Here is a 115343-nt window from a genome sequence, read left to right on the forward strand (position 1 = left end):
AGCTAGGGCAAACTCACAAGAGAGTAGCATAATGAAAAACGCCATACAGTATTTACTTAAAGGTCTCGCAATATTGTTGCCGATCATCGTCACCATCGCGCTGGTACGCTGGTTGCTGGTCACAGTTGAGACTTGGTTAAGCCCGATCTGGCTGGCTGTTCTGGGCGAATCTTTTTATTTCCCGGGACTCGCCTTTATCAGCTTTCTTGGTATCGCCGTTTTTATCGGTTTCAGCGCGCGCTGGCGATTTATCAATAGGATCTGGACCTTGCCCGGAGTCATCATCAATAAGCTGCCATTACTTAGCAGCCTCTATGGCACGGTAAACGATGTATTTGAAATGATGTCGGGTAAGAACTTTGCCAGAGAGTCGGTGGTCATGGTGACTTTACCTGGCGGTGACGTAAAACTTATTGGCATTATTACCAAGAAAAGTGGTGAGCCCGGTGATCGCTTATCCGAATGTCTGGATGAGGACTACGTCGCAGTGTTTTTGCCAATGAGTTACAATGTCGGCGGCTACATGGTGATGGTGCCTCGTAGTTGTATTGAACACCTCGATATGAGTCCCGCTGACGCACTGCAATTGACCATCAGCGGCGGACTCGGTAAAAAAAGCTCGACCGCCAAGGAGTAGTAAATGGCTTACTTGCCCTGCGTTGAAATCGAACCTGAACAGTCCGCCAACCGCAGTGTCATCTGGTTGCATGGCCTGGGGGCTGATGGCAACGATTTCGCGCCTATCGTTCCTCATTTGCAAGCGCCCGAGGGCGCCTTTGTGCGCTATGTTTTTCCGCACGCTCCGCAGATTCCAGTCACCATCAATGGCGGCATGCGGATGCCGGCCTGGTACGACATTCTGTCCATGTCGATAGAGCGTCAGGTCGATAGTGAACAGTTACGGGCCTCTGCCAAAGCCGTTGGCGAGCTCATCCAGCGGGAGCTGGAACGCGGCGTTAAAGCAAAGCACATCGTCGTTGCCGGCTTTTCGCAAGGGGGGGCGGTCGCCTATGAAGCGGCACTTACCTCCCCGCAGCGGCTGGGAGGCTTACTGGCGTTGTCGACCTACCTTGCCACCCACGATAGCATCAAACTAAGCGCCGAGAATCGGCAGCTCCCCATCCTCATCCAACATGGCAGTCAGGATCCAGTGGTCCCCGAAGCGCTCGGTAAACTTGCCTACAATTGGTTATGTGATGCGGGATATGCAGCGGACTATCAGAGTTTTGCCATGCAACATCAGGTTTGCCCGGAACAAATTGTAGCCATTAATCAATGGCTACAACACGTGTTCCGTTAACCGTTAGCCTAAAAACTGTAGTTTTTCAGCCCACTGCTGGACCCAGGTCTGGGCCGTGTCAAGATTCGCAGTGCGAATGTTCACGTGGCCCACTTTGCGTCCGGGCCGCGGTTCTTTGTTGTACCAATGGCATTGGGCATCCTGGTGATGCCACAGTCCAACGGGGATCTGCTTGGCGCCGATCACGTTCAACATCAGCGTGGGTTCAATTCGCAGCTCCGGAAACGGCATGCCGGTCAGTGCGCGCATATGCAAATCGAATTGACTGCAATTTGCTCCGCTCATGCTCCAGTGCCCGGAGTTATGCACCCGCGGAGCGACTTCATTGATCAGTAACTGCGCCTGCTCACCTTCGCCTACCACAAAGAACTCGATGGCAAACACGCCGACATAGTTCAGGGCATCGGTCAGTCGATGAAAGGCTTCCTCAGCCTGGCGCTGCAAGGTGTCTGGCACAGCCTCAATGCCCGCCAGGCTGTAGCTCAAAATCCCCTGGGTATGGACATTGGTGATTAACGGATAACAACATACGCTGCCATCTTTTCCGCGGGCACCGACCATCGACACTTCTTTTTCAAAAGGAATCAAGTGTTCGGCGATCCCAGGCTCTTTGCCTGCTTCAGCAACGCAGTCTGCAATTGCATCACCCGGCCGAAAACGCCACTGGCCTTTACCGTCGTATCCGCCCCGCGCCGCTTTAATTACCAGCGGTTGAGTGGTCTGCTGCAGGATCTTTTCAAGCTCGGCAGGGGTACCGAAACTTTGCCAGGGAGAGGTTCCCACGCGGCAATCATCAAACAGTTTTTTCTCGGCTCGACGGTCCGTCAGGCTCTTGATGCGAGCCGGATCCATAAGAAACTTATCGTGAGCAGCGGCAATGATGTCGGCGGGAATCGCTTCATGCTCCCAACTCACCACGTCCGCCCAGCCAATAGCCTCGGCCAGCGTCCAGGACAAACTGACTTGCGCCGAGAGAGGCTTCACTTCGTGACTACGGGTACTGTATAGCAGGCATTCATGGCCGTGACTGATACCACTGGCGCCAAGCATCTGCCCGAGTTGACCATCACCGACAAACAACACCTTCATTCTTCGGATAGCTCCAGTTTTGGACCGTTCATAACTTTGTCACGCTGAGCAGCGCGGAACTCTTGCACACGTTTACGCACATCAGCATCAGTGGTACCGATAATTTGTGCTGCCAGCAAACCCGCATTGGCTGCCCCTGCCTGGCCAATCGCCAGGGTGCCCACGGCAACGCCTTTTGGCATTTGTACAATCGACAGCAGGCTATCTAAGCCTTTCAGTTGCTTGCTGGGAACCGGCACGCCCAACACTGGGATGGCGGTATACGCGGCGAGCATGCCAGGTAAATGTGCTGCGCCACCAGCGCCAGCAATAACTACAGGAATGCCTTCTTGCTCGGCATTTTCCATTGATGACTTTAAAAGATCGGGCGTTCGGTGGGCAGAGACAACCTCAGCACGCCACTCAACACCCAGATCTTTCAGCATCTTTGCGGCGTGTTGCATGACGGGCCAGTCGGACTGCGAGCCCATTAGAATGAGTACGGGTGCCATGAGCTGCTCCTTTTTGAAAGGGGCGAATTGTAGCTAGCTGAACCGCCGGGTGCAAATTTATTGTGCGACTTTTAGGCGGTTACGCCCCTGACTCTTCGCCTGATACAGTGCCGAGTCTGCAGCACCTAACCACTCACCCCAATGTTGTCCCTGCCCGTATTCCGCCAAACCGCCGCTGGCAGTAATGGTGACAGTGAGGGATTTTACCGAAAATGGGTCGTGTCGGATGCGATCCAGCATATGAGTGGCAAGATCAGCAGCCTCTTTGCGGTCGGTATTCGGGAAAATAACCACGAATTCAGCACCACTGGAGCGTATCACCGTATCTGACGGGCGCGCGACACTACGAATCCGCCGGGCCACCTCTTCTAATACCTTGTCGCCAAACAAGTAACCATAGCGGTCATTGACGCTTTGAAAAGAGTCCATATCAATTTGCACAAGAGCAAATGGTTGTTTTGATTTCGAGGCTTTATCCACGGCGTGTTGTACCATTTCGCTCAGGTATTCACGCTTAATGCACCCTGTTAAAGAGTCGGTCGCGGCCGCTGAATAGAGCTTGCGCTGCATGCTCGCCATCATCACCAGAAAGGCTGCGCCCACCCCGATGAGCACCAACATGGAAAGCGCCACACGCCAGGCGTAATCGAACGGAAGAACCTGATAAATTACCGCGGCAAATAGTGCATAAATCAGCATGATGACCAGTACAAAGATGGTCTTATCAAACATGAAAAACACCATCGCCAGGATCGGGTACATCCAGTAAACCCCAAGAATACCGGCAGATTTCATCGACACACTGACCAGGGTGCCAAGGCAGCAAATGACCAGAAAGTTAATCCATTGGGGGGCCAACTCGTTACGGTATAGATAACCGATTAAGACGAAGCCGAGGGCAACAAAGAACAACGCCGCACCCGCTGGCCAATTCCCTTGCACGGCGGAATAGATTGCTGCACCGGCAATCACGATTCCAGAACCGAAGTAAATCGTCCGCATTGCCAGCAATCGAAAATGCTGCCACAGATCAAATGTTCCGGAAAATTGCGTTGCTGTTGCTTGGTTCATAGTTCCACCTACTTTAGCTGTTAGTGCTACTTTACGCTGTTCTTTTCAAAGTGACCAGTCATGCCGGTTCAGCAGTACGTTCTGCTGGGGCCTCTGCGACTTGTACCTGATTGCGTCCTTTGCGCTTTGCTTCCATTAAGGCTGAGTCAGCAGCGTTCAGCCACTCGACCCAAGTCTGGTTTTCAGCATATTGCGCGACCCCTAAAGATAATGTGACATCGACGTTTGCATCTTTGCCATTAAAACTGTGCTCTGACACTAATGATCTTAGCTTCTCAGCAACCACCTGAGCTTCGGCATTTCCGGTCTCCGGCAACACCACCAGAAATTCTTCGCCACCGACACGGAACACCTGATCGTTACGGCGCAATACACTTTGCAACCGCTCTGCAACCTGTTTGAGGATCTGATCGCCAAACAGATGGCCATGGGTGTCATTGAGTTGCTTAAAGTGATCCAAGTCAGCCATCATGATGGTGGCCGGACGCTGATAGCGGCGAAAGCGATAAATTGCGTCCTCTAACACACCAGTGACCAGGTGCCGATTGTGTAAACCGGTTAACGTGTCTGTCACGACCAGCTTGCGCAGCAACTTTTGCAGCTCACTCAGTAACACCACAAATACCGAACCCAGCGCGCAGATAATCGCCAGCGTCGTGGCGATCCGCCAACCATCGTCAAGCGGCATGGCATAAATAGCCGTTATCCCAAAAATCAAGGTCAGCAGCGCTGCCGCAATAATCCCCAGGAAGCCACTAAACACAAAGAAGCACGCCACCAATAAGGGATAGGTCCAGTACACCCCAATAGTGCCGTTTTTATAGATCGAAATAACGGAAATGATGGTCAGCAAGCCAATAAACATGACTCGCACCAGTATGGGCACGCGTCTTCCCTGATAAAACCATGCGGCACCAGTAAAAAATACTCCCGCACATAAAATGGCCACAGCCTGCCCAGTATTACCCAGCAAAAACTGGGCGACAGATAAGATCAATTCAGTGATCCCGCCCGCCCAGATAATGTTGCCGGTGACTTTTATTTTGAAGGCCCGCAGTAAGTCATCTGCAGAACTATTCATGAATTTCTTTTGCGTCTGAGCCATGCTGAAATTTCCAGTCCTTTGTTTGCAAAGCTATAACCAACCTATAGGAATAGCAAGTGGTTTGCGGCACAATATCCCTACTTTTGATTATGAGCCGAGGCTAAACTTATGTTGCTAAATGCTGCCGATTCCCTTGTTGTCATCGTCGATGTACAGGAAAAATTAGCTCCCGTAATTCACCAACGTGACCAGTTAATCGCTCGCATGCGCTGGCTGGGCGAAATCGCTAATGAGCTCGACGTACCCATCGTGGTGACAGAACAATATTCCAAAGGTCTGGGGATCAGTGTAGACGATTTATCCGGGGTCATCGAAAATGCCCGGGTGATTGAGAAGCTGCATTTCAGTGCCTGGCAGGAACCCAATTTTGCCGACGTGGTTCAACAACAGAACAAACGGCAAGTGGTACTCATGGGAATGGAAGGTCATGTCTGTATCTTGCAAACCGCCAGCGATCTCAAAGAGGCCGGCTATGACGTGTTTGTGGTAGAAGACGCGGTGGGTTCGCGTCGTGATTCTGATAAGCAAAGTGCGCTGGCCCGCTTGCGACAGCTGGGTGTGCAAATCGTCACCAGTGAAATGGTCGCTTACGAATGGATGCATCGCAGCGGCACAGATACCTTCCGGCACATCACCAAAAACTGGATTCGCGGCTAGGTTTCTCAGTAGTTTACGAAAGTACATTTGACAAGGCTTAATATCGGCGTATACTAATCGTCGCTAGAAAAATTCGGCTGTCTAATTGTGGCCTGTTACGAAGTCTATTGCTGTACCTCGTTTTGTAAGTCCCAAGTATTACACGTATTTTTATTAGCAAGACCCTAGATTTTCACATGCACTACGAGGAATATCAGCATGTCAACAGTAACTGGTAAAGTAAAATTCTTTAACGAAGCTAAAGGTTTCGGTTTCATCGAGCAAGAACAAGGCGCAGACGTATTCGTACATTTCAGCGCTATCCAATCAGACGGTTTCAAAACCTTAGCTGAAGGTCAAACTGTTCAGTTCACTATCGCTCAAGGCCCTAAAGGTCCACAAGCTGAAAACGTTGTTCCTATGTAATGAGTTGCTCACGCAACTTGTACTAGCAAAACAAATTCTGAAAAGCCGCACTTAGTGCGGCTTTTTTTATGTCTGCTCTTCACTTCTACTATGCCAATGCTCGCGGTTAATGCCTGCTCCGGGTGTTTTCAAAACTGTACCAGCCTGCCTTAAAACTCTTCTTGGTCGCCGAACGTCGCGCTTCCTCAAGCCCTTGCCGTAATATCCGTTTAGCTGTTAGCGGACGCCCAAGCTCCAGGTAAAGCTTCGCCTGCCCCCAATAAACTTCATGCAAGTAAGGTGCATAGGATGCAGCTTTCTCATACATTGCGATGGCTCTGTCAATGTCGTCTTCGGCATAAGCGCGCTCAGCAAGTGCGATCCAGGTATAAGGGTTGTAGTCCGGTAGCGCGTCAATCTGGGCCTGTAGTTCGCTGATCAGCCCCTCTCGCTGTTGTTGTTTTGCTAGCTCAAGGTAATTATAAAGAACGTTCAGATTCGTGGTGTCCTGCGCCAGAACATAAGCATAAATCGCTTCAGCGGTCGCTTGGTCGCCCGCCCGGCGGTGCAACAACGCAATGATGTTCAACGTATCGCTAGCGTCGGGTTGATACCGGAGTGCCTCCTGCGCGTAGGCAAACGCGCTGTTTTCCTTGCCATCAAGCATAAGTTCAGCCGCTCGATTACGGTAGTACAATGCTAAAAATTCGTCCGTACCAATCAGGCCACTATTACGGCTTCCCCGGGATGGGAAATAATCGATGGTCACCCACGAGCGAGGTTCGCCGGGCAGGCCGGGCAGATAAAGCCGCGCCCGCACATGATCTGAGACCATGACGACATTGGCGGAGCGATCGTAAACGGGGGCGTTCGTGACGCGTTGAAATCGTAAATCGACGTCGACTAAGTCGGCCAGAGCCTTAGTGACAATTGCCAGAGCCATACAGTTACCAGCATTACGAGCCAGGGCTTCGCTTGCGGTGTAGGTTTGCTCTTTGTAGTTAAAACCGTAAGTAATGCCGTGCAAATATTCGGCAATACGCTCGTGGGCAGGACTTTGAGCTGAGCCTTGCTCAAAGTCCTGCAAAAAATCGTTTTTTTGTGCGTCGGTAAGCGCAAACAGCTGATTGACAGTGATCACCGGTATCTCCGCCGGGAACAGTGATGCGTTAAATGCCGGCCGTACGATCGGCGCTTGAGTTTGCGGCTGCTGTTCGATTTGCACTACTTGCGGGGCCTGCGGCGCTTGCACGGCACAGCTGATCAAAAACAACGTCAAAATTGGCGTAAGTAAGCTAAATTGTCGGCTGTACATCATTAAGGCCCTCGCGTTGGTTTACTTTACCGGTTGCTCAGTCCTTTGAGGTAGACTCCTCTTGCTGCGGTGCATCTTCCTGTTTGCGGCGTTGAGCAGCCTCCTGCTCAGCGCTGAGGAAATCCACGTCATCCACCTGCACTTCCGGGAGCTCCCCACAGACACTGCCGCCTAGTTGATTCACCGCACTACATAAATCACTGACTTTTTTATCCAGTACCTGAACATGATCAAGCATGCGGCCAATAGCGGTCGCGACCGGGTCTGGGTTATCCGCAGAAATAGCATATGCATCAAAGCCATATTGCTTGGCCATGGCCGCCCGCCGTTTGCTCACTTCAGCATTTTCCGGGGAGCGAGCGACTCGTGCGGGTATGCCCACCACTGTCGTTTCATCCGGAACGTCTTTAACTACGACCGCGTTTGAGCCAATTCGTGCGTTTTTTCCAACAGTGAGCGGACCCAAAAGTTTCGCGCCAGCACCAATCACAACACCATCGCGAAGGGTTGGATGCCGTTTGCCCTGCTCCCAGCTTGTGCCACCGAGCGTCACGCCATGGTAAATGGTCACATCATCGCCGATCTCAGCTGTTTCACCAATGACCACACCCATGCCATGATCGATGAAAAATCTGTGACCAATTTTTGCACCAGGGTGAATTTCTATCCCCGTGAACCAGCGCGCAAGGGTCGACAAAAAACGCGCCAGCCAGAAACAGCGCCATGTCCACAGCCGATGATTCATCCGATGCCACCAGATCGCATGTAAGCCGGGATAGGTCGTCAGGACCTCAAACCAGTTACGAGCCGCAGGGTCGCGGGTGTAGACGCTATTGATGTCTTCGCGTAAACGTTTAAACATGAAACTTCAATCCAGATTGATGCGTGTATCGTGACTAGTATATCAATTTCCCACGGCTTGCGTTAATTGCGCTGGTTTCTGCGACACCTGAGCCTGCTATTGCTTGATTTAGCAGCAATGCAGGGCGTAAGGTGGAGGTGTATCCAGACAACCAAGCAGAGGACCCTATGGCTCGAATAAAAAAATCCATGATAGTAACGACATTGAGTACCGGTATTTTGCTGGCAATGAGTGCAGCTCAGGCAGAAACACTGATTTATGCGGGTCAGCTTATTGACGGCACCGGCGCAGCGGCGCAGAGCAACAAAACCATCGTGGTCGATAACGGCCGCATTACTAGCATTGTGGACGGCTTCCAGAAGGCTGATAGCGACGATACGGTGATTGACCGCCGCAATGGTACCGTGATGCCCGGCTTTATTGACATGCATACGCACCTGACCTCACAGCTGGCCCCGGGTAGCTATATTCATAAATTTACCAAAAGCGCCCCAGATGTCACCCTCGATGCCGTAACCTTTGCCAATAAAACGCTCATGGCCGGTTTTACCACCGTGCGCGACCTGGGCGACTCTTATAATGCAAGTATTGCCTTACGCGACGCGATCGCGGCCGGTAAGGTTGCCGGTCCACGCGTGTTCACAGCAGGTAAATCGATCGCCACGACCGGCGGCCATGCTGACCCGACCAATGGTGCCAGAGAAGGCCTCTACCCCAGCCCAACTCCAGCTGACGGCGTTATTAATGGCCCCTATGAAGCTCGTGAAGCGGTTCGCGCACGTTATCAGGACGGTTCTGACCTGATTAAACTGACGGTCACCGGCGGTGTTCTTAGCGTGGCTAAAAGCGGTCAGAACCCACAGTTCATGATGGACGAAATTGAAGGTATCGTGGAAACGGCTCGTGATTACGGAATGAAAGTCACGGTGCACGCGCACGGTAAAGAAGGAATGCTTCGCGCTATTGCCGCAGGAGTCGATTCAATTGAGCATGGTACTTACATGGATGAAGAAGTGATGGACGCAATGAAAGCCAAAGGCGTCTATTACGTACCCACCATCACCGCTGGCAAGTCTGTTGCGGAACGTGCCGAAATACCCGGTTTTTTCCCAGCCTTGGTGCAGCCTAAAGCAAAAGCTATTGGTCCGAAGATCCAAAGCACCTTTGCCGCGGCTTACAAAGCAGGCGTCAATATTGCCTTTGGAACCGATGCCGGTGTCTTTGATCATGGCGAGAACTATCGCGAGTTCGGTTACATGGTAGAAGCTGGCATGCCACCACTGGAAGCCATCAAAGCCGCAACTCACGAAGCTGCGACCTTACTGGGTCAGATTGATGACTTTGGTACGCTGAGTGTAGGCAAGCGGGCCGACATCGTTGCCGTTCAGGGTGACCCGCTGGAAAACATTAATGTCCTTGCCGAAATTGACCTTGTCATAAAAGACGGAGTTGTGGTGAAGAACAGCCCTAACTAAAGTCTTTTAATAACTGGCGGACGTCAGCTAGGATGGCGTCTTCCAGTTCTTTCTCATAACCTTCCCGCTCGTCATCATATTTGCGAATCTCGGCCTTAGGGTACTTCTTCCGGGCTTCATGCGTCGGCATATGTTTAATCCGCTCATACATGGTGTGCAAGCCTTCGTAGCGTTCTGCGTAATCAGGCTTGCCTGGATCGACCCTTAAGTCCAACAATACCACTAAGCGCAGCGCGCCTTCTGATAACGGGCACTGACCCTGATCCATAGACTTGGCAATGGTAACAATGCTTTCGTACAACCGCTCATTACGCTTCTCAATGGCTTGGTCGCGACGCTTATTCTGCGCCTGTAAACGGCTCAACAAACGCCCGGCAACAAACGCCAGCACAGCCACAATAAGAACCGCTGCAATCAGAATTAGCCATGCCCACAGAGGTATATCACTCATTATCGTCCTCCCAATCCTCGTCATCATCCAAAGCAATGCCTAATTGCTCGGCAAGTTGCTCGAAACGCTCTGTGCGTTCGTCAACATAAGCTTCTTCGGCGACGGTCAGGTCTTCGCCTTGCTCCATACGCTCGAGTAACGACTGTAGTTTGGTATCTTGCTCGAGCGCTTGCAGTTCAGCGTGAGCCGCCGCGCTATCAAAGCTTGGTGTTGTGCTTACGGGGGTTGGCGCTTGCGAGTTCACAAGTTGAATAGGTTTTTTACTGCCGAGTCGCGGATCTGTTGCCGGAGCGGTCGAACCGCTGTGTCTGGCTTTGTCTTGAGCCACGTTAAATCGCGAACCAGGTTTCTGACCCTTGCCTTTGTGCTTGCTGGCCTCGTGGGCTTTGCGCTGTACGTCAGCCTTGGGCGTTTTTGCCGCAGCCAAAGGGCCAGTCTTACGAGTCTTCTTTTTGCGCGTCATAGCTTGAACTCAATTTCCATTAAGAGAGATGACGCTTAGTTTACCTGAGTATGGCGGGAAATAAAAAGGCGATGCCGAAGCATCGCCTAGTGTATTCTCTCTTTGTCACACAGCGCACGTGCGATTTATGAGAACGGTTGTCAAATTCATCCATGTTATCAATTATAACTTCCGTGAGTATTTTTATTATTATTGTTATTTTTTCGCGCAATAACCAAGCTTTGCTTTTATTATTATTTGCTAGGTTAGCAAGGCCTCCTGGCCTATTCTTATTCCCTGGATTAAATCGATAAGTTGATTTCTCAACCCCTTGGGTGTCGCTTCCGCAGCGGGTTCCCTTAATCTGGAATGGCATTCAGACTACTGAATCGAGATTTTTTATCAATGATTTTTATGATCTAAAAAACCGCTTTCTTATTCCCTTTGGTTTTATAGCTTGGTTTTTAAAGGCTTTCTCTGTATTTCCTATAACATAAAAATAAAAAAGCAGCGTTTGAACGCTGCTTTTTTCGCCATTCCGAAGTCTGTTTTTTTAATACAACCCGGAGATGTATTGCGACAGAAGCTCGATGTCTTCATCCGTCAGCTTACTTGCAACGTCGCGCATCATGCCGTTCATATCGTTGGCACGCTCACCACTGCGGAACATTTCCAGCTGCGTGATGAGATAAGCGGTATGTTGTCCGGAGATATCGGGAAAGGTCGCTAAGCCCATGCCATCACCGCGTGGACCATGACAGGCAACGCAAGCCGCAATCTTACGTTCTTCGTCACCACCCATGTAAAAAGCTTGACCGGCTTCGACAACGTCTTCTGGTGCGGTACCCTGCATCGGGTCCTGACTGGCGAAGTACGCCGCCAGATCGGCGATGTCCTGATCATTCAATGCCGCCACTTGTCCTTGCATAATGGCATTAGCGCGCCCTTCTTCACCGCCGGTTTCAGCAGCAAGTTTATAGTCGTGCAATTGCTTAGCGATATAGGATGCATGCTGGCCATTGAGCTTAGGGTACATATCAGATGGCGAGCTGCCTGTTGGACCGTGGCAGGCTGCACAGACTTGTGACTTCGCCTTACCGGCTTCAGCGTCGCCCGTGGCGGCGAAAGTAACGCCAGTTAACCCAAGGTACAACCCAACGAACAATGCGAGTTTTTTCATGATCGATTTCTCTGCTCTGGATGTAGTTACAGACGCTATTTTACACAAAACTTCTAAGGATTAAACGCCTAATCGTGATAGGATACGCATTCCTTCGAAGCATCAAAGACATCATGGAATCTACAACCCTTAACTTTCAGCCCACGGTGTTCATCACCAGCGCTCCAGATATTCGCCAGTTACCCGAAGACACGGGTGTCGAAATTGCGTTCGCCGGCCGCTCTAATGCCGGTAAGTCCAGTGCGCTTAATACCCTGACGCGACAGCGCAACCTTGCCCGCACGAGTAAGACTCCGGGCCGGACGCAGCTGATTAATGTGTTTGAGGTATTACCAGGGAAACGCTTAATCGACTTGCCTGGCTACGGCTATGCGAAAGTACCTCTGCCTGTAAAAGAAAAATGGCAACTGGCGCTCAGTGAGTATTTGCAAAAGCGCGAATCCCTCCGCGGGCTGGTGCTACTGATGGACATCCGTCATCCTTATCGCGATGTTGACCAGGATCTGCTGCATTGGGCAACAGACTGTGAGATCCCCGTGTTAGTGCTGCTTACCAAAGCCGATAAATTAAAGCCCGGTCCGCGTAAGTCGACACTATTAAAAGCGCGCGAAGCCGCGATGGTGTTTGGCGGCGACGTGACCGTAGAAATGTTTTCCTCATTAACCAAGATCGGTCTACCTGAAGCTGAAAAGAAGCTTACGGAGTGGTTGACCCGCGATACAGAGGAAGATATCGAGCAAGATACTGAGCAAGATGCAGACTGAGACGCCGCCCCTCAAAGCTTGGTTATTATTAGGTTTACTCGCACTGATTTGGGGCAGCTCGTTTTTGCTGATTAAAAAGGGATTGCTCGGCTTCAGCCCTGATCAACTCGCAGCGATCCGTATTGCTTCAGCAGGTTTTGTCCTGCTCCCGTTTATTCTGCGCCGTTTTAAAACTGTGCGTCCCCATCATTGGCTGAAACTCATCTGTGTGGGTCTGGTGGGGAGCTTCATCCCAGCCTTTTTGTTTGCCTTTGCACAAACGGAACTTCCTTCCGGAGTCACTGGTGTACTCAATACCTTTACCCCGTTAGCAACCTTAATCATCGGCGTACTGATCTTTCGCCAGCCCTCGCGCCTGCAACAATGGGTGGGCGTAGTGATTGGTTTACTGGGCACGATTTTATTGATCACCGCTTCCGCGTCTGGCGAGCTTGAGTTCAACCGCTATGCGTTGCTTATTATCGCTGCAACCATCTGCTACGGGCTGAATCTGAACCTTATCAAGCATCATATTCCCGATCTGGGTGCGCTTACTATTACCGGTGTCTCGCTGTTCTTGGTGGCGCCTCCTGCACTCACCTATTTAGTGCTGGCGACGCCCTTTGTCAGTCAGGTCGCAGAGCCTGAATTATGGTTTCCATTGAGTGCCATCCTGGTGCTGGGAATTGTCGGTACCGCCATGGCGCTGATTATTTTCAATACTGTGGTGAAACTCACCGATACTACCTTCACCAGTTCAGTCACTTACCTGATCCCTATTGTCGCTCTGATACTTGGCATCATTGATGGCGAACCCTTCTTCATCCAGCAGGGTATCGGTATGGCGGCAATTTTATCCGGTGTATGGATCGCCAACCGACGTAAGCGGCAACCGCTCAATTATCAGCGTTAGCGCCAGCAAGACTTGAGGCCAGAAAAGAAAAAACCCGGCACAAGGCCGGGTAAAAAACTTACAATCCAGGGAGAGAACATCTCTGAAAGGACTTCGCAAACGGAGCCATAATCTCTCGTTTAATGCGCCTTTCAATAATTCTGACTTACCCTTATTCAAATAGTTCAAAAAAAATTTTAATTGTCCTAATTTTTTAATGTGCCTCATCCCAATTGTCGCCAACACCTGCTTCGGCAATTAAAGGAACATCAAGCTTCACGGCATCTTCCATGATATTGACCAGCTCTTTCTGCAGCTGTTCAATATGGTCCTGATGAACTTCAAAGACCAGTTCATCGTGTACCTGCATGATCATCCACGCCTGCTTGTCTGAAACCTCACGCTGCATGTAATCAGCGACTTTGATCATCGCATACTTAATAATATCTGCGGCGGTGCCTTGCATCGGAGCATTGATTGCAGCGCGCTCTGCAGCCTTACGCCGGGCACCATTTTGTGCGCGAATCTCCGGCAGGTGCAGACGACGCCCAAACAAGGTTTCAACGTAGCCATCTCGTTTGGCTTGCTCGCGAGTCTCTTCCATGTACCTCTGTACTCCCGGGAAGCGCTCAAAATACTTGTCCATGTAGTCTTGTGCCTCGTGCCGCGGGATATCCAGCTGCCGCGCCAGGCCAAAGGCTGACATACCATAGATCAGGCCAAAGTTTACCGCTTTGGCACGGCGTCTTTGTTCACTGGAGACCTCTTCTAAAGACACACCAAAGACCTCAGATGCCGTTGCCTTGTGGATGTCGCGGCCTTTCGAGAACGCTTCGACAAGATTTTTATCCTGGGACAAGTGCGCCATTATGCGCAGCTCAATCTGGCTGTAATCGATAGCCATAATCCGATAACCCTCAGGTGCAGTGAAGGCTTTGCGAACACGTCGCCCCGCTTCAGTCCTGATCGGGATATTCTGCAGGTTGGGGTCACTTGAGGATAACCGCCCAGTGGCCGTAACGGCCTGATGATAGGACGTGTGAATACGATGGGTGCGCGGATTCACCATTTTCGGCAGCTTATCGGTGTAGGTTGACTTCAATTTGCTAAGCCCACGATGACGCATAATCACATCCGGCAGCGGGTAGTCCAGAGCCAGCTCCTGCAATACTTCTTCTGCAGTCGATGGGGCGCCCTTCGGAGTCTTTTTACGAATGGGTAATTCCAGCTTCTCAAACAAAATTGTTTGTAACTGCTTGGGCGAGCCAAGATTAAACTCCTCGCCAGCTATAATGTAAGCTTGTTCTTCCAGTTTGGCGAGCTCAAGCGCAATTTCGTTACTCTGTTTGGCCAGTAACTGTGCGTCAATTTGCACGCCGCGCTGCTCCATATCGACCAGGATGGGAACCAAAGGTAACTCGATCTCCGTTAACACCTTCAACAGCGACGGAACCTCGCCGACAGCAGCCCACAACTTATCATGCAAGCGCAAGGTCACATCGGCGTCTTCTGCTGCGTAAGGCGCTGCTTCTTCCAGACCGATCTGATTAAACGTGAGCTGTTTTGCGCCCTTCCCGGCGATATCCTGGAAGGCAACTGGGCGGTGGCCAAGATATTGCAAACTAAGGCTATCCATATCGTGGCGTGAAGCGACACTGTTATAGACATAAGAGGCAAGCATGGTGTCATCTTTGATACCGGCAAGCCGAATGTCGTAACGGCGGAGAATATGCGCATCGTATTTAAGATTCTGTCCGATTTTCCCGATCTTCTCGCTCTCTAATAGTGGCTTCAGGGCGCTGAGTACATGCTCACGCTGCAGCTGCTCTGGTGCCCCCGGGTAGTCATGGGCCACGGGCACGTAAGCCGCCTCACCGGCCGCTATCGCAAAGGAAACACCAACAAGCTCTGCTTCCATGTAGTTCAGACTGGTTGTTTCCGTATCAAACGCAAAAGCGTCGGCGTTCTTTAAGCGCTCAAGCCATTGCTCAAAGTCCTCAGCCGCGGTAATCACCTGGTAGTTATCCGCAGACAGCGCTGTTTCGGCGGCTGCCGGTGGTGCTTTTCCTGCCGCCTGCTCGGTGACAGCGCCCTCTTGCAGCACCTCGTCAAGCCAGCGCCGGAACTCACACTCTTTATAAAGACGAATGAGCTCTTCGCGATCCGCATCTTTAATTTCCAGCAGTTCAGGCTTAATGCCGTCGAGGTCCACGTCTAATTTGATGGTCGCCAGCTCTTTGGAAAGCCGCAATATGTCCTCGTGCTCACGCAGTTTTGCAGGCATTGTTTTGGCGCCCCGAAAAGAAAGCTCTGCCAGGGCGTCCGGATCCTCGTACATAGCATCGATTGAGCCTACCCCCTGTAGCATTGCCAACGCGGTCTTCTCGCCAACTTTTGGCAGGCCCGGGATGTTGTCTGAGCTATCGCCCATCAACGCCAGATAATCGATGATTTGTTGCGGTTGTACGCCGTACTTCTCGACCACCCCTTCCTCGTTGAGTAAGGTATCCGTCATGGTGTTGATCAGCATCACATGTTCGTTGACCAGCTGTGCCATGTCCTTATCACCGGTGCTGATCAGGGTAAACCGCCCCTGATCGCCAGCCTGCTGCGCCAGGGTACCGATGACATCATCGGCTTCCACATTATCAATACACAAAAGCGGTAGTCCCAACGCCTTAACGATTGCGTGCAACGGCGCGATCTGAGTCCGTAAATCATCCGGCATCGGCGGACGGTTGGCCTTGTAGGCGTCGTACATATCGTTACGGAATGTCTTACCCTTCGCATCAAACACCACCGCCATGTGCGAGGGCTGGTACTTTTTGATTAAGCTGCGCAGCATGTTGACCACGCCATAAATCGCACCCGTCGGTTCGCCGGCGGAATTGGTCAGGTGTGGAGGAGCATAAAAAGCACGAAAAAGATAAGACGAGCCATCCACCAGAATGAATGGATTCTCGGGGACTTGCGGTGGGTTAGTTGCTGCCATACTGTCGGTCACGCCGTCGTTTTGAATGATGTGCTAAGAATGCCACAGGGCGCGGAATCAAGCCAGCATCAGCACGGACGGTCTATGTGGGTATGCTGTGGATAAGTCTGTTGACAATAATCTATCCTGCCACGGAAAGACACTTAGGTCCTGTAGCAACGATCACGTAACACTTTGAAAAACAAGGAATTTAACTTCTCACCATTCCCTGACAGCTTTGTTTTTTTATGTTGTGTCAGTTGTGGAAACTGATCTGTATCTCTGATCCAGTTGCAAGAAGATTGCGTAGAAGAATCATGTGCCACTTACGTATCTGAGATAGGATTCGGTCAAATTTTCAACCGAGAAATAAGACTACCATAAAGTAATCTTATTACCAGCAGCGTATTCTTTTTTTTTAGATTCTTTTGAGTCGATCTCGGACGACCATTAGATCAATTGGTAATCAAAAAATAGTGGTTGATGTTTTCTATATAGATCGTCATATTAGGTTTTGTATAACCGACATCCATTGAACACTTGCACAGCCATTAAATAGCTATGGACACACAGACCATGAATATTAATGACATGAGTTCAGTAACAAAGCGGACGCCAGAACGTCGGCGCGGTGCTTTTGAGCCTACGCAGTGGTGGGAACGCCTCTCCATGGACCAAAAGTTCGGTGTCTATCAGCTGAGCAAGTTTGGTTTTGAGCTTGCCTTCATCCGCAACCTGGCTGACGCCGGTCCCCTCGCTGTTGTGCGACGCCAACGTGATTACGCGACCGTAAATCACGCCGGTGAAGTCAACATGAAACCGCAGATCACGATTCGCGACTAGGCGGTCGCTGCCGCTGCTTAGCGTAGTCCTTTTCTCAGTGCATCCAGCACCGGCTCTGTCGACGGTTGTAACCCATCGTGCCAAAGCGCAAAGGACAAAGCGGCCTGCTCCACTAACATCCCTAATCCATCAGCGACCTGTACTGCTCCACCTTTTCTTGCCTGTTGTAAAAATGGCGTCGTCTGCGCCGCATACATCATGTCGTAAACCAAATTCGCATTGGCAAACCAGTGCGGATGGATCGGTAGTTCCGCACCCTGTAACGATGCCGACGTCGCATTGATAACAAGCCACTGTGAACCTTTAAAGACGTCCGTCGGAGGTCGCTCAAGTTCGGCGAAATCAAGAATTTCCAAGCCTTCAAAAACCGTCGTTAGGGGTTGCACCCGGTCGCGGCTACGATTACTTATGACGACTTCACAACCAAGTTCCTGCAAGGGTTCTATCACGCTGCGCGCGGCCCCGCCGCCGCCAATAACCAGCACCCGGGCCGCAGGCGTTTTTTGTTGGGTTAGCCGTTGCAGATCACGGCAAAGACCCAGACCATCGGTGGTGTCGCCGGCAAGTTGGCCAAGACCAAGCGGGATAAGAGTATTGACCGAGGCTGCACGCTCCGCCCGCGGAGTAAGATGGGTCACCAGTGCCGCCGCGCTTTCTTTAAAAGGCACGGTGACGTTAGCGCCCGCTCCACCGTGGCGAAAAAACTTTGCCACTGCCGCGGCAAAAGTCGCAGACGATGATAAACTGCGGCTGTACGTCAGCGCTAACCCGAATTGCTCAGCAAAAAGCTGATGAATCTTCGGTGATACACTGTGCGCTATTGGATTTCCAAATACCGTGAACTGAGTCATGTTGTCTTTTCTTAAATCAAAAAGTAGCAATGAAACGCCGCCTTCCCTTTATCAGCAGCTTGGCGGAGAACAAGGCGTTCGGGCCATCGCCGAACATTTTTATGATGTCATGGAAAGCGACCCGCGGGCAAAGGAATTGTTGGCCTTGCATGCCCAGCCGTTAACTGGGATTCGCCAAAAGTTTTTTGAATTCCTGAGCGGCTGGCTCGGTGGACCGCAATTGTTTACCGAAAAGTATGGTCATCCACGCTTGCGCGCCCGCCATTTACCTTTCAAGATTGACGTGCGCATGCGTGATCAATGGTTACTTTGCATGTATCAGGTGCTGGACGAGCAGGTTCATGACGAGCTGCTCCACATGCAGCTAAAGCAACGTTTCACGGCTTTAGCGCATCATATGATCAACACCGATTAAAGCTCGTTTAACCAGTCGCGCGGCCGCAAATAATCACTGTACAGGCGCGCTTCAGGCGTACCGGGTTCGGGTTGATAACCGTACTCCCAACGTACTAACGGCGGCATCGACATCAAGATGGACTCGGTGCGCCCGCCGGTTTGCAGGCCAAACAAGGTGCCGCGGTCCCAAACCAGATTGAATTCCACGTAACGGCCCCGGCGGTACAGCTGAAACTCGCGCTCACGCTCGCCGTAAGGCGTGGTTTTACGTCGTTCGATAATCGGTAAGTACGCATCAAGGTAGGCGTCGCCAACGGCGCGCATAATCGCGAAGCTCTCCGCAAAGCTGCGGTCATTCAGATCGTCAAAGAATAGCCCGCCAACACCTCGCGTTTCATCACGGTGCTTGAGCCAAAAGTAGTCATCGCACCAGGCCTTAAACTTTGGATAAAGTTCTTTGCCGAAAGGATCTAACGCCGCTTTCGCCACCTGGTGCCAGTGTTTAATATCTTCGTCAAAGGGATAAAACGGCGTGAGGTCGAAACCTCCCCCAAACCACCAGACCGGGTCCGCGCCTTCTTTCTCAGCAATAAAAAACCGCACATTGGCATGGCTGGTCGGAATATAGGGATTTCGCGGATGCATCACCAGTGACACCCCGCACGCATTAAAGTTACGTCCGGCAAGTTCCGGACGGTGCGCGGTTGCAGAAGCCGGCATTTGTTCACCAAAAACATGCGAGAAACCTACGCCACCCTGCTCCAGCACCTGCCCGTCGCGCAGCACCCGGGAGCGACCGCCACCGCCACCTTCCCGCTGCCATTCCTCTTCGGCAAACACCGCACCGCCATCGGCTTCTTCTAATGCCTCAGAAATACGGTCCTGCAATTGTTTCAGGTAATGAATAACTTCGTCTAAAGATTGATGACTCATACTAAGCTCGGAAAACCTCTTGGGTGAGTGGATCAATAATCTTTGATGGGCTGCCTGCGCGACCGATTTCGGCATCCATCACCCAGCCAAGCTGGTCACCAAAAACAGCTTCTACTTCTGCTGCGCTGGTCAATGAGGGCTGTCCGGCGAGATTTGCGCTGGTCGATACAATGGCGCTGCCTAAGGCTTTGCATAGCTGCCGGGTCGGCTCATGAGCGGTAACCCGAACCGCGATCTGCGGGCGCCCGCCCGTCAGCCACTCAGGTGTTTCCGGGGCTGCCGGCAGTAATAAAGTGATATGACCGGGCCAGCTCGAAAATACCGTGAAACGTTTATCCTGAGGAATCTTAGAATCTGCGACAAAGCGTACGAGCTGGCTGTAATCAGCGGCGACCAGAATCAGTCCCTTATTCAGCGGGCGCTGCTTTAATGTCAGCAGCTTCTTCACTGCCGCTTCATTGCGGGGGTCGCAACCCAGTCCGAACACAGCCTCGGTCGGGTACGCGAGTAACTCACCTTGTGCAAAAGCATCTCGTGCTGCTTGCCAGTTCATGCCGGAATCCTCTGTCCATTAACGGATCTTTGATTTGTAGTCACACTCACTATTGCCACAAATATACCGCTCGCCTGCGGTCGTTTTCTTACGCAGCAAGATCGGATATGCACAGTCTGGACAAGATTCTGCCACAGGTGGCAACGGAACGGAAAACTTACAATCAGGAAAATGGTCACAGGCATAAAAGGAATGACCAAAGCGGCTGGTTTTCTGAACAAGTTTGCCCGTGCCACACTCCGGACAGCTTACATCGGTGCCCGGATCGAAATCAGCGGAGGTCATATAATCACAATCGGGGTAGCCGCTGCAGCCAACAAAGAGACCAAAACGCCCCTTTTTCAACTGCAGCTCTTTCTGGCATCGGGGGCAAGGTACGCCCAATGATTGCGGTTCAAGAAAGTTGTCGGTCATTTAATGCAGCAGACCTTCTGGTTCCTCGAACAATAACCCTTCCATCTGATTGTAGGCATCTTCACACCCAGGTACGTTAAACAGCACCATAAGTACAACCCACTTCAGATCATCGAGTGTTACTTCCGGCATATCGAGTTCCATAACGCGGTCCATGACCATTTCGCGAGTCGCGAAATCGAGCACGCCAAGATTCTCGAGATACATCAGAAAGCCGCGGCTCGCACAATCTAACCGTGCCGTTTCTTCCGCTGTGAACACCCGTGTCGTTCTTTCGTGAGAACGGTTCAGATAGGGCTTAGCCTGGCTGTCCTGGAGATCGGCCAAACGTTCAAGCCATGCCAGCGCCTTATGAATCTCTTGCTGGCGGAAACCCGCTCGCGTGAGTTCATCAGTGAGCTCGTCATGGTTTACCTCTACCTCAACATCCGAATGGATGAAGTTCTCGAACAGATACATGAGGATATCAAACATCTTTAGCGCCTCCCCACTTTTATGTAACCACCGGCGACTGAAGCCACTCGCCCCTCTAATTCTAATAACACCAACTGCTCGGAAACCACAGCGACCGGTAGTCCGCTGCGCGCTACGATAGTGTCTATCGATGTAGCCTCATTGCCCACATTAGCCAACAATCCGGGGTTTGCCAAGCTTCGCCCATATTTATTTTCCGGCTCATTTTCAGAAGTTGGGGCTTGTCGTTTAAAATTCAACTCGTTACAAACATCGTCTACGCACGTCACTAAGGCCGCGCCCTGTTGCAATATGCGCAGGTTACCGGTCATGCCCTCATCCCAAATCGAACCGGGAATCGCCATGAGGGACCGGTTTTGCTCGAGCGCAAGGCGCGCTGTGGATAAGGTCCCACTACGCAGCTGCGCTTCGATCACCAGCACGCCTTTTGCTAGGCCACTTAGGATACGGTTGCGCCTGGGAAAGTGATCACGCCGGGCGGTGGTGCCGGGAACAAATTCAGAGACCAGCACGCCGCCTTGCTCGATACGTTGTTGTAATTGCCGGTGCTGCCTTGGAAAAACCTTATCAGGTCCGGTGCCGAGCACGGCTAAGGTGGGGCCGACCGATAGCGCTGCCTCGTGCGCAGCGCGGTCTATTCCTTGCGCCATGCCGCTACTGACCAGTAGCCCTGCGCGAGTTAAATGCTCAGCCAAAAACCGCGCCGTATGCTGCGCGGGAGGGCTGCCCTTTCTACTGCCGATCACCGCGACCTGCGGAGCATTCAGAAGTTGACTATTGCCAGCGCAAAACAGAACTAAAGGTGGCTGCGAGATACCCCGCAGCTGGTCTGGATAATCTGCTTCAAACCAATGGATGACGCGCCGCTGTCCTTGACTTAACCAGTGTTCGGTAAGCTCTAGATCCTGGGCGCTCGCTGCTTGATTTGCCAATAGTTTAGAAGCTGCAGAAAAACTGCTGCATTGTTGAGCCTGGCGTCGTGGGTGGCCGGTCAGCCGCGCCAGCGCCAGCACTTCTGTTAAAGAGGGTTGCATCGCACATCCTTGTGCCGGAATTAGGTGTTAACTATCGGTCAGAGGCCAGCTGTAGCGGCATAAAGTACACGCCCACTTCGAACCACTCATGCGCGTCCACTACGATGGCCATACTCATCTCCGAATAGGTCTTGATCACCAGCAGCTCTGAGGTCGCCCGCGGCGGCAACCGCTGCGTGTCGCGCCATTTGCGCGAAATATCATCATAAGGTTTGTAAAGGTTTGCGGCTTCTGGCTTCAGCCCCTCGGTGAAGACATCCACTCCCGGGCGTAGCGCCTGGAACATCTGACCGACAGCGACACCATGCATGCTGCCCTTATCAAGCACGACAATATCGTACTTACCATGTTTCTCTGCATCACCCAGCGAGCCAACCACAAAGCCGTCTACGGGTGCGCCTGAACTGGCAACGATAATCTCCGGCAGTTTGGTTTCCTGTGGCGGCAACACCACATCGCCCCTACGGATCTCCCGCTTGGGTTTAATTAAATCACCCTCAATTGTGTCTGCGTGCTGGTAGGTAACACGTACCCCCGCCACATCGCGCAGCAAGAAAGAGTTTCCGATCTCATCTACCGGCGTGAAGACGCGGTATTTTTCATTTAGCTCGACCGCGCCATCAATATAAACTGGCGCCATGCCATTGATCCGGGGAGCTCCGCGATTGTCGCCCAGAATGCGCGGCATGCCAGCGAGCTCAGTCGCACTGACAATATGATGACCATCAATAAAGGGCGCCAGCGCTGCTCGATCGAAAGTCGGTACCGGATTACCTTTTGCCGCTAACACGCCCTCCGGCGTTAGCGACTTGAATTCTTTTCGGCTAAGTTGAGGTCGGCCGTTCACCCAGGATAAATAAAGTCGGTCACCAGGATAAATGAGATGTGGGTTTTCAATATCATCATTCAAGCGCCAGAGTTCCGGCCAATGCCATGGATCGTTTAAAAACAGCGCAGAGATATCCCATAATGTGTCGCCTTTCTTCACAACATATTCGCGCGGTGCATCTTCACGCAATTGAATCACATCCCCGCTGGTCATCGAAGTCGCTGACGTCTCATTTTGCAGCGGCGCAGATGCCGTTGCTGAAGGGATAAGCAAAAAACCGATGACCGCAATCGCTTGGTATCGCCAGGTAGCCATGTGGAGCTCCATTGTAAACTCGTGTTTTCATCCCCAAATTACGTTAAAATTGGCAAAGATGAAACTAACGAATGACGAGTTATGACTAATTTAACTATTTTAAAATATCCAGACGAGCGTTTACGCACCGTCGCAGAACCCATTATTAGTGTAGATGATAGTTTGCGCGAAACAATCGACGCGATGTTCGAAACTATGTACGACTCTAATGGTGTAGGCCTTGCCGCGACACAAGTCAATGTTCATAAACGACTTTTTATTTCGGATTGTAGTGAAGATCAGAATGAACCTCTGGTCTTTATCAATCCGGAGATTACAGAAAAAGATGGCTTGTTCGCAAATGAGGAGGGCTGCCTGTCCTTCCCTGGCGTGTACGCGAAGGTCGAACGTGCGGAAAAAATAACGGTGACTGCGCTCGATCGCAACGGTGAGACCTTTACCATGAACGCGGAAGGTTTGCTGGCGATCTGCATTCAACACGAGATTGATCATCTGAACGGCAAGCTGTTCGTTGATTACTTATCGCCGTTAAAGCGTGACCGTATTCGCAAGAAGCTTGAGAAAGAAGCACGCCTGGGCGCTGTTTAATGCGTATTATTTTTGCGGGGACCCCTGAGTTTGCGGCCGGCCATCTCACTGCTCTGCTCGACAGCAAGGCACACGAGGTGGTGGCGGTTTATACTCAGCCGGACCGCCCTGCCGGTCGGGGTAAGAAGCTGCAAGCCAGTGCCGTCAAGCAAGTCGCCATGGCCCATAACATCCCTGTCGAGCAGCCGTTATCGCTGAAGGACCCGGATGCCCAGGCGCAGTTAGCCAGTTATCACGCAGACGTGATGGTGGTGGTCGCCTACGGCTTGATTTTACCTGCAGCGGTGTTGCGTATTCCGCAGTTTGGCTGCATCAATGTGCACGGCTCATTGCTGCCACGCTGGCGCGGTGCGGCACCTATTCAACGTGCGCTCTGGGCTGGCGACAATCACACCGGTGTAGCCATCATGCAAATGGAAGCCGGTCTCGACACCGGGCCGGTTTTGCTCAGTAAAGAACTACCCATTACCGCAGATGACACCTCGGCATCGCTTTATCACAAGCTTGCCGAACTCGGACCTGAAGCTTTATTGGAAACCTTAAAAGATTTACCCGCTTGCTTAAGTAAAGCGCAAAATCAGGACGAAACTCAGGTCACCTATGCACATAAACTCAGTAAAGAAGAAGCGGAGCTGGACTGGCAGGTACCCGCAGTTGCGCTGGAACGCTGGATCCGCGCTTTTAATCCTTGGCCAATGGCTTGGTTTGCCACAGCTGGGGGACCGGTTAAGGTGTGGCAGGCACACGTCGTGAACGGCGACCCCAAGGCAGAACCCGGTACCGTGGTTGCAGCGGACAAACAAGGCATCGTCATTCAAACAGGTGAACAAGCGTTGGCAATTACCCAGTTGCAACCACCGGGCAAAAAAGCCATGGCGGCCGGTGACTTTTTAAATGGCCGGGCGGATTGGTTACCACCCGGCGCTAAGCTGCAGGGACCCGCACATGAGTAAAGGTGCAAACTCGCGCGCCGCAGCCGCAAAAGTACTGGCACAGGTACTTGAACATGGGCGCTCAATGTCACAGGCGCTGCCCGAACATACTGGTAATCTCGAATCGCGAGACCGCGCCATGGTGCAATCATTGTGTTTTGGCGTACTCCGTAACCTGCCTCTTTTAAACGCAGCCCTCGCAAGATTTCTGGACAAGCCTTTAAAGAAAGACCTGTTCATTCTGCACTACCTGCTGTTAGTGGGCGCTTACCAACTTCTGTTTATGGGCACCTCGGATCACGCTGCCGTTTCAGCCACCGTTGACGCCACCGAGCTGCTGAAAAAACGCCGTCAGAAAGGACTCATCAACGCTGTCTTGCGTAATCTACAACGGCAACGGCAGTCCCTCTGGAACGCACTTAATGATGACCCGGAGTTACGACACGGTCACCCGCGCTGGCTTGCCGACACGATCCGGGCGGCTTACCCGGAGCAAGCTGAGGCGATCTTTGCGGCTAATAATGTTCAGGCGCCCATGTGGCTGAGGGTGAACACGCAACAAATCAGCGTCGCTGAATTCCGCCAGGCACTTGAGGATTATGACCCTGAGCTCCTGCAGCCGGAGTCCATACCTGCATTGCCCACAGCCTTAAAGTTACAAAAAGCGGTCGATGTTCGTCAGCTGCCCGGCTTTGCCGACGGCTGGTTTTCGGTGCAGGATTGCTCGGCCCAGTACGCTGCGTATTTGCTTGCTCCCCAGCCCGGACAACGAGTACTCGATTGCTGCGCTGCACCAGGCGGTAAAACGGCGCATATTCTCGAACAGTCACCCTCGGCTACCGTGCATGCCCTGGACGTAGATGCCGAGCGCCTGCAGCGGGTCGAAGAAAATCTGACGCGACTGAAGCACAGTGCGCAGATCCTTACCGGCGATGCGGCACGTCCCGAGCAATGGTGGGATGGTGAACTGTACGATCGAATCCTGCTCGATGCGCCCTGCTCAGCAACCGGCGTCATCCGCCGCCATCCGGATATTAAATGGTTACGCCGTGCCAAAGATATTAGTGCGCTGGCGCAGACTCAAGCGGCATTGCTCGATGCCCTCTGGCCATTATTACGCCCCGGTGGTAGGTTAGTTTATGCAACCTGCTCTATAGTATCTGAAGAAAATTCGGAGCAGGTGAAAGCTTTTTGTCAGCGCCAGCACGATGCCCTGCCAATTCCTACAGCGCCCGACGGGGCGACCAGCTGGCAGCGGCTGCCTGGGGAACAGGATGGCGACGGCTTCTTTTACGCAATTGTGGAAAAGCAACAATGAAAATAGTGATTCTGGGCGGTGGCCAAGTGGGTGGTACGCTCGCCGAAAACCTGGTCGGTGAAGACAATGACATTACCATTGTCGATACCGACATGGCTCGCTTAGGAGAACTCTCGGACCGCAACGACATTCGTACGGTACAAGGTCATGGTGCGCATCCAAGAGTTCTGCGCAACGCGGGCTGCGAAGACGCTGACATGCTCATCGCAGTTACGCCAAGTGACGAAACCAATATGATGGCATGCCAAATTGCCTATACCCTGTTCCGTACGCCGAAACGTATTGCCCGGATCCGTTCCGAAGAATACATCGATTTCAAAGACCAGCTGTTCCATAAAGATGATGTTCCCGTTGACCATACCATCTCTCCAGAGCAACAGGTAACGCACTACATAAAACGGCTGGTCGATTACCCTGGCGCCCTGCAGGTGATGGAGTTCGCCGGCGGCCGCGCCAGCCTGGTTGCGGTCAAAGCCTATTATGGCGGTAAGCTGGTGGGGCATGCGATTTCCTCACTGAAAGAACACATGCCGAACGTTGAAACCCGGGTGGCAGCTATTTTCCGTCAGGGCAAACCTATCCGTCCCATGGGTACCACCATTATTGAAGCCGGCGACGAAGTTTTCTTCATCACCGACACTCGTTACGTGCGCATGGTCATGGAAGAAATGCAGAAGCTTGAGCATCAGTATCGCCGCATCATGATTGCCGGCGGTGGTAATATTGGCGCAGGCCTGGCTCGACTGCTGGAAGACAACCACCACGTTAAACTCATCGAACGAAACCCGGCGCGTGGTGAAATTCTCAACGAGAGTCTGCGCCACACCACAATTCTTGAGGGCGACGCCTCAGAGAGCCGGCTGCTGAGTGACGAGCATATTGAAGACGTTGATGTCTTCATTGCCGTCACCAATGACGATGAAGCCAACATCATGTCCGCTATGCTGGCGAAAAAAATGGGTGCCAAGAAAACCATGGTGCTGATCCAGCGCCAGGCCTATGTGGATTTGGTGCAAGATGACGTTATTGATATCGCAATCTCGCCACAACGAGCCACAGTATCTGCGTTACTGTCACTGATCCGCAAAGGCGATATCGTCAATGCCTACTCGCTGCGTAAAGGTGCCGCTGAGGCCATCGAAGCTATCGCTCATGGTGATGAGAAAACCTCAAAAGTGGTGGGTAAATCGATCAGTGAAATCAAGCTGCCGCCGGGTACAACCATTGGCGCGATTGTGCGTGGGCATGAGGTCATGATTGCCCATGATGACACTGTGTTGCACGCTGACGACCATGTCATTCTCTTCTTAGTGGATAAGAAATACGTGCGTGAAGTTGAGCGCCTGTTCCAGCCAAGCGCTCTGTTCTTCTAAGAGCGCCAGAAGGTCGGCGTGAGCAGCACCAGGATGGTAAAAATTTCAAGCCGGCCGAACAACATCGCGATCACCAGCAGCCATTTCGCAGCATCGGGAATGGTCGCGTAGTTTGCAGCGACATCTCCCAGGCCCGGACCCAGATTATTTAAGCAGGCCGCCGTGGCCGAAAAGGCAGTAATATCATCCAATCCGGTCGCCAGTAAGCCCAGCATCACCACCACAAACACCAGAGCATACGCGGCAAAGAAGCCCCATACGGCCTCAACCACACGCTGTGGCAATATGCGGTTACCGAGCTTCACGGTGTAAACCCCCGCCGGATGCACCAAGCGGTTGAGTTCACGTGCCCCTTGCCGGAACAAAAGCACAACCCGCACCACTTTCAAGCCACCTGCGGTTGAGCTTGCGCAACCGCCGATGAAACTGGCAAAAACAAGCAGTAACGGCAGAAATAAAGGCCAGGCGGAGAAGTCTGTGGTGGCAAATCCTGCGGTGGTGCTTATCGATACCGACTGGAACATGGCCTGGTTGAAGGCTGTGCCAGTATCAGCAAACTCTTTATGGACCAGCACAGTAGCAAATACCACCAACAGCAACGCCAGCTGAATGCCAAGAAAGGCTTTCACTTCGGGGTCACGCACGTAACTCATGAGCGAGCGGCCAGTAATGGCCGCATAGTGAATGGCGAAGTTTACCGAGGACAACAACAAGAACACCACACAAATGGTGTTAATCGTGCTGCTATCGAAGTAGCCCATGCTCGCGTCATAGGTACTGAAGCCCCCCACTGCGATCGTTGAAAACGCATGGCCGATAGCATCAAACCAGTTCATCCCGGCCAAATGATAGGCCGTCGCGCAGGCCGCAGTCAGGGCGACATAGATGTACCACAGGTGCTTAGCGGTATCCGCGATACGCGGTGTCATTTTGGCATCTTTCTGCGGTCCGGGGATTTCGGCGCGGTAGAGCTGCATACCACCGATTCCAAGCATAGGCAGAATTGCCACCGCTAACACGATGATACCCATACCGCCGAGCCACTGCAGCTGTTGACGATAGAATAAAATACTGTGCGGCAGCGTTTCCAGGCCCTGAATGACCGTCGCTCCGGTTGTGGTCAGCCCGGAGAAAGACTCAAATACCGCATCGGTAAATGACAGGGGTAACTCCTGCGCGAACCATAACGGCATCACCCCGACCATGCCCAACACCGTCCAGAACAGGACCGTGAGCAAAAAGCCATCGCGAACCTTCAGGTCAGCATGTTCGTTTCGGTTCGGGTACCAAACCAGAAAACCAATGATCAGGCTAATGGCAAACGCTAAAGTAAATGCGCTGCCCCCACCATCGCCGTAGATCAGGGCAACCACCGCTGGCGGCAGTAAGCTTAAGCTGAATACGCAAATTAACAGCCCCAGAACACGAAGAATTCCTCTTAGGCGCACGAATTATCCCCAGTTTGACATTTTTTTAGTGCAACACGCCCTTGTGTTGCGTTTTTTAAGGCCGTAGCGAGATCTTCAAACAGCTCTTCAGGCAAAGCAATCTGCTGTTCGATAGTTGCCGCAAAATTGTGTTGCTCTGTTATGGCATCGTACTGCGCCAGACAATGCGTGACAACTTTTTGATCTGCATAATCGTAGTGTAAATAGGCAGTTTTGCGCACTATTTTCTGACTTTGCGACGTCATCTTCAATGCCTCCAGAGTCGCCTGCGTATAGGCGCGCTGGAGCCCACCTGTGCCTAACTTGATACCGCCAAAGTAACGCACTACGACCACCGACACCTCGCCCAGTCCACTGTTCAGTAACACTTGCGACATTGGCCGCCCGGCTGTACCGCTGGGCTCGCCATCGTCGCTCATGGCATAACTCTGACTGTGGTCGGGAGCCGCATAGATAGCAGCACTGCAATAATGGTTCGCGCCCGGCCATTGCTGCTGACAAAAGCGAATATGCGCCTGATGCTGGCTCGCAGACGTTACCTGCTGGACCGAGGTAATGAAGCGACTGTGTTTAATCTCAATCTCGTGGGTGCATGGCGCCGCCGGAATCAAATACTGTGTCATAGCCCCTACAAGTCCAGCGCTGCTTTACTAATTTTCATATCCACCAGCTCAGCAAAGCGATTTCGTGTTTCCGTTGGATGCTCGAGAAGCAGGTAGATTTGCTGGTAAGCGAGCACATTTTTTACATAGTCCCGGGTTTCCCGGTAAGGGATGGTCTCAATCCAACGATCAATCGCAATGGGACTGGTCGGAATCCAGTCAATAACCCGGTAGATGCCGCCATTATAAGCTGCGGTAGCCACAACCCAGTTGTCACCGAGACGCCGCTTTAGATCGGCGAGATAGCGCGTACCTAAACGAATGTTGACGCTGGTGTTTTGCAAATCATGGCGGCCATAATCGCGTCGTCCTACATAGCGCGCAGTGCTAGGTAGCAACTGCATCAGGCCGTGCGCGCCGGCGTGGGAATAAGCATCGAAGCGAAACGCACTTTCGCGCCGGGAAATTGCAAAAGCCCAGTCTGGCGCAATACCAGCCGCCTCGGCATTCTCCCGGTGCTCTTGGGCGTAAGCAAGGGGGAAGCGCTGTTCTATAGCACCGAATTCGCCAAGCTGACCCAGTGTATAAATAGCCTGATCATGCCAACCCCACTGTGACGCCAGCACCGCCAACAGTTCTTGTCGGCGCGGCTCAGCGCCCTGCAACAACTGATACCACTCCCTGCGGGCATCGATATAACGCTCAAGCTGTAAGAACTCGTAAGCTCTTTGTACGGCCGGTAGCGCGCGTACCGCTTGTAATTCTTGTGGTAAGTAGCGGATATCCTCTTGCGCCAGTTGCAACGGCAGCTCAAGTTTACTCGCAGCTAAGAAACCGTAGTAACTGCGCTGGTCGGCGATTTGCGCAAAAAAGGTCGCCGCCTGTTGCTGGTCGCCCAGCTCTTCGTAGGCCCGTCCACGCCAGTAGAACCATTGGGCTTTTTCGGTGGCAAGTCCCACTTCTGCAGCAGGATCTTCAAGCAGCGCCTGCCAATCGCCTTCCCGCACCCACTCGGCCAGCTGCCACTGCAAAGTCGCCGCATTATGCTCACGCGGCTCCAGCCGGGCCAGCCAGTCATGCGCCTGGGAGTGATCTTTGGCGCTTAGGGCGACTGCGAAGTTTTGCTCAAGCTCGGTGCGTTGACTCTGGCTCAGAACGATTCCTTCGGGCAAATCTTCGAACGTACGAATAGCAACATCAGGGTCGCGCCAAATCAGCCGGCCCAGCGCGTAGGTAACAATACTGGCAACGCGCTCAGCAGCAGTGCCCTGCTGTCGCGCCAGCTCATCCATTTCACGCACAAGATTCGCCGGATTGCGGCGAACCTGACGGTAACTTTTAATCAATTCGCTGGTAGGCGCTTCCACCAGTCCTGCCAGATACGGTAACAAGGTATGCTTGCCATCTTCGGCCGCTAACTTAGCCCGTTGCCAAACCATTTCATCGGTGCGACGTCCGGCCTGGGCCCACGTCGCCAGCAACGGGTCACAGGCTTTCGGCAAGGATTCTCCGGTCAACCAAAGTTGATCGACGGCGCGCATAACAGCGTCGCGCGGTTGAGTTTCCTGACTCAGTGAGAAACGCCAGAAATAACAACGATGTTCGACCCGTCCCGGATAAATGAAGTCGCGTAAAAAACGTTGCTGTTCATTATTTTGCGCCAGGTAGTCAAGCCAGGGGTAGCGTAGCTGCCAGTCCAGCGGCGTGTTGCTCAGAACCTCAAAAAAGTCCAGCACCCGCTCTTCGTTGGCCACGTAGCCGACTTGCAGTAAGCGCTCCAACTCCAGATAAGGAGTTAAAGGATAGTCGCGCAACTCGTCCAACAGCTGATTGTACTCATTCAGCCGCCCGCGTTTTGCCGCATATTCAGCCTTCACAAACAGCTGCCGTTGCTTTTCGCGTTGTTCGCCCCCATTTAGATCGGGATCATGAATTTTAGGCTCAGCTCGAGTGTCGGTGGAAAGAACCGCTGTAAACAGAAGCACACATACTGTCGTTCGAATTAACCACATAATTTCAAACGCTCGTTTAAATAATCATTGAAAAATTGACCTAATCGGGCCAAACTCTTGTCACTAAACGCTTGTCACAACTTAATGTGTCATAACCTAGTGTCACATCATAGCTGACTACGAATCATACGCTAACCGAACGCAATCTGAAAATCAGGAGACCATATATGATTTATCAGGGTGATAGCATTCGGGTCGAATTTGTCTCTGACGGCATTGCCGAGCTGCAGTTTGCAGCCGCTGGTTCTGTCAACAAATTTGACCAGAAAACCTTGGAAGAATTCAGTCAGGCTTTAGCGAAACTCGCTGAAACCAAAGACCTCAGTGGCGTTATCGTCACCAGTAGCAAGCCTACGTTCATTGTAGGCGCAGACATCACTGAATTCCAAACTCTCTTCGCCGATGTCGAACACACCAAGCAGTGGGTGCATAAAGCATCGCGCGTTTTCGACCAGTTAGAAGACCTGCCCGTACCTACCGTTGCTGCAGTCACTGGCTTTGCTTTAGGTGGCGGGTGTGAAGCAACGCTTGCGTGTGACTACCGGGTTGCAGATACCACAGCCACCATTGGTCTTCCTGAAGTTAAACTGGGTCTGATTCCTGGCTTTGGCGGAACCATGCGCTTACCACGCATTATCGGGCCGGATAACGCCTTGGAGTGGATCACCACAGGTAAGAACAATTCTGCTGTAGATGCGCAGAAAGTTGGCTTGGTAGACGCCGTTGTTGCTCCTGAAAAATTGCGTGATGCGGCTCTGGACATGGTCCAACAAGCCATCGATGGTGATTTAGATTGGCGTGCCAAGCGTCAGCCGAAACTGGATCCATTGCAAGCGAATGACACTGAGCTGACCATGACCATGGTCACGGCAAAAGGTATGGTTGCGGCCAAAGCAGGCAAACACTACCCTGCACCACATGCGGCTATCAAGGCCATTGAAGACGGTGCCCGTAGCCATCGTGAAGAAGCTCTGAATGCAGAGAATGAAGCTTTCGTTGGCCTGACCCAAACCGACGCCTGTCATGCCCAGGTCGGTATTTTCATGGCGGACCAGTTTGTTAAAGGCAAGGCAAAGAAAGCCGCGAAACAGGCCTCTAAAGAGATTAAGACAGCAGCGGTTTTAGGTGCTGGCATCATGGGTGGCGGTATTGCCTATCAATCTGCCTACAAAGGCGTGCCGGTCGTCATGAAAGACATTCGCCAGGAAGCGCTGGATCAAGGTATGGGCGAAGCGAGCAAGATCCTTGGCAAAATGGTCGAACGCGGCAAGATTGACCATAAGAAAATGGCTAAAGTTTTGTCCTCCATCACGCCAACTTTACTTGACGATGCCGTGAAAAATGTCGATATCGTCGTCGAGGCCGTAGTCGAGAACCCAGACGTGAAAGGCAAGGTTCTTGCGCAAATGGAAGATGTCGTCGCTGATGATGCGATTATCGTATCGAACACCTCAACCATTTCCATCGACCGACTGGCGAAAAACCTGAAAGATCCGTCACGCTTCTGCGGCATGCACTTCTTTAACCCGGTGCACAAAATGCCATTGGTAGAAGTCATTCGTGGTGAAAAGACCTCTGATGAAACCGTCGCTGCGGTCGTTGCCTACGCGTCGCGTATGGGTAAAACGGCAATTGTCGTAAATGACTGCCCGGGCTTCCTGGTCAACCGCGTACTCTTCCCGTACCTGGCTGGCTTTGCTGGCATGGTCGATGAAGGTGCTGACTTCGCCGCCATCGATAAGGTGATGGAACGTCAATTCGGCTGGCCCATGGGTCCTGCTTACTTGTCCGATGTCGTTGGTATTGATACTGCCGACCATTGCACCGAAGTCATGGCTCATGGCTTCCCATCACGCATGCCTCGTGACACCAGCAGCGCGATTGCCAAACTTGCCGCCGCCGAGCGCTATGGCCAGAAGAACGGTAAAGGCTTCTACAACTACGGCGTCGACAAAAAAGGCCGCCCAAGCAAAGAAAAAGCCCCAGAGGTTTATGAAATGCTTGGTATTACCGGGAAAGAGTTTAGCGCCGATGAAATCATTCATCGCACTATGGTGCCAATGGTCAACGAGTGTGTACGTTGCCTGGAAGAAGGTATCGTCAGCTCAGCCGCCGAATGCGACATTTCGTTGCTTTACGGTCTTGGCTTCCCACCGTTCCGTGGAGGCCCGTTCCGTTACCTGGAAACATTGGGCTTAGCTAAGTTCGTCGAAATTGCTGACAAATACGCGCATCTGGGTGAGATGTATCAAGTCACCGATGGCCTGCGCGAAATGGCAAAAGCCAATAAATCGTACTTTGCGGGCTAACGGAGGAAATTATGAAAGACGTAGTTATAGTCGACTGTATTCGCACCCCTATGGGGCGCTCAAAAAACGGCGTGTTCCGTAACGTTCGCGCTGAAGACCTCTCTGCAGAACTTATGAAAGGCCTGTTGGAAAGAAATCCGCAGGTCGACGTAAACGAATTGGAAGATATTTACTGGGGCTGCGTACAGCAGACCCTGGAACAAGGCTTCAATATCGCACGGAACTCTGCGTTAATCGCAGGTATTCCGCACCACGTAGCTGGTGTTACCGTGAACCGCCTGTGTGGCTCATCCATGCAGGCCATCCACGATGCCACCCGTGCCATTATGGCCGGCGACGGTGAAATCTTTATCGCCGGCGGCGTTGAGCACATGGGGCACGTACCTATGACTCACGGTATCGATTTTCACCCCGGCATGAATAAGTCAGTTGCCCGCGCCTCTGGCTCCATGGGTATGACCGCTGAGTTGCTGGCGCGAAAATTTGAAGTGGACCGTGCTGCGCAAGACGCCTTTGGTGCCCGTTCGCACCAACGCGCTCATGCCGCGACTACTGAAGGCCGTTTTGCCAAGGAAATTCTTCCTATTCAAGGACATGATGCTGATGGCGTCCTGCGCTTGATCAGAACCGACGAGACCATTCGTCCGGAAACCTCCGTAGAAGGTCTCGCTCAGTTACGCCCGGTCTTTGATCCGGCCAACGGTACTGTGACCGCGGGTACCTCGTCGGCATTGTCCGACGGTGCTGCCGCGACCTTGATCATGTCTGCCGAGAAAGCCAAAGCCTTGGGCCTGACGCCACGAGTAAAAATTCGTGCCATGGCGGTCGCCGGCTGCGATCCGTCCATTATGGGCTTTGGCCCGGTTCCTGCGACCAAGAAAGCGCTACAGCGTGCAGGCTTAAGCATTGATGATATCGACCTGTTCGAGCTCAACGAAGCTTTCGCTGCACAATCACTACCCGTGCTGAAAGGTCTTGGTTTGCTGGAGAAAATGGACGACAAAGTCAACTTAAACGGCGGTGCAATTGCACTGGGTCACCCACTGGGCTGTTCTGGCGCGCGTATTTCGACCACGCTGATCAACCTGATGGAAGAGAAAGACGCGACCTTTGGTGTAGCCACCATGTGTATCGGACTTGGCCAGGGCATCGCCACCGTATACGAGCGCATGAGCTAACCTGCGCTTTTGCCGCACGCGGTTTTACCGTAAAATAAAAGCCGTAGCAGTGAACTGCTACGGCTTTTTTATTAGAAAGTAGTTGCCCTGCTAAAAGGAACCCGCGTGACACAAGCGATAACACAAACCCTCGACACCCTTGGGCTTCGTTGCCCCGAGCCAGTGATGCTGATCCGCGCCACCATCCGTAAACTGGAACAGGGCGACTTACTCGAAGTCATCGCCGACGACCCCGCCACCACCCGCGACATCCCAAGCTTTTGCCGCTTCATGGATCATCAGCTCGTCATTGCTGAAACGACTTCAGCACCGTATCGGTATGTCATTCGCAAAGGGAGCTAAAGGCGCGCGCGTGGCGGAGGCCGTGTGCGAGGGTGGCGGGGTATTTCCAAGGGTGTCGGCCGCATGGATGCGGCCGCCAAGCCCCCACGGACGGGTTTACGGCGTCCCTTGGAAATACCCTGCCACCCTTGCACTGAAGGCCGAAGCCGAGCTAGATGTACTTTTGCCAGAACTCCGCTTTGCCGGTGGCTTCGTCGAGTTGGTAGGGCTTGAAACCGAATTTGTCGTACGCCAGCTTGGCTGGCTCGTTGCCTTCCAGCACCTCGAGCGTCAGTTTCACGCAGCCGCGGAATTGCGCCAGAGTTTCTACCTCCTGCAGCAAGCGTTTGGCAATGCCCTGACCGCGAAAATCTTTGATCACCGCGATATCGTGGATGTTCATCACCGGCTTCGCGGCAAAGGTTGAGAAACCTTCTACGCAGTTCGCCAAACCGACAGGCTCATCGTCAACGAAGGCCAATAACGAGAATACATAATCGCGTTTTGCCATTTCGTCGACCAAATTCTGCCGGGTCTCGTCAGGTAACGCCTCGCCACCACCCATCGGATCTTGCGCGTAATCATTTAACATAGCGACCACCGCCTGGCGATGCTTCGGATTTTGATAGTCAGCTAAAGTAATCTCAACCATGATGCTCTCGTGATGTTAAGGAAAAATTACGCATTTCCCGACAAACCTCATCGTAACAATGACAGTCGACCACATGGTCGTTGACCATGCCGACAGCCTGCATGAATGCGTAACAAATCGTTGTGCCTACAAAGCTAAAGCCTGCTTTCTTCAGGGCTTTGGCCATAGTATCAGAAACTTCATCAGAGGTGGGGATGTCATCACCCTGTCGGGCGAAGATCCGCGGCGTTCCATCGCTAAACTGCCAGAGAAATTCAGCAAAGGGCTGCCCTTGCTCACGCAAGTCCACATAGGCCCGGGCGTTCTTGAAAATGGACTCAATTTTAAGCCGGTTGCGTACTATGCCCGCATTTTCCATCAATTCCGCTTTGTAGCTTTCTGGAAGTTGCAGGATTGCATCAGGATTAAAGTCACAAAAGGCAGCCTCGTAATTCGCTTGTTTTCGCAAAATCGTCAGCCAACTTAAACCTGCTTGCTGACCGTCCAGACACAGCTTTGCAAACAGCTCCTGACTGTCGGCCACCGGGCGCCCCCACACCTCATCGTGGTAGCGTACATAGTCTGGCGCAGTGCCACACCAACTGCATCGTTGCACAGATGTCTGCATTTTTAGCCGCGCTCCTGTAACCCTTGCTCAACAAAGGGTATAATTTACGCCACTTTTGATTAAAAATCAGCACGAGAAGAACACATGGCCAGCTACGATGTAAAAACCTTTCAAGGTCTCATCCTCGCGCTCCAGGATTACTGGGCGCAACAGGGGTGTGCGATTGTGCAACCCCTCGATATGGAAGTAGGCGCAGGCACTTTTCATCCAATGACGTTTTTACGCGCCGTTGGCCCTGAACCAGCCAACTTTGCCTATGTGCAGCCTTGTCGCCGTCCTACTGATGGCCGTTATGGCGAAAACCCCAACCGGCTACAGCACTATTATCAGTTTCAGGTCATTTTGAAGCCCTCTCCGAAGAATATTCAGGAACTTTATCTGGGTTCATTAGAGCTGCTTGGATTTGACCCCCTGGTTCACGATATTCGCTTCGTCGAAGACAACTGGGAATCCCCCACGCTTGGCGCCTGGGGCCTGGGCTGGGAAGTCTGGCTTAATGGTATGGAGGTGACCCAGTTCACCTACTTCCAGCAGGTCGGCGGCCTGGAGTGTCGGCCGGTTGCCGGTGAGATTACTTATGGTCTGGAGCGCCTGGCGATGTACATTCAGGGTGTTGATAGTATTTATGATCTGGTCTGGACCGATGGTCCGCGCGGTACGATTTTCTACCGTGACGTGTTCCACCAGAACGAAGTAGAACAGTCCACCTATAACTTCGAACATGCGGCGGTAGATGTCTTGTTTGACCGATTCGACGCCTGCGAGCGCGAGTGTAAGCACTTACTCGAGCATAATTTGCCGCTGCCGGCATACGAACAGGTGATGCGTGCCTCACACGCATTTAACCTGCTCGATGCCCGCCACGCAATATCGGTAACCGAACGTCAGCGGTATATCCTGCGTGTTCGTACCATGGCGAAAGGCTGCGCTGAAGCCTACTATGCGGCGCGTGAAGCGCTTGGTTTTCCACTGGCAGAGCAAGGAGCTTAAGACGTGCAATACGCTACTCTCTTAGTTGAAATCGGTACCGAAGAGTTACCTCCAAAAGCGCTGAAAGGCTTAAGCGAAACCTTTGCGCAGAACCTTGCCCAACAGCTTACGGATAACACGCTGAAGCATGGCGCCGTGCAGTGCTTCGCCACCCCGCGTCGGCTGGCGATTCAAATACAGGATGTTGCGGCGCAACAAGAAGACCAAGTGGTTGAGAAGCGCGGCCCTTCAGTTGATGTAGCTTTCGATGGCGACGGTAACCCCACTAAGGCTGCCCAAGGCTGGGCACGCTCAAATGGCATTAGCGTCGACCAGGCCGAGCGCCTTAAAACAGACAAGGGCGAATGGTTACTCTACAAAGCTGAAGTCAAAGGGCAGCCCCTAAGCGCCCTGCTAGCAGATTTCGTGCAGCGGGCGCTTGAGCAGTTGCCTGTCGCAAAACCTATGCGCTGGGGTAATGGTAACGTTCACTTCATCCGCCCTGTTCACACAGTGACGCTGATGTATGGCGATGAACTCATTGCCGGTGAAGTATTAGGAATTGCCTCGGCAAATAAATTGCTGGGCCACCGATTCCATTGCCCGCAAGGCACACAGCTGATGCATGCCGACGAATACGAGGAAACTCTGGAGTCGGCTTGGGTTATTGCCGACTTCGCAAAGCGCCGCGCTCGAATTGAAGATGGCATCCGTGTCCAGGCGCAGCAAGCCGGAGGTCAGGTCCGTGCTGACGAGGCGCTACTTGATGAGGTGACGGCGCTGGTTGAGTGGCCGGTCGCGCTGACAGCCAGCTTTGACAAAGGCTTTTTGGACGTACCTAAAGAGCCACTGATTGTCACCATGAAGGACGATCAGCGTTACTTCCCGTTGGAAGACCAGCAAGGCCAGCTACTGCCCCACTTCGTGTTCATTACCAACATCGATAGCAAAGATCCCGAACAGGTCATTTTGGGTAATGAGCGAGTCGTTCGCCCGCGCCTGGCAGATGCCCAATTTTTCTATGAAACAGACAAAAAGACCGCTCTCGAAGAGCGCGTCAATGCCCTTGATAATGTTCTGTTTCAGAAGAAGCTTGGCAGCATCAAGGACAAATCTGATCGCATTGCACAAGTCGCAGCTGGCATTGCAGATATGCTGGGTAGCGACAAAGAGATTGCGCAACGCGCAGGTTTCTTATGTAAAGCCGACCTGGTGTCCCAGATGGTGCTGGAATTCCCCGAAACACAAGGTGTGATGGGGATGCATTATGCGCGCAATGATAATGAAGCTGAAGGCGTTGCTGAGGCCATTTACGAGCACTACCTGCCACGGTTTAGTGGTGATGCCCTGCCCCAGACCATTCCAGGCTGTGCGGTAGCTCTGGCTGACAAGCTGGACTCACTGGTAGGTATCTTTGGGATTGGTCAGGTTCCGAAAGGCGATCGCGATCCGTTTGCGCTGCGTCGTGCCGCCATAGGTTTACTGCGTATCATCGTCGAAAAAGACCTGCCGCTCGATCTGAACGATTTGGTGCAGCTGTCGCGGAAAAGCTTTGGCGACCTGCTAACCAGTGAGAGCGTTCACGACGATGTGGCGGAGTTTTTGCTAGGCCGCTTCCGTCCGTGGTATCAGGACCAGGGAATTAGTGTCGATGTGATTCAGGCGGTTCTCGCCCGTCGCCCAACGGCGCCGGTCGATTTCGACCAGCGGGTGCATGCTGTTGCAGCCTTCCGTAAGCTGGAAGAAGCCCAGGCCCTGGCCGCTGCCAACAAACGGGTAGCAAATATCTTAGCCAAGCTTGATAGCCCTGTTGCAACGAAAATCGACAGCGGCCTGTTAAGCGCCAGTGAAGAGATAGCACTGGTTAAGGCTCTGGAAGAGGCTGAGCTACGCGCAAACGATGCACTCAAGCACAACAACTATACTGGAGCTTTAAAGGCTCTGGCGGCCTTACAGAAGCCCGTAGATGCGTTCTTCGACAATGTCATGGTTAATGCAGAGGATGACGCCGTGCGCACTAACCGGCAGGCAATTTTACAACGGCTACGCGAACTCTTTTTGCAGATCGCTGACATTTCAGTACTAAACTAATCTTTAGCACTTTAAGTAGCTAAAGCATTGATAAGAAATAAAAAAGGAGCCAAATGGCTCCTTTTTTTCTGCTTTGATAGCTGCAACCCTTGGTTAAACGTCCAGGTTGGCCACTTTCAATGCGTTGGTTTCGATAAAGTCGCGACGTGGCTCTACATCATCGCCCATCAGCGTAGTAAATAACTGATCAGCAGCAATCGCATCCTCAATGGTAACTCGCAACATGCGACGAGTTTCAGGATCCATCGTCGTTTCCCAAAGCTGCTCAGGGTTCATCTCACCAAGACCTTTGTAGCGCTGAATATAAACGCCCCGCTTGGACTCACTGATCAACCATTCAACAGCTTCAACAAAGTCATCAACAGGTTTCTCTTTGTCGCCGCGACGGACATAACCGCCCGGCTCTACCAAGCCATTAATCTTCTCACCGATACTGACCAACTGGTCATAGTCGCGAGACATTAAAAACTCGAAATTTAACGGATAGTTGGTATCGATACCATGCTGACGCACAATCACTACAGGCAAATGCAATTTACGCTCTTCGTCAAACTGGGTCGACATAGTGTACGTAGCTGAGTTGATTTCACGAGTGGTCAAATCGTTCTGCAGCGTTGCAATCCAGTTCTGCATACCGGACTCATCTTTCATCAGCTCTTCGGTTAACCGTGGCGCATAAACCAGACGTTGTAAAAACGTCTCAGGCATACGACGTGACAACCGTACTTTGATAGCGTTCTGCACTAGCTGGTAATCATTTACCAGACTCTCCAGGTGTGGACCAGAGATGCCTGGTGCGTCAGCGTTGACGTGCAAGGACGCGTTCTCTAGCGCCATACTGGTTAGATAGGCAATCAAACCCGGATCATCTTTGATATAGGTTTCTTGCTTGCCCTTCTTCACTTTGTACAATGGCGGCTGAGCAATATACATATAGCCACGTTCGATCAGTTCAGGCATTTGACGGTAGAAAAAGGTCAACAGCAGCGTACGAATGTGCGAGCCGTCGACGTCAGCATCCGTCATGATGATGATACGGTGGTAACGTGTTTTGTCTGGATTGTATTCGTCTCGACCGATACCACAACCTAGGGCTGTAATCAGAGTTGCGACTTCTTGCGACGCGAGCATCTTATCGAAACGCGCTTTTTCGACGTTCAGGATTTTACCTTTCAGTGGCAAAATGGCTTGGAACTTACGATTCCGCCCTTGTTTTGCCGAACCGCCTGCAGAGTCACCCTCCACTATGTAGAGTTCGGAAAGTGCTGGGTCTTTTTCCTGACAATCAGCTAACTTACCCGGCAAGCCAGCTAAGTCGAGCGCGCCTTTACGGCGAGTCATGTCGCGAGCTTTACGCGCCGCTTCACGAGCACGTGCAGCATCGATAATCTTACCTACGATTATCTTTGCTTCGTTCGGTTGCTCAAGAAGGTAGTCCGCTAGCTGTGCATTCATCGACTGCTCGACTGCGGTTTTCACCTCAGATGAAACGAGCTTTTCCTTGGTTTGTGATGAAAATTTCGGATCCGGTACTTTCACCGAGATCACTGCCGTTAGACCCTCTCGCGCATCATCACCCGTTGCATTGGTCTTGTATTTTTTATTCAGCCCCTCTTTTTCCATGTAGGAATTAAGGGTGCGCGTCAATGCAGCACGGAAGCCAGCTAAGTGTGTTCCGCCATCCCGTTGAGGAATGTTATTGGTGTAACAATAAATATTTTCCTGAAACGAATCATTCCATTGCATAGCCACTTCAACCGCAATACCGTCATCACGATCTAAGGTAAAGTGGAACACGCTCTGGTGTATTGGGGTTTTCTTATCGTTCAAATATTCGATGAATGCAGCAATACCACCTTCATATTTGAAGTGGTCTTTACGGTCGTTACGTTCGTCTTGCAAAATAATCGAAACGCCCGAGTTCAAGAACGAAAGCTCACGAAGTCTTTTCGCCAAGATATCGTAGTGAAATTCTACGTCAGCGAAGATCTTAGGGCTCGGCCAAAAACGTAGCTCGGTACCGCTCCGCTCTGTGTCGCCGATTTGTTTTAGTGGTTCAACCGGATCACCAAGTTTATAGAACTGCTCGTAAACGTGACCTTGGCGACGGATAGTTAATTGCAACGTATCGGATAGCGCGTTTACAACAGACACACCTACACCGTGTAAGCCGCCTGAAACCTTGTAAGAGTTATCATCGAATTTACCACCCGCATGCAATACGGTCATGATGACCTGAGCCGCGGAAACGCCCTCTTCCTCGTGCAAGTCGACAGGAATACCCCGTCCATCATCTTTAACCGAAACAGAGCCGTCGGAGTGAATCGTGACAACGATATCTTTACAGTGTCCAGCAAGTGCTTCGTCTATCGAGTTATCGACGACCTCAAACACCATGTGGTGCAAACCCGTGCCATCATCGGTGTCTCCGATGTACATGCCTGGGCGTTTACGAACGGCATCAAGTCCTTTTAAAACTTTAATACTGGACGAATCGTAGTTATTTTCTGCCATAACGGTTTCTCTATAGTTCCTTGACGGTTCCATGTTCCACGTGGAACATTCTGGTATCAGCGCTTCGAATTATCTCAGGCAGTTCGCCCTTATTAATCGCTGAAACGAATAACTGTGCTTTAGTCGCGACCAATGCCTCGCAGAACTTCTGCTGGCTACCGGCATCTAGTTCTGCCGTAATATCGTCGACCAAATAAATACATTGTACTCCTGTTTTCGCGAAGAGGTACTCGCCTTGCACCACTTTTATCGCTGCAACAAAGAGCTTAAGCTGACCTCGCGAGAGGATAGATTTCACGTCCTCCCCATTTGCCAACATTTTAAGCTCGGCTTTATGAGGTCCTACAATAGCATGACCGTAACGGTCTTCGGCGGATTTGTTTTTAGCCATAGCGTCCCGCAACGACAAATCGCCATCCCAACCCTGCTTTAAAATGATTTTAAAATCATATTCCGGCAAAAAGTGCTTCAGCCTATCAAGTAAGACCGGCTCAAAGCCCGACCAATACTTTTGCCGTTCAGCCGCCACTTGCTCGCCAAGTTCCGCAAACTTTGTATCCCAATAGTCCCCTTCCTGACCCACGCGGCGTTGCTTTAACAAGCTGTTACGTTGTTTCAGTACGTGATTGAAACTGGTAATTTCACCGATATAGCGATGTTCCACGTGGAACACTCCCCAATCGAGGAATTGTCGTCGGACTCTGGGACCACCTAAAACAAGCTCGACAGTCTCTGGTGTCATCAACTGAACTGGCACTAATTGGGCCATTTGCCCGAATCGCCGAACCAGCTCACCATCCACCCTTATCTTTACCAATCCCTCGCGATCGCGTTGGAATCCGAGAGCATGTTTATCGCCCTGCTCATCCGTACCTCGGGCAAAAATCGTAAAACTCGATTGCTCATGTCGGATAATCTGTTTATGGGTTCCAGGGCGGAACGAACGCCCCGACCCCAAACAATAGATCGACTCAAGTAAACTGGTTTTACCGCTGCCATTGTGACCAACGATTAAATTGATCTGACGCCCGGGTAAGAGTTTTGCCTCTTCGAAATTTCGAAAATCCGTGAGCGTCAGTGCGTCAATATGCATAACGGGCTACAACGGTCTCCACCTACAGACGCATCGGCATAACGACATAGAGCGACGAGTCGTCTTCGTTATCTTCAATTAATCCGCTCGCGTCCGGACCCGAAAGGGTCATTTTAATCTTCTCGCCATGAATGGTGTTCAGTACATCGATCAGATAACTGACGTTAAAACCGATCTCCAGGCTATCGCCCTCGTACTCGACTTCGATGACTTCTTCTGCGGTTTCCTGCTCAGGGTTGTTCGCGGTCAGGCACATTTCACCACTACTCAGGGTTACACGCACACCCCGGTATTTTTCATTGGACAAAATCGCTGCGCGCGAGCAGGCTTGCTTAAGCACATTACGATCAGCGACGACAAACTTATCACCACCTTGTGGAAGTACGCGACGGTAGTCCGGGAAGCGACCGTCTACCAGCTTACTGGTGAACGACATACCATTAGTTTCAACACGGATATGATTTGCACCAATGGCGACTTTCACTTCGTTATCAGCGTCATCCAACAAGCGCATCAACTCAGTGATGCCTTTGCGCGGTACGATCACCTGACGGCCTGTCAGGTTAGGCTGAGGGATTTCAACTGCACTCATCGCCAGGCGGTGACCATCCGTTGCGACCGTGCGCAATGTGTTCGCATCCGTCTCAAACAACATACCGTTGAGGTAGTAGCGCACATCCTGGTTCGCCATTGAGAAGTGAGTACGCTCCATCAGATCGCGCAGGACACTCTGTGAGGTGACCAACTGGATATCACTATCCCAATCGTCAATATTGGGAAAATCTTCTGCAGGCAGCGTTGCTAAGGTGAACTTACTACGCCCTGAACGAATCGTCGCCTTTTCGCCACTGGCACTCACTTCAACTTGTGCGCCGTCGGGTAAGCTACGGACGATATCCACCAGCTTTTTCGCTGGGACGGTCAGTTGCCCTTCTTCGCCACCTTCAATATCACATACAGAAACCAACTCGACTTCAAGGTCGGTTCCGGTCAGGCGTACATGGTCAGACGCGACCTGTATCAATACATTCGATAAAATTGGAATCGTATGGCGCCGTTCAACAGCGCCACTGACCACTTGCAGCGGCTTTAAGAAAGCATCGCGATTGATGGTAAATTTCATCCCGTTAGTCCCCTGTAGTCGTATCCCTGCAGCACCGGCCTTTTTACCACCTGCTCTTAGGCTGATAACGTGCGGATTAAGTTTCTATAGTCTTCTTTTATATCATGTTGCGCGTCTTTTAATTCTTGAATTTTTCGACACGCATGTAAAACGGTTGTGTGGTCACGGCCACCAAAGGCATCGCCGATTTCCGGTAAACTGTGGTTAGTTAGCTCTTTGGCTAACGCCATGGCCAGTTGTCGTGGCCTCGCGACCGAGCGGCTGCGGCGCTTCGACAGTAAATCCGCCATCTTAATGTTGTAATATTCGGCGACGGTCTTTTGTATATTTTCTATGGTCACCAATTTTTCTTGCGCCGCAATCAAGTCCCGTAGAGCCTCGCGCACGAAATCAATAGTGATCTGCCGTCCGGTCAGATTTACATTGGCCGCGAGACGGTTTAGTGCGCCTTCGAGCTCGCGCACATTTGAGCGCAACCGTTTTGCGATGAAAAACGCGACCTCATGAGGCAAGGTAATTCCCCGCTCTTGCGCTTTACGAATTAAAATCGCAACTCGCGTTTCCAGTTCCGGAGGCTCAATAGCAATAGTAAGTCCCCAGCCAAACCGCGAACGCAAACGATCCTCGACCCCTTCAATTTCTTTTGGGTAGAGATCACTGGTCATTATAATCTGCTGATTACCTTCAAGTAAGGCATTAAAAGTATGGAAAAACTCTTCTTGCGAGCCTTTCTTATTAGCAAAGAAATGGATGTCATCAATAAGCAATGCATCAACTGAACGGTAGTAACGCTTAAATTCATTAATTGAGTTATTTTTCAGTGCGTTAACCATGTCCTGGACAAAACGCTCGGCACGCATATAGAACACTTTCGCGCCCTTTTTATTGGCCATGATGGCATTACCCACGGCATGCAGCAGGTGGGTTTTACCTAACCCGGTGCCACCGTAAACAAACAAAGGGTTGTAGACGCCACCCGGGTTCTCGGCAACCTGTGATGCTGCCGCCCGTGCCAGTTGATTGGACTTACCTTCAACGAAGTTATCGAAGGTATATTCAGGATGGATATTGCATTCAAATGCAGGAGCCGGACCATCGTCATCCCAGGGGCTCTGGCGGCGACTTGGTCGCTCTGCGGCACGACGAGGTTCTGCTTTTTTAGCAGCCGGCGGTTCGCTGCCATTGGTTTTACGTTCGATACCACCCACGGCGAACGAGACATTGGGAGTGTCCCCACCTTTCTCTTTTGCGGCTTCACCCAAGTAGTCGTTGATCAGGTTAAGATATTTATCTTTTACCCAATCAACCACGTACATATTTGGCGCATACAATGTCAGCGTTTGGTCTGCCAGGTCTGCTTGAAGAGGACGGATCCACGTATTGAAATGTTGCGTCGACAGCTCGCTCTGTAGGCGTTCAGTACATTGCTCCCACAGCGATTTATTCACACTCGACTCCCTGCATTTTTTATCGCAACGGCGATCCTCGCTGAGTGCCCCACTCTTACACTACTTTGTCACCAAAGACGCGAAAATCGACCGCAAAATATTGTATAATTAGAATCCTTCGATTGTACTGAAGTCACGCTAAAATCGCCACCCTGAAAGGCCATTTATGCGACCAATTGCATTAAGGTTATCCACAATAATGATCGCTGTTTTTTCATGATTGTGGATAGCTTTTGTCGTTGACTTTGATCCTTTTTATCGATAGAATTCGCGCTCTAAATTTTTGGTAACCCGATTACGGAAGTAACGTCATGAAAAGAACATTTCAACCAAGCGTATTAAAGCGCAAGCGTAGCCACGGTTTCCGTGCTCGTATGGCAACTAAAAACGGCCGCCAGGTTTTGGCTCGTCGTCGTGCCAAGGGCCGCAAAGTCCTGTCTGCGTAATTGAAGCAGTATTCCTATGGCCGGGAGTTACGTCTGTTAACTCCCGCTCAATTTCAGCAAGTCTTTAATGCCCCCCCGGTGAAGGCCGTTACGGCTGAGCTCACCATGCTCGCAACTCCCAATCAGCTAAGCCATCCACGCATCGGCGTAACGATTTCTAAAAAACGTGCGAAACGCGCTGTGGATCGAAATCGAATAAAACGCAAGATTCGCGAGAATTTTAGGCTAAAACAGCATAAAATACCGGCATTCGACATCATCGTTATAGCGAAAAGCGGTATCGTCGATCTCGACAGTGATGCTTTGCAACAACGGCTCGATTATTTATGGCGAACATTAAGCAAGCGGTGCGTGCAATACCTATCGGCTGCATCCGATTCTACCAGTGGTTCATAAGCCCGCTGATTGGTCCGCGCTGTAGGTTCCAACCGACTTGCTCGCAATACGCCATCGAAGCGATTCAAAAGCATGGTATGATGCGGGGCTTCTGGCTTGCCAGTAAACGCATTAGTAAATGTCATCCCGGTCATCCGGGCGGCTACGACCCGGTGCCAGACGCAAAAGCATCGGAATCAACGAACGAAAGTACAAAAGAGACGAAGGACTTATGAATTCGCCACGTTCCATATTGTTTATTGCTTTTTTGGTAGTGAGCTTCTTCCTCTACCAGAACTGGGTAGTTGATACAGCGCCAGGCACACAAAAAGCAACGCAAACACAGACGCAAACCACACCGACTTCTACTACCGACGCGGGCGTACCAGAGGCAACTCCAAGTCTTGGCTCCGATGCCAGTGTTCCTACCGCAACTGGCGAAACACCTGCCACGGTAGCAAGCACCCAAGGCGCCCGGGTTAACGTAACGACGGACGTCCTGGACGTTGAGATCGCGTTGCGTGGTGGTGATGTCGTTAACGCTAAGCTGCGCGAGTTCGCTCGTACACAAGATTCAGAAGCGCGTTTTGAGCTCTTACACGACGACCCGAACCAACTTTACATCGCTCAATCAGGTTTAGTGGGTAAAGACGGAACGGATTCCGCCAGTGGCCGTCCAGTGTTCTACGTGGAACGTGATAGCTACACCATGACGGGGGATACCCTTCGTGTTCCTATGACCTACACCCTCGATGATGGCTCAAAGATCACCAAAACCTTCGTGTTCACGCAAGGTTCATACGCCATCGATGTGGTTTACACTATCGAGAACGCAGCAGGTCAGCATAAAGAAGTCCAATTCTACGCGCAGCTGAAGCAAATCATCTCTGATGCCGGTGGCAGCATGATGATGCCAACCTACAAAGGCGGTGCCTATTCATGGGACGAAGATCGTTACGAAAAATACGACTTCGACGACATGCGTGACAAGCCGTTAAGTATTGCTACCGAAGACGGCTGGATTGGCATGCTAGAGCACTACTTTGTCAGTGCCTGGATTCCTCGCAGCGAAGGTACCAAGCAGCTTTCTTCTAGTGTATTGAGCGGCAATCAGGCGTTGATGCGCGTGATTTATCCCACCGCAACAATCGCGCCTAACAGCCAGGCGGAAATCCGCTCGACCCTGTTTGTCGGTCCAAAAGACCAGGATGCTATGGCCGCTGTAGCGGAAAACCTCGATCTGACGGTCGATTATGGTTTCTTATGGTGGTTAGCACAGCCAATATTTAAATTACTTCAGTTCCTGCAAAGCTTCCTGATCAACTGGGGTCTGTCGATTATTGCAGTTACCGTCATCATCAAAGCCTTGCTCTATCCGCTGACCAAAGCACAGTATGTGTCGATGGCGAAAATGCGGATGATTCAGCCGAAAATGAAGGCATTACGCGAGCGTCATGGCGACGACCGTCAGAAAATGTCTCAGGCGATGATGAAGCTGTATAAAGAAGAGAAAGTAAATCCGCTGGGTGGTTGTTTGCCTATGCTGCTGCAGCTTCCGATCTTCTTGTCGTTGTACTGGGTATTGCTGGAAAGTGTCGAACTTCGCCACGCTCCGCTGTTCCTCTGGATTGAAGATTTGTCAGCGAAAGACCCGTATTACATCCTGCCATTACTGATGGGTGTATCGATGTGGTACATGCAGCGCTTGCAGCCAGCACCGGGTACCGATCCGATGCAGCAGAAGCTGATGCAGTACATGCCGGTGATCTTTACGGTCTTCTTCCTGTGGTTCCCATCAGGTCTGGTGCTGTACTGGTTGAGTAACAACTTGATCACCATCGCCCAGATGCAGTGGATTTACCGCGGCTTAGAGAAAAAAGGCATGATGGAGCGCCGTAAGAAAAAATGAGCTTCGAGCTAAGTAACGATACCATCGTCGCACAGGCCACCCCGCCCGGCCGTGGTGGGGTTGGTATCGTTCGTGTCAGTGGTCCGGCAGCCAAAGCTGTTGCTGAGACAATGTTGGGTCACTGTCCACCTCCACGTAAAGCCGAATACCTTCCCTTCAGAGACACACAAGGCCAGTTACTCGATGAGGGTATAGCCTTATTCTTCGCTGGTCCCAACTCGTTTACCGGTGAAGATGTGCTTGAACTGCAAGGCCACGGCGGTCCAGTGCTTATCGATATGATCGTCAAGGCGATCCTGGACTTACCCAATGTCCGCCCAGCTCGTCCCGGCGAGTTTAGTGAACGCGCGTTCCTCAACGATAAGCTTGATTTAACCCAGGCTGAAGCCATTGCCGACCTTATCGACACCACCTCAGAGCAAGCAGCCAAAGCCGCCTTACAGAGCTTACAGGGCGGCTTCTCGCACGAAATCGACCAGCTTGTTGATGCGGTGATTTCCCTGCGCATGTACGTTGAAGCCGCAATCGATTTTCCAGAAGAAGAAATTGATTTCCTTAGTGACGGCAAAGTCACCGCTGATCTGGAAGCCATTCTCGACCATATGCAGCAGGTGATGGTGCAAGCGAAACAGGGCTCGTTATTACGTGAAGGGATGAAGGTCGTTATCGCTGGCCGGCCAAACGCAGGTAAATCAAGCCTGTTGAACGCGCTCGCTGGCCGCGAGTCTGCCATTGTGACAGCCATCGCCGGCACTACCCGCGATGTCTTGCGCGAGCACATTCAGATTGACGGTATGCCACTACATATCATCGACACCGCTGGCTTACGCGAAAGCCCGGACGAAGTCGAAAGAATAGGCATTCAACGCGCCTGGGATGAAATTCGCGGTGCCGACCGAGTACTTTTCATGGTCGATGCCACCGAAACCAACGCCGTGCATCCTGTTGATATCTGGCCGGAGTTTTTCGAGCAGTTGCCTGCCGAATTACCTTTCACAGTGATACGCAACAAAGTTGATTTAAACGCTGAATCGGTAGAACTTGAAGATATCGGCGGCGTTCCTGTGTTACACCTGTCCGCAAAAACCGGAAGCGGCGTGGAGCTGCTACGTGAACACCTGAAACACTGCGTAGGCTACCAGGCCACCAGTGAAGGCAGCTTCATGGCACGACGCCGTCACCTCGATGCGCTCACCAAAGCACGTGAGCACTTACTTACTGGTCAGGACGCATTAGAGCAGCATGTTGCTGGCGAAATCCTCGCGGAAGAGCTGCGCCTTGCGCAGCAGCACCTGAACGAAATCACCGGAGAATTTACCTCCGATGATCTGCTTGGCAAGATTTTTAGTTCGTTTTGCATCGGCAAGTAAAACGGCCAAAAAGATCGAAAGGTACTAGCTAACTACAAACGAGCTATTCCGCAACGCCTGACCGCGTGGATGGCCACCAGAAATTATGTTTATGGTTGCGTGCTCGCCGCTACACGAAGCTCAGGCTATCGTCGTAACCGGGAAACATCAGTAAACTGAAATATTTTTCAGGCCTGCTTCAGAGGCAGCACCGTGGGGCTTTACGCGTCTCACGTTCTTAGCTTCTTGTTCATAAGCACGATGACGGACGTCCCATAACTCAACTGCATGCTGAATATTCAACCAGAACTCCGGCGTATTCCCCAAAGCCGCTGCAAGTTTGATTGCCATGGGTGCTGTCAGCGTGCCTTTGTCATGCGCAATCCGGCTGAGTGTATTTCTGTGCACACCCATTGCTTCGGCAAGTTCACTGATCGCTATGTTCATCGGCTCCAGAAACTCCGTGACCAGCATTTGGCCAACGGTCACTGGACGACGTTTTGTATTCCTCATTACCATAACCTCCTCTAGCCCTTGTAAACATGCGGATCTAGATACGTATCCAGGGCGATGCCGTCTTCCCAGCGAAAGATCAGGCGATACTGCTTATTAACCCGGATGGAACACCATCCAGACAGGTTTCCCTGCAAATGTTCAAAACGATTACCTGGTGGAATCCTCAAGTCTGACTCCTGCGTCGCGGCATCCAGAATCTGAATCTTCCTAAAGAGGGCGCTTTCAATAGTGCTGGGTATTTTCTTATGACTTTGGTCTTGTTCGTAAAAAACCTCTAGCCACGTATCCCTGAATTTAACCGCCATGATTGCCTGATCACTTTTTACTCATTTTATGCACAACAGCGTTGTGCGTCAAGTCCGTTCAAAATGAGAACGGATCCGTTTAGAAAACGATATTACTATAATTTGGTCTGACAGAAAGGGACTATCGAGCAACTTCAAGGCGCTGATTTCATAGAGATAAAATCGTATACAAGGCTCCCACTTATCCCAGTTTAAAATGGGTCGTCAGGAGCCGACGCAGAGGAAATTTGCCAATATTTACATTTTTTTCGCAAATTTCAGCACTCCAATGGTGCTCCGAGAATTTCATAACGATATGTTTTTAAATGATTTTATAGATTCTGTATCGGGAAGTAAAATCGCTAACCCTCCGAAATTTCCGGAGCGGTTCTCGGTGTTAAGGTTGCGACTCACATACATCCCAATGCGTTACGGTCGACACAATGCACTGGCGACTGCCATCCTCAAGGGTTGAGCAAGTCTCCGTTTCAGTCGTCGTTGCGCAACGGAAATATCCTAAATCCGGGCCAGCACCTTCGCCAGTATCCGCTGGGAACCACTGCGGCGAGCCTTGGCTAAGAGTTTCCGAAATTTCCGGGTCATCGAATAAGGTACTTAGACATCCGATATCATCCTCATCGAGAAGGCTAACGGGTCCTTGAAGTAATTGTTCTAAATTGACTCCCTCGATACGCGAACTTGGATAGACGAGATGAAATTCAAGATAGATTCTTTCGAGCTCAGGAGCAGTCGCGTCGCCTACATAATTTACGCGAAAGGCCAATCTGTCCTCCGTCGGGTCTCCATTAAACGACACAATATGATGCAAATTGTTCTGGTTATGCTCGACACTGAGAGAAATACCTCCCCTTCCCACAGAGAAGCCGGTCAAATCCGTGTCTCTAGTGACCGATTGGAACGATTGAGAACCTGCCGCATTCGCTAATACATCGGCCATAATATCCTCGAGCTCCGCTCGATAACTCGTACTCGTGAAATAACGTACTGGGCTTACACTACAGTCCTCTCCGCCACTGTTCGGGTCTGAACTCGATTTTTGTTCGTCAGCACTCAAGGCAACGGAAATATCATCGCTGCTAATATCCGTTACAGTAGGCGCAGCACGCATCATTTCGCGAAAATCCTGGTCGGTCTGATAAAACAGTTGCAGATCAGAAAGCTCATGGTCATTTATCGTCAACGTGGTAATGACCGGAGCAGAACGGTTACAAAAGGAACCGGTACACGGATAACTCACTCGAAATTTATAAGCTTCTTCAGAGATAGGGTTTGCAACGATAAAGGTGCTGAACACTGGGTCACAAACAACGTCATCTGGTGTCGGTGCTGAAGTGCCGGTATTAGTAGAGTAACAATTCGGCTCCGGGACATGTTGTGCTGCTACCCACTCTGCTTTTTGCGCATCACAAGTATCGCAGGAATAGATCTTATCGACAGCAAGAGCAGCACCCGAACAGGTTAAGCCAGCAGCAACAATGAGGGTCTTCAGAAGAGCAACAGACCGGCGCTTAGGAGGCGCTATGTGGTTAGTTTCCATGTGGTTAGTTTCCATGTGTGATCCACGGTTTGTAACGCTAACGAACCCACTCCACTATGTCAACATTTTATATACACCTGTAATGCTCAACCAAATCCGTGCTTTGTTGTAGTACAGCTCGGTGCCGGGGATGAGGATTTGTCCCGTAAAGCGAACGCAGGCGTCGCTACTGTTCTTCGGATTGCCTTAAGCATCGTAAGCATAGCGCCAGTTGCCAAACCCGGGCCATGCCATCGTAGCTCCCAAAGGATATTAAACACCCACACTTTATGTAGATATGTAATAAGCGGCAAGACTCAGACAAATACTATATTTTAATATCAAAATATTGTTGACTTGTCGTTTCATATGTTATTGAATCGGTGCCAACGAATTTTGGTCGGGTAGTAGCTCGTCTGGGATAATTATCGAGCTGTTAGTCGGTTGCATTGGTAGGTGCCTGACAGATCACAATGGAGTGTCAGGCATGAATCATCGTCAACAACTTTTAATTTTCATTTCTCTGTTATTCGTATCGCCCGCTGTCGTTGCGCAAACGACTTCATCCTCAATCTTTAACTACGACGCAAAAGGACGCCTCGTCGAGGTCGATAACGGCACCACGTTCATCGAGTACGCCTATGACAAGGCCGGCAATCGCATCGCTGTCGGGAATGAACGCCTGGATCAAATAATGGGTCCAATCATTACTGAATTCGAGGTGCCCATGATGGCATCTGGACTGGGCGACAATACTTATGTTACCTGGGCTTCCACGAACACCACGTCCTGCGCCATAACGTTCGAGAATCAGGTGAACTCGTATCCTGATTTGCCGAGCTCGGGATACCTTTATATTCGCGTATTTGCATCCGGCGCTGTATTCCTGCAATGCGTGGATGGCAGCGAAAGTGCTGAATCCTCAAGCTACATATTTTATCAATCAGGGGGCGGAGGACCTATCGGAATTTAATCGCCGATGTCGTACCACACCAACCCTTACTGATTAAAATATAGGATCTTTGTTATGCACATTCGTACTCAGTTTTACACCGCAATCGTCATTGTTTGCGCGTTTTTCGCCGAGCCAGCAATCGCTCAGGAAGAGCAGTACAATATCAAGCCGCTGCAAGTGGCGCCTGACCCGAACAACGTTGACTTGTTAAGCGGTAAATTTAATCCGGACCTTCCCGTACTCGAGGTTCCTGCGGCGCCACGATTGACGCTAAGCACCTTGCAACAGTTCGACAGTAAAGTCGTCGGCCAGCTTTACAGCAATACGGGTGAGCGCAGTGAGAGCTTTTCCCTGACTTTTGGCGCTGAGGTTTCAGAGGCGTTCAAATGCACCTCCAATGGCTGTATGGCACAAAACAACACCGGCTCAACCTTCGACGGACAGGTCGGCAATAACATTTTCCGCTACGTGCAGGGTAAAACCGGTATTCGCGTAACCTACGCATCAAAAAGTTCCTATTTCGACTACAGCGGCGTTACGGGTTCCACGGTGCCTTCGCAAAGTACCTATTACGCCAGCCTCATTGACTACCCTGACGGTGAAACTGTTTCCATCACCTATGACAAAGCAACGCTACAGAACTCGGTCATTCTTCACCGGCCTGCGAAGATGGTTTCGAGCACGGGTTACGAAATGTCATTCAGTTATTTTTCCAATGACAGCGCCACAGGTGCGTCTGGCTGGTCGAAATTAAAGCGCGCTTCTATTGTGAAAACCTCCGCACCGACGGTGACCCTCGCAGAACTAGACTACCCAACCGACAGTAATGCGACCGATCTTGGCGGCAGAGACTGGCATTTTAGTGGCTTTACCAATGCGCTTGGTGCGAGTGAATCAGCAAAAACGTTCACCATGCGGGGGCCAGCGGATACCCAAGATCAACTTTCAATCTCAAGCGCGACGAGAAATTATGCAGGCAGTTATCATAACGATTTTGTGACCCGTGTGGTCAATGCCGGGCACGTTTATGATTACACCTATACCGGTCATGCCGAGGTGGGCTTCAGTACCGCACGACGCTTTTCACGTTTGGTTATCACAGGACCGGCGGGGTATCAGCGCACGTTAGAGTACTATCTGAAAGACACCCCCTACCCGCATCAGCTGATAAAAAGTGATACAGACTCAATTGGCAATACAACACACTACACCTACGTAGGCAATCGTATTGATACGGTCACCTTTCCCGAAGGAAATAAAGTCCAGTTTACCTATGACACCATGGGTAATATCACCAGCAAGCGCGCGATTGCAAAAGCTGGCTCAGGACTTGCCGACATCGTTGAGCGGGCAATTTACCCATCGGCGGCATCATGTACGGGGATCTTGTGTTACCGGCCACTTTACACCCTCGATGCGAAGGGCAATCGAACAGATTATACCTTTGATGCCGGGCATGGCGGCTTATTAACCCGCACGGAGCCTGCGGATGCCAGCGGCTTCCAGCGCCGTACCACACATTCCTATACCCTGATTGATGGCATTTATCGCCTCACCAGGACCACGGTATGCGCCATCGGCCAATGCGGTGGTTCACAGACCCAGATCACGACGTATACGTACTCGGGCTCGACAGGACTGATACAAACCAAAACACTTTCCAATGCCAGTGGTACATTGAGCCAAACCACGACCTACACCTATGATGCAGCGGGTCGGCCACTCATTGAAGACGGGCCGTTAAGCGGCAGTGATGATGCAACATCGTACCGTTATGATTTATCCGGCCGACCAACGTGGGAAATCGGTGCGCGCAACGCCGCCGGATTTTACCCGGCGCAGAAAACCACGTACCCAACGGTGAGTGCCCGCAGAACACTGGTACAAAGTGGCACCGTTGCCTCGCGCGGCAGTACCAGCCTGACAATGGATACGGTTCAGACAGACTATCTGGATGCGAACAACCGTGTCAGCAAATCGACAGTGGCGGCACCGTCGGCTTTAACGAAAGTGACGCAATTTACTTATGACACCAGAGGGCGGTTGTTGTGCGAAGCGACACGCATGAATGCTGCAAGTTTTGGTGCTTTGCCAGCTTCGGCATGTACCTTAGGCAGTGAAGGTAGTGCCGGACCTGACCGCATTACCAGCTATAGCTATGATGCGAACTCGAATCTTAAAAGTACCCTGACGGGGCTCGGTACCGCCGCTGAAGGTCTTGAGCAGTTCACGGTGTATACGGCGAACGGTGAGGTCAGCAGGCGTGAGGACGGTAATGGCAATAGTACAACGTACAGTTATGATGGGCATGACCGTCTGTACCGCACCACCTTCCCGGATGCGAGCTACGAGCAAAATGGTTATGACGCGAACGGTAATCTGACAGCGTTTCGCAAGCGTGATGGGGTGACGTTGATCCATAGCTACGATAGCCGGGATCAGCGTACAAGCTCGCTCATACCAAACGAAAACACCATTTACTTTAGCTATGACAGCCTGGGCCGTGAAACTCAGGTCACCCGTGGAGCACAAGTGGTGGCTTACGGTTATGATGGCCTGGGCCGACGTATCTCGGAACGTACGAACAATCGTACCCTGGTCTACAGTTACGATAGTGCAAGCCGTCGGACCCGCACGACCTTCCCGGATGGCTTCTTTGTGACCTACAGTCATGACGCGGGTGGGCGGCTGACGGATATTTTTGAAAATGGCACGACGGGCGTTATTGATTTTAGTTACGACCGCCCGGGTCGGGTCAGCCGCATTGAGCGTGCTGGCAGCACCATCACCACGTTCAGCTACGACGGCATGGGCCGGGTGCTTGATTTCGATCACCAGGGATTCAACGACAGCAGTTACAGCTATAATCCGGCCAGTCAGTTGCAGAGCAAAACGGTCAGCAACGCGGATTATCAAATTCAGGTGCCGACGCTAAGCACTGAATTTTACAGCGTGAATAACCTCAACCAGTATACGCAAGTCACTGTAGATGGTGCGCCGGAGTACGCGAACTACACCAGTGCGGGCAATCTGGCTGGTTTTGACGGTTGGAGCTATGTTTACGATGCCCATAATCGCCTGGTGGCAGCGAACGGTCCTGACGATACGGTAGCGCTTAGCTACGATGCCACGGGTCGCTTAACGCGTACGGTACACAACGGCGAAGTCATTGATTATCTGTACGACGGTGATGAACTGGTGGCGGAGTACAGCAGCTCAGGCACGCTGTTGCGGCGCTTTATTCATGGCCTTGGTAACGATGACCCGGTCATTCGTTATGAAGGTGCTGGCGTAAACGCCCGCCGTTATCTGCTGGCCGATGAGCGCGGCAGCATCATCGCCGAAATGACAAGCTCCGGTGCCCTGCTGCAAGCGCATCAGTACGATGCCTACGGCAACCCGAAGCACAGCAGCGATGCACGCTTTCGTTTTACCGGACAAATCCTCATCCCCGGCACCGAGCTGTACTACTACAAAGCACGGGTTTACCATCCGCGGCTGGGCCGGTTTATGCAAACCGACCCCATCGGCTACAAAGATGGCATGAACTGGTATGCTTATGTGAGGAATGACCCAATAAACTTAGCTGATCCAACTGGTAAAAACTCCGAAGAAGCGAACTTGTGGGCAAATATGCTTGGATTCAAATCTTCTTCTGAAGCTACTTCAAAGATAAATGATTCTATGGAGTCAGTTCGCCAGACAGTAGTCCACGCTTTGCCATCAAGGGAAACCGTTCATACGGTTGCAAACAGTGCGTCTCTTACGCTGGCGGTGGCTGCTGCAACAACACCGTGCACAGGTTTATGCGCGGGAGCATCGTTAGCTATTGATGCAGCTGTTGCCGTAGATCATTTAAGCCAAGGAGATATTAACAGTGCCGCTTTGACAATGTTACCGGGCGCAACTGGTGAAGCTGCTTCGGTAGCTCATAAAACTACTAAGGCAGTTGTTAATGTCGCAGAATCGGCCAAACGAGGTGCGGCTGCAAATGTATTAACAAATCAGGCTGTTAGTGGTACGCAAACGTATCAAGATAAGAAAGAAGAGGGTAATTAAGTTGAAGGCACTAGCGCTATTCTCATTCTCGTTGTTACTCTTCGTCTTGGCTGGCGTATATATAGCTGAAAGAGCGATGTTAGAAGACTGGCTCTGGGCAGGAATTTTGTTTTTGATTGGTTATCAATGGGTTCATTTATTTATCTTGAATAAAAACATGTACACTTTATATGTTGGTGAACCATTATATGCAAACAGCGGTAAGTACAAATATTTAAGAGTTTGGCACTTTTGTATAGGATTGGTTATTTGTATATCGTCTTCAATAGTTTGAATCAAAAACTACACTCGTGCGGGGCTTTTGTAGTGGCATACGAGTGTGTTCAACATTCTGTGTCAGCTACGACGACATGGGCTGGGTGCTTGATTGCGACTACCAGGGGATTTAACGACCGCAGTTACAGCTATAATCCGGCCAGTCAGTTGCAGCGAACGGCCCTGACGATACGGTAGCGCTTAGCTACGATGCTACCGGTCGCTTAACGCGCACGGTACACAACGGCGAAGTCATCGATTATCTGTACGACGGCGATGAGCTGGTGGCGGAGTATCACAGCAACGGCACGCTGTTACGCCGCTTTATTCATGGACTTGGCAACGATGACCCGGTCATTCGTTATGAAGGTGCTGGGGTCAACGCCCGCCGTTATCTGCTGGCCGATGAGCGTGGCAGCATCATCGCCGAAATGACAAGCTCCGGTGCCCTGCTGCAAGCGCATCAGTACGATGCCTACGGCAACCCGAAGCACAGCAGCGACGCACGCTTTCGTTTTACCGGACAAATCCTCATCCCCGGCACCGAGCTGTACTACTACAAAGCACGGGTTTACCATCCGCGGCTGGGCCGGTTTATGCAAACCGACCCCATCGGCTACAAAGATGGCATGAACTGGTACGCTTATGTTGGGAATGACCCGCTGAATGGGACGGACCCGACGGGGGAAATTGCTTTTGTTATACCTGCTATCCCTTGGGCTGCTGCTGCAATCAAAGCTGCGTTGTTTACTGGTAGCGCAGGGGTTGTGGCTTATGGCGCTTCAGAGGCCTACAATGAAATGTCTGATGACGATGGCTCAATTGACATCGAAGATGCGGCTGATCTTGTTGACGATTTGGCAGGTAAGGAGTTAATTGGTGAAATAGAAGCTGGCGAAGGAACAGTATTAGACGGTATGGGAGATCCAAAGTTTGATAAAGACACAGGAACGCATGATAAGGTAGTTAAAAATCGTCCAAATGCGGATGGTACTAAGACTGAATTACATACAGAACGACATAGAGAAACTCAAAGGGTCGATAGTGCTAAAATCAAGCAGGATGGTAGATTTAGTCGTAAAAACAATCAGTAACCGCATCTGCTATATGGAAAATAAAAATGATCGTTAAAAAATTAGCTAGCTCTTTATGTCAAGATGCGAACCTGTTGAAGGAAAGTAAAACGTACATTGTATACGCAATTTTATTTGACGAAGATGTTAAGTTTCTAGTTGAGGATGAAGATGTTTTTTCATTTCCATTTTTTGTATCAGCTAAAGAGGTGGAGATCATTGATAATAAGGTTTCAAGTTATTGGAAATATTCAAACCCTCTAACTAGAACCCCCAAATCCAGCTCTAGGTCTGCGATGCTTGCTTGTGAAGAAATGCTAGAACGCTTTTTTTATCAAACGCTAGTTGATGGGGAATTGAGTTCAAAAAGAAAGTGGGAATTGTTAAAGGAACGTTTAGATAAAGAGTTTGATTAACCAAGTGGTACTTGATAGCTGAGCGGATTGAATGAGTGTATTCAAGATTCTGTGTCAGCTACGACGACATGAGCCGGTTGCTTGATTGCGACTACCAGGAATTTAACGACCGCAGTTACAGCTATAGTCCGGTAAGTCAGTTGCAGCGAACGGCTCTGACGATGCGGTAGCGCTTAGCTACGATGCCACGGGTCGCTTAACGCGCACGGTACACAACGGCGAAAGCATCGATTATCTTTACGACGGCGATGAGCTGGTGGCGGAGTACAGCAGCTCAGGCACGCTGTTGCGGCGCTTTATTCATGGCCTTGGCAACGATGACCCGGTCATTCGTTATGAAGGTGCTGGCGTAAACGCCCGCCGTTATCTGCTGGCCGATGAGCGCGGCAGCATCATCGCCGAGATGACCGACAATGGCGCCCTGCTGCAAGCGCATCAGTACGATGCCTACGGCAACCCGAAGAACAGCAGCGATGCACGCTTTCGTTTCACCGGGCAAATCCTCATCCCCGGCACCGAGCTGTACTACTACAAAGCACGGGTTTACCATCCGCGGCTGGGCCGGTTTATGCAAACCGACCCCATCGGCTACAAAGATGGCATTAACTGGTATGCTTATGTGGGGAATAACCCGCTGAATGGGACGGATCCCACGGGTAAAGAATCCAAACTGGCTATTCAGCAAGATGCCAGCCTTAAAAAGTTCACTAGTGGCGAGAGCAGCAGGGAGGAAGCTACAAAAAACGTAGCAGAGCTTGCAGGTGGTGAGGTTGCAAAAACTATTATTGGAATCGCTACCCCTATGGGGATAGTTATGGATGTGGCGGAGGCGTTGGCTGACGGTGAGGTGCCAATAAACGAGGCTGCTGGTGAAGCGGGTGAGGCAGGTGCGGGCGGAATTACCGGGCAGATACAACGGGATATAGGTTCTGGTGGAAGTATTCGAGCAAGGGTGCTGAAATTCGGGATTGAACAAATTAGTGGAGAGGCGCTAAAAAAAGGCACTGAAAAGGTTGATGAATTAGTGAACGAAGAAATAGACCAAGCACTATGAACAGAAACAATCTATTACTGAAAATCGTTTTTTATCTTATTTGTGCATCATTTTGCGGGTATACATTTTACGATGGCCTTGTTTCAGATACGATTTATGTAAGAAGCAATGAAGTTCATATAAAGGATAATTTTGAAGCATATTACGTTCAGCTTAGCTTTTGGGCTCTCGGCGTTTTATTTTTTACTTACTTAATACTCGAAGCGCCGGTGAAGGCACTACTGAAAAAAATAAGGAAAGAGAATGAGTAAAGCTGCAACCATTTTGGCAATGTTGATGGTGTATTTGAGTGCTGATGTTTGTGCTAATGACTCTTTCGAAGGCGTTATCGAATATAAGATCCAAAGCAAAGCGTTAATACCGGAAATACCACAAGAACTTCTGGACTCAACCTATGGTAACTCGCAAACAATTTACTACGGAAAGGGTGGTCATTTCAGGATAGAAACTAACAGCACTGTCGGTAACTGGGAAATTTACCGAGCGGACGAAAACAAACAATATATTAAGACGAAACCGAACGCTGAAATAGAAGTTTTTGATGCATCAGAGGAAAACCGAGTCTTAAAGCATTTGACGGTTAAGGACGCGGAACTCAAAGTGCTCGGGCGCAATACGAAGTTAATTGAGATAGCTTATGAAGATGGAAGTATTTCAAGGTATTGGTACGCGCCAAGCCTGTATATCAACCCAGAGCCTTATGAAAATTTGAAATTCGCTTACTATGATAGGTATTGGGAAATTGCCAAGTCACCTTATCTTCAGCATGAGCGAATTCACGACACTTGGAAGGTCACCTACACCGCCGTTAATGTTGTTGAAAAAGAAGTTTCTGACGACTTGTTTCAGCCGCAATAAGTTGAATCTAAGAGGACGTTCAATATTCTGTCTCAGCCGCATCTCTCCATCAGCTAATTGCGACTTTCCCGCCAACACATACACCTGGCAATCCACCGCCAAATCAGCAAGAATAGGCGCACTTTCCAGTATTTCCGCACTGTCAGCACAAGCTGACAGCAGCCCCAACAACGAGAGCAAAAAATATGGGACTCATTCTTAAACTGGTACTTGGTATTGTCTTCGGTACCTTGATTGGCTTGTACATGCCAGATTGGTTTACGCAGCTTTTGCTGACCTTTAAGGTTTTGTTCGGCGAGTTGCTGTTTTTTACCATTCCATTACTGATTCTGTTTTTCATCACCAGCGGTATTGCTGGCTTACCACAAAAATCAGGCAGACTACTCGGACGTACGCTGGTCATCGCCTATTTATCGACAATTTTGGCGGGCATCGCGGCGTATTTCATCGCCCGTCTGGTGGTGCCTTTATTGACCGCCGCAGGAACCGATGGCACCACTGCGACTGAAGTGCTGGAGCCTTTTATCACTGTCGATGTGCCGCCCGTGTTCGGCATTATGACGGCGCTCGTATTGGCCTTTATTTTTGGCCTGGGAATAGCCGCAACACAAGCGCTGCAGCTGAAACAGTTGTCGGACCAAGGTCGCGATATTATCGAACGCCTGTTGGCTAACGTTATTATTCCGTTGTTGCCGTTCTACATTGCTGGCGTGTTCGCTGGAATGGCACATGCAGGCACCGTTTTTCAAACCTTGCAAACCTTCGGTATCGTGTTGCTGATGGCGGTGGCGTTGCACTGGGTGTATCTGACGACCATGTATGTGCTTGCCGGATTACGTCATGGTCGCAGCCCCTTTGGTCTATTGAAAACCATGTTGCCGGCCTACTTTACCGCGTTAGGTACGATGTCGAGCGCCGCTACTATCCCGGTCAGCTTACGCTGTGCGAAAGCGAACAAGGTTACGGATGACGTTGCCGACTTTGTCATTCCGTTGTGCGCTACCACACACCTTGCCGGCTCGACCATTACCATCGTCAGCTGTGCGCTGGCCGTGATGTTTTTACATGATTCACTGGCACTTCCCTCGTTTTTCACCATTTTGCCGTTTATCATGATGTTAGGCGTGGTGATGCTCGCTGCGCCAGGTGTACCAGGCGGCGCTGTGATGTCGGCGGTAGGTCTGTTAGGCTCAATGCTGGGCTTTGGTGAGACAGCGGTCGCTTTGATGATCGCGCTGTATATGGCGCAAGATAGTTTTGGCACCGCATGCAATGTTACAGGAGACGGCGCAATCGCGTTATTGGTGGATGAACGCAACAACAACTAAGTTCGCGCAATTTGGTTTTGATTACACCCGTTTCCGGTTCGGCTTACGGACCGGAAGCGCCGCCTGTCTGGCACTTTTTTTAGCCTGGGCGCTAGGCCTGGAACATCCTCAGTGGGCCGCCATGACCGTTTGGTCGGTATCCCAACCTACCCGCGGCTTGCTGCTGGAAAAAGCCGGCTTTCGGGCGCTGGGCACCATCATTGGCACCAGCGTCGGCATTTTGATCGTACTGATGACTCAGGACATCAACCTGCTTGCTGGCCTGATGCTGACCTTTTGGGTGGTGGCCTGTGTGTACGCCTCAACCCTCTTACACGGGCTTATCTCGTACGGCGCTGTACTCGCGGGTTACTCAGCCTCAATGGTGGTGTTGTTAACGCGTACCACGGACGCGCTGGTTTATATTGGTGTCGACCGCCTGGTGACCGTGATGCTGGGTATACTTACGGCCCTTATCATCGGCTGGTTGTTTACCTACAAACGCGCCGAGCAAACCCTGGTGAACAAAGTTCGCCGGCAGACCGCAGCCAACCTGCAGCTCCTGGCCAAGGCCTTCGACCAAGGCAGCATTGAGAAGCTGCCGGTCCATGATCACATCACTCAGCTCGCTCACCTTGAAACACAGCTGAACGACCACGGCAGCGGATCACCCTCGGCGCACCTGTCAGCGAAACTCTTTCGACGGCTCCTGAACGCCCAACTTGGTATTTTCGCGCAACTGGAAACCCTTCATTTCAGCGGCAAGAGCTTAACGCCCTACCCGGAATTAAGTGAGGCATTAAAGAGCTGTGCCCAGGCCATCATCGACAACGATACCAAACGTATGCGCGCCACCGTCATCGCGTTACGCCCCTTTGTGGCTAAAACTCCTATAGCTGATGCGTTTTTTGAGTTTGAGCAAGCTGCTACCGAGCGGCTCTCATTTCGCGAAAGTGGCGCGGTCGCGCAGTCCGTTCGTTCGCCCTCACTGTTGCTTCATCGCGACTGGCGCGGCGCCAAAGAGTCGGCCTTGCGTACCTTAGCGGTGATGGGGCTCATCAGTATACTCTGGGCCATCACCGGCTGGATGCCACTGGTCTTTCTATTGCTCGGTGCGTCGGTGATGCTGACCTTATTCTCAACCGCTGAAAACCCCGCAAAAACCATGTACTACGTATTCGTAGGGCAGGCCGCAGGCGCCTTTATCGCCGTCTCGATCCAAGCCTTTCTTTGGCCTCACACCGACAGCATTTTTACCATGTTGCTCTGCCTGGTACCCGTGGTGCTACTGGCGGGGATCCCGATGTCCCACAACCGCACTTCGCCGGGTTCTATGGACTTTGTCTTGGTATTTTTGCTACTCATGCAGCCGAACCTGCACTATCAGTTCGATGCGGTGCAATCGATTAGTATTGCGCTAGCGGTCACTGCCGCACCACTACTCGCTATGGCCAGTTACAAACTGGTATTCCCCACCAATCTGCGCAGCCGGCAGCGTCATCTGTTGCAGGCGCTGGAGCGTGAATTGCAGGATATCGAGCAACGTAAACTCACACTTCAGCAGCTCGAGCGTTATCGGGCGCGATTTTATCACCGCCTGTTTAAGCTCTATCAAATTGCCGACAAACTCGATTTCAACGCCAAGTTGACGGCCGCAAGGTGGTTATTAAGGGTGCAACAAGACTTAAATAAACACGAACCCAGTTAGCGGACACAAAAAAGCGAGCCGAAGCTCGCTTGGTTTGTTCTCCAACTAACTATTCGTGGCTATTGTGCACGATTTGGCACAATCCGCAGTTCAACCCGTCGGTTCATCTGACGACCACTTTCAGTGTCGTTGCTAGCCACTGGCTGCGACTCACCGAAACCTAACGCAGTAATACGACGCGAATCGACCCCATTCGAGTTGAGGTGATTGCTTACTGCTAATGCACGGCGCTCTGACAAGCGTTGATTGTATTCTTCAGAGCCAGTACTGTCCGTATGTCCTTCAACCACCATAGTGGTCTTCTCGTACTTATTCAGCACGCGTGCCACATCATTTAATACCGGATTAAAATTCGAAGCTATGACTGCGCTATCTGAGGCAAAGGTGATATTACTCGGCAACTGCAGACGAATCGTATCGCCGTCGCGGATCACCTCGACACCGCTACCTTGCAATTCTTCCCGGAATTGCTGCTCCTGGCGGTCCATGTAGGCGCCAATCGCACTGCCCGCCAGCGCGCCCACGGCGGCACCCCAGACATAACGGCTTTTATCGTGATCGCCCGTACCTTTACCCAGCAATGCCCCGGCAACTGCACCGATAGCAGCGCCTTTTTGAGTATTACTCATCTGGCTTTGACAGCCCGCAACTGCGACGGCCGCAGCGACAACCAATGGAATCCATTTCTTCATAGGTAACCTCGCTAATTTTGGTGGACGTACTTACTTTGTTCGTCTTTACAAAGTAGCACATCGCTGCAAAATCGCGAGGTTGCTTTACACAAACTTTAGCTGTGTACTTTAGCTGCGTAGGAATCGTATTCTCAGCTCAGAAGGATGAATGGCCTGCCGGAGTGACTCTTAGCAACTGCCCTGAACTGCTATCCGTTAACACGTAAATTGCGCCATCACTGGCAACGGTCACCGCGCGGATCCGCTGTTTATTCGGTTCCGCATCGGCTGCAGAATCGGTAAAGGATAACTCATGGGCAACCTGCCAACCGTTTTCACTAGTTTGCAGAACTTGCAGACGGCGCCCGGCTAACTGCGCGACCAGTAAAGCGCCTTCCCACTGCGAAAACAGGTCACCTTGATAGATCACCATATCGGCTGGTGCCAGGGAAGGCGTCCATTGATACTCGGGTGCCGTGACACCCGGCAAATCTTTATAAGGCGTGACCAGTGCACCGGTATAGTCGACGCCGTAGCTGGTCATGGGCCAGCCGTAATTCTTGCCTGCCTGCAAGCGGTTGAGTTCATCGCCACCGCGCGGACCATGCTCATGCTGCCAAATCACATTCTGTTCTGCATCATAAACCAATCCCTGACTGTTCCTATGGCCATAACTGAAAATATAGCCGCCAGCCTTATTCGGGAAAGGATTCCCGGCAACCGCATCGCCGGTGGGACTCATGCGCACGATTTTGCCAATATGGTTATCAAGATTCTGTGCCTGCTCACGATAGTCAAAGCCATCGCCTAAGGTTAGCAGTAAGGTGCCATCGGGAAGCCATACCATGCGTCCACCGTAATGTGCAGCCCCCTCCCGAAGCGGCTGAGCAGTGAAGATCTTGGTCAGCCCAGTGACTTTTAGCGGCAAGCTACCACTTAACTTCCCTCGCACCACACAGGTCGAGTTTGCTGTTGCTGTGCCACAGGCGTAGCTGAAAAACACAGCTCTTGAGGTCGCAAAATCAGGTGCCAGACTCACCGCGAATAAGCCTGCCTGACCAGATACAAAGAGATCGGGAAGTACCAATGGGATGTCATCAATAAATCCCAACTCAGAAATACGCTTAAACCCGCCATCGCGCTCGGTCACCAAGAAATGAAGAGGGTGTCCGGGAAGTTCCACCAACGACCAGGGATGCTTGAGTTCATTCGCAATCACCATGACCCCAAACCCATTTGTCGGCTCCGCTTCCACATCTGGCACCTGTGACTGAGACGCTTGAGCCTGAGGAATAAGCAGCACAGCCGCCACCACGATGACCAACTCAAGACTCAGCCACAGCAGGATTTTTTTTACTTTCTTCCGCCAAGTACTCATACCACAGGCTCCTTAAGTTCTTGCTCGGTCGGATGCCACAGGCGATCAAACAACCACCCGGCTAAGGCGCCGGTTAACGACATACTGACAAGCCCCGGCCAACTGCGGGTTGCCGCTATAAGCGTGGGCATGGGTGCCAACTCGTTAACCACGTAGAAGCCAACCAGCAAGCCAACGAAACCCGCCAGCGTAAACCACCAACGTTCACCGTGGTCCAGCCAGCGTGAAATGGCATAGGCCACCGGCAGCGCAACGACCATTACCGCGGCAATAATTACTGCGAACGTCGGCGAAAAATGGAGAAGATCATGAATTATCGTAGAAATTCGGGTATCGAAGGAAATAGGAACGGAAAGCTCAACTAAGGCGGCAAGATTAAACTGTGTCTGGATGATACTACCCACTATCGCCGCAGCGACCATGGCCAGAACAAAGGCAATTATCATTCGAACCATAGCGCCTCCAGTGGCAAAAATTAGTCGAACTGTACGGTCAGTCTATCGTCATTTGCATTAAATTGTAGACTCTTAATTTCACCTTTGCCTTCAATATTGACCAGGTTTTGCTGCTCCGACCATAACTCCTGTAATGCTTTGTGGCTGACCTCAAGACCGGTCACCTTCTTTGGCACAGGGGTTTCCTGATAAACCCAGAAATCCCGGCCATCAACCTGATACCCCACACTCGATAACGGCAAGGGTTCGCCTTCCGCGGTCGCTAACTTAAACTTATCCAGCACATAGGCTGCAAACAGCCCACGGGTTTTTTCATCGGTGTGAATATCCACCTGCTGCTTTTGAAACAACTCCCCAACGGCGTGTTCAGCATCATGCAAATTGAAGCGGTGCATGATCTCGATATTACCGGTGCGTTCGTTAAAGAGAATCGTTGTAACAGCAGATTTTAGTTGGTGGGCAGCTACGCTACCCACCCACAAACAGGCCAGTAAACCAACGATCAACGACTTAGTTTTCATCGTTGTCGCTGTCCTCATCGCCTTTTAGCTTGCTCTTCGCTTCCTGCATCAGGTCACGACTGATATGGTCGGTGCCGCGCTCTGACTTATAGGCTTCGATACGTGAAGGGATGATTTTCCGCGGATAGTAGTTATTCTCGATATCCACATCTGCGGTTTCCCAGTTTGGATCTACTGCAAAACTCACCACTTCTTTGTCAGTAACAATCAACTTACTGACATCTTTCGTGTTGCGACGCCAGATTTCAGCAGGGATGCGATAGTCTTCCGTCGTGCCATCTGCATAGGTCATCTGCAGTAAGATTGGCATCACCAGACCACCCAGATTGGAGAAATCCAAAACATAGTAGTTCTTATCTTCCGCAATAGCGCGATCAAATACCCGGCGCTCCCACGGATCGAGCTTTTCAAGGAAACTTTGATAAGCGTTACGTTGCTTGTTGGTCACGGTGAAGCGATCGTTTTCGTCATAAAAGTCGCGCACATCAGGGTTCATTTCGACCCACGTCTTGCGACCTTCTATCTCGTTGCGGCGTACGAAAAACGACACCGGCTTATCCGCTTGCTCCTGCCGACGGCGTTCCCAGTCGATGTCCGGATCTTGTGTATCCAAACGTAACTTGTAAACACGATCAAGGCTGATGTCGACATGATCGGTACTGTAGAACCAACCCCGCCAGAACCAGTCCAGATCAACACCTGACGCTTCTTCCATGGTCCGGAAGAAATCAGCGGGGGTCGGACGCTTGAACATCCAACGCTGCGCGTACTCACGGAAGGCAAAATCAAACAACTCACGGCCGAGGATAACTTCACGCAGAATATTCAGTGCGGCCGCAGGTTTACTGTAGGCGTTAGGGCCCAGGCGCAACACGCTATCTGACTGCGTCATGATAGGAACCTGCACCGATGACTTCATGTAATCAACGATACCACGTGGCTCAACGCCCCATGGAATGGAAGGATCCCACTCACGGCCGGCAACGCCGTCAAGGAAACTGTTCAGTCCCTCGTCCATCCAGGTCCACTGACGTTCGTCTGAGTTCACGATCATAGGAAAGTAGATGTGCCCAATCTCGTGAATCACAACACCAATTAAGAAGCGCTTCTCAGCTAGTGAATAGGTGCGTGTACCATCTTCCTGCAGCTCAGTACGCGGACCGTTGAAGGTAATCATTGGGTATTCCATGCCACCCACCGGACCGTTAACCGACTGTGAGGTCGGATACGGGTAATCAAAGGAGAACCGGCTGTAAACTTCCATGGTGTGAATGACGGACTCAGTCGAGTATTTCTTCCACAAGTCGCCACCTTCTTTCGGGAAAAAGGACATGGCCATAACCAGCGGTTGTACGTCACCGCCTTGCTGGTAGCCTTTTGCATCCCACATGAACTTACGTGACGAAGCCCAGGCAAAATCGCGGACATTCTCTGCCGCAAAACGCCAGACTTTGCGCTTACTGGTGCCCTCTTTTTCATTCTCAAGGGCTTCTTCTTCAGTCACCACAAATACGGGGCGATCAGCAGTTTTTGCCTTTTCCAGGCGACGCTGCTGTTCTTTGCTTAATACCTGCTTCGGGTTTTGCAAAACACCTGTTGCAGAGACAATATGATCCGCTGGTACATCAATATTGACTTCAAAATCACCAAATTCCATGGTGAACTCACCACGGCCTAGAAACTCTTTATTGGTCCAGGCTTCGTAATCGGTAAAAGCAGCAACCCGCGGATACCATTGCGCCAGTAAGAAGATATCATTACCACCTTCACGCGCATCGTCAGGGAAGTGCTCATAACCTGAGCGTGCACCCACTGCATCTTCTTCAACGATGTTAAAGCCAAAGTCTATGGCAAGTGAGGTACGTGCGCCTGGTGCCAATGGCTCTGCCAGGTCGACCCGCATGTTGGTGCCAACAATGGTGAAACTCAGTGATTGGCCTTCACCATTTTCGACATTGTTAATCGCAAAACCTAATTCGTTGTCAGTCATAAACTGCTGACGACGAAGCTCGCCCAGAGAGATACGCGCCGGCTTATCAATGCCGCGCAGGTCAGTGTCCGGATGACTACCGAAAGTTGCACTGCGCTCTGCTCTGGAATCGTTACGGAAAATGTTCTGGTCCAGCTGGATCCAGATGTATTTCAGGGTATATGGAGAGTTGTTCTGATAGCCGATGGTCTCTTTGGCATCGATACGACGTTTTTCTTCGTCTAAACGTACATTGATTTGATAGTCGGCTTGTTGCTGCCAATACTGCTCACCGGGTTCGCCAGCCGCACTGCGGTAAACGTTAGGGGTTGGCAATACTTCGTCTAACTGACGAAACTTATCTTCAAAGTCACCCTTGGTTTGCTTGATTGCCGAAGCAGATGCACTTCCATTTGCGCCAAAGCTCACCGCTGCAATGGCTGCAAAAGCAAGCCAAAAACTAGTACGTTGCATAGTCTTACTCATTGTTTCATAAAGGATCCGGAGACGTTACCAAAATTGGCCTGAATAGGCCATTTCACTGGTCGTAAAAAATTTCCATTTGTCGCATTAGATGCTTTACATTAGTCATTGTGTAACCGAAAGGACTTAATGTTGAACTCGCGAAGCCTAGAGAATCTATCCTTATCGTCATTCCGTTATCTGGCACTCATTAGCCTCTGGCTGCTGGTGTGGTGGGCGGCGATGCTGCTGGAATATCAACCGTATATCAGTCTCTGGTATCCGCCTGCAGGATTATCTCTCGCTGCATTTATCTTAATTGGCCGGCGAGCATTTTTGCCGGTTCTGGCTGCGGCAACTCTGGTCGGTTTCTGGATGTACTGGCAGGAGAATTCGCAACTCTCAATCTTGCAACAAGCTCAGCACTCATTACTACTCGGTAGCGCACACACCATTGCCTTTGCCCTAGGCGGGTTCTACTTTCGCCGCTTCGTCGGTTCCTGGGATATTCAGCATATCCCCCAGCGCGTTCTTTATTTTCTTATCATTATATTCCTGACCACTTTACTCGGTGCCTGGTTGGGACTCATCGCCTTCTATCTGATAGGCACTATGACCCCAGCCGATGTTCTCAATAGCTGGTTAGCCTGGTGGATTGGCGATCTGGCGGGCGCACTCGTACTAACACCATTTTTCATGTTGGTATTAGGCCGTATATGGCAGCTGGACACCAGTTGGCTACGCCCATTAAACGTAAAAGTTTCTTCAGCGCCACTCTATCGACAGCTATGGAGCAAACGCCTCGTCCTCATGTTGGCGTTAGTGATGGTGGTGCTTGGTGCTGATTACCTATTTGGTCACCCTGCGATCGCCTATTTTATCTTCTTCCTGAGCGTTCCACAGTTATGGATCGTCTATACAGAGTCTATCGAAAGGTCATTGCTAAGCCTGGCCCTGACCAGCTTCTTTATCGCCGCCTGGTTCGGTTTTGTTGGCGTTGACGACCATGCACTGACCTATCAGTTTGCACTTTGTGTCATTGCTGCCAATACCTATTTCGGGCTTTCGGTACCGTCGCTGTTACAACAGAACAAACAGCTTCACCAGCAGACTCAGATCGATAGCCTGACCCAGGTCGCGAGCCGCAATTACTTCCTCGCCTGTGCCGAACGTCAGCTGAGTGGACGCCGGAGTCGAGACTTCCCCATCTCGCTGATGGTATTTGATCTGGATGAATTCAAAGCAATCAACGATGACTTCGGCCATCTGGTCGGCGATCAGGCCTTGATCATGGCCGCCCAGAGTATTCGGGCGCACATCCGGCAATGCGATGTCATTGGTCGGTTCGGTGGCGATGAATTCCTACTGTTGCTACCCGACCAAAATCTCGAAGACGCCCATCGTACCGCCGAACGATTACGTTCCAAATTACCCGCAATACCTGTCGCAACTGGTATGATTCAGATTAAAGCAAGCTTTGGTATTGTTGAGATTAAAGCTGATGAGGATGTGAACGAAGCTCTGCAACGCGCTGACAAAGCCTTATTGAAAGCGAAGCGCAATGGCCGCGATCAGGTGGTATCATTTATCTAAACATTCTCTGAGTTTTGACTAGGGCACCACCAGTTATGCAAAGCACACGACCTACCATCGATATCCTTGTTGCCACCACTTCTGGAAACACGGAATATCTGGCCGATCAACTTAACGATCAACTCACAGAGCAGGGCTTCACCACGCGTATGCATTACGAACCTGATTACACCGAGCTGGTGAACGCTGTGACAACTGACACCTATTGGCTGGCGTGTGTTGCCAGTCATGGCGCCGGTGAGTACGGCGACAGCATGCTCGCCTTTGCCGACGATCTGCACGCGAAGAAACCTCCACTAGATCCTCTTCATTACGCCGTTATTGCCGTTGGCGACAGTTGCTATGATACCTATTGCGAAGCGGGACGCGATTTTGATCGAACGCTCAAAGATCTTGGTGCAAAACGGCTTACTGAACGGCTCGAAATAGATATGTCGCGGGATGATCCGGAGAAAAAAGCATCAACATGGCTAGGATCTTTTACGCAACTGCTGTGAGTAACGCTTGTATAAGATCCCCTGAGATCTGTATATACCCACTGTACAACTCTGTGTATAACTTGGCCTGTGGATAAGCACCCTAGTTATCCACCGGTTGATCAGAACAAGGATCATGCTCTGAACACATCTTTACAGATCATTGTGATCCTTGATCCTTATGGGCTGCAAAGCCTTATCCACAGATTTTCCGATCCTAGTAGTAATAGTAATAAAAGATCAAAACAAAAGATCTTTAAATACTCTTAAGATCTCTAAAGCCTTTTTGAGCGAAATTTAACCGTTTCGATCCAGGCAAAAAACCGTTAAACTATTGGGCTACATTTTTTCTAGGATTACGTTTATGTCGAACACTTCAAACTACCATCAGCGTTATGACGTTATTGTCATTGGTGGTGGACATGCCGGTACTGAAGCAGCGCTTGCTGCAGCACGTATGGGATGTCAAACCCTCTTGTTGACGCATAACATCGAAACACTAGGACAAATGTCATGTAATCCGGCTATTGGCGGCATCGGTAAAGGACATTTGGTTAAAGAGATCGATGCGCTTGGCGGTGCTATGGCGCACGCAGCAGATCGCGCAGGTATCCAGTTCCGCACCCTGAATTCATCCAAAGGTCCCGCAGTACGTGCGACACGTGCTCAAGCCGATCGTGAACTCTACAAAGCTGCCATTCGCAGTACACTGGAAAACCAGCCAAATCTGAGTTTATTTCAACAAGCCTGTGACGATCTGATCGTTGAAAATGATCGCGTTGTCGGTGTTGTGACCCAGATGGGCTTGAAGTTCGCTGCGAAAACCGTGGTGTTAACCGTAGGTACTTTTCTTGGTGGTCAGATCCATATTGGGTTAGAAAACTACCAGGGTGGCCGAGCTGGCGATCCACCGGCAAACGCATTAGCCAAACGCTTACGCGAACTGCCATTACGGGTTGATCGCCTGAAAACGGGTACACCACCACGTATTGATGCCAAAACGATCGATTTTTCAGTCATGCAGGAGCAACCTGGAGATAGCCCTACGCCGTTGTTCTCGTTTATGGGCAAAGCTGAAGATCATCCGCAGCAAATTAGCTGTTACATCACCCATACCAACGATCAAACCCATGAGGTAATTCGTGGTGGATTGGATCGTTCACCCATGTACTCGGGCGTCATCGAGGGTGTTGGACCACGCTACTGCCCGTCGATCGAAGACAAAGTGATGCGCTTTGCTGATAAAAATTCCCACCAGATCTTTGTCGAACCTGAGGGTTTGAACACCCATGAGGTGTATCCGAACGGCATTTCTACCAGTTTACCCTTTGATGTTCAGGTGCAATTGGTCCGCTCAATTAAGGGCTTCGAGAACGCGCATATCACGCGACCAGGCTATGCCATCGAATACGATTATTTTGATCCACGTGATCTGCAACAAACTTTGGAAACCAAATACATCCAGGGTCTCTTCTTCGCTGGTCAGATTAACGGCACAACAGGCTATGAAGAAGCTGGTGCGCAAGGGCTGGTAGCTGGTCTTAACGCGGCACGCCAAGCTCAGGACAAGGACGGCTGGGCGCCGCGCCGCGACAACTCCTACATGGGCGTGTTGATCGATGATCTGTCGACACTTGGCACCAAAGAACCCTATCGCATGTTCACTTCGCGCGCCGAATACCGCTTGTTATTACGCGAAGATAACGCTGACATGCGATTGACCGAAACAGGTCGCGAACTCGGGTTGGTGGACGATGCACGCTGGGCTCGTTTTAACGAAAAAATGGAAGCTATCGCGCAAGAGCAGCAGCGTTTACGCAGTACTTGGATCCACAAAGATCATCCGGCAGTAAATGCGGTGAACGAGCTGGTGAAAAAGCCGATCACCAAAGAGGTTAGCGGTGAAGATCTCTTGCGTCGTCCGGAAATCACTTACAACGCGATGATGGCAATTCCTGAATTAGGCCCTGCGCTCGCTGATGCGCAAGCGGCTGAACAGGTTGAGATCCAAACCAAGTATGCCGGTTACATTGAGCGGCAAAAAGATGAGATTGCTAAGCAATTGCGGCACGAAAATACGTTGCTTCCGATGGGCTTTGATTATGCAGGCATCAAAGGATTATCGAACGAAGTCATTGCCAAATTGAATGAGCATCAACCGGAAACCGTTGGTAAAGCAGCGCGTATTTCGGGCGTGACCCCAGCGGCCATCTCCATGCTGCTGGTCCATCTGAAAAAACAAGGATTGCTGCGCAAAAGCGCATAGGTATTATGCAAACGAAACTTAATGGACTACTTACTGAAGCAGGGCTGACAATCCCTGTTTCGCAACAGCAACAACTGGTGCGTTTGGTAGAATTGCTGGCAAAATGGAATAAGGCTTACAATTTGACTTCTGTGCGCGACCCGGAGCAAATGCTCAGTCGCCATATTGTGGATAGTTTGGTAGTGTTACCTTTCCTCTCAGGTCATCGCTTTATTGACGTGGGTACCGGGCCTGGCCTACCAGGTTTACCGTTAGCCATTGTGCAGCCAGAGAAAGAGTTTGTGTTGTTGGACAGCTTAGGAAAACGGATTCGTTTTATTCGCCAGGTCTGCCATGAACTCGGCATCAACAATGTAAATGCTGTGCAAAGTCGGGTGGAGAACTATGATCCAGAAACTAAATTTGATGGTGTCATCAGTAGAGCCTTTGCGTCGCTTAATGATATGCTCAACTGGTGTCGGCACTTGCCAACAGCAGACGGACAGTTTTATGCCCTTAAGGGCGTTTATCCGCAAGCGGAACTAGACACTTTACCGGCGCACTATAACGTCGAGAAAGTAGTTGAACTCAAAGTTCCAGGGGTCGATGCAGAGCGGCATTTGGTCATCATCTCAACAAGAGGTTAGCTTCACGTGGGTAGAATAATAGCCATTGCAAATCAAAAAGGTGGGGTCGGTAAAACCACGACCGCAGTGAATTTGGCTGCTTCAATGGCCGCGACCCGACGTAAAGTCTTATTGATTGATCTCGATCCTCAGGGCAATGCGACCATGGGCAGTGGCATCGACAAATACGATGTTGAGAATACCGCCTACGAGCTCCTGGTGGATCAGAAACCTGCGCAAGAAGTGATTGTTACCGAAACCAACGGTAAGTATCACCTGGTAGCGGCAAACAGTGATGTGACCGCTGCAGATATCAAATTAATGGAAGCTTTTGCCCGCGAACAACGTCTGGCAAACGCCCTGCAGCCGGTGCGTGATAATTACGATTACATTTTTATCGACTGTCCTCCTTCGCTGAGCATGCTGACCGTTAATGCCATGGCGGCTGCTGACTCTGTTTTAGTCCCTATGCAGTGTGAATATTACGCCCTGGAGGGGTTAACCGCCTTGATGGATACCATCGAGCGGCTGGCTGAAGCAGTGAACCCTAAACTTGCGATTGAAGGTATTTTACGCACCATGTATGACCCGCGTAATCGCCTGGCTAATGATGTATCTGAGCAACTGAAAGCACATTTTGGTAGCAAAGTTTACCGTACGGTTATTCCCCGCAATGTACGACTTGCTGAAGCGCCAAGTTTTGGCGCACCTGCCATGTATTACGATAAATCCTCCACCGGCGCGAAAGCATATTTATCGCTTGCGGGTGAGCTGATTCGTCGTGCAGAACAACAAAAAAAAGCCGAAGCAGCGGCTGAAGCCTGAGGAACCTGAGCTTTATGTCTGTCAAGAAACGAGGACTAGGACGCGGTTTAGATGCGTTACTCACCACGAGCAAAAATGCCCGTGATCATGAACAACCCGAAAGTGAGCCAATGCATGACCTGAGCAAGGGAGAATTGCAAAAGCTCCCTATCGAGTTCTTACAGCCAGGTAAATATCAGCCACGCAAAGATATGTCACCAGAAGCGCTGGAAGATCTGGCTGCCTCGGTAAAAGCTCAGGGTATTATTCAGCCCATCGTGGTACGTGAAGTCGATACGGATCGCTACGAGATTATTGCCGGTGAGCGCCGCTGGCGTGCTGCGCAGATGGCGCGGCTCAGCGAAGTCCCTTGCCTGGTCAAAGACGTGCCAGATGAAGCAGCGGTTGCTATCGCGCTCATCGAAAACATTCAACGCGAAGATTTAAACTCCATGGAAGAAGCCACGGCGTTGCAACGCTTGTTGGACGAATTCCAGTTGACCCATCAGGAGGTGGCCGATGCCGTTGGTAAATCGCGGGCAACGGTGACCAACTTGTTACGTCTGAACAACCTCGAACAGGAATCCAAAACCTTGCTGGAACGAGGCGATATCGAACTTGGCCACGCGAAATTATTATTAGCCCTGCAGGGTGAACAACAAAGCGAAATTGCCCGTACTATTGCAGCAAAAGCTATGACGGTACGGGAAGCGGAAAAATTGGTTCGCAATGCGTTGGAACCGAAAAAAGAGTCCGCACCGAAGCAACCTGATGCTGATATTCAGCGGCTGGAGCAGCGTTTGAGCGAAAGTCTTGGTGCTGCAGTAGCTATTAATCATGGTCGCAAAGGCAAAGGAAAAGTGGTCATTAATTACAGTAGCTTAGACGAGCTCGACGGAATCCTTACGCATTTCCAACTCAGCGATGAGTCGTAAAGCTATGGCGCCGAGTTGCAATTTGTTTGCAATTAGGGCGCAAATCTTTATACTAGCGCGGGCTTTTTAACGAGGTTTTTAGCCCTTGAGTGAGACGTTAACACAGTCCGGAAAACAACTCGCAGCCAAACTGTTGCGGGTTCAGGCAGGCGCCATATTTTTACTGGCCTGCACGTTTTCGTTAGTGACATCGTACGAATACTTTTGGGGTGTTGTTGGTGGCGGAGTCGTCGTCATGATTCCAACAGCACTCTTTGCATGGCGTGCTTTTGCCCAAGGTGGCGCGCGCTCGGCGCAACAAGTCGTCAGTAATTTTTTTGCCGGTGAGGCGCTGAAAGTAAGCCTTACTGTAGTGCTTTTGGTCGCACTGTTGATGCTGACTTCGCTCCCGCTCGTAGCGGTTTGTAGCGGCTACATCACAGTGTTGTTCATCCAGTGGCTGGCACCAATTTTGTTTTTAAAATCAACTTAAAATTGTGGGAATTAAGATGGCTGCAGAAGAGTTAACGCTCCAGAGTCATATTCAGCACCACTTAACTAACGCCAAGATGTGCTCTACCGAAAATGGTATTGCCTTCAATAAAGCGTGTAGTGAAGCAGGGTTCTGGACATGGCACATTGACACACTCGCCTGGTCGATCGGATTAGGCATTCTGTTCTTAATGATATTCCGTAGCGCGGCGAAAAAAGCGCATACGGGTATTCCCGGTAAGTTTCAGTGCTTTATCGAAATGATCGTTGAGTTCGTTTCTGATAACGTGCGCGATACCTTCCATGGTAAGAGCAAGCTCATAGCACCACTGGCGTTGACGATCTTCGTCTGGGTGTTCCTGATGAACTTGATGGATCTTATTCCTGTGGACTTCCTGCCGGCGTTTGCTGGCTATGTTGGCGAAACAGCCTTCGGCGTGGATTCTCATGATGTTTACATGAAGATCGTGCCAACGACCGATATCAACATGACCGCAGCCCTGGCGCTTGGCGTATTCCTGTTGATGATTGGTTACGGCATCCGCATGAAAGGCATCGTTGGCTTTATTAAAGAGCTGACTCTGCACCCATTTAATTCCAGCAACACAGTGGTTCAGATTATTCTGATTCCATTTAACCTGTTGCTCGAGACTATCGCACTTGTCGCGAAGCCGTTCTCACTTGCGTTACGTTTGTTCGGTAACCTGTATGCCGGTGAGCTAATCTTCATTCTGATTGGTGCGGTTGGCTTAATGCAGTTGCCGTTACACTTTGTGTGGGCTGTGTTCCACATCCTGGTTATCGTGCTGCAGGCGTTCGTGTTCATGATGCTGACCATTGTTTATCTGAGTATGGCCAGCTCTGAGAGTCACTAGTATTAACTTTTTAATTTAACTTTAACTTCAACCTTTGAAATATCGGAGAAAACAATGGAACTAATGTTAGGTCTTAAGTATATCGCTGTAGCACTATTGATCGGTTTCGGTGCAATCGGTACTGCAGTCGGTTTCGGTAACATGGGTGGTAAATTCCTGGAAGCGTGTGCACGTCAGCCAGAATTAGCGCCTTCTCTGCAAGTTAAAATGTTCATCTTGGCGGGTCTGATCGATGCGGTAGCAATGATCGGTGTTGGTATCGCCATGGTTCTGTTGTTCGTTCTGTAAGGCTCGATTAACTTTCTCGAACAACTGAACGAATAGGAGGGTGGGTCTATGAGTTTAAATATGACCCTGATTGGTGAATTAATCGCGTTTATCGTCTTCGTGCTGTTCTGCATGAAGTTTGTTTGGCCGCCGCTGAACAATGCGATTGAAGCTCGTCAGAAAAAGATTGCCGATGGCCTTGCAGCAGGTGAAAAAGCTGAGAAGAGTCTTGAAGAAGCGCAAGCAAAAGTTGCTGACGAACTGAAAGACGCGAAAGCGCAGGCTGCTGAGATTATCGCCCAAGCGAAAAAACGTGCGGACGAAACCGTCGAAGACGGCAAAAAGCGTGGCGAGCAAGAGCGCGAGAAAATCGTTGCTGCTGGTCACTCTGAAGTCGAGGCTGAGCGCAACCGCTTACGCGAAGAATTGCGCAAGCAAGTAGCTGTATTGGCTGTTGCTGGTGCAAGTAAAATCATCGAGCGTGAAATTGATAAAGACGCTCACAGTGACATTGTTGAAAAACTGGTCGCTGAACTCTAACCAAAGGGGTTTGTGCAAATGTCAGAATTGACTACGGTTGCTCGCCCCTATGCAAAAGCAGCTTTTGATTTTGCACTAGAGAACGGCGCTATCGAAAAATGGCACGATATGATTGCTTTTGCGGCCGCTGTTGCGAACGACGAAGCGATGGCCACGTTTTTGAGTAGCGCTGAAACGCTAGAAAAGAAAGTAGATGTTTTCATTAATGTGTGCGGCGAACAACTGGACGAGAATGGCCAGAACTTCGTACGGCTGATGGCCGAAAATGGTCGTTTGAAAGCATTAACAGCTGTGGAAAAACTTTATAGTGGTTTCCGTTCAGAACATGAAAAAGAAATCACTGTCGATGTGACCTCAGCGGTCAAATTGACGAAGAAGCAGCAGGACAATCTAGCGCAAACGTTGGAGAAACGTTTTTCACGCAAAGTTAAGCTGAATTGCAGTGTCGATGCAGCGATTGTCAGCGGCCTATACATTAAAGCTGGTGACACCGTGATTGACGGTACTGTGCGAGGCAAGCTCGATCGGCTTGCCCATGCACTGCAATCCTAATTGGGGACTTGAGCATGCAACTGAATTCAAATGAAATCGCAGAACTGATCAAAAAACGAATTGAACAGTTCGAAGTGGTCAGTGAAGCTCGTAACGAAGGTACTATCATCTCTGTAACCGATGGTATCATCCGTATTCATGGCCTTGCTGACTGTATGCAAGGTGAGATGATTGAGCTTCCTGGCAATCGTTACGCAATCGCGTTGAACTTAGAACGTGATTCTGTCGGCGCCGTTGTTATGGGTCCGTACGCGGATCTGCAAGAAGGCGTTAAAGTAAAATCAACAGGCCGTATCCTGGAAGTTCCAGTAGGTAATAAACTGCTGGGCCGCGTAGTGAACACCTTAGGTGAACCTATCGACGGTAAAGGTCCTATCGAAGCTGACGGCTTTGAGCCTGTTGAAAAAATCGCACCTGGCGTTATCGAACGTCAATCAGTAGACCAGCCAGTACAAACGGGTTACAAGTCTATCGATGCGATGATTCCAATCGGTCGTGGCCAGCGTGAGCTGATCATCGGTGACCGCCAAACAGGTAAAACTGCATTGGCAGTTGATGCCGTCATCAACCAGAAAGACTCTGGTATTAAGTGTGTGTACGTAGCTATCGGTCAGAAATCTTCGACCATTGCTTCCGTGGTACGCAAACTTGAAGAACATGGCGCCTTGGAAAACACCATTGTTGTTGCAGCCTCTGCTTCTGAATCAGCAGCGTTGCAATACCTGGCAGCCTACTCAGGTTGTACCATGGGTGAATTCTTCCGTGACCGCGGTGAAGACGCTTTGATCGTGTACGATGACTTGTCGAAGCAGGCTGTAGCCTACCGTCAAATTTCATTGTTGTTACGTCGTCCGCCGGGTCGAGAAGCTTATCCTGGTGACGTATTCTACTTGCACTCACGCCTACTTGAGCGTGCAGCACGAGTGAACGCCGACTACGTTGAAAAATACACGAATGGTGAAGTGAAAGGCAAAACCGGTTCATTGACCGCTCTGCCAATCATTGAAACTCAAGCCGGTGACGTATCCGCCTTCGTACCTACCAACGTGATTTCAATCACGGACGGTCAGATCTTCTTAGAAACTGACTTGTTCAACGCTGGTATCCGCCCTGCTGTTAACGCTGGTGTCTCGGTATCGCGTGTAGGTGGTTCAGCACAGACCAAGATCATCAAGAAGCTTGGTGGTGGTATTCGTCTGGCATTGGCGCAGTATCGTGAGCTTGCAGCGTTTGCACAGTTTGCTTCGGATCTTGATGAAGCAACGCGTTCGCAGTTGGAGCACGGTCAGCGTGTCACCGAACTAATGAAACAGAACCAATATGAGCCAATGAGCGTTGCAGAAATGGCTGTGTCCATTTTCTCAGCTGAAAAAGGCTACCTCAAAGATGTGGCGCAGGACAAAATCCTCGACTTTGAAAGTGCGTTAATTTCGTACATGAAGAGCGAGTACGCCGATCTGATGGCTGATATTGATAAAACTGGCAACTATAACGACGACATCGACGCCAAGCTGCACGAAGGTCTGAAGACCTTCAAAAAAACGCAGTCTTGGTAAGCAACGTGGCCACTTCCAAAGAGTGGCCACACGTCGTTGAGTTAACAGGAGATTATCATGGCCAGCGGTAAAGAGATAAAAACCAAGATCGGGAGTATTAACAATACTCAGAAGATCACTAGTGCGATGGAAATGGTGGCTGCGTCCAAAATGAAAAAGGCGCAGGAACGTATGGCTGCAAGCCGTCCGTATGCCGACAGCATTCGCAAAGTGATCGGCCATGTTGCCCATGCCAACCTCGAATACAAGCATCCGTACTTAGAAGAACGTGATGTTAAACGAGTTGGTTACATCGTGATTTCAACTGACCGTGGTCTGTGTGGCGGTTTGAACACCAATGAATTTAAGCAGGTGGTCAAGCACGCTAAAGCACAGCAAGACAACGGTGTTGAGGTTGATTTCGCGGCGATTGGCAGCAAGGCAACGGGTTTCTTTAAACGCTTTGGAGGCCGTTTACTGGCGCAAAAATCAGGCCTTGGCGATAAGCCAAGTGTGAGCGATGTGCTTGGAACCGTGCAAGTGATGCTCGATGCTTTCGACGAAGGCAAAATCGACCGCTTGTTCCTGGTGTACAACAAGTTTGTCAACACCATGACGCAGGAGCCAACGATAGCGCAGATGCTACCGTTGCCGAAGGCGGACGAAGAAGAGCGGGATCGTGTGCAATCAGGTAGCTGGGACTACTTGTATGAGCCTGAGCCACAATCAATCCTTGATATGTTGATTCGTCGTTTCGTTGAATCAACGGTATACCAAGGTGTGGTTGATAATATCGCGAGTGAACAGGCTGCGCGGATGGTGGCAATGAAAGCCGCTACCGACAACGCCGAAGACCTCATCGATCAGTTGCAGTTGGTGTACAACAAAGCACGCCAGGCAGCGATTACGCAGGAAATTTCGGAAATTGTATCGGGCGCCGAAGCGGTTTAAGGCGAAGCTTGCAAGAATTTTAGAGTTAGAGGAAATGTCATGAGTCAAGGTAAGGTCGTGCAAATAATTGGCGCGGTTGTGGATTTCGAATTTCCACAATCAAGCGTGCCAAAGGTCTACGACGCGCTGAAGGTGACCGACGGTGACCTCAAGGGTTTGACCCTCGAAGTGCAGCAGCAGCTTGGTGGTGGTATCGTGCGGACAATCGCAATGGGTACTACTGACGGCCTGCGTCGTGGAATTACAGCAGAAAATACAGGCGAACCAATCATGGTGCCAGTGGGTAAAAAGACCCTTGGCCGTATCATGAACGTATTGGGTGAGCCAATTGATGAAGCCGGTGACGTTGGCGCAGAAGAGCGCATGTCAATTCACCGTGCAGCACCTTCGTACGAAGAACAGTCAAGCTCTACCGAGCTTTTAGAAACTGGTATCAAAGTTATCGACTTGATTTGCCCGTTTGCTAAAGGTGGTAAAGTCGGTCTGTTCGGTGGTGCCGGTGTTGGTAAAACCGTCAACATGATGGAGCTTATCCGTAACATCGCAATCGAGCACAGCGGCTACTCAGTATTCGCTGGTGTTGGTGAGCGTACGCGTGAGGGTAATGACTTCTATCACGAGATGAAAGATTCAAACGTACTCGACAAAGTAGCCTTGGTCTACGGTCAGATGAACGAGCCTCCAGGTAACCGTTTGCGCGTTGCGTTAACCGGTTTGACCATGGCAGAGAAGTTCCGTGACGAAGGTCGTGACGTACTGTTCTTCGTTGATAACATCTATCGTTACACCCTGGCCGGTACCGAAGTATCAGCATTGTTGGGTCGTATGCCATCAGCGGTAGGTTATCAGCCTACACTTGCTGAAGAGATGGGTGTATTGCAGGAACGTATTACTTCAACCAAGACCGGTTCAATCACTTCAATCCAAGCGGTATACGTACCTGCGGATGACTTGACTGACCCATCACCAGCAACAACCTTCGCTCACTTGGATGCGACCGTTGTATTGTCACGTGATATCGCGTCTTTGGGTATCTACCCTGCAGTTGATCCATTGGATTCAACTTCACGTCAGCTTGACCCGCAAGTTATCGGTAAAGAGCACTATGACGTAGCACGTGGTGTGCAGTCAGTACTGCAACGCTACAAAGAACTGAAAGACATTATCGCAATCCTGGGTATGGACGAGTTGTCAGAAGAAGACAAGCAGACCGTATCTCGTGCCCGTAAGATTCAGCGCTTCTTGTCACAGCCGTTCTTCGTAGCAGAAGTATTCACCGGCGCGCCTGGTAAATACGTTGCATTGAAAGACACCATTGCTGGCTTTAAAGGCATCTTAGACGGTGATTACGACGACCTTCCAGAACAAGCGTTTTACATGGTTGGCAGCATCGAAGAAGCGGCCGAAAAAGCCAAGAAAATGTAAGAACCGGGAGGTTTAAATGGCAGCAAAAACTGTACACCTTGACGTGGTCAGCGCCGAAGATAGCTTATATAGCGGCGCAGTAGAGACCGTGCAAGTGACCGGTAGCGAAGGTGAGCTGGGTATTTACCCAGGTCACGCGCCACTTATCACGAAAATCAAACCAGGTATGGTTCGCGTCGTGAAAGAAGGCGGTGACGAAGAAATCATCTACGTTGCTGGTGGTGTGCTGGAAGTGCAGCCTCACAACGTCACGGTTCTGGCTGATACAGCCGTTCGCGGTGAAGAGCTTGATGAACAACAAGCTCTTGATGCGAAAAAACGCGCTGAAGAAGCAATCGCAGATTCTAGCTCTGACCTCAGCTACGCTGAAGCTGCAGCAGAGTTGTCGCGGGCGTTGGCACAATTGCAGATTATTCGTAAAATTCGCAAGTAATTTGCACCAGCCTACTGATTTAAAAGCCCAGCCTCGTGCTGGGCTTTTTTGTGCAAAAATTCTGCAAAGTCGTCCGATTGTCACCCGTTTTCGCTTAAGGGCTCGTGCCCATGCTCACCGCTAAGCTCTGCTACGGCCACACCGCTCTCGTTTCGGTGCCGAATCCCTAAGATCTTTGGTTATAGCAGTCGTGTCAGCAAATCGACAGTGGCGGCACCGTCGGCTTTAACGAAAGTGACGCAATATACTTACGACACCAGAGGGCGGTTGTTGTGCGAAGCGACACGCATGAATGCTGCAAGTTTTGGCGCGTTGCCAGCTTCGGCATGTACCTTAGGCAGTGAAGGTAGTGCCGGACCTGACCGCATTACAAGCTATAGCTATGATGCGAACTCAAATCTTAAAAGTACCCTGACGGGGCTCGGTACCGCCGCCGAGGGTATTGAGCAGTTCACGGCCTATACCGCGAATGGCGAAGTCAGCAGGCGTGAGGACGGTAATGGCAATAGTACAACGTACAGTTACGATGGGCATGACCGTCTGTACCGCACCACCTTCCCGGATGCGAGCTACGAGCAAAATGGGTATGACGCGAACGGTAATCTGACATCGTTTCGCAAGCGTGATGGGGTGACGTTGATCCATAGCTACGATAGCCGGGATCAGCGTACAAGCTCGCTCATACCAAACGAAAACACCATTTACTTTAGCTATGACAGCCTGGGCCGTGAAACTCAGGTCACCCGTGGAGCACAAGTGGTGGCTTACGGTTATGATGGCCTGGGCCGACGTATCTCGGAACGTACGAATAATCGTACCCTGGTCTACAGTTACGATAGTGCAGGCCGTCGGATCCGGACGACCTTCCCGGATGGCTTCTATGTGACCTACAGTCATGATGCGGGTGGGCGGCTGACGGATATTTTTGAAAATGGCACGACGGGCGTTATTGATTTTAGTTACGACCGCCCGGGTCGGGTTAGCCGCATTGAGCGTGCTGGCAGCACCATCACCACGTTCAGCTACGACGGTATGAGCCGGGTGCTTGATTTCGATCACCAGGGATTCAACGACAGCAGTTACAGCTATAATCCGGCCAGTCAGTTGCAGAGCAAAACGGTCAGCAACGCGGATTATCAAATTCAGGTGCCGACGCTAAGCACTGAATTTTACAGCGTGAATAACCTCAACCAGTATACGCAAGTTACGGTCGATGGCCTGCCAGAGTACGCGAACTACACCAGTGCGGGCAATCTGGCTGGTTTTGATGGGTGGAGTTATGTTTACGATGCCCATAATCGCCTGGTGGCAGCGAACGGTCCTGACGATACGGTCACCCTTAGCTACGATGCTACCGGTCGCTTATCGCGCACGGTACACAACGGCGAAAGCATCGATTATCTGTACGACGGCGATGAGCTGGTGGCGGAGTATCACAGCAACGGCACGCTGTTGCGGCGCTTTATTCATGGCCTTGGTAACGATGACCCGGTCATTCGCTACGAAGGTGCTGGGGTAAACGCCCGCCGTTATCTGCTGGCGGATGAGCGCGGTAGCATCATCGCCGAGATGACCGCCAATGGCGGCCTGCTGCAAGCGCATCAGTACGATGCCTACGGCAACCCGAAGCACAGCAGCGATGCACGCTTTCGTTTTACCGGGCAAATTCTCATCCCCGGCACCGAGCTGTACTACTACAAAGCACGGATTTATCATCCAAAGCTAGGTCGATTCCTGCAAACTGACCCTGTGGGTTATGAAGACCAGATGAATCTTTATGCTTATGTGGGGAATGATCCGGTTAATATGGTGGATCCGAGCGGTAAATGGATTGTTCAACTAGTCGCGACCGTTGGAGGCGCGGTTATTGGTGGAGCAGCGGAATATTTAACGAACGATAATGCAACTTTCTCCTCTGTTGCACGAGCATCAGTAGTAGGTGGTGCTGTTGGATTAGCTAGCTCACTTGGTGGCGGAGTTGTATCATCGGCTTTACTTGGAGGAGGTGCGAGTGCTGCTGGTGAAATGGCCAATCAGATAGCGACAGGAGATATTAATGGAGCAAAAGTTGCTACGGCAGGAGTGACGGGTTTAGTTGGTGGTGCGGCAGCTAAGCAGACCGCTAATATTGTAAAAGGTGTTCTTACCAAGGGGTTACCGAATAATAGTGTAAGTAATGCATCGCACAATATGACACAATCTAGCTCACAGAGGGTTTTAGCTGATTCCCAATCCTTGACTAAAGCAGCCAGCAAATCTTCTGCGGCGGAAGCCCAAGTCGGGACTGGCTACGCAGCGGGTGCCGCAGCAGGTACAGCCGCTGCGGGTAAGGTTTGCGAACAAAGTTCAGGTTGTTAATAATGAGGTCTATTAAGTTTTCTGATTCAGTATCGGAAAGAGGTAAAAAGCTTCGACTATGGATACATTTGATAAATGTATGTGTTGTTTCTTTTCTCTATGTACTGTTAGTTCATAAAGTCGGAGCGGAGCTTGGTATTGATGTTAATAGGCCACTAAGGGAATATGACAAGCTTACTGTCTTAAGCGGGTTTGGATTAATGCTTCTATCGTTTATCCTGTTATATGGATTATCCTTTAAGATTCTTAGCTGGCTATTTTTTAAATTTAAGATTTAACTCAGTTTTTGAATCCAAAGCCTCGCTCGTGCGGGGCTTTGTTTTTACAGGAGGCTGATGACGTGTTGAAATTCTCCATTGCGCCAATGGCCGAGGGATTTCTTGCCATCAGGCGTGATGCGTTCGAAGAAATCTGGGAACTCTATATTTTTTCCATAAAGCGTTTGTCCCTGAGCTAGCAAGTCATGGCTTAATTTCTCGGATCGGCTGTCATGAGCAACCGTTTCAGATAAGGTAAGCACATCAAATTGACTAGTCATATTCTGCTCCCATCGGTTCCTAGTTTGCTCGCCATTGTTAGTGATGAAGTAATGCCATGCTTGGCGGCAAAAGTCTGGAGTTTCCTATCGTAAAAGCCTGCATCGCGTTTGTAACGGCAAAAAAATCTGATGACCGTGTTGGATTCATCATAGATTGCCCGAATATCATTTTCTCCCGCATCAATGGAAAATGATCCGTCGTCTAGCCGATACGCTGCTTGTCCGCCGACGAAGCACTCTTGGGCAAACCTCGACAGCACGTTTTCAACTTGCTCGGGCTTTACTGTCTGAAATAAAGTGTGGCAATAAGGCATATCTCTGGCTCTTGAGTTGCTGAGCCATAAGTATAGCAAATGCAGTTATGTAATCCCCCCGAAAAATCGCAGCAGTTATAAGTAGAAAACTCCGTCGAACTAAAACGAAGGAATTTTCTATGCGCAAATCACGGTACACAAACAGTCAGGTCGTAGCGATTCTGAAACAAAACGAGACCGGTGTTCCCGTTCCAGAGCTATGCCGTGAACCCGGTATGAGCTCCGCAAGGAAGCACTTGTGCAAAAATTCTGCAAAGTAGCTAAGCGCGTGCCCTACAAAACAATTTTCCACCTGTTAATTTCCTGTAATCTAGCTAGAATAGGGCTTTCAGATTAACCAACCGACAAATGGAAGGATTCATGGCATTGAGTGTAGTGGTTCTTGCCGCTGGTAAGGGCACCCGCATGCGTTCAGCATTGCCAAAGGTGCTTCATCCAGTTGCCCATAAAGCTATGGTGCAACATGTGATCGACAGTGCACGGCAATTAGATACGGACGCCATTCATGTGATTTACGGCCACGGTGCTGAGACGTTACTTGAACGTCTTGGTGGGCAACAGTTAAATTTTGTAGAACAGGCAGAGCAGCTTGGTACCGGACATGCGGTTCAGCAAATCGTGCCACACATAAACGACGACGAGCACGTACTCATTTTATACGGCGATGTGCCTTTGACCCGCGTTGAAACCCTGCAGGATCTGGTGAGAGCCGGCAGTGGAACCGACCTTGCACTACTGACGGTTACCCTTCCCGATCCGACCGGCTACGGCCGTATTATGCGTGACACTAACGGGCATGTGACGGGCATTGTCGAGCAAAAAGATGCTACTCCGGAGCAGCTGGCTGTCACTGAAGCTAACACCGGAATGATGCTGGTTCACGGCAAAGCCCTGAAGCGCTGGCTCGGACAGCTTTCCAATGACAACGCCCAGGGTGAATACTATCTGACGGACATCGTCGCCATGGCCGCCCAGGAAGGCGTTGCTATCGCATCGACCCAGCCGCGGGACATTCACGAAGTTGAAGGTGCCAATAACCGCGTCCAACTCGCAGCACTTGAACGGGCCTATCAACAACGTCAGGCGGAGCAGCTGATGCTCGACGGCGCCACCCTGCTCGATCCGGCACGGGTGGATGTGCGTGGTACGGTGCGTATTGCCAACGATGTGGTGGTGGACGTGAATGTCATTTTCGAGGGCCAGGTTGAGCTTGGCGAAGGTGTCGTGATTGAAAGCAACTGCATTTTACGCAACTGTAGCATTGCGGCAGGTGCTCGCATAAAGTCGCACAGTATCGTCGAAGACGCTCAGGTAGGCGAAGATTGTGAGGTAGGACCTTACGCTCGATTGCGGCCCGGCTCAGTGCTTGAGCAAGGTGCAAAAGTCGGCAACTTCGTCGAGATGAAAAAGACCCGCTTAGGCAAAGGCTCGAAAGCCAACCACCTGACCTACTTAGGCGATGCAGTGATCGGTGACGGCGTGAATATTGGCGCGGGAACCATCACCTGCAACTACGACGGCGTCAACAAATTTACCACAGAGATCGATGACGGTGCCTTTATTGGCTCCAACAGTTCGTTGGTGGCACCGGTGCGCATTGGTAAACAGGCAACTGTCGGTGCCGGCTCAACCGTCACCAAAACCATTGAAGACGGCGAGCTTGGGATAGCTCGCGGTAAACAACGCAACATTACGGGCTGGCAACGGCCCCAGAAAAAGGGATAAGCAGTATGTGCGGTATTGTTGGCGCGACTTCAGAGCGCCGTATTAGCGAAATTTTGCTCGAGGGTTTAAAGCGCCTTGAGTACCGTGGTTATGATTCAGCGGGTTTGGCCGTGCTGTCCGAGAATGGCCAGATTGAAAGCCTACGGCGCACCGGCAAGGTGCAGGAACTGAAAGATGCGGTCGGCGAGCATCCGCTTGGCGGCACCACTGGTATTGCGCATACCCGCTGGGCAACGCATGGCGGCGTCACGGAAGCCAATGCGCACCCCCATATTTCTAACGACTGCATCGCAGTTGTGCATAACGGCATTATCGAAAATCATTCGAAACTGCGGGAAAAGCTGCGTGAACTCGGCTATGAGTTTCGTTCAGACACCGATACCGAAGTGATTTGTCACCTGGTGCATCATGAGAAGCAGCAGCACGCTGACCTTTTCGATGCGGTACAGGCTGCAGTAAAGCAGCTTGATGGCGCTTATGGCACTGTGGTCATGGATTGTCAGGATCCCGGCCGCTTGGTGGTGGCTCGCTCCGGCAGTCCGCTGGTGATTGGACTGGGCATCGGCGAAAATTTCGTTGCTTCGGATCAGCTGGCGTTGTTGCCGGTGACCCGCAAGTTCATGTACCTCGAAGAAGGCGACATGGCTGATATCACCCGCACCGGGGTGAAGGTGTACGACAAATCGGGAAGCCGCATTGAGCGCGCTATCCACGAATCAGACGGTCAGTACGACGCGGGCGGGAAAGGTAACTACCGTCACTTTATGTTGAAAGAAATTCATGAACAGCCAAGTGCAGTGCGTAATGCGCTGGAAGGACGTCTGGTCGACGGCAAAGTCTCCGGTAACGCCTTTGGAGAAGGCTCAATGGACGTACTGAAAGACATAGAGCACGTACAGATTGTGGCCTGTGGTACCTCTTACCACGCCGGTATGGTCGCGCGTTACTGGCTCGAAGCCCTCGCCGGCGTGTCTTGCAATGTCGAGATTGCCTCAGAGTTCCGCTATCGGCAGTCGCATGTGCATCCGAACAGCTTGCTGGTGACTATTTCACAGTCCGGTGAAACTGCGGATACCCTTGCTGCATTGCGTCTGTCTAAAGAGCTTGGTTATAAAGGCTCGCTGACCATCTGTAACGTTTCGACCTCTTCGATGGTGCGTGAGTCGGATCTGGCTTATATGACCCGTGCGGGGACAGAAATAGGTGTGGCGTCAACCAAAGCGTTCACCACGCAGCTCGTTGGCCTGATGATGCTGGTGCTGGCCTTAGGTCAGTCACGCGGCCTGTCGGGTGACAAGCAGCAGCACATTGTCGGTGCCCTGAAAGCGTTACCGGCGAAACTGGAAGAAGCGCTGTTATTAAGTGATGAAATTGAAGCCCTGGCCCCGGAGTTTGCCGACAAGTTTCACAGTCTGTTCTTAGGCCGCGGTTCGCAATATCCGATTGCGATGGAAGGCGCGCTGAAGCTGAAAGAAATCTCGTACATTCACGCGGAAGCCTACGCCGCTGGCGAGCTTAAACATGGCCCGCTAGCGCTGATTGACGCGGAAATGCCCGTGATCGTGGTCGCGCCGAATGACGAGTTGCTCGAGAAGCTGAAGTCGAATGTTGAAGAAGTTCGTGCCCGTGGCGGCATCATGTACGTGTTCGCTGACAAAGACGCCCACTTCCAGGGCGACGCCAGCATGCGTGTGATCAACGTCAGCCACTGCGACGAACTCATCGCGCCTATCGTCTACACCATCCCGCTTCAACTGTTGTCGTACTTCGTTGCCATCATCAAAGGCACCGACGTTGACCAGCCACGGAACCTGGCGAAATCGGTGACCGTCGAGTAAGGGTTAGCTGATTTTAGAAAAAGGGCTCTTCGGAGCCCTTTTTTGTGGCTGTCTCTTAAAATGAACCTCGCGAAACGGGCAGCTAGCAATTTGTTTACTCCTCGCAATAGCATCTAAGCTGCTCTTGCCCTGCCAATAATATTAACTTATCTTGTATTACATAAATCAAACATCGCAGGCGCTGTTGTCGATTATCTCCGTAGTCTGTCACAGCGCTTAAACGTTCAATTATTGATTGGTGCGGTAATCAAGTATTGCTGCAGTACCAAGGATCATCAGATAGTTATGGTCTGATAGGTTGAGTACTCTTATCAAGGAGAATTAAGTGAAACGTCTAGTGCTAGCTTTTGCGATTGTTGTGATCAGTACCCTCTTGAACGCATGCAGTAAAGGTCCCGGTGATCTTGAGGGAACCTGGCGTTTGCACGGTTTCGTTCCAATGACAGTCACGTACCGTAGTAATGAGGAAGAAGCTATGGGTATTATTAGCGAAGTCTCATACGAATTCGAGGGGAATGATGTGCTTGTCACCTACACCAGCGGAATTGCGGAAGGTCACACGGTAAGGTTTACCAGAGTAGATAAGAATACTTATCGCTCAGAGCTTGGTACTTTGAAAAGAGTACGCTAACACAGCCTACCGAGTTAATTCATATCGGACGCGCAGGAATCATCATTGGGAATCCGCAACTATTGGCCGCGAATTCGACGTATTTGGATAACAGTCGGCATCATCGTGACGGTGGTCTTCGTGGGCTGGTCGCTTATCGCGTACCGAGCAGACGCCGAGGCTGAAGCGGCAACGATTTCCGATGACGTCGTCGCCGTCAGCGCTACCCAGGGTATCTGGCAGTTTAGTCCTACCAGACCTTCGAAATCGGCAACCTTGATATTCTTTCCCGGCGCGCTAGTAGATCCCATTGCCTACGCACCCCTCGCACGTTCCGTAGCAGCGGCAGGCTATCCTGTGCTGTTGGTCGAACTCCCTTATCGCGGTGCGTTCGGTGGTGCAGAGTCAGCTGAGCTTTGGGCTCGGATTTCGTCCGCGCTTGCGTTAATACCCAGTGACCATGCAGTGGTCGTTGGCGGTCACTCACGGGGTGGCGTGGTGGCTTCGACGTTAGCAGCGCAGGCTCCGGAACCGGACGGGCTGATTCTTATCGGCACCTCTCACCCTCGCGATGTAGACCTCAGTAAGCTTGAGGTACCCGTGACAAAGATCGTGGGTACGCGCGATGGACTCGCTTCGCCGGAAGAAGTGGAACAAAACGCTTTTCTCCTGCCCGACAGAACGCGCTGGGTTTGGGTGGAAGGCGGAAATCATTCGCAGTTTGGCTGGTATGGCTTTCAGCCGCTGGATCTATGGGCCAAAGTGTCAGCTGCTGAGCAGCGAAGAATCATGACGGAAGCGGTTCTTGAGCTGCTCAGCTCATACTCACTGTCCGAACGCTAATGTATTGGGCATTCTGTGACAGCAGGTTAACCAAATACAGAGAACCACCATGGATGTGACAAAGAAGAAATTAGCCGAAGCAGCGGATAAGAATATTATTTCTAATCAGCAAGCGGAAAGGCTTTACGAGTTTTTAGCTGCTCAGTCGCAAGACGTACCGAGATTTACTTTCACGCATGTTCTTTATTACCTGGGTGGCCTTATCGCTATTGGTGCGATGACCGTATTTATGAATTTAGGCTGGGAGTCATTCGGCGGTCCCGGAATCGTAGCAATCTCTATTGTTTATGCGGTTATTGGCTTAAAAGTAACGAATTCTTTCGCGGCAAAAAATCTGGTTATTCCAGCAGGCATTTGCGCAGCGTTTGTCGTTTGCTTAACGCCATTGGCGATTTATGGTTTCCAGCAGTGGCTCGGCGTCTGGCCGGATGAAAGTGTTTATAGGGATTACCACAGATATATAAAGTGGCATTGGCTCTATATGGAGTTGGGCACCTTAGCAGTGGGAATCATTATTGCCTGGAAGTACAAATATCCGTTTTTGATCATGCCTATCGCGGTGACGCTTTGGTATATGACAATGGATATTACAGCTATGATTTCAGGAGGAGACGTCTCCTGGGAGCTGAGAAAGCTTGTGTCCTTGTTCTCCGGACTGTTAATGATCGGATTAGCCTTTTGGGTTGATATCCGATCACATAAAAAAGCCGATTATGCCTTCTGGATTTATATTTTTGGGGTACTCGCGTTCTGGGGCGGTCTATCATTGCAGAGTTCTGACAGTGAGCTATCAAAGTTTATTTATTTCTGCATTAATCTATTAATGATAGGTGTTGGCGTGTTATTGGTTCGCCGGGTTTTTGTGGTGTTCGGCGCTATTGGTAGCGCTTGTTATCTTGGTTATTTAGCCTTTGATGTGTTTGAAGATAGCTGGCTGTTCCCCATTGCATTAACTGTCGTTGGACTCGGGATTATTTATCTTGGTATTCTTTGGCAAAAGCACGAAAAAACGATTACTCAGAAATCACGGTCATTACTTCCTGCCCCACTACGCGAAATGTTGGAAGCGAAATCGTGAAGTTGGAACAAAACCGAAAGGCATCACTTAAAGCGCATGTAATGAAAAAAGTGAGCTTCCATGACCTATAAGGCAATAAACTTTAACGACAAGCTTGGCCTCTTTGACGAGCAGTGGTCGCCAAAAGTCATCGCTGAGATGAACGACTACCAGTTTAAGGTGGTTAAGCTGGAGGGCGAGTTTGTCTGGCATGAGCACAAAGACACCGACGAAACCTTTATTGTTCTCGAGGGGCATCTCAGAATTGACTTCCGCGATGGGCATGTGGATTTGGCGGCAGGCGAAATGTACGTGGTCCCCAAAGGCGTGGAGCACAAGCCCTATGCGGAATCTGAAGTAAAGGTTTTGCTGATAGAACCGCGTGGTGTGGTAAATACCGGTGAGGCAGGAAGCAGCCAAACCGCTCCAAACGATGTTTGGATCTGATCGCCCGGTTGATCTTAAGCTGGAACCCCCTGAGAGACTCCAGGACAGGTGAGAATTCCCCCATAATTTGTTAGTATGCCGCTCTTAGTTTACCTACCTGAAGGAAGTAGAATGTCCTCCTGCTGTGGCAGCTCATGCAGCACCGACCAAGACGACATCGATAAGGCACAACGACGACTCCTGTGGACTGTGCTGGTGCTTAACGGAATCATGTTTTTCGTGGAGTTTATCGCTGGCTGGCTGGCGGAATCCAGCGGTCTTATTGCCGATTCACTCGACATGCTGGCCGATACTTTGGTTTATGGTGTAAGCCTTTACGCGGTGGGTAAAGCCATCAAATACAAGGCAAATGCCGCAATCTTCAACGGCACATTACAAACACTGTTAGCGTTATTGGTATTGGCAGACGTAGCGCAACGCTTGGTCTTTGGCAGTCAGCCTGATGCGGGCATGATGTTGTGGATCGCCGGTTTAGCGCTTGTGGTAAATATCGCGTGTTTTGCACTTCTCTACAGTTCTCGAAATGGCGATATTAATATCCGCGCCAGTTGGATCTGTTCCCGTAATGACATGCTGATGAATATCGGTGTCATTGGCTCTGCGTTGTTGGTCGCGCAACTGGGTATGGCATGGCCAGACTTAGTGATAGCGACGGTAATTGCATTAGTTGTTCTGCGCTCAGCAATGCGCATCATCCGTGATGCTCGCGCGGTAAAAGCCGGTGAGAAAACCGATATCTCTGGGTGCTGTGGATAAAGTTTTCAACACCTGCGGTTTTTAACCCGATGTCCGGCTGCAGCGTAACGTGTCGGGGTTTGACAGGCGCTGTTTAAATCAGTAAAAAGGTTGATTATTACATAAAAGTAACAGCAAGGAGTCCCAGATGAAATCTCTCTACCTCGGCATTTCGCTGCTGGGGTTAGCAGTCCTATTTTTCGTTTTTCTGGGGTATCAGTACACGCAGGCAGACTCTCCGGCACCTGAATTTCGCGCGCTGGAAAGCGATAGCTTAGCAGATCACGCATCCCCCCTAACGGCTGTCACAGCCGCTGCCAAGCCTTCCCACACTGAGATATCATCAGCTGAGAGTTCCGAGGGTGGCTCACATGCGCTATCAGCAGACCAGCAACGTATCGCGGTGGCGATGGAAAAGTTTAAAGAGTTACGTGGTCGAGCGCTGATCAATGCCTTATCCCAAGATCCGCTGGCGGAAGGGATTCAGTCCAGGATTCTGCTGGCAATGGTGGAGGCTGGTTATCTGGATATCAACGGCTCGATTGCGAACCGTGCAGGTCTTGAGTTTTTCTCGCCATTATTTTTGGCTGTTGCCGCAGAATGGGACGTCACCGCTGAGGTATTCTCTCGTTTTCTGGCATTAGGCGCGCGGGTTGATAGCAGCGATAACTGGCAGCGAATGATGTCGAATGTAACCGACGCAGAGGTGTTGGACCTCTGGTATGATGCGGCTGGCCTTGGCCCGGAACGGCACCAGGAGTTATTCAACGAAGGCCTGCGTACAGGTAATATGGCGTTTGTTGATTTTATCCTTGAAAATAAGAACGGTAAGTTCGATCAACTCACCTTTACCGGCGCTATGACAACGAATATCCAGCGCCAGATCTTGACCCAGCAAAGCATCAGCGATGAGCGCATGAGTGAGCTTTACGAGCAAACGCAACCAGAAGAACGTGCCCGCGTGCAACATATGCTCACTCTCATGCATGAGCGCCGCGCACGTCAAATTGAGCTATTACTCACCTATGCGGACCTCAGTGAAGAGGATCGGGAAAAAATGACCGAGCTGCGTGCTACCCTTGAAGAAGATATCCAACGTGTCGCTGATTATTTTGCGCAACAACCCGACTAACCCTTAGCTGATGCAACTCCAGATGGTAGTAACTCCTACCAAAATTTCACTTCTTTGCTATGGTTAAGAGTGGTTTATCACACTTTTTACTTCACTAATGCAAAATGAAAAGAAGGAGTTTTCAATGAGCTTTCTATGGTTTTTATTGGTAGGTTTGATTGCCGGCTGGTTAGCCGGAACCTTGGTGAAAGGTGGTGGTTTTGGCCTGTTAGGCAACATTGTTATCGGTATCATTGGCGCAATGCTGGGTGGTTTTTTATTTGGTTTGCTCGGCTTATCAAGTGACGGCGGCCTGATTGGCAGTATTATCGTCGCTACCATAGGTGCCATTGTTCTGTTAATCATTGTCAGAGCATTGAAGCGCGCCTGACGCGAAGGTTTACATTTAAATTTTAATAGGATCATTGCATTCGCCATGCCACTCAGTAACATGATGTGGCATGGCTAAACCTCGAAAAAAACAGCCGCTCCGAACGGTCCAGATCAGTTGCAGCAAATGTCGCACTCCACTTTACAAGTATCGTAAAGGCGGCAAGGGCGCGCTGGTAAAATGTTTCGTCGAGCGAATTGTGGAAGATCACACCGAAGCTGTTGGTATTTGCCCGAATTGTGGGCAGGAGTTTGCGCGGGAAACCATGATGCGCGGTACTCCAGCTTACAAAATGGTCGGTGGTAAGGTCATGGTTAAATAACAAAGATGTTAAAAACAAAAAAAAGGAACAACGCGATGGCACGTAAATTTGTTTTAGCAGCGGCAGGAACTCTGCTGGCTGCAAATATGGTGGCTGCTCCTGCAGCAAAAGCAGAAGCGTTCAATGGTTTGAACCCATGGCAGCAGTGCGGTATCGGCGCCATGATCTTCCCTAATCACGGTTTAGCAGCGGCAATTTCTAACATTATCTGGGACTTAGGTACCACAGCGGTAACCTCTGCGACAGTATCGGCCGAAGCTTGTGAAGGCTCAGGCACGTTTACTGCGATTTTCGTCACTGAATCTTATGCGCAGATCGAAGAGCAACTGGCCTATGGTGAAGGTGAGCATCTGAATGCCATGCTGCATCTGATGGGTTGTGCTGCGGAACAGCGTCCGGCGGTTATTGCAAAACTGCGCGCAGATTATGCCGAAAATATGGCTGCGGTAGATTTCAATGACAAGGATCAGGCGCAAAAAGCAGAAGCTCTGTACTACACAGCAGCTGACGCTGTAGCGAACTGCTCAGCGAGCTAAGTAACGAAGTAGAACGTGAGCCCCGCTTTCCATAGCGGGGTTTTTTTATGGCATTTTTAATGAGTTAAAAATTCGATGGTGCTTCGCTGTTTAATCCTCTTTGTCGGCTGGGCCAGTTTTAGTGCGCACGGCGCCAACCTAGACGCTCTTGCCGGCCATAAAGATTGGCGTGCATTGTTGCACATGCCTGCTGGTAGCGAGCAAAGCGAAATCGAAACCCCCGCGTTTTTCCTCGCCGAAAACGGAGCCGGCAACCCTGCCGCTGAACTGCGGGCTACCCTTAATGCATTTACCGCTCAACCAGAACTTATGTGCCGCTATCCCGCCAGAGCCGCCTGGCTAGCGCAACAGCAGCAACTGAGCAATTTTGACCCGCAACAATGTACTGCATTACAAGAGTGGTTAGCAGGACAAGCGGCGGATCAGGTCAGCGTCATTTTTGCCGATGGCTTTTTAGATAATCCGGCGAGCTTTTACGGGCACATGCTGATACGCGTCGGCGATCGCAATGCCGATGACGCGCAGAAATTATTGGCAACCAGTTTTAATTTTGGCGCGCGCGTGCCTGACGATGAAAATCCCGTGGTTTACATTACCAAAGGAATTTTCGGCGGGTACACAGCGGCCTATTCCACCAGTCACTTCTATCGCTACGACATAAATTATGCCGAGGCCGAGTTACGTGATTTGTGGAGTTATGAGCTGGCGACAGATGCTGCGCAAAGTCGGCTGTTGATTTGGCACTTGTGGGAGTTGCTGGAAACCGATTACACCTATTTTTTTACCAGCCGCAATTGTGCCTACCATATGGCACGTGCCCTTGAGCTAGTGACGGACGGGGAACTGGTTGAGCGAGGCGACCCCTTTGTGTTGCCTGCAGATATTATCCAACGCCTTACGCAAGCTACCATCAACGGCCAGCCTGCGGTCAAAAGCCGTAGTTTACATCCGTCACGGTTACATCGCTTTCAGCAAAAATGGCAGCAACTCAGTGCCAGTGAAATCATACTTGCGCGCGCCTGGCTTGCTCGTCCACAACCTGCGACGCTAACCTCGGCATCTGCAGAACAGCAACGGCGCGTCATTGCGGTACTGGCGGATTTTTACGCCTATCGTCTCAGCCAGGAGCATGACAACGATGCGTTAAAACATCAGCTTGAGCAGGAAAGAACTACATTATTGCGCAGCCGCATGCTGCTGCCCATGGGCTCGAATCCCGACTGGCTTGAACACGAAAGCTCGGCGCCTGAATCGGGTCAGGATCCCAGCATGTTGCGGCTCGGCTGGCATCACAGCAGCACCGGGCAGCGCCATGAGAACGCGCTCGCGGTGGCTTTTCGTCCTGCCTACTATGATGTCTTGCAACCCCAGCAAGGGCGCTTAGCAAATGCGACATTGACCATGGGCGAGCTGGGTATTCATGTGCTGGAGCAGGAGCTGCAGCTGGAACAGCTCTGGTTATTGCGCTTACACACCTTGAACTACAGTGCCTCGGGTATGCCCGGCGATGGGGGCGCTTCCTGGGGGCTCGATGTCGGCTGGCAACGGGATCATCTGCGGCAATCCACTGACGTCCTCAGTCCGCAATTACGTGGTAGCTACGGTCAGGCCTATCAATTAAATCCGCGGCAATGGTTTGATGTCGCCATACGGGCGGAGCTACGTGACCCGTCAGCAGAGCTTGGCGCCATGGTAGTAAGTCCGCAATTGACCTGGCTCGCCGACTGGCGCGGCAGCCGCAGTCAGTGCCAGACACGTTACGAGTACGACCTCAGCGAGCGTCTTGAAAAGCCCTGGTTCATAGGCTGTGAGATTGCTTTTCATGTTGCTGACGATCAGGATATTCGCGTGAGTCTCGCCCACCAACAGGCGTCAATTGTCGCGCTCAAGTGGTCCTGGTACTGGTGATTTAAGCTTAAGCAAGGCTCTTACGCGCCTCTGTAGCTGCGGGACAACCTCCTGCTCAAACCAGGGATGACGTTTTAGCCAGATGTTATTTCTGGGGCTTGGATGCGGCATAGGTAAGACTGCGGGCCAGTATTCCTCCCAGTTGGCAACGGTTTCTGTGAGGTTCTTGTAACGCGGCACGCTCTCGAGCTGAGCAAGGTGCCAGTCGATGGCGTACTTGCCAATGGCCAACGTCAGCCTTAGATTCGGTAGCTCGTTCAGTAAAGGTTGCCGCCACAACGGAGCGCACTCTTTACGCGGTGGTAAATCACCGCTTTTGCCGGTGCCCGGATAGCAAAACCCCATTGGCGCGATGGCAAAATACTGCGCATCATAGAAGGTCTCACGATCCACCCCTAACCAGCTGCGCAAGCGGTCACCGCTGGGATCATCGAAGGGTAAGCCAGACGCATGCACGCGCCGGCCAGGTGCTTGTCCGGCAATCAGGATCGGCGCTGTGGTAGATGCCTGCACGACTGGTCGGGCGCCACAGGGCAAATCCGGCTCGCACTCGTGGCAAGACCGGATTTGTTTAAGTAACAGATCGAGCGCCATAAAGTTTACCCGCGGCGCCAGCGATGAAACTTCTGCACCCAGCCAAGCAGCTTCTCTGGCGCGTTCGCACGCTTCCAGTTGCCCGCAACATATTTGTTGGCCTCAGCCATGGTCGGATAGCTATGAATCGTGCCCAGAATTTTATTCAGACCAATGCCCTGCTTCATTGCCAGCACATATTCAGCCAGCAGCTCACCGGCTTGTGCACTGACAATGTTGACCCCAAGAATCTTATCCTTACCAGGTACGGTCAGAACTTTAATACGACCATAAGCTTGCTGATCAGCAATAGCACGGTCCAGATCACTGATGTCGTACTCAGTGACTTCGTAGTCGACACCTCGCTCTGCCGCTGTTTGCTCGGTTAAGCCGACGTTGGCAACTTCAGGGGTGGTATAGGTGACCCAAGGGATCACACTGTAATCGACACGAAAGTTTTTATAGGGATCAAACAGGGCGTTTACTGCTGCGTACCAGGCCTGATGGGAAGCTACATGAGTGAACTGATACGGCCCTGCAACATCGCCACAGGCATAGATATTCGGGAAGTTGGTTTGCAGCAACTCGTTCAGTTTTAGCGTTTTACCCGCTTCAATCCCCAGCTCTTGCAGACCAAAACCTTCCAGGTTGGCTTGCCGGCCAAGGGCAATCAGTACGCGGTCAAACGGCAGCGCGACGGTTTCGTCCTCGTGCTCGGCCAGCAACACCCGCTCGCCATCACGCTCGGTAAATTCGATAGCTTTGTGGTTCAGGCGAAGTTCCAGACCATCGTCACGTAGCTGCTTTTGTACCAGCGCAGCTGCATCAGTATCGTCATTGCTCAGCAAGCGCGGGCCCATTTCCACAACGGTGACCTGGCTGCCAAGCAGCTGAAACGCCTGTGCCAGCTCACAGCCGATCGGGCCACCGCCAAGCACCAATAAGCGCCGCGGCAGCTCACGCAGCTGCCAGAGGTTGTCTGAGGTCAGATAGTCGACCTCGCTGAGTCCGGGAAAATCCGGAACCATCGGGCGCGCCCCTGTGGCGATGACGATGCTGCGAGTGGTGATGGTCTTTTGCTCTTCACCCTTTTGCACCTGCACCTCCCAGGGAGAGACAATAGTGGCATCACCGCACTCGACGTCGACACCAAGTTCCGTATAGCGCTCGACTGAATCATGCGGGGCTATCCGGGCGATGACGTCCTGAACGCTGTCCATGATCTTGGCGAAATCTATAGTCTCAATGGTGCTTTTCACGCCCAGACGCTCGGCGTCGCGGGTCTGACGAATGCTCTTGGCGACATGCAGCAACGCTTTAGACGGCACACAGCCGGTATTCAGACAGTCACCCCCCATTTTATGCTTTTCGATTAAGGTGACTTTTGCCTTTACAGCGGCCGCAATGTAAGCACTCACCAACCCAGCGGAGCCCGCACCAATGACCACAAGATTGTTATCGAACGACTTGGGTTTGGTGTAACTACCGTAAGCTCGGCGGCGCTTGAGAAAACTGAGAATGAATTTCGCCAGAATAGGCACCAAGCCGAGTAACACCAACGCACTAAGTAAATCAAACGACAGCACATCGCCCAAACTGGTGATCTCGGCCAGTTGTGTGCCGGCATTGACGTAGACCGCGGTGGCCAGCAGCATGCCGACCTGACTGACCCAGTAGTAGGTCCAGGCCTTAATTTTTGTCAGTCCCATGACCAGGTTGATAACGAAAAACGGGAACAGTGGAACTAAACGTAAGCTCAGTAGGTAAAACGCGCCATCACGCTCAATACCAGCATTGATGGCTTTGAGCCGGTTACCAAATTTCTTCTGCACCCAGTCATGCAATAGCCATCGGGCACTAAGAAAAGCTAGCAATGCGCCAACAGAGCTGGCAAAGGAAGCTAACAATAAGCCCCAACCCAATCCAAAAATCGCGCCAGCGCCGATGGTCAGCACGGTCGCACCTGGAATCGACAGCGCGGCACTGATCACGTAGATAAGGAAATATAGACCAAACAAGAACAAAGGCCGTTCGGCAAACAGCTGATTCAGCGCTTGTTGCTGCTGTTTTAGCTGCTCGAGCGTCAGGTATTGGGTCAGGTCAAACGCAAAAACACTGCCCACCAGCACAATGATTAAGGTGATGAACAGTAGTTTTTTATACGACATGGAGACTCCACATAGTTTAGAAGTTGTAACTGAAGCTCAGTTGCGCGTGGCGAGGCAGCGAAGGAAACGCCAATGTTGCACCGAAATAGCCGCCTTCGAATACCGGTGACCAATTATCCTGATCGGTGACATTTATTACATCCAGACGTGCCCGCAGGCGATCATTGAAACGGTACTCGGTATAGAGGTTCAACTGATGTTGATCACGAATAAAGACCGTCTGCAGATAATCCAGTGGATAGGCTTTGGTGTAGCTAAGGTCACCGCCGAGGGTCCACTGCTCGTCAATGCGCCAGCCAACCACGCCCGAAGCCTGTACCTCGGGAACGCCTTGCAACTGCTGGTAAGACGGTGGAAAAGCAGCAAAGTTAGGTGCGCCAACACCGGTACCCTCGATGATATCCGGGCGCGAGTCATCAAAAGCATCTGCCACCTGGCGGGTTCCCTGGAAGGCTGCGGAATTATCGTAATAAGCGTCAATGTAGCTGGCCGCGACAGTCGCCCAGAAGCCATTGCCATGGTCATAATGCCATTGCGCTTCGAACCCTTCAGTGCGAATGCCACTGTTGGAACCATCGCGGTTGCGCAGGCTGCGTTGTTGATCAAATAGCACCGCATCAGCAAACCAACGGGAACCAGCTGGTGCATATTTCACGCCAAGCTCATATAACCGATTTTCGGTGGCAAAATTTTGCGGGTCAATTTCCTGATTGGCATTGAGTACAGTGCCGCCAGCCATGGAATTTGACGTTGAGTCACTGGCATAAGCAGTGGCGTACAGCATCAGTTCATTGTTGATGTCATACTGCAGGGCAAAACTGGCGGCGCTTAGCCATTCGTTATGAGTGTCACGACCTGGAGTCACTCCAACTGGTGGAATCGGGTCACGCGCCTCCACATCGTAGTAGTCAGCACGGGCGCCGAAGGTTGCCAGCAAACGCTCGGTAACTTGCCATTTATGCTGGGCAAAGATGCCCCACTGATAGCTGGTCGAGTCCGTGGTATCAGAAAGATTAAAGTCACCGGAACCATCATTGTTGCGGTCGTATTGAGTACCCGGGGAAACCCACACCCCTGGGCGCAGTTCAACCAGCCTTGCCCGTTGCGCTGCAGTCAGCGGGATACGGCGCTGCTCAAGGCTGCCAGTTAAATCGATGGGTAGATCAGCTTCGGTGGTGAACTGGCTGTAGCCGAGCACATCGTTGTAGCGCACATTGACCCCGACCACCGACTGGTCGGTGTAATGCAGTTCCAAACGGTGTTCAAAGGTCTGCGCACCGTCAATGATTTCGACGAAACTGTTCTGATTGATACCTTCGCGGTCAAGGTGTTGGTAATAACTGCGATTGACCATCAACCACTCATTGTGGAGCTGATATTCAAGACTTGAATGCAACAATAAGGTCTCGGCGGTGTTGGTATCTAATGGGTCGGTCAGCACCCGGCCGCGGTCTATTTCAACCTGGCCGGTTGGGCTGATGACTGCAAAAGCTCCGGGCACAAACGAACCGTTGGGTTGCTGCCCTTGCCCGGTGATGTAGAGGTTATCGTCAATCAGCGCCTGGGTAGGCCGGTTGATACCAGCGTTATCTGTCCACGACACATCATAGTATTCAACGCCAAGTGACCAGCGTGTTGCCTTATTGGGTTGCCACTCGTAAGCAACAAACAGATCGTTGCTGCGGTGCTGGGTATAATCATAAAAACTGTCTTCGTCGATGACTTCGGCACTGACACGCAATGCTGCGGTATCCTCATCCAGCACCTGATTGTGGTCGACCTGCAAGCGGTACTGTTGCCACTCACCGATACGTCCACGTACCAGGGTCCCCGAGGCATCAAGTTTTGCGCGCTTCGGCTGCAGGTGCACAAAACCACCGACGCGTTGAGTCGTGCCCAGCATCACAGGTGGTGCGCCTTTGACGACGGCAATGGATTCGATGGCATTCAATGTAAGCGGCACGCCAAGGCCATTGTTACCCGCCTGGCGGCGCATACCGCCCTCAAACAACTCACCGAGTTGCCCGCGTAAACTTGGTAGTGAAGGGTTGCCAAAGCCCGCAGCAGCGTGGCTGTTTGGAGCAAAGCGGGCAATATCATGGAGGTCATCGATGTTCGCCGATTGCATCAGCGACTCGGTAATCACAGTGGCAGCGCGTGGGATCTCGCGCAAGGTGTCGGAGGTGCCAAAAATACCTTCTATCGGTTCCTCGCTCGGCAACACCAGCTCTTGCTCTGAGCCGTGAACCTGAATGATTTCATCGGGTTCAATTTTATCCTGTGCTAAAACGATGCTCACGGGCATCAGCGCTACTAGGGTCAAAATCTTCAAAAGGTGTTACTCCCTCACATAAATAAGATCAAACACTTACGCGCCTAATTGCGATTTGGTTTACTATACTATACCTCTAGTATGGTTGGTTTAAGGGTAGTTAGTAAATGACAAAAACGCCGAAGCAGACAACCAAAACAACGGATTCACTTGAAAATCTGCTCATTACCGTAGCTCAGGGCACAGAATTGCACTTTGAATCCGGACTATGCGGCGACAGGTGCCTGCTCAGATCAGCCTTTCCGAGCTGGAGAACTATTGCACTCCTGAGCATAGTGAGAACGGCATAGTTTGCTATGAACTTGACGAAGTTAACTCAGCCTCTACTTTAGTGTTTTCCTTGCTGCCACCTTGGCTGGTACTTCGAAATGCTGAGCAAACCCAGCAGTTAGGCAGCATACTGGCAATGATCCGCAGTGAGGTTTTAGCCCATCAACCTGGTTATCGGACGGTCATACAGCGCCTCAGTGATGTCTTAACTTTGCATTTGCTACGCCAGCTACTCGTTAATCAGGATGAATTGACTGGTGTCTTCGCAGCGCTGCATGACAGCGCGTTGACAACTGTGCTGAATGATCTGATCGAGGCACCGGAACAGGATTGGACAGTCGAACAAATGGCAAATCTGGCCTGCTTGTCCACCAGTGCGTTTGCCGATCGTTGTCTGCGCAAAACCGGTCTAACGCCGAAAAAGTTACTTGATCAGTTGCGTTTCCACCGCGCCAAATATTTACTCTCGACGTCGAGTCTTCCGGTTGAAGTAATCGCCTCGCGCATCGGCTATCAGTCGGCGACAGCTTTCGGTCGTTTCTTTAAAAAATATGCTGATCAATCTGCACAAGAGTTTCGCAGCTCTTGCTGACATTCAAAACAACGTATCTCTCCATCAAAACACCGGTTCTCTGCTGCTGCAATCGTCTTTTCTCTTCAGGTTGCTATAGTTAAAGGTAACTTTTATAAGCAACCGAGGAGTAAGCTATGGCGAAATTTACACTTCATTCAATTGATTCTGCGCCTGAAGGAAGTCAGGAGCGACTGAAAAGTGCTAAAGAAGAAATGGGTATGGTGCCGAACCTTTTTGCCGTGATGGCAGAATCGCCGGAACTGCTTGAAGCTTACCAAACCCTTGATGGGCTGTTTCAGAAATCCGGTTTTAACAAAAACGAGATCACCACAGTATGGCAAACCATTAACGTCTTCCATGACTGCCATTATTGCATACCGGCACACACAGCCATCGCCAAAAATATGGGCGCTGACGATGAGATTACCAAGTCGATCAAAGCCGGCGATGATCTCGCGGACGACAAACTTCAGGCCTTGCATCAGTTTACCAAAGCCATGCTGAAGCAGCGCGGCGGAGTTGATGATGACACCGTAAGTAAGTTTCTAGAGGCCGGTTATGAACACCGTCATGTACTTGCAGTGGTGCTTGGCATTGCTCACAAGACCATGAGTAATTACACCAATCATCTGGCCGAAACACCGGTGGATGATCCCTTCAAAAAATTCGAGTGAGGATCCAATGACTCAAGCCACAACTGCACCAGCTAAGTTAGAGAAAAAACTCGCGTGGAGCCTGCTGGCTTTGCGCCTTGGTATTTTTATCGTGATGTTTATCTGGGCCCTCGATAAGTTTGTGAATCCCGCTCACACCGCTGCGGTCTTTGAGGGCTTTTACGGTATTGGTGGCTTATCTGCAACCTTTGCCGCGATCCTGGGTGGATTGCAGGTGGCGTTGTGTCTGATATTCGTTGCGGGACTCTGGAAATTCTTTAGCTATGGCCTCATTTTCATCTTACACGGGGTGTCGACGCTATCGTCTTTTCCGCAGTATCTGGATGCCTTTAACAACATGCTGTTTTTTGCTGCCTGGCCTATGTGGGCGGCGTGTTTTGCGCTGTTCTACCTGCGCGAGTACGATACTTGTACGCTTTCTGCCCTGATGAACAAAAGTGATTAGGATTTAATCATCGTCTGTTAATGGGCCCTTGCAAAGAGTGCAGTCGCCATCGGAATTGGCAGAGCCTTCGACATAACGAAGCTTATGCGAGGCTTTGCCGCGATTGGCGGTAAACTGAAAGCGCTGCGAACGAGTTGTCGGTTTGCGGGCGATAAACTGGCAAACGGCACCGACGCCGTTGTGCCGCTCACCTTCCTGGATGTTGCGCTCAACCTCCTGGCTAACCTGTACCTCATATCCCTTAAAGGCCCGTTTTAGCTCCTCTAAGCTCACCATAAGTCCCTCGTCGCTGGGACCGCCGGTCGCGTAATTGAGCTGTGCCACGGTATAAGCCTCGAGTAAAAAGAAACCGCCAGGTTTCAAGCTGGCATCGATTTCTTCATACAGATGTGCACGACCTGCGCTGGGTAAATGACAGAAAATGGCTACGATGCCCTCGTAATGAGCTTTGGGCAATTGAGCTTCTGTCAGATCGACCTGCTCGGTCTGAACGCTAACACCACGAGTGGCCGCTAGCTTTTGTGCCTTATCCAGGCCAACTTGCGAGATGTCCATCGCGCAAACCTCAGCTCCGAGCTCGGCCAGATAGACTGAGTTGCGGCCCTCACCATCAGCGACGCACAGCACGTGCGGCTGCTCATAAGTCGCCAGCAGATCGGCAGCATGCTCGAGTAAGAAGTCGTTAGGCGCTGTGCCGTAGACATACTCCTCAGTACTGTAACGTTCGTCCCAGCCGGTGCTCATACACTACTCTCTTATATTTTTCCTTCAAAGTCATCGGCGCTATGTCGCTCTCTGACCTGCTCGTCTTCGTCGCCCCAAGCCCGGTTGACCATGCGTCCGCGTCGCACTGCGGCTCGTTGGCCTACCTGTTCAACCCAGCGCACCACATGTTCATACTCCTGTACCTGCAGGAACTCGGCAGCATCATAGGCTTCGTTATTTACCACCGCGCTGTACCAAGGCCAAATCGCCATATCGGCAATGGTATATTCGTCACCGGCAATAAAGCTGTGCTCAGCGAGCTGGCGGTTAAGTACGTCAAACTGGCGCTTCACTTCCATAGTGTAACGGTTGATTGGGTATTCATATTTTTCCGGGGCATAAGCGTAGAAATGGCCAAAGCCACCGCCGAGAAATGGACCTGCTCCCATTTGCCAGAATAGCCAGTTCAAGGTCTCCGTTCGCGCCCCATGGTTGCTTGGCAAGAACGCGTTAAACTTTTCCGCAAGGTAGAGCAAAATCGAACCCGATTCGAAAACTCGGGTCGGCGGGGTCGTGCTGTGGTCCACTAAGGCTGGAATTTTGGAGTTAGGATTAATATCTACAAAGCCACTGCCGAACTGGTCGCCTTCACTGATATCGATAAGAAACGCATCGTATTCAGCCCCTTTATGGCCTGCTGCCAATAGCTCTTCCAGCATGATGGTCACTTTGACACCGTTTGGTGTGGCAAGGGAATACAACTGCAAGGGATGCTCGCCCTTGGGCAGCTCTTGTTTATGGGTGGCGCCGGCGACCGGGCGATTAATCTTGGCAAATTTACCGCCGCTTTCCTGGTCCCACTGCCAAACTTTTGGTGGGGTATAGTCTGACGACATAACAGATTCTCCGCACAGTGATGAGTGTAAAAAACCACAAAGGTGGCACATGGCCACCTTTGTATCCTAGCTTCATTACGAGTAACTAGTAACTTTGGACTTCAATATCGTTTTCAACCGAACTGACACCTTCAATACCTTCAGCGAGCTGTTCGGCAAGATCCGCCATGTCTGCTGTTGGCACCACGCCGCTTAACACCACCTGACCATCGATCGTCTCGACGTTAATGGCCATGGCATCCACCTGACCGGCTTCAACAAAAGCGGCTTTGACGCGCGCGGTGATGGCTGCATCGCTTAAGAAGTCACTAGCTTCAGCTGACTTATCTTCGGCATAGGCCATAGCTTCATTAGCGGCTTCTTTGGTTTCTTCAGCAGCTTCTTCCATTGCATTACCGGCGTCATTCGCAGCTTCATCAGCTTGTTGCATGGCTTCCTGACTCTGATCTTCTGCCTGCTCCTGCTCGGCTTGACTGCATGCAGCAAGTGATAAGGACGAAAGCAACGCGATGATCGCCAAACGATTCGTAGTATTCATAGATTAACCCCCTGTTTTTACAATTATCTTCCGCCATTAAGCTTAGCTTTAAATTGTAAATTTGCGAGACTGTTTACAGGAGTTTTGCGTAATAACGGATCTGTGCCAAAGTATTAAGCGGTTAGACTGAACAAAATAGGGGACGCTATGGCGCTTTTAGGGAATATTATTTGGTTTATTTTCGGCGGCTTTGTGATGGGGCTGGGATGGTGGCTGGCGGGTATCATCGCCTTTATCAGTATCATCGGGATTCCATGGGCGAAGTCCTGCTTTGTTATTGGCCGCTTTGCATTTCTGCCATTTGGTTACGAAGCGATAAATCGTCGGGAACTGCAGCAGAAAGACGACATTGGCACCAGTGCTTTTGGTACACTCGGTAATATCTTGTGGCTCATCTTCTTTGGCTGGTGGCTGGCGTTGGGTCATCTGATCTCGGCAATCGCCTTTTTTATTATTATTATCGGCATCCCCTTTGGTATTCAGCACCTGAAACTTGCCGCGATTGCGTTAATGCCCATTGGTCAGACAGTCGTGCCTAAAGAGGTGGCGCGCGCTGCGCGGGAAAAGAACGCACATGACCACGTGGATAAGTTACGTAACAAGTAGTGCTTAAAATGAGACAACAACAGATGGAGTGTTCAGCATGACGTGGATGATATATGGAGCTTATGGCTATACCGGAGAGTTGGTCGCCAACTATGCGAAAAGCCAGGGCCAGGAGCCGGTTCTTGCTGGACGTAATGAGAAAAAACTAAAAGCAGTAGCAGAACGTTTGGAGCTTCCCTACGAAGTTGTGAATCTCGACGATACCGTGGCCTTGCGGCAAGCATTGGGTGAAATGGATCTGGTTGTGCACTGTGCCGGCCCCTTCGAAGTCACGGCAGAACCCATGATCGATAGCTGTATTGCAACGCGAACGCACTACCTTGATATTACCGGTGAGCTCGCTGTTTTCGAATATGCGCACAGTAAAGATGAAGAAGCTAAGCGTGCAGGTATTGTTATCTGCCCAGGGGTTGGTTTTGATGTGATCCCGACGGACTGTGTCGCTGCGCAACTTAAGCAGCAACTACCTGATGCAAACCATCTCACTCTCGGATTTGATTCCGCGTCGCGGATGAGTCGCGGCACAGCAAAGACCAGCGTACGACGTTTAGGCGAAGGCGGTGCGGTGCGCCGTGAAGGTAAGATTGAAACCGTGCCCTTGGCCTACAAAACCCGCGAAATTGATTTCGGCAATGGTGAGAAGTTTGCCATGACCATTCCCTGGGGCGACGTTTCGACGGCGTATTACACCACCGGCATTCCGTCGATCGAAGTCTTTATCCCTGCCTCCCCGAACCTGGTGAAAAAGTTGCAGCGATTGAACAAGTTTCGCTGGCTACTGCGCTTTGAGTGGGTGAAAAAATGGCTCGAGAAAAAGATCGAGGAACAGCCTGCAGGACCTGACGAGAAACAACTGGAAGAAGCCTTCACCTATGTCTGGGGTGAAGCAAAAAATGCGCAAGGCGATGTCGTGACGCTACGTGAGAAGGTTATGAACGGTTATAAGTTGACCAGCCAGGGCGCAGTAGATATCGCTCAGCATGTATTAGCGGAAAAGCCCGAGGGCGGTTATTATACGCCAGCGAAATTATGTGGCGCTGATTTGATCGAGCGTTATCGAGTAAGTTAAAGCGAGCGCCCATGGGCGCCGAATAGTTAGGAATTGAATATGTGGCGTGCCCGGACAGTTGCAACCGTGTTGGCGGGGAGTTTTTTCTTCACCCCAGCACAGGCGGATAGCGACGGCTTAAGCTCAAGAGAGTTTTTGGAAGAAGATCTCATTGGTCGCTTCTGGGAGTTAGATGAAGAGCAGAAACGTGGTGTTTTCCAACTGCGCACCTATCATCCCAATTTCGTGCTGCCGGTCCACCATAGTTCCGATATTAATACCCAGCCGCAATCCCCGTCGCGCGGACCATCGGCGCCACTGGAAAGCTACAAACCGAACGAGGTGAAACTTCAAATCTCGTTGCGCACGAAGCTGTTTGAAGACTTACTGTTGCCCAACGGCGATCTCTGGGTGTCCTATACCCAGGTGTCTTTGTGGCAGGCGTGGAACTCTGATGATTCTTCGCCCTTTCGCAGCACCAACTACAATCCTGATGTGTTTTACGTTTTGCCGTGGGCCGAGGAGTTCGATTTTATCCCCGGTGATGCTCGTGTGCGCTTTGCCAAGGTCGGCTTTGCCCACGAATCCAATGGCCAGACCAAGCCAGATTCACGCAGCTGGAACTATTTCCACTTCGGTGGCGCGGTTGAGTGGGGCGACGTTTACTGGGAGACCACTTGGAAACAGCGCGTGAACGAAGTGGGCGATGAGGACGATAATCCTGATCTGGTGCGTTTCCGGGGGAATTTTGAAAACCAGATCTCGTGGCGCAACGATCTCAGTACCTATAGCCTGACCAGAATCACCCGCGAATTATCCTGGGATCGTGGCTCCTGGCAGTTTGATTTTACTCACCCGATCAACTCGCAGAAACCTGATGGCTTAAGATTTTATATTCAGTTTTTTTCGGGCTATGGCGAAACCTTAATTGATTACAATCATCGCCAGAACCGCATCGGTTTTGGTTTCTTGCTACTCAATATTTAAGTGCGCAACATGGCTGATAACTACCTGCTTAAGCTTTACTCGAAATGTCTGCGGCTGCCTTTTGGCCGACAGCTTTTTTCCGCCGTTTTTGCCCGCAAGGCACCCTACTTCAAAACCATCAAGCCGCGCATTCAGCAACTGCAGCCTAATTTTTGTGAATTAACCTTTGCCAAACGTAAAGCTGTTCAGAATCATATAGGTACAGTCCATGCCATAGCACTCTGCAACGGTCTGGAGATGGCGATGGGGGCGCTGGCGGAAGCCACTATTCCGAAGCACTTACGCTGGATTCCAAAAGGCATGACAGTGAACTACACGGCAAAAGCCAACAGTGATATCCGTATTACCGCACAGACGCCAGCAGATGCCTGGCAACCCGGCGATTTGGATGTTCAGGTGCAAGGCTTTCGTAACGATGGCACTGTCGTGATTGAAGGCACTATTACGATTTATATTTCCGCGAAACCCGATAGGAACTAGTTGTATGAGTCAGTTACCTGCTTGTCCGAAGTGCCAGTCGCCGTACGCTTATGCCGATGGTGCGATGCTGATCTGTCCAGAATGTGCCCATGAATGGTCGCCCAATGAGCCGGTGGAGGAAAGTGGCAAAGTCTATCGCGATGCTCATGGCAACGAGCTGCAGGATGGGGATAGCGTGACGGTTATCAAAGACCTCAAGGTCAAAGGCTCCTCGCTGGTGGTCAAAGTCGGAACCAAGGTGAAAGCGATTCGGCTCACCGATGACGGCGATCACGACATTGATTGTAAAATCGATGGCATTGGCCCTATGAAATTAAAAACTGAGTTTGTGAAAAAGGCTTAAGCGAGCATTCTTTTCAGTTCGGTTTCGATGGCGAATACATGTTCGTCTTGTTCACCAAGCTCGCGTAGGGCTTCTGCAAGGCGCATTAGATACTCACTGTTTGGGCCACTAGGCCCATGCGAAGCCGCAATCTGCTCGGCAATAGCCAGCGGTGATGCTTCACCAAGGAAGGCGTCGTTATCAGGGCCTGCAATATACACCAGCCCCTCGACCTGACCACTGCCATCGAGCCAGTCAAAGGTGGTAAAGATGCGCAGGTAGCCATTTTTCTCGCGATGGTCGAGATGAGCAAAAACATCAGGTGTGACTTCATAAGCCATACCATCACAGCTGTGTTCGGGCGCCGCAATCAAAGTAGCGACCCGGCCCGGCGCTTCAGGAGTGCCGCGGTGGTCGTGAGAGCCCTGCCAGAACCGTCGCTGCCAACCATGAATTCGTGCCGGACGACGTTGCAGGTAAGGAAAGTCTGCTTTATAGATGAGGGAGCCATAGCCGAACAGCCAGACCGACTCAAGGTGGTCCAGCGGCTGTTGTTGTTGATTAATGGCAATGGTGTTGTGTGACATAACCGTAGTGTATCAAAAAACGGATAAAAACATGAATCGACTTGAACTAAAGATTCCGCCCGTCGTCGTTGTTTTGCTTATCACATTGGCGATGTATCTGACCGATAAGCTGGTGCAATGGCCACTGGTTTCTTACCCGCAATTCGCTACCGCATTATCTGTAATAGGGCTTGCGGTTGCGGTACTTGGTGTCTGGCAGTTCCGTCGGGCGCACACCACAGTTGATCCGCGTGCACCGCAGGCGAGTTCACAGTTGGTCACCGGTGGCATTTATCGGTGGACGCGTAACCCGATGTACCTTGGCTTTTTATTGGTACTGGCGGGCTTTGCGACAAAGTGGGGCAACCTGGCCGTCGTCCCCTGGCTGATCGTCTATGTGCTGTACATGAATCGTTTTCAGATTGTGCCCGAAGAACGCATCCTGAGCGCCAAATTTGGTACACCGTACAAAAAGTATTTAAAACAGGTACGTCGCTGGTTTTAATACGCAAAAGTCACTGAATCTGCTATACGTATTGGTAGTCAGGGATTCAGTTATGGACGTTCAATGTTAATAAACTCGAAGGCGCTTCGCGCAGGCTTGATCGGCATCTTTTGCTGGTTCGGGTTGAGTGCGGGCGCACACGCGCAGACAACGACGGTCAGAGTTGGCGCATACGAGAACACTCCTAAAGTCCAAATCGGCGAAAATGGTAAAATTTCCGGTATTTTCGGTGATCTCCTCTATGAAATCGCCGAAAGAGAAGGCTGGGAGATCCAAGTCATACCTTGTCGCTGGAGTGATTGCCTAACCTTGCTGGCCGCTGGGCAGATCGATCTGATGCCCGATGTCGCACTCACCGAGTCGCGTAACCAGGAGCTGGTGTTTAACGAGTTGCCGGTGCTGTATAGCTGGTCGCAACTTTACTCCAAAGACACCCAGGCTCTGACAACCCTGCTCGAACTTGATGGTTTGCGTGTCGCGGTGCTGCGCGACTCAGTCCAAGAGCAGTATTTGAAACATCTCGGGCTTAACTTTGGTATTAACATTGAATTTGTGCCAGTGGGGACCTTCGATGAGGGTTTTGCGGCGGTGCTGGGGAAACGCGCTGATGTCGTCGCAGTGAATCATTTTTATGGCGACAAGCGCTCCAGAGAGCTTGGCTTTGAAGCCACACCAGTGATGTTCCAGCCGAGTCGCTTGTTTTTTGCTGCAGCACCAAACCCGGAGGCGGCAAGACTGGTGAGCCGAATCGATCGCTGGCTGGCGGACTGGCGGGAGGCAAGTGACTCGCCCTATCAACAGATCTTGAAAGACTGGGGGGTCTACGCTCCGGATCAGGAAGACGGACTTTCCAGATGGCTGCTGCCAGGACTATTAATCGTCCTAGTGTTAGCCATACTGAGTGTTGCTGCGCTGCGGCACCAAGTGAAAAAGAAATCCCGGGCGCTGCTGGAAAGTGAGCAGCGGTCCAATACTATTTTGAACTCTGTAGAAGCTTTTATTTTCATTAAAGACGAGCAATTGAAGTACCGCTATGCCAATAAGAAGGTGTGTGAACTGGTCGGAGAAACAGAGCAATCGATTATCGGCAAGTCAGATTTTGACGTCTTTGAGACGACGACCGCAGAGCATCTCCGCGAACGTGACTTGCGCGTCATAAAATTTGGCGAGAGGGTTGTTGATGAAGAATCCAGCCGCACCATCAAGGGTGAACAACGGCAGTTTCTTTCGGTCAAAATACCCCTGCGCGACGCCGACGACCGCATTTATGGCTTGTGTGGTATTGCCACCGATATTACCGAGCACGTTGAAATACAAGAGCAGCTTAATCAGCTGGCGTATTATGACAGTGTGACCGGGCTGGCGAATCGTAAACTGATGATGCAACAGCTTGAACATGCTGTTGCCAGCTACCGCCGCACGGGTTATGAGGGCGCGGTACTGGCTATTGATCTGATTGATTTCACCCTAATCAACGATACTCTGGGGCACGCTATTGGCGATAAGTTGTTAGCAACGATCGCCGAGCGACTGGAAGCTGTTATTGATGATACTGACTGTGCAGCGCGGCTTGGCTCGGACGATTTTGTGTTAGTGCTGGAAGATTTGGGGCCTGATCGAAATGAAGCCATTCTAGCGGCGCGAAGGCTAGCCACCGAGGTGGTCCGTCTGATTGCACAGCCTGTCGATTTGGGCTCTCGTTTTCATACGACTGCGGCCTGTATCGGTATAACTATGTTTTCTGATAGCGACAATGGCGCGGCGGAGTTAATCAAAAACGCCGATTTGGCATTAACCGAAGCCAAGGCTTTGGGAAGCGACTCTATTCGTTTGTTTAATCCGGAAATGCAACAAAGCATCAGCCGCAGACTCCACCTGGAAGATGCTCTACGCTCTGCCATCGATGATTATGCCTTAGAGCTGTATTTGCAGCCTCAAGTTGATGTCAACGGCGTGGTGACGGGTGGGGAGTTATTGTTGCGCTGGCACGATGAGAATTTTGGTGACGTGCCGCCGGCAGAGTTCATTCCAGTCGCAGAAAGTAGCGGTCTCATCGTTCCCCTTGGCAACTGGGTCATAGAGCAAGCCTGCCAGCTGTTGCAAAAATGGTCGGCTGATCCGCACCTGAGTAAGCTGCAACTGGCCATCAATATCAGTCCGCGCCAGTTTCGCCAGGCTACTTTTGTTGAATATGTGGAGTCCTGCATGGCCAGACATCAGGTGCCCCATGGCAAACTGGAACTCGAAATTACCGAGAATATGCTCATTGATAACATCGATATGACCGTCAAGCGCATGTCTAAGCTGGGGGAAATTGGCGTCAGGTTCTCGCTGGATGACTTTGGCACGGGCTATGCGTCCCTCGCCTATCTTAAACGTCTGCCGATTTACCAGTTAAAAATTGATCAGTCATTTGTCCGCGATGTACTCACTGATATGAATGATGCGGTGATTATTGAAACCATTGTCGGACTCGGCCAAAGCCTGAGACTTGAAGTCGTTGCTGAAGGTGTAGAAACCGCAGCCCAGGCGGAAGCATTGCGCGACTTAGGCTGCGAAAAATTCCAGGGCTTTTACTTTGGCCGACCACAACCCGTTGACTATTGGGTCGACCAACTAAGTACGTCTCTGCAAGTTGCGAAAAGCACCGATGAATGATTATGCAGGCAGCTGCTGGGCTATGCCCTGCGGGATAAACTTCATCAGTGCGCCTCGCAATGGATGCCAAAACACCGACATCAGCAATAACCCGCTACCAATCACTAATCCGATAACAGCGGTGCTGATATCAACTAGCCCGACGCTATCGAGTAATGCACTGAAGACGTAAATCACATAGGACAAAGCTGATACCATAAGTGCGCGGCGGTCGATAATGAGGGATACCAGAGCCAGAACAACATATAGCACAATCGTTAGACCGGCCTGAGTTAGGCCCACACTAAAGTCCCCTTGGGCAAGGGTGACAAAAATTGGGTGTACAATAAGTGGCGCTGCCAATAAATGCAGCCAGAACGCGACATCTGAGCGACGGGTCTGGCGTTTACGATCACTGCGATCCCAGCTTAAAGCCAATGAGAACACCGCCAGTCCGGACACTAAAGTGATGATTTTAGTGGCAACCTCGGAGAAGTCGAATGCCCACATGCCAAGCATAATTACGCTTCCAATACCGGCCGCGGCTAACGCCGTCAATGTGATGGGGACTCGAAACCGGAACCAATGAAGGGTCGCGACAACAGCCGTTAGCAGGCAAGCGACTATCGGAACTATAGCCACATCGCCCCAGGTTTCTAGTCCGGTCACTAAAACTCCGGCGAAGACGCCCGTCAGACAACTGAGAAGTAGAACGATGGAAGGCAGCGCCATGTGTCGATTGCGAGTGAAATATTCAGCAAGTAACCAACTGGCCACAGCGACCAATGCGCCGCCGAACCATGGAGCAACAATGTTGCCGAGAGTCCATAGCGCAGCTAACGCTAAAACTGCAGCGATAACCACGAAAATGTCGTTGAAGCCGTTGACCAGACGAAAGTGTTCTTCGTCCTGAAACTGAGTGCTGCGCTGTTTTTGCATATAATTTCGAAATGCGGTTACATCTTGTTCTTGCAACACACCGTCGTTGACGGCTGAGTTTAAGTCTTCATCACTGTACATGAGGATATCCTCAAATTGGGGTCTGTTGCTAAACGTTGACCGAGGTAAAGTTTGGCAAATTTAGTTGATATGTGCACTTTTTAAGCGTTACAAACTGTTTCGTCTACATCCACCTGTGTGAATTTTTGGCGATTTCGTCGACCCACTGCTGTTGCAGAGACTGCGCGTTTTCACTTGGCAGATAACGAAGTGTTTCGCTACCCGCCGCAGTGTGCAAAATCAAATGCGAAAAACCTAGTAAACGTAACCAGGGCCCTTGCTGGACATCAATCTGTTGTACTTTACGGCGTGGGTACCAGTTTTCATTACGACTGAAGATCCCGCGTCTGAC

Annotated in this window: 114 protein-coding genes and 2 pseudogenes (1 of these 116 only partly in view); 71 read left to right on the top strand and 45 right to left on the bottom strand. The window is 51.0% G+C overall.

What is annotated here, in order from left to right:
- Window positions 1-31 precede the first annotated feature (31 nt).
- Window positions 32-637, top strand: a complete 606-nt coding sequence (locus J6J34_RS03440) for a DUF502 domain-containing protein (protein ID WP_301720979.1) — start codon at window positions 32-34, stop codon at window positions 635-637.
- A 3-nt stretch (window positions 638-640) separates the two neighbouring features.
- Window positions 641-1300 carry an alpha/beta hydrolase gene (locus J6J34_RS03445; RefSeq protein WP_301720978.1) on the top strand — a complete coding sequence of 220 codons (660 nt, stop codon included), beginning with the start codon at window positions 641-643 and terminating at the stop codon, window positions 1298-1300.
- A 3-nt stretch (window positions 1301-1303) separates the two neighbouring features.
- Here J6J34_RS03445 and J6J34_RS03450 read toward each other — a convergent pair whose 3' ends face one another.
- The 4 genes from J6J34_RS03450 to J6J34_RS03465 are packed head-to-tail and all read right to left on the bottom strand — an operon-like array spanning window position 1304 to window position 5056.
- A complete protein-coding gene (locus J6J34_RS03450; protein ID WP_301720977.1) occupies window positions 1304-2389 on the bottom strand; it encodes an ATP-grasp domain-containing protein in 1086 nt (361 codons plus the stop codon).
- Complete coding sequence (purE, locus tag J6J34_RS03455) at window positions 2386-2880, bottom strand: 5-(carboxyamino)imidazole ribonucleotide mutase (protein WP_301720975.1); 495 nt, start codon at window positions 2878-2880, stop codon at window positions 2386-2388. The genes J6J34_RS03450 and purE overlap by 4 nt, the downstream gene beginning before the upstream one ends.
- 57 nt (window positions 2881-2937) lie before the next feature.
- Window positions 2938-3951, bottom strand: coding sequence for a GGDEF domain-containing protein (locus J6J34_RS03460; protein ID WP_301720974.1), 1014 nt, complete (start codon window positions 3949-3951; stop codon window positions 2938-2940).
- A gap of 58 nt (window positions 3952-4009) precedes the next feature.
- Window positions 4010-5056: a GGDEF domain-containing protein gene (locus J6J34_RS03465; RefSeq protein ID WP_301720973.1), complete on the bottom strand. Its 1047-nt coding sequence runs from the start codon at window positions 5054-5056 to the stop codon at window positions 4010-4012.
- Between the two features lie 108 nt (window positions 5057-5164).
- Between J6J34_RS03465 and J6J34_RS03470 the strand changes: the two genes are divergently transcribed.
- Window positions 5165-5713 (top strand): hydrolase, encoded by a 549-nt coding sequence (locus J6J34_RS03470; protein ID WP_301720972.1) that lies wholly within the window; start codon window positions 5165-5167, stop codon window positions 5711-5713.
- Between the two features lie 198 nt (window positions 5714-5911).
- Window positions 5912-6118, top strand: coding sequence for a cold-shock protein (locus tag J6J34_RS03475; protein ID WP_034733468.1), 207 nt, complete (start codon window positions 5912-5914; stop codon window positions 6116-6118).
- Between the two features lie 106 nt (window positions 6119-6224).
- On the opposite strand, the gene J6J34_RS03480 is transcribed toward J6J34_RS03475, so the two are convergent.
- Both J6J34_RS03480 and cysE read right to left on the bottom strand, forming a co-directional pair.
- On the bottom strand, window positions 6225-7415 hold the full coding sequence (locus J6J34_RS03480; RefSeq protein WP_301720971.1) for a tetratricopeptide repeat protein: 1191 nt from the start codon (window positions 7413-7415) through the stop codon (window positions 6225-6227).
- Window positions 7416-7449: 34 nt separating this feature from the next.
- Window positions 7450-8274 carry a serine O-acetyltransferase gene (cysE, locus tag J6J34_RS03485; RefSeq protein WP_301720969.1) on the bottom strand — a complete coding sequence of 275 codons (825 nt, stop codon included), beginning with the start codon at window positions 8272-8274 and terminating at the stop codon, window positions 7450-7452.
- Between the two features lie 176 nt (window positions 8275-8450).
- Here cysE and J6J34_RS03490 point away from each other — a divergent pair, with 176 nt between their 5' ends.
- Entirely contained in the window at window positions 8451-9749 is a 1299-nt protein-coding gene (locus J6J34_RS03490) for a metal-dependent hydrolase family protein (protein ID WP_301721094.1), read from the top strand.
- Here J6J34_RS03490 and J6J34_RS03495 read toward each other — a convergent pair.
- The 3 genes from J6J34_RS03495 to J6J34_RS03505 form a co-directional block, all read right to left on the bottom strand.
- Window positions 9742-10200, bottom strand: a complete 459-nt coding sequence (locus tag J6J34_RS03495; protein WP_301720968.1) for a DUF2489 domain-containing protein — start codon at window positions 10198-10200, stop codon at window positions 9742-9744. The genes J6J34_RS03490 and J6J34_RS03495 overlap by 8 nt on opposite strands.
- The gene (gene yihI / locus J6J34_RS03500; protein ID WP_301720967.1) at window positions 10193-10663 is read right to left on the bottom strand and encodes a Der GTPase-activating protein YihI; all 471 of its coding nucleotides are present in this window, start codon (window positions 10661-10663) and stop codon (window positions 10193-10195) included. The genes J6J34_RS03495 and yihI overlap by 8 nt, the downstream gene beginning before the upstream one ends.
- A 532-nt stretch (window positions 10664-11195) precedes the next feature.
- Window positions 11196-11822 carry a c-type cytochrome gene (locus tag J6J34_RS03505; protein WP_301720966.1) on the bottom strand — a complete coding sequence of 209 codons (627 nt, stop codon included), beginning with the start codon at window positions 11820-11822 and terminating at the stop codon, window positions 11196-11198.
- A gap of 113 nt (window positions 11823-11935) precedes the next feature.
- On the opposite strand from J6J34_RS03505, the gene yihA reads away from it, so the two are divergent.
- Together yihA and J6J34_RS03515 are read left to right on the top strand one after the other, a co-directional pair.
- The gene (yihA, locus tag J6J34_RS03510) at window positions 11936-12586 is read left to right on the top strand and encodes a ribosome biogenesis GTP-binding protein YihA/YsxC (protein ID WP_301720965.1); all 651 of its coding nucleotides are present in this window, start codon (window positions 11936-11938) and stop codon (window positions 12584-12586) included.
- Window positions 12576-13478: a DMT family transporter gene (locus tag J6J34_RS03515; RefSeq protein WP_301720964.1), complete on the top strand. Its 903-nt coding sequence runs from the start codon at window positions 12576-12578 to the stop codon at window positions 13476-13478. The genes yihA and J6J34_RS03515 overlap by 11 nt, the downstream gene beginning before the upstream one ends.
- Before the next feature lie 193 nt (window positions 13479-13671).
- Here the strand turns inward: J6J34_RS03515 and polA are convergent, their stop codons facing one another.
- Entirely contained in the window at window positions 13672-16449 is a 2778-nt protein-coding gene (gene polA, locus J6J34_RS03520) for a DNA polymerase I (protein ID WP_301836750.1), read from the bottom strand.
- 570 nt (window positions 16450-17019) lie between these two features.
- On the opposite strand from polA, the gene J6J34_RS03525 reads away from it, so the two are divergent.
- Window positions 17020-17271: a hypothetical protein gene (locus J6J34_RS03525; protein ID WP_301720961.1), complete on the top strand. Its 252-nt coding sequence runs from the start codon at window positions 17020-17022 to the stop codon at window positions 17269-17271.
- Window positions 17272-17288: 17 nt separating this feature from the next.
- Here the strand turns inward: J6J34_RS03525 and aroE are convergent, their stop codons facing one another.
- Window positions 17289-18122 carry a shikimate dehydrogenase gene (gene aroE / locus J6J34_RS03530; protein ID WP_301720960.1) on the bottom strand — a complete coding sequence of 278 codons (834 nt, stop codon included), beginning with the start codon at window positions 18120-18122 and terminating at the stop codon, window positions 17289-17291.
- Between aroE and J6J34_RS03535 the strand changes: the two genes are divergently transcribed.
- Complete coding sequence (locus J6J34_RS03535; RefSeq protein WP_301898498.1) at window positions 18121-18537, top strand: group II truncated hemoglobin; 417 nt, start codon at window positions 18121-18123, stop codon at window positions 18535-18537. The genes aroE and J6J34_RS03535 overlap by 2 nt on opposite strands.
- On the opposite strand, the gene hemF is transcribed toward J6J34_RS03535, so the two are convergent.
- Genes hemF through J6J34_RS03565 form a run of 6 tightly spaced genes read right to left on the bottom strand, consistent with a single transcriptional unit; the run spans window position 18534 to window position 23070 of the window.
- Entirely contained in the window at window positions 18534-19451 is a 918-nt protein-coding gene (hemF, locus tag J6J34_RS03540; protein ID WP_301720957.1) for an oxygen-dependent coproporphyrinogen oxidase, read from the bottom strand. The genes J6J34_RS03535 and hemF overlap by 4 nt on opposite strands.
- Before the next feature lies 1 nt (window position 19452).
- On the bottom strand, window positions 19453-20004 hold the full coding sequence (gene tsaC / locus J6J34_RS03545; protein ID WP_301898499.1) for an L-threonylcarbamoyladenylate synthase type 1 TsaC: 552 nt from the start codon (window positions 20002-20004) through the stop codon (window positions 19453-19455).
- Window positions 20005-20022: 18 nt separating this feature from the next.
- The gene (locus J6J34_RS03550) at window positions 20023-20418 is read right to left on the bottom strand and encodes a DNA topoisomerase family protein (protein ID WP_301720955.1); all 396 of its coding nucleotides are present in this window, start codon (window positions 20416-20418) and stop codon (window positions 20023-20025) included.
- A complete protein-coding gene (locus tag J6J34_RS03555) occupies window positions 20419-20892 on the bottom strand; it encodes a DUF494 family protein (RefSeq protein WP_301720953.1) in 474 nt (157 codons plus the stop codon). It lies immediately after the preceding gene.
- A gap of 2 nt (window positions 20893-20894) precedes the next feature.
- Window positions 20895-21926, bottom strand: a complete 1032-nt coding sequence (gene dprA, locus J6J34_RS03560; RefSeq protein ID WP_301774996.1) for a DNA-processing protein DprA — start codon at window positions 21924-21926, stop codon at window positions 20895-20897.
- A 31-nt stretch (window positions 21927-21957) separates the two neighbouring features.
- A complete protein-coding gene (locus J6J34_RS03565; RefSeq protein WP_301720951.1) occupies window positions 21958-23070 on the bottom strand; it encodes a LysM peptidoglycan-binding domain-containing protein in 1113 nt (370 codons plus the stop codon).
- An 81-nt stretch (window positions 23071-23151) separates the two neighbouring features.
- Here J6J34_RS03565 and def point away from each other — a divergent pair, with 81 nt between their 5' ends.
- Genes def through trkA form a run of 4 tightly spaced genes read left to right on the top strand, consistent with a single transcriptional unit; the run spans window position 23152 to window position 27281 of the window.
- A complete protein-coding gene (gene def, locus J6J34_RS03570; RefSeq protein ID WP_301774995.1) occupies window positions 23152-23658 on the top strand; it encodes a peptide deformylase in 507 nt (168 codons plus the stop codon).
- Window positions 23658-24611 (top strand): methionyl-tRNA formyltransferase, encoded by a 954-nt coding sequence (gene fmt / locus J6J34_RS03575; protein WP_301898500.1) that lies wholly within the window; start codon window positions 23658-23660, stop codon window positions 24609-24611. The genes def and fmt overlap by 1 nt, the downstream gene beginning before the upstream one ends.
- On the top strand, window positions 24604-25908 hold the full coding sequence (gene rsmB, locus J6J34_RS03580) for a 16S rRNA (cytosine(967)-C(5))-methyltransferase RsmB (RefSeq protein ID WP_301898501.1): 1305 nt from the start codon (window positions 24604-24606) through the stop codon (window positions 25906-25908). The genes fmt and rsmB overlap by 8 nt, the downstream gene beginning before the upstream one ends.
- On the top strand, window positions 25905-27281 hold the full coding sequence (trkA, locus tag J6J34_RS03585; RefSeq protein ID WP_301720947.1) for a Trk system potassium transporter TrkA: 1377 nt from the start codon (window positions 25905-25907) through the stop codon (window positions 27279-27281). Before rsmB ends, trkA begins: the two co-directional genes overlap by 4 nt.
- On the opposite strand, the gene J6J34_RS03590 is transcribed toward trkA, so the two are convergent.
- From J6J34_RS03590 to J6J34_RS03600, 3 genes are read right to left on the bottom strand one after another with little or no spacing between them, the layout of a single operon-like run.
- Window positions 27278-28729 carry a TrkH family potassium uptake protein gene (locus J6J34_RS03590; protein WP_301774992.1) on the bottom strand — a complete coding sequence of 484 codons (1452 nt, stop codon included), beginning with the start codon at window positions 28727-28729 and terminating at the stop codon, window positions 27278-27280. The two genes, trkA and J6J34_RS03590, sit on opposite strands and share 4 nt — an antisense overlap.
- A complete protein-coding gene (locus tag J6J34_RS03595) occupies window positions 28720-29352 on the bottom strand; it encodes a YigZ family protein (RefSeq protein ID WP_301898502.1) in 633 nt (210 codons plus the stop codon). Before J6J34_RS03595 ends, J6J34_RS03590 begins: the two co-directional genes overlap by 10 nt.
- A 5-nt stretch (window positions 29353-29357) precedes the next feature.
- A complete protein-coding gene (locus J6J34_RS03600; protein ID WP_301898503.1) occupies window positions 29358-31343 on the bottom strand; it encodes a transglycosylase SLT domain-containing protein in 1986 nt (661 codons plus the stop codon).
- 167 nt (window positions 31344-31510) lie between these two features.
- On the opposite strand from J6J34_RS03600, the gene fadB reads away from it, so the two are divergent.
- From fadB to tusA, 3 genes are all read left to right on the top strand, one after another.
- On the top strand, window positions 31511-33652 hold the full coding sequence (fadB, locus tag J6J34_RS03605) for a fatty acid oxidation complex subunit alpha FadB (RefSeq protein ID WP_301898504.1): 2142 nt from the start codon (window positions 31511-31513) through the stop codon (window positions 33650-33652).
- An 11-nt stretch (window positions 33653-33663) separates the two neighbouring features.
- Window positions 33664-34830 carry an acetyl-CoA C-acyltransferase FadA gene (gene fadA / locus J6J34_RS03610; RefSeq protein WP_301720942.1) on the top strand — a complete coding sequence of 389 codons (1167 nt, stop codon included), beginning with the start codon at window positions 33664-33666 and terminating at the stop codon, window positions 34828-34830.
- Between the two features lie 105 nt (window positions 34831-34935).
- Complete coding sequence (gene tusA, locus J6J34_RS03615; protein ID WP_301720940.1) at window positions 34936-35172, top strand: sulfurtransferase TusA; 237 nt, start codon at window positions 34936-34938, stop codon at window positions 35170-35172.
- A gap of 151 nt (window positions 35173-35323) precedes the next feature.
- Here the strand turns inward: tusA and J6J34_RS03620 are convergent, their stop codons facing one another.
- A complete protein-coding gene (locus J6J34_RS03620) occupies window positions 35324-35803 on the bottom strand; it encodes a GNAT family N-acetyltransferase (RefSeq protein WP_301720939.1) in 480 nt (159 codons plus the stop codon).
- Window positions 35796-36410, bottom strand: coding sequence for a DNA-3-methyladenine glycosylase I (locus tag J6J34_RS03625; protein WP_301720938.1), 615 nt, complete (start codon window positions 36408-36410; stop codon window positions 35796-35798). The genes J6J34_RS03620 and J6J34_RS03625 overlap by 8 nt, the downstream gene beginning before the upstream one ends.
- An 84-nt stretch (window positions 36411-36494) precedes the next feature.
- On the opposite strand from J6J34_RS03625, the gene glyQ reads away from it, so the two are divergent.
- The gene (gene glyQ / locus J6J34_RS03630) at window positions 36495-37400 is read left to right on the top strand and encodes a glycine--tRNA ligase subunit alpha (protein WP_301720937.1); all 906 of its coding nucleotides are present in this window, start codon (window positions 36495-36497) and stop codon (window positions 37398-37400) included.
- Between the two features lie 3 nt (window positions 37401-37403).
- Window positions 37404-39470 carry a glycine--tRNA ligase subunit beta gene (glyS, locus tag J6J34_RS03635; protein WP_301898505.1) on the top strand — a complete coding sequence of 689 codons (2067 nt, stop codon included), beginning with the start codon at window positions 37404-37406 and terminating at the stop codon, window positions 39468-39470.
- Between the two features lie 93 nt (window positions 39471-39563).
- Here glyS and gyrB read toward each other — a convergent pair whose 3' ends face one another.
- The 4 genes from gyrB to dnaA are packed head-to-tail and all read right to left on the bottom strand — an operon-like array spanning window position 39564 to window position 45648.
- Window positions 39564-41984 (bottom strand): DNA topoisomerase (ATP-hydrolyzing) subunit B, encoded by a 2421-nt coding sequence (gene gyrB / locus J6J34_RS03640; RefSeq protein ID WP_301720935.1) that lies wholly within the window; start codon window positions 41982-41984, stop codon window positions 39564-39566.
- A gap of 10 nt (window positions 41985-41994) precedes the next feature.
- Window positions 41995-43077 carry a DNA replication/repair protein RecF gene (gene recF, locus J6J34_RS03645; protein ID WP_301720934.1) on the bottom strand — a complete coding sequence of 361 codons (1083 nt, stop codon included), beginning with the start codon at window positions 43075-43077 and terminating at the stop codon, window positions 41995-41997.
- A 22-nt stretch (window positions 43078-43099) separates the two neighbouring features.
- Window positions 43100-44200 carry a DNA polymerase III subunit beta gene (gene dnaN, locus J6J34_RS03650; RefSeq protein WP_301898506.1) on the bottom strand — a complete coding sequence of 367 codons (1101 nt, stop codon included), beginning with the start codon at window positions 44198-44200 and terminating at the stop codon, window positions 43100-43102.
- A 56-nt stretch (window positions 44201-44256) separates the two neighbouring features.
- A complete protein-coding gene (gene dnaA, locus J6J34_RS03655) occupies window positions 44257-45648 on the bottom strand; it encodes a chromosomal replication initiator protein DnaA (protein WP_301774983.1) in 1392 nt (463 codons plus the stop codon).
- A gap of 311 nt (window positions 45649-45959) precedes the next feature.
- Here dnaA and rpmH point away from each other — a divergent pair, with 311 nt between their 5' ends.
- From rpmH to mnmE, 5 genes are read left to right on the top strand one after another with little or no spacing between them, the layout of a single operon-like run.
- A complete protein-coding gene (gene rpmH / locus J6J34_RS03660) occupies window positions 45960-46094 on the top strand; it encodes a 50S ribosomal protein L34 (RefSeq protein WP_082863315.1) in 135 nt (44 codons plus the stop codon).
- A complete protein-coding gene (gene rnpA / locus J6J34_RS03665) occupies window positions 46095-46490 on the top strand; it encodes a ribonuclease P protein component (RefSeq protein WP_301720931.1) in 396 nt (131 codons plus the stop codon).
- On the top strand, window positions 46421-46705 hold the full coding sequence (yidD, locus tag J6J34_RS03670; RefSeq protein WP_301720930.1) for a membrane protein insertion efficiency factor YidD: 285 nt from the start codon (window positions 46421-46423) through the stop codon (window positions 46703-46705). The genes rnpA and yidD overlap by 70 nt, the downstream gene beginning before the upstream one ends.
- On the top strand, window positions 46702-48378 hold the full coding sequence (gene yidC / locus J6J34_RS03675) for a membrane protein insertase YidC (RefSeq protein WP_301720928.1): 1677 nt from the start codon (window positions 46702-46704) through the stop codon (window positions 48376-48378). Before yidD ends, yidC begins: the two co-directional genes overlap by 4 nt.
- On the top strand, window positions 48375-49748 hold the full coding sequence (gene mnmE, locus J6J34_RS03680) for a tRNA uridine-5-carboxymethylaminomethyl(34) synthesis GTPase MnmE (RefSeq protein WP_301898507.1): 1374 nt from the start codon (window positions 48375-48377) through the stop codon (window positions 49746-49748). Before yidC ends, mnmE begins: the two co-directional genes overlap by 4 nt.
- Before the next feature lie 147 nt (window positions 49749-49895).
- Here mnmE and J6J34_RS03685 read toward each other — a convergent pair whose 3' ends face one another.
- From J6J34_RS03685 to J6J34_RS03695, 3 genes are all read right to left on the bottom strand, one after another.
- The gene (locus J6J34_RS03685) at window positions 49896-50240 is read right to left on the bottom strand and encodes a HigA family addiction module antitoxin (protein ID WP_301720926.1); all 345 of its coding nucleotides are present in this window, start codon (window positions 50238-50240) and stop codon (window positions 49896-49898) included.
- A 14-nt stretch (window positions 50241-50254) separates the two neighbouring features.
- On the bottom strand, window positions 50255-50548 hold the full coding sequence (locus J6J34_RS03690) for a type II toxin-antitoxin system RelE/ParE family toxin (protein ID WP_301720924.1): 294 nt from the start codon (window positions 50546-50548) through the stop codon (window positions 50255-50257).
- A 376-nt stretch (window positions 50549-50924) separates the two neighbouring features.
- Window positions 50925-52100, bottom strand: coding sequence for a hypothetical protein (locus J6J34_RS03695; protein WP_301720923.1), 1176 nt, complete (start codon window positions 52098-52100; stop codon window positions 50925-50927).
- A gap of 451 nt (window positions 52101-52551) precedes the next feature.
- Between J6J34_RS03695 and J6J34_RS03700 the strand changes: the two genes are divergently transcribed.
- The 9 genes and pseudogenes from J6J34_RS03700 (at window position 52552) to J6J34_RS03740 (ending at window position 63749) form a co-directional block, all read left to right on the top strand.
- Complete coding sequence (locus J6J34_RS03700; RefSeq protein WP_301898508.1) at window positions 52552-53037, top strand: RHS repeat domain-containing protein; 486 nt, start codon at window positions 52552-52554, stop codon at window positions 53035-53037.
- A gap of 54 nt (window positions 53038-53091) precedes the next feature.
- Window positions 53092-57078: an RHS repeat domain-containing protein gene (locus J6J34_RS03705; protein ID WP_301720919.1), complete on the top strand. Its 3987-nt coding sequence runs from the start codon at window positions 53092-53094 to the stop codon at window positions 57076-57078.
- 461 nt (window positions 57079-57539) lie between these two features.
- Window positions 57540-58427 (top strand): annotated as a pseudogene (locus tag J6J34_RS03710) (RHS repeat-associated core domain-containing protein); the annotation flags it as partial.
- Window positions 58428-58453: 26 nt separating this feature from the next.
- Window positions 58454-58822, top strand: a complete 369-nt coding sequence (locus J6J34_RS03715) for a hypothetical protein (RefSeq protein ID WP_301720915.1) — start codon at window positions 58454-58456, stop codon at window positions 58820-58822.
- A gap of 35 nt (window positions 58823-58857) precedes the next feature.
- On the top strand, window positions 58858-58992 hold the full coding sequence (locus tag J6J34_RS03720) for a hypothetical protein (RefSeq protein WP_301720914.1): 135 nt from the start codon (window positions 58858-58860) through the stop codon (window positions 58990-58992).
- Window positions 58993-59048: 56 nt separating this feature from the next.
- Entirely contained in the window at window positions 59049-59876 is an 828-nt protein-coding gene (locus J6J34_RS03725) for an RHS repeat-associated core domain-containing protein (protein WP_470384737.1), read from the top strand.
- A gap of 243 nt (window positions 59877-60119) precedes the next feature.
- Entirely contained in the window at window positions 60120-60734 is a 615-nt protein-coding gene (locus tag J6J34_RS03730; RefSeq protein ID WP_301720912.1) for a hypothetical protein, read from the top strand.
- Window positions 60735-60919: 185 nt separating this feature from the next.
- Window positions 60920-62062, top strand: coding sequence for a dicarboxylate/amino acid:cation symporter (locus J6J34_RS03735; RefSeq protein WP_301720910.1), 1143 nt, complete (start codon window positions 60920-60922; stop codon window positions 62060-62062).
- Window positions 62043-63749, top strand: a complete 1707-nt coding sequence (locus J6J34_RS03740) for an FUSC family protein (protein ID WP_301720909.1) — start codon at window positions 62043-62045, stop codon at window positions 63747-63749. Before J6J34_RS03735 ends, J6J34_RS03740 begins: the two co-directional genes overlap by 20 nt.
- Window positions 63750-63808: 59 nt before the next feature.
- On the opposite strand, the gene J6J34_RS03745 is transcribed toward J6J34_RS03740, so the two are convergent.
- The 5 genes from J6J34_RS03745 to J6J34_RS03765 all read right to left on the bottom strand — a co-directional run bounded on the left by J6J34_RS03745 (window position 63809) and on the right by J6J34_RS03765 (window position 69217).
- A complete protein-coding gene (locus J6J34_RS03745) occupies window positions 63809-64441 on the bottom strand; it encodes a YiaD family glycine zipper/OmpA-like lipoprotein (protein ID WP_301720908.1) in 633 nt (210 codons plus the stop codon).
- A 136-nt stretch (window positions 64442-64577) separates the two neighbouring features.
- The gene (locus tag J6J34_RS03750) at window positions 64578-65798 is read right to left on the bottom strand and encodes a PQQ-dependent sugar dehydrogenase (RefSeq protein ID WP_301898510.1); all 1221 of its coding nucleotides are present in this window, start codon (window positions 65796-65798) and stop codon (window positions 64578-64580) included.
- The gene (locus J6J34_RS03755; RefSeq protein WP_301720906.1) at window positions 65795-66253 is read right to left on the bottom strand and encodes a hypothetical protein; all 459 of its coding nucleotides are present in this window, start codon (window positions 66251-66253) and stop codon (window positions 65795-65797) included. Before J6J34_RS03755 ends, J6J34_RS03750 begins: the two co-directional genes overlap by 4 nt.
- A 20-nt stretch (window positions 66254-66273) precedes the next feature.
- Complete coding sequence (locus tag J6J34_RS03760) at window positions 66274-66774, bottom strand: DUF6702 family protein (RefSeq protein ID WP_301898511.1); 501 nt, start codon at window positions 66772-66774, stop codon at window positions 66274-66276.
- A complete protein-coding gene (locus J6J34_RS03765) occupies window positions 66764-69217 on the bottom strand; it encodes a M1 family metallopeptidase (RefSeq protein WP_301720903.1) in 2454 nt (817 codons plus the stop codon). Before J6J34_RS03765 ends, J6J34_RS03760 begins: the two co-directional genes overlap by 11 nt.
- 138 nt (window positions 69218-69355) lie before the next feature.
- Between J6J34_RS03765 and J6J34_RS03770 the strand changes: the two genes are divergently transcribed.
- The 16 genes from J6J34_RS03770 to J6J34_RS03845 all read left to right on the top strand — a co-directional run bounded on the left by J6J34_RS03770 (window position 69356) and on the right by J6J34_RS03845 (window position 85291).
- Window positions 69356-70798 (top strand): GGDEF domain-containing protein, encoded by a 1443-nt coding sequence (locus J6J34_RS03770; RefSeq protein WP_301898512.1) that lies wholly within the window; start codon window positions 69356-69358, stop codon window positions 70796-70798.
- A gap of 35 nt (window positions 70799-70833) precedes the next feature.
- Window positions 70834-71295 carry a flavodoxin domain-containing protein gene (locus tag J6J34_RS03775; RefSeq protein ID WP_301898513.1) on the top strand — a complete coding sequence of 154 codons (462 nt, stop codon included), beginning with the start codon at window positions 70834-70836 and terminating at the stop codon, window positions 71293-71295.
- A gap of 343 nt (window positions 71296-71638) precedes the next feature.
- Entirely contained in the window at window positions 71639-73540 is a 1902-nt protein-coding gene (gene mnmG / locus J6J34_RS03780; RefSeq protein WP_301898514.1) for a tRNA uridine-5-carboxymethylaminomethyl(34) synthesis enzyme MnmG, read from the top strand.
- Window positions 73541-73545: 5 nt separating this feature from the next.
- Window positions 73546-74166, top strand: coding sequence for a 16S rRNA (guanine(527)-N(7))-methyltransferase RsmG (gene rsmG, locus J6J34_RS03785; RefSeq protein ID WP_301720898.1), 621 nt, complete (start codon window positions 73546-73548; stop codon window positions 74164-74166).
- Between the two features lie 6 nt (window positions 74167-74172).
- Entirely contained in the window at window positions 74173-74970 is a 798-nt protein-coding gene (locus J6J34_RS03790; protein ID WP_301720897.1) for a ParA family protein, read from the top strand.
- 14 nt (window positions 74971-74984) lie between these two features.
- The gene (locus J6J34_RS03795; protein ID WP_301720896.1) at window positions 74985-75884 is read left to right on the top strand and encodes a ParB/RepB/Spo0J family partition protein; all 900 of its coding nucleotides are present in this window, start codon (window positions 74985-74987) and stop codon (window positions 75882-75884) included.
- A gap of 85 nt (window positions 75885-75969) precedes the next feature.
- Window positions 75970-76356 carry an ATP synthase subunit I gene (locus J6J34_RS03800; protein WP_301720895.1) on the top strand — a complete coding sequence of 129 codons (387 nt, stop codon included), beginning with the start codon at window positions 75970-75972 and terminating at the stop codon, window positions 76354-76356.
- A gap of 16 nt (window positions 76357-76372) precedes the next feature.
- Entirely contained in the window at window positions 76373-77230 is an 858-nt protein-coding gene (atpB, locus tag J6J34_RS03805; protein WP_301898515.1) for a F0F1 ATP synthase subunit A, read from the top strand.
- A gap of 54 nt (window positions 77231-77284) precedes the next feature.
- The gene (gene atpE / locus J6J34_RS03810; protein ID WP_034733567.1) at window positions 77285-77518 is read left to right on the top strand and encodes a F0F1 ATP synthase subunit C; all 234 of its coding nucleotides are present in this window, start codon (window positions 77285-77287) and stop codon (window positions 77516-77518) included.
- Between the two features lie 48 nt (window positions 77519-77566).
- Complete coding sequence (gene atpF / locus J6J34_RS03815; protein WP_301720891.1) at window positions 77567-78037, top strand: F0F1 ATP synthase subunit B; 471 nt, start codon at window positions 77567-77569, stop codon at window positions 78035-78037.
- 18 nt (window positions 78038-78055) lie between these two features.
- Window positions 78056-78589: a F0F1 ATP synthase subunit delta gene (gene atpH, locus J6J34_RS03820; protein WP_301720890.1), complete on the top strand. Its 534-nt coding sequence runs from the start codon at window positions 78056-78058 to the stop codon at window positions 78587-78589.
- Window positions 78590-78603: 14 nt separating this feature from the next.
- Window positions 78604-80145, top strand: a complete 1542-nt coding sequence (gene atpA, locus J6J34_RS03825) for a F0F1 ATP synthase subunit alpha (RefSeq protein WP_301720889.1) — start codon at window positions 78604-78606, stop codon at window positions 80143-80145.
- A gap of 57 nt (window positions 80146-80202) precedes the next feature.
- Window positions 80203-81075 carry a F0F1 ATP synthase subunit gamma gene (atpG, locus tag J6J34_RS03830; protein ID WP_301720888.1) on the top strand — a complete coding sequence of 291 codons (873 nt, stop codon included), beginning with the start codon at window positions 80203-80205 and terminating at the stop codon, window positions 81073-81075.
- 39 nt (window positions 81076-81114) lie between these two features.
- Entirely contained in the window at window positions 81115-82500 is a 1386-nt protein-coding gene (gene atpD, locus J6J34_RS03835; RefSeq protein WP_301720887.1) for a F0F1 ATP synthase subunit beta, read from the top strand.
- A gap of 16 nt (window positions 82501-82516) precedes the next feature.
- Window positions 82517-82933: a F0F1 ATP synthase subunit epsilon gene (locus tag J6J34_RS03840; RefSeq protein WP_126772413.1), complete on the top strand. Its 417-nt coding sequence runs from the start codon at window positions 82517-82519 to the stop codon at window positions 82931-82933.
- 288 nt (window positions 82934-83221) lie between these two features.
- A complete protein-coding gene (locus J6J34_RS03845; RefSeq protein ID WP_301774968.1) occupies window positions 83222-85291 on the top strand; it encodes an RHS repeat-associated core domain-containing protein in 2070 nt (689 codons plus the stop codon).
- Window positions 85292-85613: 322 nt separating this feature from the next.
- On the opposite strand, the gene J6J34_RS03850 is transcribed toward J6J34_RS03845, so the two are convergent.
- Both J6J34_RS03850 and J6J34_RS03855 read right to left on the bottom strand, forming a co-directional pair.
- Entirely contained in the window at window positions 85614-85829 is a 216-nt protein-coding gene (locus J6J34_RS03850) for a hypothetical protein (RefSeq protein WP_301720885.1), read from the bottom strand.
- Window positions 85826-86143 (bottom strand): hypothetical protein, encoded by a 318-nt coding sequence (locus J6J34_RS03855; RefSeq protein WP_301720884.1) that lies wholly within the window; start codon window positions 86141-86143, stop codon window positions 85826-85828. Before J6J34_RS03855 ends, J6J34_RS03850 begins: the two co-directional genes overlap by 4 nt.
- A gap of 119 nt (window positions 86144-86262) precedes the next feature.
- Here J6J34_RS03855 and J6J34_RS03860 point away from each other — a divergent pair.
- From J6J34_RS03860 to J6J34_RS03920, 13 genes and pseudogenes are all read left to right on the top strand, one after another.
- Window positions 86263-86370: pseudogene (locus J6J34_RS03860) on the top strand (transposase); the annotation flags it as partial.
- A 133-nt stretch (window positions 86371-86503) separates the two neighbouring features.
- On the top strand, window positions 86504-87868 hold the full coding sequence (glmU, locus tag J6J34_RS03865) for a bifunctional UDP-N-acetylglucosamine diphosphorylase/glucosamine-1-phosphate N-acetyltransferase GlmU (protein ID WP_301720883.1): 1365 nt from the start codon (window positions 86504-86506) through the stop codon (window positions 87866-87868).
- A 5-nt stretch (window positions 87869-87873) separates the two neighbouring features.
- Complete coding sequence (gene glmS, locus J6J34_RS03870) at window positions 87874-89706, top strand: glutamine--fructose-6-phosphate transaminase (isomerizing) (protein ID WP_301898516.1); 1833 nt, start codon at window positions 87874-87876, stop codon at window positions 89704-89706.
- A 325-nt stretch (window positions 89707-90031) separates the two neighbouring features.
- On the top strand, window positions 90032-90337 hold the full coding sequence (locus J6J34_RS03875) for a hypothetical protein (protein ID WP_301898517.1): 306 nt from the start codon (window positions 90032-90034) through the stop codon (window positions 90335-90337).
- A gap of 45 nt (window positions 90338-90382) precedes the next feature.
- A complete protein-coding gene (locus J6J34_RS03880; protein WP_301774966.1) occupies window positions 90383-91159 on the top strand; it encodes an alpha/beta family hydrolase in 777 nt (258 codons plus the stop codon).
- Between the two features lie 49 nt (window positions 91160-91208).
- Entirely contained in the window at window positions 91209-92237 is a 1029-nt protein-coding gene (locus tag J6J34_RS03885; RefSeq protein WP_301898518.1) for a DUF2157 domain-containing protein, read from the top strand.
- A gap of 60 nt (window positions 92238-92297) precedes the next feature.
- Complete coding sequence (locus J6J34_RS03890) at window positions 92298-92663, top strand: cupin domain-containing protein (protein WP_301720878.1); 366 nt, start codon at window positions 92298-92300, stop codon at window positions 92661-92663.
- 111 nt (window positions 92664-92774) lie between these two features.
- On the top strand, window positions 92775-93419 hold the full coding sequence (locus tag J6J34_RS03895; RefSeq protein ID WP_301720876.1) for a cation diffusion facilitator family transporter: 645 nt from the start codon (window positions 92775-92777) through the stop codon (window positions 93417-93419).
- 127 nt (window positions 93420-93546) lie between these two features.
- Entirely contained in the window at window positions 93547-94530 is a 984-nt protein-coding gene (locus tag J6J34_RS03900; RefSeq protein ID WP_301898519.1) for a hypothetical protein, read from the top strand.
- Between the two features lie 124 nt (window positions 94531-94654).
- Window positions 94655-94900: a GlsB/YeaQ/YmgE family stress response membrane protein gene (locus J6J34_RS03905; RefSeq protein WP_301720874.1), complete on the top strand. Its 246-nt coding sequence runs from the start codon at window positions 94655-94657 to the stop codon at window positions 94898-94900.
- A gap of 70 nt (window positions 94901-94970) precedes the next feature.
- A complete protein-coding gene (locus J6J34_RS03910; RefSeq protein ID WP_301720873.1) occupies window positions 94971-95222 on the top strand; it encodes a hypothetical protein in 252 nt (83 codons plus the stop codon).
- A gap of 35 nt (window positions 95223-95257) precedes the next feature.
- Complete coding sequence (locus J6J34_RS03915) at window positions 95258-95758, top strand: DUF3015 family protein (RefSeq protein ID WP_301720872.1); 501 nt, start codon at window positions 95258-95260, stop codon at window positions 95756-95758.
- 75 nt (window positions 95759-95833) lie between these two features.
- Window positions 95834-97666 (top strand): Lnb N-terminal periplasmic domain-containing protein, encoded by a 1833-nt coding sequence (locus J6J34_RS03920; protein WP_301720870.1) that lies wholly within the window; start codon window positions 95834-95836, stop codon window positions 97664-97666.
- On the opposite strand, the gene J6J34_RS03925 is transcribed toward J6J34_RS03920, so the two are convergent.
- From J6J34_RS03925 to J6J34_RS03935, 3 genes are read right to left on the bottom strand one after another with little or no spacing between them, the layout of a single operon-like run.
- Complete coding sequence (locus J6J34_RS03925) at window positions 97631-98260, bottom strand: uracil-DNA glycosylase family protein (protein ID WP_301720869.1); 630 nt, start codon at window positions 98258-98260, stop codon at window positions 97631-97633. The genes J6J34_RS03920 and J6J34_RS03925 overlap by 36 nt on opposite strands.
- A 5-nt stretch (window positions 98261-98265) precedes the next feature.
- Complete coding sequence (locus J6J34_RS03930) at window positions 98266-100407, bottom strand: FAD-dependent oxidoreductase (RefSeq protein WP_301898520.1); 2142 nt, start codon at window positions 100405-100407, stop codon at window positions 98266-98268.
- Between the two features lie 16 nt (window positions 100408-100423).
- Complete coding sequence (locus J6J34_RS03935; protein ID WP_301898521.1) at window positions 100424-102739, bottom strand: TonB-dependent receptor; 2316 nt, start codon at window positions 102737-102739, stop codon at window positions 100424-100426.
- 208 nt (window positions 102740-102947) lie between these two features.
- On the opposite strand from J6J34_RS03935, the gene J6J34_RS03940 reads away from it, so the two are divergent.
- From J6J34_RS03940 to J6J34_RS03950, 3 genes are all read left to right on the top strand, one after another.
- Window positions 102948-103601, top strand: coding sequence for a helix-turn-helix domain-containing protein (locus tag J6J34_RS03940; protein WP_301898522.1), 654 nt, complete (start codon window positions 102948-102950; stop codon window positions 103599-103601).
- Between the two features lie 116 nt (window positions 103602-103717).
- Window positions 103718-104257, top strand: a complete 540-nt coding sequence (locus J6J34_RS03945; protein ID WP_301720865.1) for a carboxymuconolactone decarboxylase family protein — start codon at window positions 103718-103720, stop codon at window positions 104255-104257.
- 7 nt (window positions 104258-104264) lie between these two features.
- Entirely contained in the window at window positions 104265-104702 is a 438-nt protein-coding gene (locus J6J34_RS03950; protein WP_301720863.1) for a hypothetical protein, read from the top strand.
- Window positions 104703-104705: 3 nt separating this feature from the next.
- Here J6J34_RS03950 and J6J34_RS03955 read toward each other — a convergent pair whose 3' ends face one another.
- The 3 genes from J6J34_RS03955 to J6J34_RS03965 form a co-directional block, all read right to left on the bottom strand.
- Window positions 104706-105446, bottom strand: a complete 741-nt coding sequence (locus J6J34_RS03955; protein WP_301898523.1) for an SAM-dependent methyltransferase — start codon at window positions 105444-105446, stop codon at window positions 104706-104708.
- An 11-nt stretch (window positions 105447-105457) separates the two neighbouring features.
- Window positions 105458-106303, bottom strand: coding sequence for a glutathione-dependent disulfide-bond oxidoreductase (gene yghU, locus J6J34_RS03960; protein WP_301898524.1), 846 nt, complete (start codon window positions 106301-106303; stop codon window positions 105458-105460).
- Between the two features lie 85 nt (window positions 106304-106388).
- Window positions 106389-106841, bottom strand: a complete 453-nt coding sequence (locus J6J34_RS03965; protein WP_301720859.1) for a BON domain-containing protein — start codon at window positions 106839-106841, stop codon at window positions 106389-106391.
- Between the two features lie 147 nt (window positions 106842-106988).
- Between J6J34_RS03965 and J6J34_RS03970 the strand changes: the two genes are divergently transcribed.
- The 5 genes from J6J34_RS03970 to J6J34_RS03990 are packed head-to-tail and all read left to right on the top strand — an operon-like array spanning window position 106989 to window position 110305.
- On the top strand, window positions 106989-107447 hold the full coding sequence (locus tag J6J34_RS03970) for a YccF domain-containing protein (RefSeq protein WP_301720858.1): 459 nt from the start codon (window positions 106989-106991) through the stop codon (window positions 107445-107447).
- Between the two features lie 37 nt (window positions 107448-107484).
- On the top strand, window positions 107485-108516 hold the full coding sequence (locus J6J34_RS03975) for a saccharopine dehydrogenase family protein (protein ID WP_301898525.1): 1032 nt from the start codon (window positions 107485-107487) through the stop codon (window positions 108514-108516).
- Window positions 108517-108555: 39 nt separating this feature from the next.
- A complete protein-coding gene (locus J6J34_RS03980) occupies window positions 108556-109482 on the top strand; it encodes a phospholipase A (protein ID WP_301720856.1) in 927 nt (308 codons plus the stop codon).
- A 9-nt stretch (window positions 109483-109491) separates the two neighbouring features.
- Window positions 109492-109962 carry a hotdog fold domain-containing protein gene (locus tag J6J34_RS03985; protein ID WP_301720854.1) on the top strand — a complete coding sequence of 157 codons (471 nt, stop codon included), beginning with the start codon at window positions 109492-109494 and terminating at the stop codon, window positions 109960-109962.
- 4 nt (window positions 109963-109966) lie between these two features.
- Complete coding sequence (locus J6J34_RS03990) at window positions 109967-110305, top strand: zinc ribbon domain-containing protein YjdM (RefSeq protein WP_301898526.1); 339 nt, start codon at window positions 109967-109969, stop codon at window positions 110303-110305.
- On the opposite strand, the gene J6J34_RS03995 is transcribed toward J6J34_RS03990, so the two are convergent.
- Window positions 110302-110871, bottom strand: coding sequence for a gamma-glutamylcyclotransferase (locus J6J34_RS03995; RefSeq protein WP_301720853.1), 570 nt, complete (start codon window positions 110869-110871; stop codon window positions 110302-110304). The two genes, J6J34_RS03990 and J6J34_RS03995, sit on opposite strands and share 4 nt — an antisense overlap.
- A gap of 31 nt (window positions 110872-110902) precedes the next feature.
- Between J6J34_RS03995 and J6J34_RS04000 the strand changes: the two genes are divergently transcribed.
- Window positions 110903-111355, top strand: a complete 453-nt coding sequence (locus J6J34_RS04000; protein ID WP_301720852.1) for a methyltransferase family protein — start codon at window positions 110903-110905, stop codon at window positions 111353-111355.
- Between the two features lie 63 nt (window positions 111356-111418).
- The gene (locus J6J34_RS04005; protein WP_301898527.1) at window positions 111419-114013 is read left to right on the top strand and encodes an EAL domain-containing protein; all 2595 of its coding nucleotides are present in this window, start codon (window positions 111419-111421) and stop codon (window positions 114011-114013) included.
- Here the strand turns inward: J6J34_RS04005 and J6J34_RS04010 are convergent, their stop codons facing one another.
- Together J6J34_RS04010 and J6J34_RS04015 are read right to left on the bottom strand one after the other, a co-directional pair.
- Entirely contained in the window at window positions 114014-115012 is a 999-nt protein-coding gene (locus J6J34_RS04010; protein ID WP_301720849.1) for a hypothetical protein, read from the bottom strand.
- A gap of 103 nt (window positions 115013-115115) precedes the next feature.
- Window positions 115116-115343 carry the 3' portion of a PH domain-containing protein gene (locus J6J34_RS04015; RefSeq protein WP_301720848.1) on the bottom strand. The gene runs 1287 nt beyond the window's last position, so the window shows 228 of its 1515 coding nt (coding positions 1288-1515); its start codon lies beyond the right edge, outside the window — the gene reads right to left on this strand; the stop codon is at window positions 115116-115118.

The organism is Pseudidiomarina terrestris (assembly GCF_030466405.1).
In the GTDB taxonomy this organism is placed as follows: Bacteria; Pseudomonadota; Gammaproteobacteria; order Enterobacterales; family Alteromonadaceae; genus Pseudidiomarina; species Pseudidiomarina terrestris.

Coding starts and splice junctions, on each gene's coding strand:
- fadA (WP_301720942.1), top strand. CDS start 33,664: ATGAAAGACGTAGTTATAGTCGACTGTATTCGCACCCCTATGGGGCGC.
- rsmG (WP_301720898.1), top strand. CDS start 73,546: ATGCAAACGAAACTTAATGGACTACTTACTGAAGCAGGGCTGACAATC.
- atpD (WP_301720887.1), top strand. CDS start 81,115: ATGAGTCAAGGTAAGGTCGTGCAAATAATTGGCGCGGTTGTGGATTTC.
- J6J34_RS03495 (WP_301720968.1), bottom strand. CDS start 10,200: ATGAGTGATATACCTCTGTGGGCATGGCTAATTCTGATTGCAGCGGTT.
- J6J34_RS03845 (WP_301774968.1), top strand. CDS start 83,222: ATGAATGCTGCAAGTTTTGGCGCGTTGCCAGCTTCGGCATGTACCTTA.
- atpE (WP_034733567.1), top strand. CDS start 77,285: ATGGAACTAATGTTAGGTCTTAAGTATATCGCTGTAGCACTATTGATC.
- J6J34_RS03990 (WP_301898526.1), top strand. CDS start 109,967: ATGAGTCAGTTACCTGCTTGTCCGAAGTGCCAGTCGCCGTACGCTTAT.
- yihA (WP_301720965.1), top strand. CDS start 11,936: ATGGAATCTACAACCCTTAACTTTCAGCCCACGGTGTTCATCACCAGC.
- J6J34_RS03770 (WP_301898512.1), top strand. CDS start 69,356: ATGTTGAACTCGCGAAGCCTAGAGAATCTATCCTTATCGTCATTCCGT.
- J6J34_RS03765 (WP_301720903.1), bottom strand. CDS start 69,217: ATGCAACGTACTAGTTTTTGGCTTGCTTTTGCAGCCATTGCAGCGGTG.
- atpA (WP_301720889.1), top strand. CDS start 78,604: ATGCAACTGAATTCAAATGAAATCGCAGAACTGATCAAAAAACGAATT.
- glyQ (WP_301720937.1), top strand. CDS start 36,495: ATGGCCAGCTACGATGTAAAAACCTTTCAAGGTCTCATCCTCGCGCTC.
- J6J34_RS03775 (WP_301898513.1), top strand. CDS start 70,834: ATGCAAAGCACACGACCTACCATCGATATCCTTGTTGCCACCACTTCT.
- J6J34_RS03740 (WP_301720909.1), top strand. CDS start 62,043: ATGAACGCAACAACAACTAAGTTCGCGCAATTTGGTTTTGATTACACC.
- J6J34_RS03975 (WP_301898525.1), top strand. CDS start 107,485: ATGACGTGGATGATATATGGAGCTTATGGCTATACCGGAGAGTTGGTC.
- J6J34_RS03440 (WP_301720979.1), top strand. CDS start 32: ATGAAAAACGCCATACAGTATTTACTTAAAGGTCTCGCAATATTGTTG.
- J6J34_RS03910 (WP_301720873.1), top strand. CDS start 94,971: ATGGCTAAACCTCGAAAAAAACAGCCGCTCCGAACGGTCCAGATCAGT.
- glmS (WP_301898516.1), top strand. CDS start 87,874: ATGTGCGGTATTGTTGGCGCGACTTCAGAGCGCCGTATTAGCGAAATT.
- J6J34_RS03480 (WP_301720971.1), bottom strand. CDS start 7,415: ATGATGTACAGCCGACAATTTAGCTTACTTACGCCAATTTTGACGTTG.
- atpG (WP_301720888.1), top strand. CDS start 80,203: ATGGCCAGCGGTAAAGAGATAAAAACCAAGATCGGGAGTATTAACAAT.
- J6J34_RS03995 (WP_301720853.1), bottom strand. CDS start 110,871: ATGTCACACAACACCATTGCCATTAATCAACAACAACAGCCGCTGGAC.
- cysE (WP_301720969.1), bottom strand. CDS start 8,274: ATGTTTAAACGTTTACGCGAAGACATCAATAGCGTCTACACCCGCGAC.
- J6J34_RS03755 (WP_301720906.1), bottom strand. CDS start 66,253: ATGGTTCGAATGATAATTGCCTTTGTTCTGGCCATGGTCGCTGCGGCG.
- gyrB (WP_301720935.1), bottom strand. CDS start 41,984: ATGGCAGAAAATAACTACGATTCGTCCAGTATTAAAGTTTTAAAAGGA.
- atpH (WP_301720890.1), top strand. CDS start 78,056: ATGTCAGAATTGACTACGGTTGCTCGCCCCTATGCAAAAGCAGCTTTT.
- J6J34_RS03965 (WP_301720859.1), bottom strand. CDS start 106,841: ATGAATACTACGAATCGTTTGGCGATCATCGCGTTGCTTTCGTCCTTA.
- J6J34_RS03985 (WP_301720854.1), top strand. CDS start 109,492: ATGGCTGATAACTACCTGCTTAAGCTTTACTCGAAATGTCTGCGGCTG.
- J6J34_RS03980 (WP_301720856.1), top strand. CDS start 108,556: ATGTGGCGTGCCCGGACAGTTGCAACCGTGTTGGCGGGGAGTTTTTTC.
- J6J34_RS03700 (WP_301898508.1), top strand. CDS start 52,552: ATGAATCATCGTCAACAACTTTTAATTTTCATTTCTCTGTTATTCGTA.
- J6J34_RS03760 (WP_301898511.1), bottom strand. CDS start 66,774: ATGAAAACTAAGTCGTTGATCGTTGGTTTACTGGCCTGTTTGTGGGTG.
- J6J34_RS03715 (WP_301720915.1), top strand. CDS start 58,454: ATGATCGTTAAAAAATTAGCTAGCTCTTTATGTCAAGATGCGAACCTG.
- hemF (WP_301720957.1), bottom strand. CDS start 19,451: ATGAGTCATCAATCTTTAGACGAAGTTATTCATTACCTGAAACAATTG.
- mnmG (WP_301898514.1), top strand. CDS start 71,639: ATGTCGAACACTTCAAACTACCATCAGCGTTATGACGTTATTGTCATT.
- yihI (WP_301720967.1), bottom strand. CDS start 10,663: ATGACGCGCAAAAAGAAGACTCGTAAGACTGGCCCTTTGGCTGCGGCA.
- mnmE (WP_301898507.1), top strand. CDS start 48,375: ATGAGCTTCGAGCTAAGTAACGATACCATCGTCGCACAGGCCACCCCG.
- yidD (WP_301720930.1), top strand. CDS start 46,421: ATGGCGAACATTAAGCAAGCGGTGCGTGCAATACCTATCGGCTGCATC.
- J6J34_RS03460 (WP_301720974.1), bottom strand. CDS start 3,951: ATGAACCAAGCAACAGCAACGCAATTTTCCGGAACATTTGATCTGTGG.
- J6J34_RS03465 (WP_301720973.1), bottom strand. CDS start 5,056: ATGGCTCAGACGCAAAAGAAATTCATGAATAGTTCTGCAGATGACTTA.
- J6J34_RS04000 (WP_301720852.1), top strand. CDS start 110,903: ATGAATCGACTTGAACTAAAGATTCCGCCCGTCGTCGTTGTTTTGCTT.
- fadB (WP_301898504.1), top strand. CDS start 31,511: ATGATTTATCAGGGTGATAGCATTCGGGTCGAATTTGTCTCTGACGGC.
- J6J34_RS03890 (WP_301720878.1), top strand. CDS start 92,298: ATGACCTATAAGGCAATAAACTTTAACGACAAGCTTGGCCTCTTTGAC.
- J6J34_RS03730 (WP_301720912.1), top strand. CDS start 60,120: ATGAGTAAAGCTGCAACCATTTTGGCAATGTTGATGGTGTATTTGAGT.
- J6J34_RS03450 (WP_301720977.1), bottom strand. CDS start 2,389: ATGAAGGTGTTGTTTGTCGGTGATGGTCAACTCGGGCAGATGCTTGGC.
- J6J34_RS03600 (WP_301898503.1), bottom strand. CDS start 31,343: ATGTGGTTAATTCGAACGACAGTATGTGTGCTTCTGTTTACAGCGGTT.
- rpmH (WP_082863315.1), top strand. CDS start 45,960: ATGAAAAGAACATTTCAACCAAGCGTATTAAAGCGCAAGCGTAGCCAC.
- J6J34_RS03695 (WP_301720923.1), bottom strand. CDS start 52,100: ATGGAAACTAACCACATGGAAACTAACCACATAGCGCCTCCTAAGCGC.
- J6J34_RS03850 (WP_301720885.1), bottom strand. CDS start 85,829: ATGACTAGTCAATTTGATGTGCTTACCTTATCTGAAACGGTTGCTCAT.
- glmU (WP_301720883.1), top strand. CDS start 86,504: ATGGCATTGAGTGTAGTGGTTCTTGCCGCTGGTAAGGGCACCCGCATG.
- J6J34_RS03555 (WP_301720953.1), bottom strand. CDS start 20,892: ATGTTTGATATCCTCATGTATCTGTTCGAGAACTTCATCCATTCGGAT.
- tsaC (WP_301898499.1), bottom strand. CDS start 20,004: ATGAACTGGCAAGCAGCACGAGATGCTTTTGCACAAGGTGAGTTACTC.
- J6J34_RS03745 (WP_301720908.1), bottom strand. CDS start 64,441: ATGAAGAAATGGATTCCATTGGTTGTCGCTGCGGCCGTCGCAGTTGCG.
- purE (WP_301720975.1), bottom strand. CDS start 2,880: ATGGCACCCGTACTCATTCTAATGGGCTCGCAGTCCGACTGGCCCGTC.
- polA (WP_301836750.1), bottom strand. CDS start 16,449: ATGGCAGCAACTAACCCACCGCAAGTCCCCGAGAATCCATTCATTCTG.
- J6J34_RS03900 (WP_301898519.1), top strand. CDS start 93,547: ATGAAATCTCTCTACCTCGGCATTTCGCTGCTGGGGTTAGCAGTCCTA.
- J6J34_RS04005 (WP_301898527.1), top strand. CDS start 111,419: ATGTTAATAAACTCGAAGGCGCTTCGCGCAGGCTTGATCGGCATCTTT.
- atpF (WP_301720891.1), top strand. CDS start 77,567: ATGAGTTTAAATATGACCCTGATTGGTGAATTAATCGCGTTTATCGTC.
- fmt (WP_301898500.1), top strand. CDS start 23,658: ATGCGTATTATTTTTGCGGGGACCCCTGAGTTTGCGGCCGGCCATCTC.
- yidC (WP_301720928.1), top strand. CDS start 46,702: ATGAATTCGCCACGTTCCATATTGTTTATTGCTTTTTTGGTAGTGAGC.
- J6J34_RS03515 (WP_301720964.1), top strand. CDS start 12,576: ATGCAGACTGAGACGCCGCCCCTCAAAGCTTGGTTATTATTAGGTTTA.
- J6J34_RS03705 (WP_301720919.1), top strand. CDS start 53,092: ATGCACATTCGTACTCAGTTTTACACCGCAATCGTCATTGTTTGCGCG.
- J6J34_RS03620 (WP_301720939.1), bottom strand. CDS start 35,803: ATGGTTGAGATTACTTTAGCTGACTATCAAAATCCGAAGCATCGCCAG.
- J6J34_RS03920 (WP_301720870.1), top strand. CDS start 95,834: ATGGTGCTTCGCTGTTTAATCCTCTTTGTCGGCTGGGCCAGTTTTAGT.
- def (WP_301774995.1), top strand. CDS start 23,152: ATGACTAATTTAACTATTTTAAAATATCCAGACGAGCGTTTACGCACC.
- J6J34_RS03625 (WP_301720938.1), bottom strand. CDS start 36,410: ATGCAGACATCTGTGCAACGATGCAGTTGGTGTGGCACTGCGCCAGAC.
- J6J34_RS03470 (WP_301720972.1), top strand. CDS start 5,165: ATGTTGCTAAATGCTGCCGATTCCCTTGTTGTCATCGTCGATGTACAG.
- J6J34_RS03750 (WP_301898510.1), bottom strand. CDS start 65,798: ATGAGTACTTGGCGGAAGAAAGTAAAAAAAATCCTGCTGTGGCTGAGT.
- J6J34_RS03970 (WP_301720858.1), top strand. CDS start 106,989: ATGGCGCTTTTAGGGAATATTATTTGGTTTATTTTCGGCGGCTTTGTG.
- recF (WP_301720934.1), bottom strand. CDS start 43,077: ATGCATATTGACGCACTGACGCTCACGGATTTTCGAAATTTCGAAGAG.
- J6J34_RS03885 (WP_301898518.1), top strand. CDS start 91,209: ATGGATGTGACAAAGAAGAAATTAGCCGAAGCAGCGGATAAGAATATT.
- J6J34_RS03895 (WP_301720876.1), top strand. CDS start 92,775: ATGTCCTCCTGCTGTGGCAGCTCATGCAGCACCGACCAAGACGACATC.
- dprA (WP_301774996.1), bottom strand. CDS start 21,926: ATGCAACCCTCTTTAACAGAAGTGCTGGCGCTGGCGCGGCTGACCGGC.
- J6J34_RS03855 (WP_301720884.1), bottom strand. CDS start 86,143: ATGCCTTATTGCCACACTTTATTTCAGACAGTAAAGCCCGAGCAAGTT.
- J6J34_RS03735 (WP_301720910.1), top strand. CDS start 60,920: ATGGGACTCATTCTTAAACTGGTACTTGGTATTGTCTTCGGTACCTTG.
- J6J34_RS03840 (WP_126772413.1), top strand. CDS start 82,517: ATGGCAGCAAAAACTGTACACCTTGACGTGGTCAGCGCCGAAGATAGC.
- J6J34_RS03475 (WP_034733468.1), top strand. CDS start 5,912: ATGTCAACAGTAACTGGTAAAGTAAAATTCTTTAACGAAGCTAAAGGT.
- J6J34_RS03525 (WP_301720961.1), top strand. CDS start 17,020: ATGAGTTCAGTAACAAAGCGGACGCCAGAACGTCGGCGCGGTGCTTTT.
- J6J34_RS03925 (WP_301720869.1), bottom strand. CDS start 98,260: ATGGCGCTCGATCTGTTACTTAAACAAATCCGGTCTTGCCACGAGTGC.
- J6J34_RS03955 (WP_301898523.1), bottom strand. CDS start 105,446: ATGAGCACCGGCTGGGACGAACGTTACAGTACTGAGGAGTATGTCTAC.
- J6J34_RS03595 (WP_301898502.1), bottom strand. CDS start 29,352: ATGACACAGTATTTGATTCCGGCGGCGCCATGCACCCACGAGATTGAG.
- J6J34_RS03930 (WP_301898520.1), bottom strand. CDS start 100,407: ATGTCGTATAAAAAACTACTGTTCATCACCTTAATCATTGTGCTGGTG.
- trkA (WP_301720947.1), top strand. CDS start 25,905: ATGAAAATAGTGATTCTGGGCGGTGGCCAAGTGGGTGGTACGCTCGCC.
- atpB (WP_301898515.1), top strand. CDS start 76,373: ATGGCTGCAGAAGAGTTAACGCTCCAGAGTCATATTCAGCACCACTTA.
- J6J34_RS03905 (WP_301720874.1), top strand. CDS start 94,655: ATGAGCTTTCTATGGTTTTTATTGGTAGGTTTGATTGCCGGCTGGTTA.
- J6J34_RS03940 (WP_301898522.1), top strand. CDS start 102,948: ATGCGGCGACAGGTGCCTGCTCAGATCAGCCTTTCCGAGCTGGAGAAC.
- J6J34_RS04010 (WP_301720849.1), bottom strand. CDS start 115,012: ATGTACAGTGATGAAGACTTAAACTCAGCCGTCAACGACGGTGTGTTG.
- J6J34_RS03505 (WP_301720966.1), bottom strand. CDS start 11,822: ATGAAAAAACTCGCATTGTTCGTTGGGTTGTACCTTGGGTTAACTGGC.
- J6J34_RS03945 (WP_301720865.1), top strand. CDS start 103,718: ATGGCGAAATTTACACTTCATTCAATTGATTCTGCGCCTGAAGGAAGT.
- J6J34_RS03950 (WP_301720863.1), top strand. CDS start 104,265: ATGACTCAAGCCACAACTGCACCAGCTAAGTTAGAGAAAAAACTCGCG.
- rsmB (WP_301898501.1), top strand. CDS start 24,604: ATGAGTAAAGGTGCAAACTCGCGCGCCGCAGCCGCAAAAGTACTGGCA.
- J6J34_RS03565 (WP_301720951.1), bottom strand. CDS start 23,070: ATGGCTACCTGGCGATACCAAGCGATTGCGGTCATCGGTTTTTTGCTT.
- J6J34_RS03915 (WP_301720872.1), top strand. CDS start 95,258: ATGGCACGTAAATTTGTTTTAGCAGCGGCAGGAACTCTGCTGGCTGCA.
- J6J34_RS03550 (WP_301720955.1), bottom strand. CDS start 20,418: ATGACCGACAACTTTCTTGAACCGCAATCATTGGGCGTACCTTGCCCC.
- aroE (WP_301720960.1), bottom strand. CDS start 18,122: ATGACTCAGTTCACGGTATTTGGAAATCCAATAGCGCACAGTGTATCA.
- J6J34_RS03795 (WP_301720896.1), top strand. CDS start 74,985: ATGTCTGTCAAGAAACGAGGACTAGGACGCGGTTTAGATGCGTTACTC.
- yghU (WP_301898524.1), bottom strand. CDS start 106,303: ATGTCGTCAGACTATACCCCACCAAAAGTTTGGCAGTGGGACCAGGAA.
- J6J34_RS03445 (WP_301720978.1), top strand. CDS start 641: ATGGCTTACTTGCCCTGCGTTGAAATCGAACCTGAACAGTCCGCCAAC.
- J6J34_RS03535 (WP_301898498.1), top strand. CDS start 18,121: ATGTTGTCTTTTCTTAAATCAAAAAGTAGCAATGAAACGCCGCCTTCC.
- J6J34_RS03685 (WP_301720926.1), bottom strand. CDS start 50,240: ATGAGGAATACAAAACGTCGTCCAGTGACCGTTGGCCAAATGCTGGTC.
- J6J34_RS03690 (WP_301720924.1), bottom strand. CDS start 50,548: ATGGCGGTTAAATTCAGGGATACGTGGCTAGAGGTTTTTTACGAACAA.
- dnaN (WP_301898506.1), bottom strand. CDS start 44,200: ATGAAATTTACCATCAATCGCGATGCTTTCTTAAAGCCGCTGCAAGTG.